The organism is Paraburkholderia strydomiana, assembly GCF_046030495.1.
Lineage (GTDB): Bacteria > Pseudomonadota > Gammaproteobacteria > Burkholderiales > Burkholderiaceae > Paraburkholderia > Paraburkholderia strydomiana_A.
In genome coordinates, this window is sequence record NZ_JAQQCJ010000004.1 from 1 (window position 1) to 112,547 (window position 112,547).

103 protein-coding genes and 1 tRNA gene (1 of these 104 running past the window's edge) are annotated in these 112,547 nt (G+C 64.2%); 57 read left to right on the forward strand and 47 right to left on the reverse strand.

Annotated features, from left to right (window positions below):
- Window positions 1–59: 59 nt before the first annotated feature.
- Complete coding sequence (locus PQQ53_RS06910) at window positions 60–1,358, reverse strand: c-type cytochrome (RefSeq protein WP_175158166.1); 1,299 nt, start codon at window positions 1,356–1,358, stop codon at window positions 60–62.
- Window positions 1,359–1,379: 21 nt separating this feature from the next.
- Window positions 1,380–2,111: a c-type cytochrome gene (locus tag PQQ53_RS06915; RefSeq protein ID WP_175158167.1), complete on the reverse strand. Its 732-nt coding sequence runs from the start codon at window positions 2,109–2,111 to the stop codon at window positions 1,380–1,382.
- Window positions 2,112–2,492: 381 nt separating this feature from the next.
- Here PQQ53_RS06915 and copC point away from each other — a divergent pair, with 381 nt between their 5' ends.
- Together copC and PQQ53_RS06925 are read left to right on the forward strand one after the other, a co-directional pair.
- Window positions 2,493–2,870: a copper homeostasis periplasmic binding protein CopC gene (copC, locus tag PQQ53_RS06920; protein ID WP_408140416.1), complete on the forward strand. Its 378-nt coding sequence runs from the start codon at window positions 2,493–2,495 to the stop codon at window positions 2,868–2,870.
- Window positions 2,867–3,796 carry a CopD family protein gene (locus tag PQQ53_RS06925; protein WP_408140418.1) on the forward strand — a complete coding sequence of 310 codons (930 nt, stop codon included), beginning with the start codon at window positions 2,867–2,869 and terminating at the stop codon, window positions 3,794–3,796. Before copC ends, PQQ53_RS06925 begins: the two co-directional genes overlap by 4 nt.
- A gap of 344 nt (window positions 3,797–4,140) precedes the next feature.
- Here the strand turns inward: PQQ53_RS06925 and PQQ53_RS06930 are convergent, their stop codons facing one another.
- The 3 genes from PQQ53_RS06930 to dgoD all read right to left on the reverse strand — a co-directional run bounded on the left by PQQ53_RS06930 (window position 4,141) and on the right by dgoD (window position 6,243).
- A complete protein-coding gene (locus PQQ53_RS06930) occupies window positions 4,141–4,374 on the reverse strand; it encodes a YodC family protein (protein WP_408323538.1) in 234 nt (77 codons plus the stop codon).
- Between the two features lie 17 nt (window positions 4,375–4,391).
- Window positions 4,392–4,694, reverse strand: coding sequence for a hypothetical protein (locus PQQ53_RS06935; protein WP_408152368.1), 303 nt, complete (start codon window positions 4,692–4,694; stop codon window positions 4,392–4,394).
- 400 nt (window positions 4,695–5,094) lie between these two features.
- Window positions 5,095–6,243, reverse strand: coding sequence for a galactonate dehydratase (gene dgoD / locus PQQ53_RS06940; RefSeq protein ID WP_408323539.1), 1,149 nt, complete (start codon window positions 6,241–6,243; stop codon window positions 5,095–5,097).
- 255 nt (window positions 6,244–6,498) lie between these two features.
- Between dgoD and PQQ53_RS06945 the strand changes: the two genes are divergently transcribed.
- A complete protein-coding gene (locus tag PQQ53_RS06945; protein WP_408140923.1) occupies window positions 6,499–7,176 on the forward strand; it encodes a FadR/GntR family transcriptional regulator in 678 nt (225 codons plus the stop codon).
- Between the two features lie 20 nt (window positions 7,177–7,196).
- Here PQQ53_RS06945 and PQQ53_RS06950 read toward each other — a convergent pair whose 3' ends face one another.
- Entirely contained in the window at window positions 7,197–8,735 is a 1,539-nt protein-coding gene (locus PQQ53_RS06950; RefSeq protein WP_408323540.1) for a DHA2 family efflux MFS transporter permease subunit, read from the reverse strand.
- A 135-nt stretch (window positions 8,736–8,870) separates the two neighbouring features.
- Between PQQ53_RS06950 and PQQ53_RS06955 the strand changes: the two genes are divergently transcribed.
- Window positions 8,871–9,314: a MarR family winged helix-turn-helix transcriptional regulator gene (locus PQQ53_RS06955; RefSeq protein ID WP_408140425.1), complete on the forward strand. Its 444-nt coding sequence runs from the start codon at window positions 8,871–8,873 to the stop codon at window positions 9,312–9,314.
- 59 nt (window positions 9,315–9,373) lie between these two features.
- Here the strand turns inward: PQQ53_RS06955 and PQQ53_RS06960 are convergent, their stop codons facing one another.
- Window positions 9,374–9,712 (reverse strand): hypothetical protein, encoded by a 339-nt coding sequence (locus tag PQQ53_RS06960; protein WP_408140427.1) that lies wholly within the window; start codon window positions 9,710–9,712, stop codon window positions 9,374–9,376.
- 577 nt (window positions 9,713–10,289) lie between these two features.
- On the opposite strand from PQQ53_RS06960, the gene PQQ53_RS06965 reads away from it, so the two are divergent.
- On the forward strand, window positions 10,290–10,808 hold the full coding sequence (locus PQQ53_RS06965) for a peptidase associated/transthyretin-like domain-containing protein (protein WP_408323541.1): 519 nt from the start codon (window positions 10,290–10,292) through the stop codon (window positions 10,806–10,808).
- Window positions 10,809–11,173: 365 nt separating this feature from the next.
- On the opposite strand, the gene PQQ53_RS06970 is transcribed toward PQQ53_RS06965, so the two are convergent.
- The 3 genes from PQQ53_RS06970 to PQQ53_RS06980 are packed head-to-tail and all read right to left on the reverse strand — an operon-like array spanning window position 11,174 to window position 12,944.
- The gene (locus PQQ53_RS06970) at window positions 11,174–12,031 is read right to left on the reverse strand and encodes a hypothetical protein (RefSeq protein WP_408323542.1); all 858 of its coding nucleotides are present in this window, start codon (window positions 12,029–12,031) and stop codon (window positions 11,174–11,176) included.
- A gap of 53 nt (window positions 12,032–12,084) precedes the next feature.
- Window positions 12,085–12,477, reverse strand: a complete 393-nt coding sequence (locus PQQ53_RS06975) for a hypothetical protein (protein WP_408323543.1) — start codon at window positions 12,475–12,477, stop codon at window positions 12,085–12,087.
- Window positions 12,474–12,944: a hypothetical protein gene (locus PQQ53_RS06980; RefSeq protein WP_408323544.1), complete on the reverse strand. Its 471-nt coding sequence runs from the start codon at window positions 12,942–12,944 to the stop codon at window positions 12,474–12,476. Before PQQ53_RS06980 ends, PQQ53_RS06975 begins: the two co-directional genes overlap by 4 nt.
- A 156-nt stretch (window positions 12,945–13,100) precedes the next feature.
- Between PQQ53_RS06980 and PQQ53_RS06985 the strand changes: the two genes are divergently transcribed.
- Window positions 13,101–13,772, forward strand: a complete 672-nt coding sequence (locus PQQ53_RS06985; protein ID WP_408323545.1) for a recombinase family protein — start codon at window positions 13,101–13,103, stop codon at window positions 13,770–13,772.
- A gap of 160 nt (window positions 13,773–13,932) precedes the next feature.
- On the opposite strand, the gene PQQ53_RS06990 is transcribed toward PQQ53_RS06985, so the two are convergent.
- The 6 genes from PQQ53_RS06990 to PQQ53_RS07015 form a co-directional block, all read right to left on the reverse strand.
- Complete coding sequence (locus PQQ53_RS06990; RefSeq protein WP_408323546.1) at window positions 13,933–15,387, reverse strand: DUF8370 family protein; 1,455 nt, start codon at window positions 15,385–15,387, stop codon at window positions 13,933–13,935.
- A 338-nt stretch (window positions 15,388–15,725) separates the two neighbouring features.
- Complete coding sequence (locus tag PQQ53_RS06995; RefSeq protein ID WP_408323547.1) at window positions 15,726–17,123, reverse strand: DUF6538 domain-containing protein; 1,398 nt, start codon at window positions 17,121–17,123, stop codon at window positions 15,726–15,728.
- Window positions 17,124–17,216: 93 nt separating this feature from the next.
- Window positions 17,217–17,293 (reverse strand) — tRNA-Met (locus tag PQQ53_RS07000).
- An 85-nt stretch (window positions 17,294–17,378) separates the two neighbouring features.
- Window positions 17,379–19,037: an MFS transporter gene (locus tag PQQ53_RS07005; protein WP_408140429.1), complete on the reverse strand. Its 1,659-nt coding sequence runs from the start codon at window positions 19,035–19,037 to the stop codon at window positions 17,379–17,381.
- 217 nt (window positions 19,038–19,254) lie between these two features.
- A complete protein-coding gene (locus PQQ53_RS07010; RefSeq protein WP_408323548.1) occupies window positions 19,255–20,805 on the reverse strand; it encodes a sensor histidine kinase in 1,551 nt (516 codons plus the stop codon).
- Between the two features lie 9 nt (window positions 20,806–20,814).
- On the reverse strand, window positions 20,815–21,582 hold the full coding sequence (locus PQQ53_RS07015; protein ID WP_408152369.1) for a response regulator: 768 nt from the start codon (window positions 21,580–21,582) through the stop codon (window positions 20,815–20,817).
- A 231-nt stretch (window positions 21,583–21,813) separates the two neighbouring features.
- Here PQQ53_RS07015 and recA point away from each other — a divergent pair, with 231 nt between their 5' ends.
- The 8 genes from recA (at window position 21,814) to PQQ53_RS07055 (ending at window position 30,250) form a co-directional block, all read left to right on the forward strand.
- A complete protein-coding gene (recA, locus tag PQQ53_RS07020; protein ID WP_042321135.1) occupies window positions 21,814–22,890 on the forward strand; it encodes a recombinase RecA in 1,077 nt (358 codons plus the stop codon).
- 7 nt (window positions 22,891–22,897) lie between these two features.
- Window positions 22,898–23,605 carry a recombination regulator RecX gene (gene recX / locus PQQ53_RS07025; protein ID WP_408152370.1) on the forward strand — a complete coding sequence of 236 codons (708 nt, stop codon included), beginning with the start codon at window positions 22,898–22,900 and terminating at the stop codon, window positions 23,603–23,605.
- 167 nt (window positions 23,606–23,772) lie between these two features.
- Entirely contained in the window at window positions 23,773–24,498 is a 726-nt protein-coding gene (locus PQQ53_RS07030) for a DUF2889 domain-containing protein (protein ID WP_408323549.1), read from the forward strand.
- Window positions 24,495–25,664, forward strand: coding sequence for an ADP-forming succinate--CoA ligase subunit beta (sucC, locus tag PQQ53_RS07035; RefSeq protein ID WP_064268774.1), 1,170 nt, complete (start codon window positions 24,495–24,497; stop codon window positions 25,662–25,664). Before PQQ53_RS07030 ends, sucC begins: the two co-directional genes overlap by 4 nt.
- 115 nt (window positions 25,665–25,779) lie before the next feature.
- Window positions 25,780–26,661 carry a succinate--CoA ligase subunit alpha gene (gene sucD / locus PQQ53_RS07040; RefSeq protein WP_228875199.1) on the forward strand — a complete coding sequence of 294 codons (882 nt, stop codon included), beginning with the start codon at window positions 25,780–25,782 and terminating at the stop codon, window positions 26,659–26,661.
- A gap of 147 nt (window positions 26,662–26,808) precedes the next feature.
- Window positions 26,809–27,513 carry a TerC family protein gene (locus PQQ53_RS07045; RefSeq protein ID WP_408140440.1) on the forward strand — a complete coding sequence of 235 codons (705 nt, stop codon included), beginning with the start codon at window positions 26,809–26,811 and terminating at the stop codon, window positions 27,511–27,513.
- A gap of 177 nt (window positions 27,514–27,690) precedes the next feature.
- Window positions 27,691–28,314, forward strand: a complete 624-nt coding sequence (locus PQQ53_RS07050) for a pilin (protein WP_408152371.1) — start codon at window positions 27,691–27,693, stop codon at window positions 28,312–28,314.
- Window positions 28,315–28,462: 148 nt separating this feature from the next.
- Complete coding sequence (locus PQQ53_RS07055) at window positions 28,463–30,250, forward strand: PglL family O-oligosaccharyltransferase (RefSeq protein ID WP_408323550.1); 1,788 nt, start codon at window positions 28,463–28,465, stop codon at window positions 30,248–30,250.
- Between the two features lie 67 nt (window positions 30,251–30,317).
- Here the strand turns inward: PQQ53_RS07055 and moaC are convergent, their stop codons facing one another.
- Window positions 30,318–30,794 (reverse strand): cyclic pyranopterin monophosphate synthase MoaC, encoded by a 477-nt coding sequence (gene moaC / locus PQQ53_RS07060; protein ID WP_408152373.1) that lies wholly within the window; start codon window positions 30,792–30,794, stop codon window positions 30,318–30,320.
- A gap of 144 nt (window positions 30,795–30,938) precedes the next feature.
- On the opposite strand from moaC, the gene PQQ53_RS07065 reads away from it, so the two are divergent.
- The gene (locus PQQ53_RS07065; protein ID WP_408140448.1) at window positions 30,939–32,648 is read left to right on the forward strand and encodes a M48 family metalloprotease; all 1,710 of its coding nucleotides are present in this window, start codon (window positions 30,939–30,941) and stop codon (window positions 32,646–32,648) included.
- 81 nt (window positions 32,649–32,729) lie between these two features.
- On the opposite strand, the gene PQQ53_RS07070 is transcribed toward PQQ53_RS07065, so the two are convergent.
- The 6 genes from PQQ53_RS07070 to PQQ53_RS07095 form a co-directional block, all read right to left on the reverse strand.
- Complete coding sequence (locus PQQ53_RS07070; RefSeq protein ID WP_408323551.1) at window positions 32,730–33,320, reverse strand: DUF2946 family protein; 591 nt, start codon at window positions 33,318–33,320, stop codon at window positions 32,730–32,732.
- Window positions 33,313–34,383, reverse strand: coding sequence for a hydrolase (locus PQQ53_RS07075; RefSeq protein WP_408140452.1), 1,071 nt, complete (start codon window positions 34,381–34,383; stop codon window positions 33,313–33,315). The genes PQQ53_RS07070 and PQQ53_RS07075 overlap by 8 nt, the downstream gene beginning before the upstream one ends.
- A 75-nt stretch (window positions 34,384–34,458) precedes the next feature.
- A complete protein-coding gene (locus PQQ53_RS07080) occupies window positions 34,459–34,905 on the reverse strand; it encodes a nuclear transport factor 2 family protein (RefSeq protein WP_408140453.1) in 447 nt (148 codons plus the stop codon).
- A gap of 182 nt (window positions 34,906–35,087) precedes the next feature.
- A complete protein-coding gene (gene waaF / locus PQQ53_RS07085) occupies window positions 35,088–36,113 on the reverse strand; it encodes a lipopolysaccharide heptosyltransferase II (protein WP_408140458.1) in 1,026 nt (341 codons plus the stop codon).
- A 387-nt stretch (window positions 36,114–36,500) separates the two neighbouring features.
- Window positions 36,501–36,695 (reverse strand): zinc-finger domain-containing protein, encoded by a 195-nt coding sequence (locus tag PQQ53_RS07090; RefSeq protein WP_035548391.1) that lies wholly within the window; start codon window positions 36,693–36,695, stop codon window positions 36,501–36,503.
- Between the two features lie 89 nt (window positions 36,696–36,784).
- Window positions 36,785–37,708, reverse strand: coding sequence for a branched-chain amino acid transaminase (locus PQQ53_RS07095; RefSeq protein ID WP_408323553.1), 924 nt, complete (start codon window positions 37,706–37,708; stop codon window positions 36,785–36,787).
- A 222-nt stretch (window positions 37,709–37,930) separates the two neighbouring features.
- On the opposite strand from PQQ53_RS07095, the gene PQQ53_RS07100 reads away from it, so the two are divergent.
- The 9 genes from PQQ53_RS07100 (at window position 37,931) to PQQ53_RS07140 (ending at window position 47,569) form a co-directional block, all read left to right on the forward strand.
- Window positions 37,931–38,677 carry an AzlC family ABC transporter permease gene (locus tag PQQ53_RS07100; protein ID WP_408140462.1) on the forward strand — a complete coding sequence of 249 codons (747 nt, stop codon included), beginning with the start codon at window positions 37,931–37,933 and terminating at the stop codon, window positions 38,675–38,677.
- Entirely contained in the window at window positions 38,674–39,000 is a 327-nt protein-coding gene (locus PQQ53_RS07105; protein ID WP_408140464.1) for a branched-chain amino acid transport AzlD family protein, read from the forward strand. The genes PQQ53_RS07100 and PQQ53_RS07105 overlap by 4 nt, the downstream gene beginning before the upstream one ends.
- A gap of 270 nt (window positions 39,001–39,270) precedes the next feature.
- Complete coding sequence (locus PQQ53_RS07110) at window positions 39,271–40,464, forward strand: phosphoglycerate kinase (protein ID WP_408140466.1); 1,194 nt, start codon at window positions 39,271–39,273, stop codon at window positions 40,462–40,464.
- 421 nt (window positions 40,465–40,885) lie between these two features.
- A complete protein-coding gene (pyk, locus tag PQQ53_RS07115; protein WP_408140468.1) occupies window positions 40,886–42,322 on the forward strand; it encodes a pyruvate kinase in 1,437 nt (478 codons plus the stop codon).
- Window positions 42,323–42,541: 219 nt separating this feature from the next.
- The gene (gene fba / locus PQQ53_RS07120; protein ID WP_121315614.1) at window positions 42,542–43,606 is read left to right on the forward strand and encodes a class II fructose-bisphosphate aldolase; all 1,065 of its coding nucleotides are present in this window, start codon (window positions 42,542–42,544) and stop codon (window positions 43,604–43,606) included.
- A 130-nt stretch (window positions 43,607–43,736) separates the two neighbouring features.
- Entirely contained in the window at window positions 43,737–44,627 is an 891-nt protein-coding gene (locus PQQ53_RS07125; RefSeq protein WP_408140470.1) for a phosphoribosylaminoimidazolesuccinocarboxamide synthase, read from the forward strand.
- A 51-nt stretch (window positions 44,628–44,678) separates the two neighbouring features.
- A complete protein-coding gene (gene purE, locus PQQ53_RS07130; protein WP_042321203.1) occupies window positions 44,679–45,197 on the forward strand; it encodes a 5-(carboxyamino)imidazole ribonucleotide mutase in 519 nt (172 codons plus the stop codon).
- A 112-nt stretch (window positions 45,198–45,309) separates the two neighbouring features.
- Window positions 45,310–46,506 (forward strand): 5-(carboxyamino)imidazole ribonucleotide synthase, encoded by a 1,197-nt coding sequence (locus PQQ53_RS07135; RefSeq protein WP_408140473.1) that lies wholly within the window; start codon window positions 45,310–45,312, stop codon window positions 46,504–46,506.
- 10 nt (window positions 46,507–46,516) lie between these two features.
- Entirely contained in the window at window positions 46,517–47,569 is a 1,053-nt protein-coding gene (locus PQQ53_RS07140; protein WP_408140475.1) for an L-threonylcarbamoyladenylate synthase, read from the forward strand.
- Between the two features lie 141 nt (window positions 47,570–47,710).
- On the opposite strand, the gene PQQ53_RS07145 is transcribed toward PQQ53_RS07140, so the two are convergent.
- The 3 genes from PQQ53_RS07145 to dacB all read right to left on the reverse strand — a co-directional run bounded on the left by PQQ53_RS07145 (window position 47,711) and on the right by dacB (window position 51,892).
- A complete protein-coding gene (locus PQQ53_RS07145; RefSeq protein WP_408140477.1) occupies window positions 47,711–48,961 on the reverse strand; it encodes an SGNH/GDSL hydrolase family protein in 1,251 nt (416 codons plus the stop codon).
- A gap of 94 nt (window positions 48,962–49,055) precedes the next feature.
- Window positions 49,056–50,018: a sterol desaturase family protein gene (locus tag PQQ53_RS07150; protein WP_408323555.1), complete on the reverse strand. Its 963-nt coding sequence runs from the start codon at window positions 50,016–50,018 to the stop codon at window positions 49,056–49,058.
- Between the two features lie 218 nt (window positions 50,019–50,236).
- Entirely contained in the window at window positions 50,237–51,892 is a 1,656-nt protein-coding gene (dacB, locus tag PQQ53_RS07155; protein ID WP_408140481.1) for a D-alanyl-D-alanine carboxypeptidase/D-alanyl-D-alanine endopeptidase, read from the reverse strand.
- 221 nt (window positions 51,893–52,113) lie between these two features.
- Between dacB and PQQ53_RS07160 the strand changes: the two genes are divergently transcribed.
- The 6 genes from PQQ53_RS07160 to PQQ53_RS07185 all read left to right on the forward strand — a co-directional run bounded on the left by PQQ53_RS07160 (window position 52,114) and on the right by PQQ53_RS07185 (window position 57,897).
- Window positions 52,114–52,776: a response regulator gene (locus tag PQQ53_RS07160; protein ID WP_408140483.1), complete on the forward strand. Its 663-nt coding sequence runs from the start codon at window positions 52,114–52,116 to the stop codon at window positions 52,774–52,776.
- A gap of 4 nt (window positions 52,777–52,780) precedes the next feature.
- Complete coding sequence (locus tag PQQ53_RS07165; protein WP_408140484.1) at window positions 52,781–54,082, forward strand: ATP-binding protein; 1,302 nt, start codon at window positions 52,781–52,783, stop codon at window positions 54,080–54,082.
- Window positions 54,083–54,235: 153 nt separating this feature from the next.
- Window positions 54,236–55,759, forward strand: a complete 1,524-nt coding sequence (locus tag PQQ53_RS07170; protein WP_408140486.1) for a DegQ family serine endoprotease — start codon at window positions 54,236–54,238, stop codon at window positions 55,757–55,759.
- Between the two features lie 301 nt (window positions 55,760–56,060).
- Window positions 56,061–56,558, forward strand: a complete 498-nt coding sequence (locus PQQ53_RS07175; protein ID WP_408140488.1) for a carboxypeptidase regulatory-like domain-containing protein — start codon at window positions 56,061–56,063, stop codon at window positions 56,556–56,558.
- Window positions 56,559–56,708: 150 nt separating this feature from the next.
- Entirely contained in the window at window positions 56,709–57,101 is a 393-nt protein-coding gene (locus PQQ53_RS07180; RefSeq protein ID WP_408140490.1) for a DUF427 domain-containing protein, read from the forward strand.
- Between the two features lie 34 nt (window positions 57,102–57,135).
- A complete protein-coding gene (locus PQQ53_RS07185; protein ID WP_408152383.1) occupies window positions 57,136–57,897 on the forward strand; it encodes an SRPBCC family protein in 762 nt (253 codons plus the stop codon).
- A 240-nt stretch (window positions 57,898–58,137) separates the two neighbouring features.
- On the opposite strand, the gene PQQ53_RS07190 is transcribed toward PQQ53_RS07185, so the two are convergent.
- Window positions 58,138–59,133, reverse strand: a complete 996-nt coding sequence (locus PQQ53_RS07190; RefSeq protein ID WP_408140494.1) for a helix-turn-helix domain-containing protein — start codon at window positions 59,131–59,133, stop codon at window positions 58,138–58,140.
- A gap of 184 nt (window positions 59,134–59,317) precedes the next feature.
- On the opposite strand from PQQ53_RS07190, the gene PQQ53_RS07195 reads away from it, so the two are divergent.
- Window positions 59,318–59,950 (forward strand): cysteine hydrolase family protein, encoded by a 633-nt coding sequence (locus PQQ53_RS07195; protein WP_408323556.1) that lies wholly within the window; start codon window positions 59,318–59,320, stop codon window positions 59,948–59,950.
- Between the two features lie 208 nt (window positions 59,951–60,158).
- On the opposite strand, the gene PQQ53_RS07200 is transcribed toward PQQ53_RS07195, so the two are convergent.
- Window positions 60,159–60,800, reverse strand: coding sequence for a TetR family transcriptional regulator (locus PQQ53_RS07200; protein ID WP_408140925.1), 642 nt, complete (start codon window positions 60,798–60,800; stop codon window positions 60,159–60,161).
- 428 nt (window positions 60,801–61,228) lie between these two features.
- Here PQQ53_RS07200 and PQQ53_RS07205 point away from each other — a divergent pair, with 428 nt between their 5' ends.
- The 3 genes from PQQ53_RS07205 to PQQ53_RS07215 are packed head-to-tail and all read left to right on the forward strand — an operon-like array spanning window position 61,229 to window position 67,292.
- On the forward strand, window positions 61,229–62,461 hold the full coding sequence (locus tag PQQ53_RS07205; protein WP_408140498.1) for an efflux RND transporter periplasmic adaptor subunit: 1,233 nt from the start codon (window positions 61,229–61,231) through the stop codon (window positions 62,459–62,461).
- Window positions 62,462–62,479: 18 nt separating this feature from the next.
- Window positions 62,480–65,701, forward strand: a complete 3,222-nt coding sequence (locus PQQ53_RS07210; RefSeq protein WP_408140500.1) for an efflux RND transporter permease subunit — start codon at window positions 62,480–62,482, stop codon at window positions 65,699–65,701.
- Window position 65,702: 1 nt separating this feature from the next.
- Window positions 65,703–67,292 carry an efflux transporter outer membrane subunit gene (locus tag PQQ53_RS07215; RefSeq protein ID WP_408323557.1) on the forward strand — a complete coding sequence of 530 codons (1,590 nt, stop codon included), beginning with the start codon at window positions 65,703–65,705 and terminating at the stop codon, window positions 67,290–67,292.
- Window positions 67,293–67,445: 153 nt separating this feature from the next.
- On the opposite strand, the gene PQQ53_RS07220 is transcribed toward PQQ53_RS07215, so the two are convergent.
- Window positions 67,446–68,855, reverse strand: coding sequence for a nucleobase:cation symporter-2 family protein (locus PQQ53_RS07220; protein ID WP_408140504.1), 1,410 nt, complete (start codon window positions 68,853–68,855; stop codon window positions 67,446–67,448).
- A 455-nt stretch (window positions 68,856–69,310) separates the two neighbouring features.
- Between PQQ53_RS07220 and PQQ53_RS07225 the strand changes: the two genes are divergently transcribed.
- The 3 genes from PQQ53_RS07225 (at window position 69,311) to fghA (ending at window position 72,981) form a co-directional block, all read left to right on the forward strand.
- Window positions 69,311–70,768 carry a xylulokinase gene (locus PQQ53_RS07225; RefSeq protein ID WP_408323558.1) on the forward strand — a complete coding sequence of 486 codons (1,458 nt, stop codon included), beginning with the start codon at window positions 69,311–69,313 and terminating at the stop codon, window positions 70,766–70,768.
- A gap of 239 nt (window positions 70,769–71,007) precedes the next feature.
- Window positions 71,008–72,114 carry an S-(hydroxymethyl)glutathione dehydrogenase/class III alcohol dehydrogenase gene (locus PQQ53_RS07230; RefSeq protein WP_042321278.1) on the forward strand — a complete coding sequence of 369 codons (1,107 nt, stop codon included), beginning with the start codon at window positions 71,008–71,010 and terminating at the stop codon, window positions 72,112–72,114.
- 15 nt (window positions 72,115–72,129) lie between these two features.
- Entirely contained in the window at window positions 72,130–72,981 is an 852-nt protein-coding gene (gene fghA, locus PQQ53_RS07235; RefSeq protein WP_408323559.1) for an S-formylglutathione hydrolase, read from the forward strand.
- A 126-nt stretch (window positions 72,982–73,107) separates the two neighbouring features.
- Here fghA and PQQ53_RS07240 read toward each other — a convergent pair whose 3' ends face one another.
- The 4 genes from PQQ53_RS07240 to PQQ53_RS07255 all read right to left on the reverse strand — a co-directional run bounded on the left by PQQ53_RS07240 (window position 73,108) and on the right by PQQ53_RS07255 (window position 76,520).
- A complete protein-coding gene (locus tag PQQ53_RS07240) occupies window positions 73,108–73,890 on the reverse strand; it encodes a metal ABC transporter permease (RefSeq protein WP_408140510.1) in 783 nt (260 codons plus the stop codon).
- Window positions 73,883–74,854 carry an ABC transporter ATP-binding protein gene (locus tag PQQ53_RS07245; protein ID WP_408140512.1) on the reverse strand — a complete coding sequence of 324 codons (972 nt, stop codon included), beginning with the start codon at window positions 74,852–74,854 and terminating at the stop codon, window positions 73,883–73,885. Before PQQ53_RS07245 ends, PQQ53_RS07240 begins: the two co-directional genes overlap by 8 nt.
- A complete protein-coding gene (locus PQQ53_RS07250) occupies window positions 74,851–75,843 on the reverse strand; it encodes a metal ABC transporter solute-binding protein (protein ID WP_408323560.1) in 993 nt (330 codons plus the stop codon). Before PQQ53_RS07250 ends, PQQ53_RS07245 begins: the two co-directional genes overlap by 4 nt.
- A gap of 197 nt (window positions 75,844–76,040) precedes the next feature.
- Window positions 76,041–76,520 carry a Fur family transcriptional regulator gene (locus tag PQQ53_RS07255; protein ID WP_408323561.1) on the reverse strand — a complete coding sequence of 160 codons (480 nt, stop codon included), beginning with the start codon at window positions 76,518–76,520 and terminating at the stop codon, window positions 76,041–76,043.
- 309 nt (window positions 76,521–76,829) lie between these two features.
- Here PQQ53_RS07255 and PQQ53_RS07260 point away from each other — a divergent pair, with 309 nt between their 5' ends.
- The 7 genes from PQQ53_RS07260 to PQQ53_RS07290 all read left to right on the forward strand — a co-directional run bounded on the left by PQQ53_RS07260 (window position 76,830) and on the right by PQQ53_RS07290 (window position 83,300).
- Window positions 76,830–77,612: an L-iditol 2-dehydrogenase gene (locus PQQ53_RS07260; protein WP_408140518.1), complete on the forward strand. Its 783-nt coding sequence runs from the start codon at window positions 76,830–76,832 to the stop codon at window positions 77,610–77,612.
- 100 nt (window positions 77,613–77,712) lie between these two features.
- A complete protein-coding gene (locus PQQ53_RS07265; RefSeq protein WP_408140520.1) occupies window positions 77,713–79,035 on the forward strand; it encodes an ABC transporter substrate-binding protein in 1,323 nt (440 codons plus the stop codon).
- A 179-nt stretch (window positions 79,036–79,214) separates the two neighbouring features.
- Complete coding sequence (locus PQQ53_RS07270; RefSeq protein WP_408140521.1) at window positions 79,215–80,150, forward strand: carbohydrate ABC transporter permease; 936 nt, start codon at window positions 79,215–79,217, stop codon at window positions 80,148–80,150.
- Window positions 80,151–80,188: 38 nt separating this feature from the next.
- Window positions 80,189–81,022 (forward strand): carbohydrate ABC transporter permease, encoded by an 834-nt coding sequence (locus tag PQQ53_RS07275; protein WP_408140927.1) that lies wholly within the window; start codon window positions 80,189–80,191, stop codon window positions 81,020–81,022.
- Complete coding sequence (locus PQQ53_RS07280; protein WP_408140523.1) at window positions 81,019–81,732, forward strand: HAD family hydrolase; 714 nt, start codon at window positions 81,019–81,021, stop codon at window positions 81,730–81,732. The genes PQQ53_RS07275 and PQQ53_RS07280 overlap by 4 nt, the downstream gene beginning before the upstream one ends.
- A 103-nt stretch (window positions 81,733–81,835) precedes the next feature.
- Complete coding sequence (locus tag PQQ53_RS07285) at window positions 81,836–82,945, forward strand: ABC transporter ATP-binding protein (RefSeq protein ID WP_408323562.1); 1,110 nt, start codon at window positions 81,836–81,838, stop codon at window positions 82,943–82,945.
- A 58-nt stretch (window positions 82,946–83,003) separates the two neighbouring features.
- Entirely contained in the window at window positions 83,004–83,300 is a 297-nt protein-coding gene (locus PQQ53_RS07290; RefSeq protein WP_168664795.1) for a DUF1330 domain-containing protein, read from the forward strand.
- A gap of 25 nt (window positions 83,301–83,325) precedes the next feature.
- Here the strand turns inward: PQQ53_RS07290 and PQQ53_RS07295 are convergent, their stop codons facing one another.
- From PQQ53_RS07295 to dalD, 3 genes are all read right to left on the reverse strand, one after another.
- Window positions 83,326–84,273: a sugar-binding transcriptional regulator gene (locus PQQ53_RS07295; protein ID WP_408140527.1), complete on the reverse strand. Its 948-nt coding sequence runs from the start codon at window positions 84,271–84,273 to the stop codon at window positions 83,326–83,328.
- A gap of 81 nt (window positions 84,274–84,354) precedes the next feature.
- Complete coding sequence (gene xylB / locus PQQ53_RS07300) at window positions 84,355–85,836, reverse strand: xylulokinase (RefSeq protein ID WP_408140529.1); 1,482 nt, start codon at window positions 85,834–85,836, stop codon at window positions 84,355–84,357.
- A gap of 118 nt (window positions 85,837–85,954) precedes the next feature.
- Complete coding sequence (dalD, locus tag PQQ53_RS07305) at window positions 85,955–87,364, reverse strand: D-arabinitol 4-dehydrogenase (RefSeq protein ID WP_408323563.1); 1,410 nt, start codon at window positions 87,362–87,364, stop codon at window positions 85,955–85,957.
- 512 nt (window positions 87,365–87,876) lie between these two features.
- Between dalD and PQQ53_RS07310 the strand changes: the two genes are divergently transcribed.
- The 7 genes from PQQ53_RS07310 to PQQ53_RS07340 all read left to right on the forward strand — a co-directional run bounded on the left by PQQ53_RS07310 (window position 87,877) and on the right by PQQ53_RS07340 (window position 96,007).
- A complete protein-coding gene (locus PQQ53_RS07310) occupies window positions 87,877–88,857 on the forward strand; it encodes an AraC family transcriptional regulator (protein ID WP_408140534.1) in 981 nt (326 codons plus the stop codon).
- A 138-nt stretch (window positions 88,858–88,995) separates the two neighbouring features.
- Complete coding sequence (locus PQQ53_RS07315) at window positions 88,996–89,949, forward strand: ABC transporter substrate-binding protein (RefSeq protein WP_408323564.1); 954 nt, start codon at window positions 88,996–88,998, stop codon at window positions 89,947–89,949.
- A gap of 59 nt (window positions 89,950–90,008) precedes the next feature.
- Window positions 90,009–91,529 carry a sugar ABC transporter ATP-binding protein gene (locus PQQ53_RS07320; RefSeq protein ID WP_408140538.1) on the forward strand — a complete coding sequence of 507 codons (1,521 nt, stop codon included), beginning with the start codon at window positions 90,009–90,011 and terminating at the stop codon, window positions 91,527–91,529.
- Complete coding sequence (locus PQQ53_RS07325; RefSeq protein WP_408140540.1) at window positions 91,516–92,523, forward strand: ABC transporter permease; 1,008 nt, start codon at window positions 91,516–91,518, stop codon at window positions 92,521–92,523. Before PQQ53_RS07320 ends, PQQ53_RS07325 begins: the two co-directional genes overlap by 14 nt.
- A gap of 46 nt (window positions 92,524–92,569) precedes the next feature.
- On the forward strand, window positions 92,570–93,658 hold the full coding sequence (locus PQQ53_RS07330) for an alcohol dehydrogenase catalytic domain-containing protein (protein ID WP_408140542.1): 1,089 nt from the start codon (window positions 92,570–92,572) through the stop codon (window positions 93,656–93,658).
- 70 nt (window positions 93,659–93,728) lie between these two features.
- On the forward strand, window positions 93,729–95,273 hold the full coding sequence (locus PQQ53_RS07335) for an FGGY-family carbohydrate kinase (RefSeq protein ID WP_408323565.1): 1,545 nt from the start codon (window positions 93,729–93,731) through the stop codon (window positions 95,271–95,273).
- Window positions 95,270–96,007, forward strand: coding sequence for an SDR family oxidoreductase (locus tag PQQ53_RS07340; RefSeq protein ID WP_408323566.1), 738 nt, complete (start codon window positions 95,270–95,272; stop codon window positions 96,005–96,007). Before PQQ53_RS07335 ends, PQQ53_RS07340 begins: the two co-directional genes overlap by 4 nt.
- Before the next feature lie 33 nt (window positions 96,008–96,040).
- Here the strand turns inward: PQQ53_RS07340 and kynA are convergent, their stop codons facing one another.
- Genes kynA through kynB form a run of 3 tightly spaced genes read right to left on the reverse strand, consistent with a single transcriptional unit; the run spans window position 96,041 to window position 98,930 of the window.
- Window positions 96,041–96,973 (reverse strand): tryptophan 2,3-dioxygenase, encoded by a 933-nt coding sequence (gene kynA / locus PQQ53_RS07345; protein WP_408323567.1) that lies wholly within the window; start codon window positions 96,971–96,973, stop codon window positions 96,041–96,043.
- Between the two features lie 10 nt (window positions 96,974–96,983).
- The gene (kynU, locus tag PQQ53_RS07350) at window positions 96,984–98,234 is read right to left on the reverse strand and encodes a kynureninase (RefSeq protein ID WP_408323568.1); all 1,251 of its coding nucleotides are present in this window, start codon (window positions 98,232–98,234) and stop codon (window positions 96,984–96,986) included.
- Between the two features lie 57 nt (window positions 98,235–98,291).
- The gene (gene kynB / locus PQQ53_RS07355; protein WP_408140550.1) at window positions 98,292–98,930 is read right to left on the reverse strand and encodes an arylformamidase; all 639 of its coding nucleotides are present in this window, start codon (window positions 98,928–98,930) and stop codon (window positions 98,292–98,294) included.
- 130 nt (window positions 98,931–99,060) lie between these two features.
- On the opposite strand from kynB, the gene PQQ53_RS07360 reads away from it, so the two are divergent.
- Window positions 99,061–99,576: an Lrp/AsnC family transcriptional regulator gene (locus PQQ53_RS07360; protein ID WP_042321345.1), complete on the forward strand. Its 516-nt coding sequence runs from the start codon at window positions 99,061–99,063 to the stop codon at window positions 99,574–99,576.
- A gap of 181 nt (window positions 99,577–99,757) precedes the next feature.
- Here PQQ53_RS07360 and PQQ53_RS07365 read toward each other — a convergent pair whose 3' ends face one another.
- The gene (locus PQQ53_RS07365) at window positions 99,758–100,267 is read right to left on the reverse strand and encodes a flavin reductase family protein (protein ID WP_408140553.1); all 510 of its coding nucleotides are present in this window, start codon (window positions 100,265–100,267) and stop codon (window positions 99,758–99,760) included.
- A gap of 256 nt (window positions 100,268–100,523) precedes the next feature.
- Here PQQ53_RS07365 and msrA point away from each other — a divergent pair, with 256 nt between their 5' ends.
- Complete coding sequence (msrA, locus tag PQQ53_RS07370) at window positions 100,524–101,072, forward strand: peptide-methionine (S)-S-oxide reductase MsrA (RefSeq protein ID WP_408152403.1); 549 nt, start codon at window positions 100,524–100,526, stop codon at window positions 101,070–101,072.
- A gap of 12 nt (window positions 101,073–101,084) precedes the next feature.
- Here msrA and PQQ53_RS07375 read toward each other — a convergent pair whose 3' ends face one another.
- The 3 genes from PQQ53_RS07375 to pdxH all read right to left on the reverse strand — a co-directional run bounded on the left by PQQ53_RS07375 (window position 101,085) and on the right by pdxH (window position 104,591).
- Window positions 101,085–102,524 (reverse strand): DUF72 domain-containing protein, encoded by a 1,440-nt coding sequence (locus PQQ53_RS07375; RefSeq protein ID WP_408323569.1) that lies wholly within the window; start codon window positions 102,522–102,524, stop codon window positions 101,085–101,087.
- A gap of 70 nt (window positions 102,525–102,594) precedes the next feature.
- On the reverse strand, window positions 102,595–103,809 hold the full coding sequence (locus PQQ53_RS07380) for a class I SAM-dependent methyltransferase (protein ID WP_408323570.1): 1,215 nt from the start codon (window positions 103,807–103,809) through the stop codon (window positions 102,595–102,597).
- Between the two features lie 140 nt (window positions 103,810–103,949).
- On the reverse strand, window positions 103,950–104,591 hold the full coding sequence (gene pdxH, locus PQQ53_RS07385) for a pyridoxamine 5'-phosphate oxidase (protein ID WP_408140561.1): 642 nt from the start codon (window positions 104,589–104,591) through the stop codon (window positions 103,950–103,952).
- Window positions 104,592–104,813: 222 nt separating this feature from the next.
- Between pdxH and tcdA the strand changes: the two genes are divergently transcribed.
- Entirely contained in the window at window positions 104,814–105,671 is an 858-nt protein-coding gene (gene tcdA, locus PQQ53_RS07390) for a tRNA cyclic N6-threonylcarbamoyladenosine(37) synthase TcdA (RefSeq protein WP_408323571.1), read from the forward strand.
- Between the two features lie 112 nt (window positions 105,672–105,783).
- On the opposite strand, the gene trxA is transcribed toward tcdA, so the two are convergent.
- Together trxA and PQQ53_RS07400 are read right to left on the reverse strand one after the other, a co-directional pair.
- Window positions 105,784–106,632, reverse strand: coding sequence for a thioredoxin (gene trxA / locus PQQ53_RS07395; RefSeq protein ID WP_408323572.1), 849 nt, complete (start codon window positions 106,630–106,632; stop codon window positions 105,784–105,786).
- A gap of 103 nt (window positions 106,633–106,735) precedes the next feature.
- On the reverse strand, window positions 106,736–107,611 hold the full coding sequence (locus PQQ53_RS07400) for a pirin family protein (RefSeq protein WP_408140567.1): 876 nt from the start codon (window positions 107,609–107,611) through the stop codon (window positions 106,736–106,738).
- Window positions 107,612–107,789: 178 nt separating this feature from the next.
- On the opposite strand from PQQ53_RS07400, the gene PQQ53_RS07405 reads away from it, so the two are divergent.
- Window positions 107,790–108,671, forward strand: a complete 882-nt coding sequence (locus PQQ53_RS07405; RefSeq protein ID WP_408323573.1) for an EamA family transporter — start codon at window positions 107,790–107,792, stop codon at window positions 108,669–108,671.
- Window positions 108,672–108,775: 104 nt separating this feature from the next.
- Here PQQ53_RS07405 and PQQ53_RS07410 read toward each other — a convergent pair whose 3' ends face one another.
- Window positions 108,776–110,371 carry an N-acetylmuramoyl-L-alanine amidase gene (locus PQQ53_RS07410; RefSeq protein WP_408140571.1) on the reverse strand — a complete coding sequence of 532 codons (1,596 nt, stop codon included), beginning with the start codon at window positions 110,369–110,371 and terminating at the stop codon, window positions 108,776–108,778.
- Window positions 110,353–110,928 carry a tRNA (adenosine(37)-N6)-threonylcarbamoyltransferase complex ATPase subunit type 1 TsaE gene (gene tsaE / locus PQQ53_RS07415; protein WP_408140573.1) on the reverse strand — a complete coding sequence of 192 codons (576 nt, stop codon included), beginning with the start codon at window positions 110,926–110,928 and terminating at the stop codon, window positions 110,353–110,355. The genes PQQ53_RS07410 and tsaE overlap by 19 nt, the downstream gene beginning before the upstream one ends.
- A gap of 17 nt (window positions 110,929–110,945) precedes the next feature.
- Here tsaE and queG point away from each other — a divergent pair, with 17 nt between their 5' ends.
- Both queG and PQQ53_RS07425 read left to right on the forward strand, forming a co-directional pair.
- A complete protein-coding gene (gene queG, locus PQQ53_RS07420) occupies window positions 110,946–112,184 on the forward strand; it encodes a tRNA epoxyqueuosine(34) reductase QueG (protein ID WP_408140575.1) in 1,239 nt (412 codons plus the stop codon).
- Window positions 112,185–112,325: 141 nt separating this feature from the next.
- On the forward strand, window positions 112,326–112,547 hold the 5' end (the start) of the coding sequence (locus PQQ53_RS07425; protein ID WP_408323574.1) for a methylated-DNA--[protein]-cysteine S-methyltransferase. It continues 249 nt past the right edge of the window; 222 of the gene's 471 nt are visible here — the first part of the coding sequence; it begins with the start codon at window positions 112,326–112,328; the stop codon falls past the right edge of the window.

Genomic DNA, 112,547 nt, shown 5'->3' on the forward strand with positions numbered 1-112,547 from the left:
ACCCCCCGGGCCGCCCCCGAAATGCCCCCCCCCCCCGCCCCGGGTGCAACGAAGGCTGCTTAGTCGAGCGGCGCCGAACGCAGATCGGACACTTGCTGCGGCGACACCGCCGTGCCGTGGTTGCCCCACGACATACGGATGTAGGTCACGACCGCGGCGACTTCCGTGTTCGACAGCGACTGTGCGAACGGCGGCATGCCGTACGGATGCGGGTTCGCTTCCGTGCTCGGCGGATAACCACCGTTCAGCACCATGCGGATCGGGTTGACCGCCGACGGCATCTGGATCGACTGGTTGTTCGCGAGCGGCGGGAACGACGGCGGCATGCCGAGGCCGTTTTCCGCGTGGCACTTGGCGCAGTTGTCAGCGTAGATCTTCGCGCCTTGCTTCAACAGTTCGCCGCCGAACTTTTCCGACGTTTCGAGCTGCAGCGGTTCAGGTGCCTCGCTCTTTTGCGGAATCGTCTTCAGGTACGTGGCCATCGCGTTGATGTCCTCGTCGCTCATGTACTGCAGGCTGTTGTGAACCACTTCAGCCATCGGACCGAACACGGCGCCGCGATTCGACACGCCGGTCTTCAGCAGGTCGGCGATGTCCTTCAGGTCCCAGTCGCCGAGGCCGGCTTCACGGTTCGACGTCAGCGACGGCGCGTACCAGTTCTGCAGCGGGATCAGGCCGCCCGCGAAGGCCGCCGAATTGACCGGGCCGCCCATCGCGTTGATCGACGTGTGGCACATGCCGCAATGGCCGAGGCCTTCGATCAGGTAGGCGCCACGGTTCCATTCGACCGACTTGGTCGGATCCGGCTTGAACTCGCCTTCACGGAAGAACAGCGTGCGCCAGCCGATCAGCATGTTGCGCTGGTTGAACGGGAATTTCAGTTCGTGCGGACGGCTCGGCACGTTGACCGGCGGGACCGAGCGCAGGAACGCATAGATCGCGTCGGAGTCGGCGCGCGTGACCTTCGTGTAGCTCGTGAACGGGAAGCCCGGATACAGCAGGCTGCCGTCCTTCGAGCGGCCGGTGTGCATCGCGCGATAAAAGTCGTCCTGGGTCCACTTGCCGATGCCGTACTGGTCGTCGGGCGTGATGTTCGGCGTGAACATCGTGCCGAACGGCGTGGCCATCGGCAGGCCGCCGGCGAACTGCTTGCCGCCGCGCACCGTGTGGCAGGCGATACAGTCGCCGGCGCGGGCGAGGTACTCACCCTTCTTGATCAGTTCGGCCTGATCGGCGGGCGTGGCCGCCATCGCCGAGCCGTTATGCAGGTTGTCGCCGCCCGACCACAGGACGGGAACGAGTGCGGCAGCCGCAACCACGACGACTGCCGAGAGGGCGAACAAGGACTTGCGTTTCATGTGAGTGTCTCTCCCGGTGCCTTATTGCGGTTCGCTGCCGCAGGCAAGCGGAGTCTTCAACGAGCGGGCCGGAGCCGGCACGGGGTTTTGTGGGGCCTGCTGCGTGGAAAGCCATGCCGCAACGGCGTTCACGTCTTCGTCGCTCAGGCGCGTGGCGATCGTGTGCATGCAATCAGGCGCGATGGCATGACGTGTACCCGAGCGCCATGCGCCAAGCTGCGCGCTGATGTAGTCGGCGTGCAGGCCGACCAGACCGGGGATGGCCGGCTCCATGCCGGTCAAGGCCTTGCCATGGCAGGCCGCGCAAGCCGGGATCTGCTTGCCCGCGTCGCCGTTCAGCACGAGCTGCTGGCCGCGCGCGAGCGTGGCCGACGACACCGTCGGCTTGGCCGGCGGCGGATACGGCGGGCGCTGCTGCGAGAAGAACGTCGCGATCTTATGAAGGTAGTCATCCGAAAGATACGTGACGAGGTAATTCATGGGCGGATACTTGCGACGCCCTTCGCGGAAGTTCTGCAACTGGTTGAACAGATAGTCGGCCGGCTTGCCCGCGAGGCGTGGGAAGTAGTCGTTGTCGGTACCTTGCCCATGCGAGCCATGGCACGCCGTGCAGCCCTGCACGCGCGCTTCCATTGTGTCGGGGGCCTTCGGTTGAGTCTGCGCTTTCGCAGCGCTATAGACACCCGCGGAGCCGATCAGGAGAAGGGCGAGCAACGGGCGGAAAAGGCGTCTAGAAGACACGCGTAACTCCATCAAAATCGGGGACCTGACCGAACTTCGAGCGGCTCGGTGTGAAGGGCAGCCGGCGCTGCGGCGACGCAGCATTCTATCATTGAAGGGTCATGGTGACTATTTGCCACATTAGAGAAGGTTCCTGGTGTAACAGCTATGCGACAGTTTGACGCGGAATACCGCCTCCTGCGGCGTTTTTCGTTATCTCAATTTAGCTGTTCCTTGCTTTTCCGTTCCTCCCCGTCAACGCCCGCGCGCGCCATGCCGTTCAACAAACCTGGTTGAACCGATGCCCGCGCGATCCATCGAAGCGTACACTTCCGGGCTCGCCGGCCGCTGTCCGAGCCAGATGCGCCCGGCTCGACACTCACCGTTTTCCTGTTCATCCGCTATCGGCCTTACATGAAGCTATTCCATTTTTCCCGTCCGGCGCTGCGTGCGTTGATGGTCGGCGCTGCGGCGCTGGTTGTGACGTCCGCCGCATCCGCGCATGCGCATCTGGCGTCGAGCGACCCGGCGGCCAACGCCGACGCCGTTGCGCCCACCGCGGTGACGATCCATTTCACCGAGCCGCTCGAGCCGGCGTTCAGCAGAATCACGCTGGCCGATGCGAGCGGCAAGGCGGCCACGCAGGCCGTCTCGGAAGTCGATAAGCAGGATGCCAGGGTAATGCGCCTGCCGCTGCCGCAGTTGAGCGCGGGCCGCTATGCGGTGCACTGGATCGCGGTCGCCACCGATGGCCACCGTACTCAAGGCGACTTCGCGTTCAACGTCAAATGAGCGTCGACGGATTGTGGATCGGGCAGGTCGCCATGGCCGCGCTCATGAACGTCGCGTTTGCGTTTGCCGTCGGGTCAGCGCTGCTCGGCGCGTGGCTCGCGAACGACGCCCAGCAGAAAATCTCCCCCGCGCGCCCGGCCTGGATGCGCGCGCAACGTTCGCTGCTGACCGCCACGGTCGTGCTGGTGCTCGCGGACCTCGGCTGGCTGCTGTATCAGGCGGCGTCGATGGGCGGCGTCGCGTTGCCGGCCGCGTTCGGCGTCGTGCCGACCGTGCTGACGCAAACGCATGTCGGCTACGGCTGGAGCGTCGCGTTTGCCGGCGCGCTGGTGTTGCTCGGCACGGCGATGACCAGTCACACGGGCATGCTGCGCAATGCGCTGCTGTGGCTCGCCGTGATCGCGGTCGCGGCGGGCAAGGCATCGCTCGGGCATGCGGCCGATGCCGGCGTGGCGTCGGCGGCAATCGGCATGCAGACGCTGCACGTGCTCGTCACCAGCGTGTGGGGCGGGCTGGCGATGGCGGCGGGGCTGGCGGTCCTGCCGGCGCTCGGCACCTCGACCGCGCGCGGCATGCTGATCCGCACCGCGACCCAGGTGTCGAATGTGTCGGTGATGGCGGTGGGCTTCGTGCTGCTGTCCGGCATCTTCAATGCCGTGCGCGGCTCGGGCGGCTCGCTCCAGGCGATTCAGTTCAGCACGTGGGGTCATGTGCTGACGCTGAAGCTCGTGCTCGTCGCGATGGCGCTCGTGCTCGGCGGACTCAACCGTTTCCTCGCGCTGCCGCGCCTGCGCCGCACGGCGTCGACGATGGATGCGCATACCTTCGTCAACGTGCTGTACCTGGAGGCGCTGGCGATGATCGGTGCGTTCGTCGCGGCGGCGGTGCTGTCGCATAGCGTGCCGGCGTTCGCGGCATTGGGGTGAAGCCGGCGGGCGGTCGAGCCGGGTTGAATTGAGCTGGGCAGGCGGGGGAGGGCGAGGCGTGTGATGTTGCGCGGATCTGTGCAACGCGCGCGTGAAATCGCCAACGCCTGGGTGCGGGACAGCCGCGCCGCGCAAGGATTTTTACGGCGACAAGCGTCTGCGCCTCAGGCTTGCAAACGGCTGCGTCTCAAGACTCTTGCGGTGCGCGTCCGGGCGCCCATTGTCCGCTCGTCCGCCTTGCTTCATCCCTGCAACGGGACACCACAAAAAAGCGCCGCACCGCCAGAGCATGCGGCGCGATACACACGGTCGCCTGGCGGTGGCCAGCAATCCGCGACTGCTCTTCAGGCGGCGAGCGCGTCGTGGCTCACCCGTTCCAGCGTCTCCTCCGGAAACATCTCCTGCTGCAACTCGCCGCTGTCGCCGAACCATTGGCAGATCAGCCACTTGCCCGGCGCGAACAGCATCGGGCCGCGCCAGGTGGTGGTCATTGGGTGTCCGCCGGATCTGAGCTTCAGCGTTTCGCCCATGTGATACGCAGGTTTCGCGCGTCTCTTTGCCAGTCGCATGGTGAGCATTCGCTTGATGAAGCCGCTTATTCGAGACCGAGCCGATGGCCGACGATCGGCGCGCAAAAGAGCGCGATCGCGCAGCCTGCGGCCTTGCCTTCGAGTTCGGCGCTGGCAGCGCGTGTGCCGTACGCATGCGTCAGCAGATCGAAGAGTTGCGGCAGGCAGTAGACGACGGCGGCGGCAACGAAGCATTTCTCGACCACCGAGATGCGCCAGCCGCGTTCGAACGCCAGCATCGCGCCGAGGATGCGCAGCACGCCGAACGCGACCAGTGCGCCGACGGCCGCCTGTTCGCGGATCAGATAGTCCGGAAGGAATTCGCCCATGATGTGCCCCGATGCGTGCGTTGTTTGCAAGCATTTGAGCGAGGAGCGGGCCATGCGTATGTCTGATGCCGTACAAATGGCTTGAAAGCCTTGATGGATAAGGCTTTGCGAGAAGTGAAGCCGGGCGGTTAAAGGGCCGTGAATGGTGTGTTTCAGCGTACGCGGCCCGGGATGTTACGTTACTGCGAAGGCCCGCGCGTCACGTCGCCGTAACACACGGGCGGGTCGTCGTAACGAGGCTCAAGCGGTCCGCTTGATCTTGCCCAGGACGAGTAGAGGACCATGCGCAGACCGCGCCGGGCGCATTCATGAACGTTGACGCGAGGCCGGCATCGCAGGCCGACACCGGCTTGCCGGTCAAAGCGAACATGCCGCCCGCAGGCGGCATGTCTTCACACTCTTACCATTCGGCGACGCTGCCGTCCTCGTGACGCCATACCGGGTTGCGCCAGCGATGTCCGACCTTGGACATCTCGCGCACCTTCTCCTCGTTGACCTCGATGCCGAGGCCCGGGCCTTGCGGAATCGACACGAAGCCGTCTTCGTACTTGAAGACTTCCGGATTCTTGATGTAGTCGAGCAGGTCATTGCCCTGGTTGTAGTGAATGCCGAGGCTCTGTTCCTGGATGAACGCGTTGTAGCTGACTGCGTCGATCTGCAGGCAGGTTGCCAGAGCGATCGGGCCGAGCGGGCAATGCAGCGCGAGCGCGACGTCGTACGCTTCGGCCATCGATGCGATCTTGCGGCACTCGGTGATGCCGCCCGCGTGCGACGCGTCCGGCTGGATGATGTCCACGTAGCCGCCCGACAGAATGTGCTTGAAGTCCCAGCGCGAGTACAGACGCTCGCCCAGCGCGATCGGCGTATTGGTCTGGTTGACGATGTCGCGCAGCGCTTCGGCGTTTTCCGACAGCACCGGCTCTTCGATGAAGAGCAGCTTGTACGGGTCGAGCTCTTTCGCCAGCACCTTCGCCATCGGCTTGTGCACGCGGCCGTGGAAGTCGACGCCGATACCGATGTTCGGCCCGACCGCCTCGCGCACCGCCGCGACGTTGTTGATCACGCCTTGCACCTTGTCGAACGTGTCGATGATCTGCAGTTCTTCCGAGCCGTTCATCTTCACCGCCTTGAAGCCGCGTTCGACCACCGCGCGCGCGTTGTTCGCAACGTCGCTCGGACGGTCGCCGCCAATCCACGAGTACACCTTGATCTTGTCGCGCACCTGGCCGCCGAGCAGGGCATGCACCGGCACGCCGTGATGTTTGCCCTTGATGTCCCACAACGCCTGGTCGACGCCGGCGATCGCGCTCATCGTGATCGGACCGCCGCGGTAGAAGCCCGCGCGATACATCACCTGCCAGTGGTCTTCGATCAGCAGCGGGTCTTTGCCGATCAGATAGTCGGACAGCTCTTCCACCGCGGCCGCGACCGTGTGCGCGCGGCCTTCGACCACCGGCTCGCCCCAACCGACGATACCTTCGTCGGTCTCGATCTTCAGGAAGCACCAGCGCGGCGGAACGATGAAGGTTTCGAGCTTGGTGATTTTCATGGTGTGCGTCTCCTTGCGGCCTGGGTGCCATGCGAAATATTTCGAGGATTCACATGCTACAACAAAAGCACGTTTAAGTACTATTAATAGTATTATTCGCCAAATAGTGGCCGCAGGTGGCCGCAGGTGGCCGCAGAGGGAGGGCGCCTGGTTGAAGCGGCCGGTCGTCGAACGCGGGATGATGCCCGGACGCTCCCGTCGGACGCTGCGTTCCGTGATCAATAAAAGGCGCCGCAAGGCCGTTGGGAGAAAGCTATTCAGCACGATCTGCATGGGCGCGTCGCCCATCTGCTGGCGACCGCGATTCTGCGCGGCGACTACGCGCCCGATTCGATTCTGCCGCGCGAGGCGGAGTTGATGGAGACGTTCGGTGTCAGCCGCACCGTGCTGCGCGAAGCGCTGCGCACGCTGACATCTAAAGGGCTGATCGAATCGCGGCCGCGCGTGGGCACACGCGTACGGCCGAAGCCCGCGTGGAATCTGCTCGATGCCGATCTGCTCGACTGGTACTCGCGCGTCGCCGAGCCGATGGCGTTTGCGCTCAAGCTGCAGGAAATGCGCGAGATGATCGAGCCGTATGCCGCGGCTCTGGCGGCGGCCTCGCACACGGACGACACCTTCCGCGCGCTCGCGGCCGCACATGCGGCGATGGCGGCGGCGCGCAACGTCGATGAGTGGGTGCGCGCCGATCTGGCATTTCATTTGAGCGTGCTGACCGCGTGCAGCAACGAATTGCTGATCCCGCTCGGTACGCTGATCGAGCGTACGTTGGAGGCGCAACTGCGCCTGAATGCGAAACGCGCGGACGTGTTCAACGCGTCGCTGGCCGAGCATACGGCGGTGTTCGACGCGATTCGCGAGCGCAACGCCGCTGCGGCGCGTGCGGCGATGGCGTCGTTGCTCGGGGTGACGCGAGGGCGGATCGAGGGGTGAGCGTAGGCGCGTGGCCGCGTTCAATCCATCGCGGCATGCGCGACCGACGCATCGGGCGCCTTGTGCGAAGGGCGGATCAACAGCAGCAGCGGGATCACCAGCAACGTCGCTACGAACATCAGCTTGAAGTCGTTCAGGTAGGCGATCATCGAGGCCTGCTGCGTGATCGACGCGTTCAACGCCGCGATGTCGTAGGCCGAGCCGCTGCTGAGCATCGGCTGCATCGCCGGATTGAACGGCGTGACGTTTGCCGCGAGATCCGCGTGCGAGATCTGCGTGTTGCGCGTCATCAGCGTCTGCACGATCGAAATGCCGATACTGCTGCCGATGTTGCGCATCAGGCTGTAGGTCGCGGTGCCGTCTGCGCGCAGCTCGGGTGCGAGCGTCGAGAAGGTCAGCGCGCTCAGCGGCACGAACACGAGACCGAGCCCGAAGCCCTGAATCACGCCCGGCCACACGATGTCCGACGCCGACAGCACGATCGTGTAATGCATCATCTGCCACAACGCGAACGCCGAAATCAGAAAGCCGGCGAGCAGCAACAGCCGCGCGTCGATCCGTTTCAGCAGGCGTCCTGCGATCAGCATCGCGACCATCGTGCCCGCGCCGCTTGGCGCGGTGACGAGGCCGGTGGTCGCGACCGGATAGTTCATCAGATTTTGCAGCATCGGCGGCAGCAGCGCGCGCGTCGCATACATCACCGCGCCGATCACGAAGATGAAGAAGGTGCCGGTCGCGAAGTTCGGGTCTTTCAGCAGCTTGTATTTGAAGAACGAGCGCTCGCCGACTGTCGCCGTGTGCACGAGGAAAAACGCAAAGCTGATCGCCGCGACGAGCGCCTCGATGACGATCTCAGTCGACGCGAACCAGTCGAGCTGCTCGCCGCGATCGAGCATCGCCTGCAATGCGCCGATCGCGAGACCGAGCGTGATGAAGCCGAACGCGTCGAACTTGACGTCGTGTTTCGGCTCGCGCGAGGGCAGGAAGGTCGCCACGCCGAATAGCGCGAACGCGCCGATCGGCACGTTGATGAAAAACACCCAGCGCCAGTTATAGCTGTCGGTGAGCCAGCCGCCGAGCGTCGGCCCGAGAATTGGCCCGACCATCACGCCCATACCCCACACCGCCATTGCCTGGCCCTGCTTTTCGCGCGGGTTGATGTCGAGCAGGATCGACTGGGACAGCGGCACGAGCGACGCGCCGAAAACCCCTTGCAGCAAACGCGACGCGACGATCTGCGTCAGCGTTTCCGACAACCCGCACAGCGCCGACGACACCGTGAAGCCGCCGATTGCGACGATCAGCAGGCGCTTCACGCTCAGTCGGTCGGACAGCCAGCCGGTGAGCGGTGTGGCGATGGCGGCGGCGACGATGTACGAAGTCAGCACCCACGTGATCTCGTCCTGCGACGCGGACAGTGTGCCCTGCATATGCGGCAGCGCCACGTTCGCGATCGTGCTGTCGAGCGTCTGGATCAGTGTCGCGAGCATGATCGAGAGCGTGATCATCGGCCGGTTGAGCGGCGTGGTCGCGCTCGCCGGTGAGGAGGCGGAGGACATGAGTGAGCGGGGAAGTCGATATAGTAAGCATGCTTAGTATATCGGGTGCACGCGCGGCCGCCATCAGGAGTTATGCGGAGGCTGAATTACGCCGCAGCCGCGCTCGAAGGCGCGAGGCTTTCGTATAATCCGCGCATGAAAACCCAACTCGAAGAGCGCTTCGGCTTTCTGGTTTCCGACGTCGGCCGGCTGGCAGGCAAGCGCTTCGACGACCTCGCGAAATCCTCGGTCGATCTGACGCGCGCGCAGTGTCGCGTGCTTGCTTATCTCGCGCATTACGGCGACATCAATCAGGCGCGGCTCGCGGATCTGCTCGAAGTCGCGCCGATCTCGGCGGGCCGGTTGCTGGACCGGATGGCGGAGGGCGGCTGGATCGAGCGGATCGCCAATCCGCAGGACCGCCGTGAGTATCTGGTGCGTATGACGCCCAAAGCGGGGCGTACGCTCGGCAAGGCGCGCAAGGTGGGCGATGAGGTCGCGCTCGAAGCGCTCAACGGCTTCACCGATGAAGAGGCCCGGCAACTGATCGCGCTATTGCAGCGAGTGCGCGGCAATCTGAGCCGGCTGGTGGATCGCTGAGGCACGCAGGCGGCGCGGTGGCCCGTGCTTGACGATGCGCGGGCTCATCGCCTGTGCCGTCACTTCGATTCGCTAGCCGGTGCTGTCCCCGATGGCGGGACCAGTTCGAAGCAGGCGGGCGCTTTCGTTCGCGCGTCCGGCTGCTGCGGGTCGATACATTTGAACGCGCTCTGATCGCGCTGCACGAAGATCGTGTCGGCCGGACCGGCGGCGCCGTGCGCGCCATTCACGACGGCGGCGATCTTGTAGCCGTCCTGCAGCAGCGTGGACAGGGTGATCGGGCTTGCGCGCCACTGACTGTCCGTCGGTGTCTGGGCCTGCGCCGTCAACGTGGACGTGACGCCTAGCAGCGCGATGGAAACGGTGGCCGCGGCGAGCGCGGTGGTGCGGAACGTCATCAAGAAACCTCCTTGAAGTTGCGATCGGGAAAGTCAAAATAAAAAAGCCGCTAAACCTTGAGGGTCAGCGGCTCTTTTGCAACTGGCGAAGAATCAATGGGAGGACGATAACTCACTCCATTGAAGACATCGGTTTGACGATGGTAACACGAGCGGGAGTGACGGCTTTGCGGGCAGTAGTTCGCAAGAGACTGGCGCAACTCGCACGCCGATTTGCCGCAGCACATTCGTCGCTGAAAAACGAAAGGCCCGCTCTCGGTTAAGAGAAGCGGGCCTTGCGAGTGATGCTGGTGGCGAATCAGGGACTCAATAGATTCGACGCCACCAGCTTGTGCAAGCCTTTGATCTAACACGATATGTTGAGCTATTGATGCGCTGTCCGGTGGCGAATGTGCTGCACCTGTGTGGTTGTCGATGACGCCATGTTACCTGCACCAGCGCATGGTTGGCAGTGCGTCGGCGTTAGAGGTGGGACTGCACGGCGTCCGCGTCACCACCGTTACAATGGCCGTGCGCACGCGACGGCGGATAGGTGCGCCCACAACGGGTTCCGCAACCATAACAATAGGCAAAGAAGATGAAGCGATTTTCGCTCACAATTTCGGCATCATGTGCGTTGTCCATCGTGGTTGGCGCGTGCGCTCCTGCAAGAGTTGCTGTTCAAACGCCTTATGATGCGAGCCAATACGCCACTTACAAACCGACAGGGCTAAACGCCATTCGGGGGCAGGCGTTTTTGACGCAGCAAGGGGGAGGCGTAGTGACATGTGCCGGAAAGCAAGTGTTTCTTACGCCCGATAGCCCCTATTTCCGCGAGCTTGCATCGATTGCCACGCATGGAAGCACGCCAGAATTCCCGCACGGCAATGGAGGACCGGAGGACGTCGTTCGGCATACGGTATGTGATGCCCAAGGGAATTTCGAGTTCACTAAACTTCCAGACGGCAAATATATCTTGATGACGGAAGTTCGGTGGCAGGTTGGATATGCCGCTCAGGGTGGGCCTATCTGGATGCCGGGGACTGTTGCTGATGGAGTAGAGAAGCACGTTGTTATGTCGAATGATGCTTTCGTTGCCAATCGTGCATCGCACTGATTAATCCTGATGCCTGTGATCTATAAGGTTTCACTCGTTCCTTTGCCAGTCGATGAATGGACGGCCATTCGATGTGCATGTTTTTCCTAAGACATCGCGTTTTTGGCGGCGCAGGCACTCTCTTCTGCACGTGTTCGACGTGTGCGCGCGTCGATTTACATCTGAGTTACGTAGAAAGACTTGGCCGCGTCTGCGTGCATGGAGCGGTTCACTCACCGGCATTCCATTGGTGGAGCTCCATCCGAAGACGGTGATGAGAACCGGATACATACAGTTATTAGGACTGCCATAACGGAATTCATGCCCGACGCGGGTTTGGGCGCGACAGGTCTACCTGTTTTCGCCCCTTTTTCTACGCAAGCCGCTCACAGCTGCAGGTGGCGCAAGGCATCCTTGACCGCGCGTTGAAGCTCGTTGTCGGCTCGCAGATGACTGCTCTCGCTGCGCGGCTTCTGCCACTTGTCACGCCGTCCCAATGACTCGAAACTGTGCAAGCCCCGCTCCGCGGTCGCGTCGTTCAAGCGCCTGTTTGCCTTAATCGCAACTAGCTTAAAGCGATTTCCGGTTGCTTGTATCTCTGGTTTGATGGGCGTCCGGAATCGAAAGAACCGTGCAAGGCTTGCAAACCTGTATCCGTCGAGATCGGACACCGTCGCCAGACCGATAGACTTCAGTGCATCCCCTTTGAGAGTGACTTCCACTCGCGCTCGCCACTCTGTCAGTGGTAGCGGCAACTTCTTATCCGTGCGTTTCCAGTAGACGTGCCACGCCACGTCCTCCCATTCGTTTCCCACGCGAAAGTTCAACTCGGGGTCTAAGCGCTGCCCTGGTTTGTCCATAAAGCGATTCTTGCCGCTTGATGGTTCAAACTGACGCGGCTTGATGCCGTTCGCAAGCAAGCTCGTCTGCAAGCGATGTGTCATAGAAACTGTCGCCGAATCACGCTGCGCAACGTCTCCTTTGTGGGTGAAGTCGCACGCGACCTCAATCGCGTGGATGACTGGCTCATCGGTCAGCGGAAAGGCTGCGGAAACATCCGCAATCGCCTTGCGAAGTGCCTCGTAGTCGTTCGCCAGACGGTCGGTGAAGCGCACTACAAATGTGTTCGTCACCCTGCCGGGGCCGGCCGCAACAGGGGAGACATAAAGCCGTCCGACACCTGCTGCATCAAACGCGGACTGGACGTGTTGAAACTGGGTTTGGCGTGCCGTTTGAAGCGTCACGTCTAGCCAGTCAACGCAAGCTCTGCGTCGGAAATCGCGAATGCCAATCACTGTCACATGCCCGCAACCGGGGAAGGGCTCTTCGCGGACCGGGTTACAGAGAGCCGTGCTACAGGTGCGCCGTCACGGTCGAAGTTGTTAACCCGCCAATCTGTGCCTCGATTGAGCGACAGCGAAGTCGTTTTGATGGGCCTCCTACCCGCGCTGGGTATTGCCTTCTGCACATTCTCGATGAACGCTTGCACGTCCGACACCGCGTAGACGGGACGGTAGGCCTTTCCGTCATGCTGTCGCGCGCACGGCATAAGCGTATATCCCGCGACGCTCTGCCGTCCGCGAATATTGTCGGAGAGAAAGTCGACCCAGCAGCGAAGCGGTCCGAGATTAGCTTGCAGAATGAATGCCGTGTCGGGACGGGATATCGTCGGGGTGATGGCGGCAGTCATTGCGCGTTCCGCTGGCCTGCTTGGGCAGCCTCTGTCAGTTCCTTGGCGAGCGCACTCGCTTCGCTCAGTTCCAGCCGATAGACCATGAGAGGCTCGCTCGTGACGAGTTGCACGAAGCGCTCCCCTGTTGCTTGGTCGAGCTGCAGACTGACAGTCGAAACATTCAGCTTGCGACCAGTTGTGCTTCCCCCCTTCTCGCCAATGCCGAATGCGCGCATTGCCTCGGCGGCGCGACCGGAAAGCCTTACCGTCCCGATCTGACGGCCTTTTTCCCACTCAATGAATCTATTGATCTCCTCTTGCAGGTAGAAGACGCCTCCAGCCATTCGTTCAAAAGGAATACGGTATGAAACCTTCCGAGCGTGATTGCGATTGTTCTGCAGCCAAGTCATCCAATGCTCAAGAGTTTTGCCGGGAAGATTCTCATCAAGGGTTTGTGCGGCCAAACTGTTGCTAAGCAGGTCCATTGTTTCAATTGGTCCGTCGAAAAACTAGAGGATAACAATCAATCGCCAATCAATCAATAAATGATTTGTAATTGATTGATTTGGCAGCCGCTTTGTTCTATGATGGCCTCACATTAAACGCTCGTCTGGTCGTGAGGCCAGCATTGTGAGGAACAGATGGCACACGGTCAGTTCGTCGCTTACTACCGCGTCAGCACAGCGCGTCAGGGTGAATCTGGGTTAGGACTTGAAGCGCAACGCAAAGCGGTTGCCCGCTACTTGAACGGCGGATCATGGGAACTGGTCGGCGAATTTACAGAGACAGAGACCGGCAAGGGTGCCAACGCCCTCGAAAAGCGCCCGCAGCTTCGCGCCGCGTTGGAGCTTTGTAAGCGTCGGGGCGCGACGCTCATCATTGCAAAGCTCGACCGGCTCGCCCGCAACGTGCATTTCGTGTCCGGCTTACTTGAAACCGGATGCGATTTCGTAGCCGCTGATATGCCGCAGGCTAACGAGGTCATGATCCAGATGCACGCGGTGATGGCTGAGTGGGAACGCGACCAGATCAGCAAGCGAACAAAGGACGCGCTGGCGGCAGCAAAGGCGCGTGGCGTGAAGCTCGGGGCGGCGGGAGCCTCAAACCTCAAGCCCAACTTAGAGGCCCGCCAGCGAGCCGCCGACGACTTTGCAAGGAAGCTGGCAGGCGTGATAGCTGGTTTTCGAGCGCGGAACCTCTCTCAGCGTGACATGGTGGCCGAGTTGAACGGTCTCGACATCAAGGCGGCGAACGGCGGTGCGTGGCATCGGGGCCAGTTGTGTCGCCTAATCAATCGAATCAACTCACTCTAACTGTGCCAGCTGTCATGTCGGCGCACCTCGCATGCTGCAAGAAAATAAGTGCGCGGAATAGTCGCTAATCCGATGTCGCCAAATTCGACCGATGACGTGCATGCGCCCATATCGCGGCGAAAGCCGGTCCGCCGCGAGAGTCGACCGATTTAAGGTAGGGCTATCCCATAATAATTTCTCTTATACGATCGCCAAGTAGCCTATCCTCCGGACGAGCAAGCTCGTTATCGATCTTTTCTGTCAATAGCTGATCCAAATCCTCGTCTGTTAGCGGAATAATTAGTCCGCGATTGTCAGCGTAGGTATCCCGGCAACGACGTATCAGGAGACCCATGTTTTCCACAGATCGGCATAACAGCATTCCAACTTGGCCTCTATTTGGTGAAAATCGGCCACTCAATTGATCAACCTCCGGGTTTCCCACTTCCCGGCCATAATTCTTGCATTCAACCGCAATATATTGACACGGCAGATGATGAACTCTATGCAATCTCGAAAATATACCGTTGTCTGCAGCATTGTCAAACGCGATATCAATTCTCTTGCGGCCCTCATGAATCTCTCGCTCAATCGACGGACTAATGAGCATCGGATAAAATATTGCCTCCAGTATGCCTGTCACGAGTCGATGATAAGCGGTCGCTCCATCGTTACCAACCGCAATAGTCGGCAACCGCTGACGCAGATAGGCAAGAGCTGCCGCAAAATCTAGCCCCGGCTGAATTTCATCGTCGTTTAAAGATGCCTCTGAACGTGCGGCCCATTCGCGGAACCCGGCAAACACATCTCTGTGTCGCACGGTAAAGCCAGTAACGAAGTCTTTCTCAGCTGGGGCTATATTATCTTTGAGTTCTGTCTTCGAAACCCAAACCCTCTCGCCGCCATTTTTAAGCTGGCGCCTGCGCACGAACGGCCCATTTGTTCGCAACTGCTCCTGTTTCAAGAAGTCAAGCACGAAGTGCTGATGATATTTGCCCATTCCGAATGTTTTCGCAAAACCAACAACTCCTTTCGGAACCAGTAAAATCGGAGCGCCATCAATGACCAGCATATCGTCGTGATGCTCTTCCCATTGGACATTCTCGCGACTCCAGCACGGTCCCGTTGCTGTATTGGGTCTAAGCGGAATTCCGTGCAGATAGCACTGCTGCTGAGTGTATCTGACCAAACATCCTCTAATAATGTTTGTGGTCATATCAGATACTTTGTCTTTATCAATGCCGTGAATAAATATCCGACAATCCTCAAGATGCTCAACCACGCCGGTTTGAATTGCGCGACTCTGGATGATACTGTCAAATATCTGCTGCGCCTGCTGACTTCCCACGCCACGACCATTGGGATTCCCACTAGAGATTCCCAAGCATGTTTCGTTGGGCTCATGCAGGTATTCGAATAAAGCTCGGGCATGATCGGTTTCGCCTGCGCGGATCAGATCAAGAAAAAAACGGAAGAAAGATTCCACAGTTCTGTGCGCCTCAGCGGAGAAGGCATCAGATCTATACCCCAGCGAATGGGGCGACAAATAGAGTGGCGTATCGCGATCTGGATCGATATCTACAAAATCGAGTTCTACCTGACTTTTTCCGAGCTGAAACTTCTCGCTTATTTTCATGTTCTTATCGAGTTCCAAGAAAATGCAACACTGTGTAGCTGCGTCCGACGTCATGGCATCACAAAAACGTGACTGCGGGCGGCTTAGGGCATTTCGTGTTAAAAGCCCCCGCTCCGAAGCTAATACTTTACCGCCTCTACTGCACCACGGGCAAAGTTGTCAGGGGTGAACCGACACGATACGATTCGCTCCCACAGAACGGTGTTACGGGCGCGGATATTGCGCGCTCATCGTTTTAAATTAAATCAACCGCTTGCGGTTATCCGTTGTGAGCGTTCGATGCCCATCGCCCGCACCGATTTCCCCGCTTCGGCTTGCCAGCCACCGAAGGAACTAAGTCAGGCCAAAAGAGCAGCATAGGCGGCTAGTGCCGGCTCCAACGCTTTCGACAGGACTTTATGGTCGTGTCGAAGCTTGGCATACGTCTGTGAGTTCATGCCGCCAAACGCTTGTCCTTGCAGTGCGGACCTATATTCCTCTGTTACGCCCGCCGCCGCCAGCGTGTTCGCGAACGTGTGTCGCATGCTGTGGAAGTAGGTCTGAGTGCCTTCAGGGAGGCTTCCAGCGTCTCTGAGTTCCTGCAGTATGCCGCCGCCCCACTTGGTGATTTTGTGGCTCCACTTAATGCCGCCATCGCGGGCGTTGCCGATGTGCGGATTCCATCCATTTTCAAACGGTCGCCCATATCCGGCGTCGCGCTGCTTGGTCAGGTATTCAACGAACCCGTGTTGGACGAGCGCACTATGTATCGGGGCGTGCCGCCAACTTGAATGCCGCTTTAGTGACTTGCGGACCACTCCGTCAGCGTCGGGTGTTTCCAAAAAATCGAGATACCAGACGCCGGCTTCCAAGTCGTGCTTTAGGTCGCTGCCGAGGTTGACCTGTGCCAGTTCTTCAATACGGCAACCGAGAAAGGCGGTCGCCACGGTCGCCCAATATTTGTGCGGTTCGTCCGCGCGGAATCGTGCCGCGTGCCGAAAGATCGTGCGAAGTTGGTCGAGGGTAAAAGCGGCACGGTCTAGCGCCGATGGGGTCGCGCGTTTGGGCTTCAGCGTCGCAGCGGTAAGCTGCGGCAAGCCGTTGCGGATGCGATGCCAGTTCAGGAATCCGCCAATGATGGTGATGTAATCGCCTTTGGTTTTGTCGTGGCGAGTATTGTCGGCAATGATCGTCTCGGCGAGCTTCACGAATCGGAATTGGTCGATGTCAAAGAGCGGGGTTCCGCCGCCCACTTGCTCAACCAAATACGCGAGCTTCGTTCGGTAGCTCGCACGTGTCGCCGGTTTTACGTCCGCCTTCTTAAAATATTCTTCGATCCCGTCTGCCAGCGTCAGAGCGTTTAGGCGAGGCATTGGGGGCGTGCGCCCCCGGTCTGGCTGTCGAAGCGCAGCCAAGCCCGCCACGGCTGTCTCAAGGGCCTTCTGTGCTGCTTCATGTTCGCCCGGCTCCGCATCGATCGTCACGGCTTGCGGGAGGCCGTTTTGGTCGAAACGCAGTTCAAGCGTGTAGTCGAGGCGGAAAGGAATGGTCTTCGGCATGGTGCGAAGTGAGGCGAAAATTCGATCGGTCTGCGTCGCGAGGACGCGAGCGCGAATTATGGCCTCTCGCCGGATACATGTGTCGAGTGACTTATAAATCTGTCGCTTGCCGATGACACAGAAGAGATCGGCGGGCACGCGCCGCCGGAAGTAGAACACGGAATCGTGCCGCGATCTTTGTAGGAAATTTGCTGCCATTTTGGGCCTGTGCTGCACTTTTGTGCTGCACCTGCCACTGGGAGGCACCAAAACAAAAGCCCTTGACCGTTAGATCAAGGGCTTCGGTGCAACTGGTGGCGAATCAGGGACTCGAACCCCGGACCTGCGGATTATGATTCCGTCGCTCTAACCAACTGAGCTAATTCGCCGAAAGAAGCGAGATTATGCTGACCGCGCCGGAGGCTGTCAACCCCCGGCGCACAACTTTTTTAATTACCCGGACTATCACGCGTTTCAATCCTTCGCGTAGATGTCCGAGTCCTTGGTCTCCCGCACGAACAGCATGCCGATCACGAACGTAACTAGCGCGATCACGATCGGATACCACAGCCCCGAATAGATGTTGCCCTTTGCCGCGACGATCGCGAACGCCGTGGCCGGCAGGAACCCGCCGAACCAGCCATTGCCGATGTGATACGGCAGCGACATCGACGTATAGCGAATCCGCGTCGGGAACATTTCCACCAGCATCGCCGCAATCGGACCGTAGACCATCGTCACGTAGATCACGAGGATCGTCAGGATCACCACGCTCATCGGCCAGTTGATCTGCGAGGGATCGGCCTTCGCCGGATAGCCCGCGGCCTTCAGCGTCGCGGCGAGCGTCGTGTCGAACAGCTTGCCTTGCTCCTTCGCATCGGCGGCGCGGCCGTCGAACGTGTTGACCACCGTATCGCCGACCCGGATCTGCGCCTGCGTGCCCGCCGGCGCCGCGACGTTCTCGTAGTTCAGGCCCGCCCGCGACAGCGCGCTCTTCGCGATGTCACAGGAGCTCGTGAACTTCGCCGTGCCGACCGGATTGAACTGGAACGAGCACTGCGCCGGGTCCGCGATCACGACGATCGGAGCCCGCAGCGTTGCGGCTTCCAGCGCCGGGTTCGTGTAGTGCGCGAGCGCCTTGAACAGCGGGAAGTAGGTGAGCGCGGCGATCAGCAGGCCCGCCATGATGATCGGCTTGCGGCCGATGCGGTCCGACAGCGAGCCGAAGAACAGGAAGAACGGCGTGCCGATCAGGAGCGCGATTGCGATCATGATGTTGGCGCTGCTGCCGTCGACCTTCAGTGTCTGCGTCAGGAAGAACAGCGTGTAGAACTGGCCCGTGTACCACACCACGGCCTGGCCGGCGGTCAGACCGATCAGCGCGAGAATCACGACCTTCAGGTTCTTCCATTGGCCGAATGCTTCGGAAAGCGGTGCCTTGGACGTCTTGCCCTCCGCCTTGATGCGCTCGAACACCGGCGATTCATGCAGTTGCAGGCGAATCCACACCGACACGGCCAGCAGCAGAATCGAGGCGACGAACGGAATGCGCCAGCCCCAAGCGCCGAACGCGTCTTCGCCCATTGCCGTGCGCACGCCGAGAATCACCAGCAGCGACAGGAACAGGCCGAGCGTGGCGGTGGTCTGGATCCAAGCCGTATAGAAGCCGCGGCGTCCCGCCGGCGCATGTTCCGCCACGTAGGTCGCGGCGCCGCCGTACTCGCCGCCGAGTGCGAGGCCTTGCAGCATCCGCATGGCGATGAAGATCACCGGCGAAGCGATGCCGATCGCCGCGTAGCCCGGCAGAAAGCCGACCAGGAACGTCGACAGGCCCATGATCACGATCGTGACGAGGAACGTGTACTTGCGCCCGACCATGTCGCCGAGCCGCCCGAACACGATCGCGCCGAACGGCCGGACCGCGAAGCCCGCGGCAAAGCTGAGCAGCGTGAAGATGAAAGCGGCCGTCGGATTGACGCCGGAGAAGAAGCTTTTGCTGATGAAGGCCGCGAGCGAGCCGGCCAGATAGAAGTCGTACCACTCGAAAATCGTCCCTAGCGACGATGCGAAGATCACCCGCTTCTCCTCGCGCGTCATCGGCACGTGCGAGATTTGCCCGCCAACGGTAGCCATATGCTGTCTCCAATATTGATATGCACGCGGAGCGCCGGTAAAAGCGTTCCCGTGAAACCGATTATTGGAGTGGAAACTTACGGCGCACTGACGTGGCGAGGTGAATGAGCAGAATCCGAAATGCAGGCTTCGGTTTGGCAACGTCTGTTAAATGCCTGGAAAATTTCCGCAAGATTCGCCTAACGTATCTCAAAAACCCGTGTGCGAGTTTTGCCGTTCAGGGCGCGTTAGGGTAAGTCCCGCCCCGCTCATGCACATGCAAACTGACACGCACGAGCGTCCCCGCAAGCCGCGGCGACTCCTGATAGACGTTGTCTTCGATGGCCAGCACGCCGCCGTGCATGGTCGCGATCTCGCGGACGATCGCCAGCCCCAGCCCGCTGCCGTCGCCTTCGCGGCCGAGAATCCGGTAGAAGCGCTCGATCACCCGCGACCGTTCGGCGACCGGAATGCCGAGGCCGGTATCTTCGACTTCCAGATGCACCAGCCGTGCCGCCGCTTCGTGTCTCACCCGAACGGTGATGCGCCCGCCCGCCGGCGTGTAGCGGATCGCATTGTCGATCAGGTTCGACAGCATTTCGCGCAGCATCACCGGATTGCCGTCGACTTCGACGGGTCCGTCGGGCGCTTCGTAGCCGAGGTCCATCTGCTTGGCGAGCGCGGCCTGCACCCAGTCGCGCACGGCGTTGCGCGCGACCTCGCTTACCTCGACCGGCGCGAATATCTGCCCCGACATACGGTTTTCCGCACGCGCCAGCGCCAGCAACTGCGTGACGAGCCGCGCGGCGTGCTCCGAACTGGTGGCGATCTGTTCGAGCGAGCGGTGCACTTCCGCCGACACGTCTTGGCGCAGCGCCAGTTCGGCCTGCATGCGCAAGCCGGCGAGCGGGGTTTTCATCTGATGCGCGGCGTCGGCGATGAAGCGCTTCTGCAACTCCATGTTTTGTTCGAGGCGCGTCAGCAGATCGTTGAAGGACGTCACCAGCGGCTCGATTTCCGGCGGCGCGCGGCGCGCTTCGAGCGGCGACAGATCGTCCGGGCGCCGCGCGCGGATGTGCGCCTGCAGCGCATGCAGCGGCGCAAGGCCGCGCGACAGGCCGAACCACACCAGCAGGATCGCGAGCGGCAGAATCACGAACTGCGGCAGGATCACGCCTTTGATGATGTCGTTGGCCAGCTGGCTGCGCTTGTCGAGCGTTTCGGCGACCTGCACCAGCACGGGCTGCGCGCCGGGCGTGCGCGGAAACTCGACGGTGGTGTAGGCGATGCGGATGTCGTTGCCGTGCAGCATGTCGTCGCGGAATTCGACGATGCCCGGCGGCGGCCGGTCCTCTTCATGCGGCAGCGGCATGTCGCGCTCGCCGCTCACCAGTTCGCCGCGCGTGCCGAGCACCTGATAGAACACGCTGTCGACGTTGTCGGCGCGCAGGAAGTCGCGCGTCGAGTCGGGCAGCGACAGTTCCGCGACGCCATTGACCGGATGGATCTGGCGGGCGAGCACGTAGGCGTCGGTTTCGAGCGCGCGGTCGAACGGGCCGTCCGCAATCGATTTGGCGACCAGGTAGGTGACCGCGAGGCTCATCGGCCAGAGCAGCAGCAGCGGCGCCAGCATCCAGTCGAGAATTTCGCCGAATAGCGAGCGCGGGCGGGCTGCGGCGGCGGCCTCGGTTTCGTCGGGCGGGGCGAACGGATTGGCGTAGCGCTCGTCGCGCGCCTCGTCGAGGTCCGCCGCGTGCGCCGCCGGGGCGCGATCTGCGCGCGCGGACATGGATGCCCTCTATTTGTAGTGATGGCTCGCCGGCATCGCGCCGGACGGCGGCGAGGCGGGCGGGTCGGGCTCGGCGGGGGCGGGGGTGCCGGCGCCCGCGCCGGCGGGCGCCGCGGCTTTTTCGAGGCAGTAGCCGAGGCCGCGCACGGTGATGATGCGCACGCCGCTCGGCTCGATCTTCTTGCGCAGGCGGTGCACGTAAACTTCGATCGCGTTATTGCTGACTTCCTCGCCCCATTCGCACAGGTGGTCGACGAGTTGTTCCTTCGAGACCAGCCGGCCGATCCGTTGCAGCAGTACTTCGAGCAAGCCGAGTTCACGCGCCGACAAGTCGATCACCTGCTCGTTCACATAGGCGATCCGGCCAACCTGGTCGAACGACAGCGAGCCATGCCGCACGACCGTCGGGCCGCCGCCCGCGCCGCGCCGCGTCAGTGCGCGCACGCGCGCTTCGAGTTCGTTTAGCGCGAAGGGCTTTGCCATGTAGTCGTCGGCGCCGAGGTCGAGGCCTTTGACGCGTTCGTCGACGCTGTCCGCGGCGGTCAGGATCAATACCGGCATGTGCGAATTGCGCGCGCGCAGGCGGCGCAGCACCTCGAGCCCGGACATGCGCGGCAAGCCCAGATCGAGGATCAATAGGTCGAAAGTCTGCATTGACAACGCGGTATCGGCTTCCACGCCGCTCTTCACGTGATCGACCGCATAGGCCGATTGGCGGAGTGATCGGACCAGACCGTCCGCGAGTATGCTGTCGTCTTCGGCAATCAGAATTCGCATGATGCGCCAGCCTGGCCTTGCCGGCACCGTGGGTGTTCCCGGCGCACAGCGGTCTCCGAAAATTATTGTGGGTAGTTTGGGCAGTGCGACGGTAAAAATGCGCGTTCGCATGAGAATCGCACTTGCCAAAACTACTGTTTTTTTATACAGTGTCTGGGTTTCGTGTGCTGTCCTTCAAAAATGGACGGTACACCTGCCTCAGACGCCGTTCATCATAGCAAAGGACGATTCATGGAAGAAAGCAAGAAAGGCTCGGCTGGACTGACTGCTGAAAAGAGCAAGGCGCTGGCTGCCGCGCTCGCGCAGATCGAAAAGCAGTTCGGCAAAGGGTCGGTCATGCGGCTCGGCGCAGGTGAGGTAGTCGAAGACATCCAGGTGGTTTCAACCGGATCGCTCGGCCTCGACATCGCGCTGGGCGTCGGCGGTTTGCCGCGTGGCCGTGTGGTCGAAATCTATGGTCCGGAATCGTCCGGTAAAACCACGCTGACGCTGCAGGTCATCGCCGAAATGCAGAAGATCGGCGGCACGGCGGCGTTCATCGACGCGGAACACGCGCTGGACATCCAGTACGCGGGCAAGCTTGGCGTGAACGTGAACGACCTGCTGGTTTCGCAGCCGGACACCGGCGAACAGGCGCTCGAAATCGCCGACGCGCTGGTGCGTTCGGGCTCGATCGACATGATCGTGATCGACTCGGTCGCGGCACTCGTGCCGAAGGCTGAAATCGAAGGCGAAATGGGCGACTCGCTGCCGGGTCTGCAAGCGCGTCTGATGTCGCAAGCGCTGCGCAAGCTCACCGGCACGATCAAGCGCACGAACTGTCTCGTGATCTTCATCAACCAGATCCGCATGAAGATCGGCGTGATGTTCGGCAACCCGGAAACCACCACGGGCGGCAACGCGCTGAAGTTCTACGCATCGGTGCGTCTGGACATTCGCCGAATCGGTTCGATCAAGAAGAACGACGAAGTGATCGGCAACGAAACGCGTGTGAAGGTCGTCAAGAACAAGGTGTCGCCCCCGTTCCGCGAAGCGATTTTCGACATTCTGTACGGCGAAGGTATTTCGCGCCAGGGCGAAATCATCGACCTGGGTGTACAGGCCAAGATCGTCGACAAGGCCGGTGCCTGGTACAGCTACAGCGGCGAGCGGATTGGTCAGGGCAAGGATAACGCGCGCGAATTCCTGCGTGAAAATCCGGACATCGCTCGCGAGATCGAAAACCGTATCCGCGAATCGCTGGGCGTCAATGCAATGGCGGAAGCCGTGACCGGCGCAGGCGCTGAAGTCGCGGACGAAGAAGAGTAAGCATCAAGTGATACGCAAGGGCCGACCGTTGTCCGATGGCGGACGCCATTCGGCCGGCCCGCGCGATGAAGGCGACGATCCGTTCGATCCATTCGAATCGTTCGACGCACACGACCGCGCTGCGGGCCACGGCCAGCAGCGCGCGCAGTCTGAACCCTCGCAGTCCTCAACCTCGGACCCTTCCGAGACCACCTACACCCGTTCGCGTCGCACACCTGGCGAAGCGAGACCGGGGCAAGATGAAGCAAAAAAATCCCAACGCCCGGCACGTTCGCTGAAAGGGCGCGCGCTCGGCTATCTGTCGCGCCGCGAATACAGTCGCGCCGAACTCGCACGCAAACTGAAGCCATTCGTTGAAGAAACCGATTCGCTCGATACGGTGCTCGACGCGCTGGAGGCCGAAAACTGGCTGTCCGACTCGCGTTTCGCGGAAAGCCTGGTTCATCGTCGCTCGTCGCGGCTGGGCGCGAACCGGATTCTCGGCGAACTGAAGCAGCACGCGCTCGACCAGACACTCGTCGAAGAAGCCAGCGCGCAATTGCGTGAGACCGAACTCGTGCGTGCTCAGGCCGTCTGGCGCAAAAAGTTCGGCCAGCTTCCCGAGACGCCCGCCGAGCGGGCCAAGCAGACGCGATTTCTGGCGGCGCGCGGTTTTTCGGGCGCCACGATCGGCAAAATCCTCAAAGGCCTCGACGAGGAGTGGGGCGGCGAATAGCCGCGTTGACTTCGGGCATCGTTTTTGGGCCGCCCCTTCCGGCCTCATACCCATTTCCTTCGAGACAGGCGCCCAGCCTCGCTGCCCGCCCTTGCGGATTCCAACCTGTCTCAAATACCCAGTATGCTAAAATTCGTGGGTTTTCCAATCCGGCCTTTCCTTCCCGCATGCCGCTTTCCCCGCCAGTGTCCCGTCAGTTGCGCCATCGTCGCGCAATCAGAGCGGAAGCCTATGAGCGAGCCGATGGCCTGTGGGATGTGGAAGCGTGCTTGACCGACGAAAAACCACGCGATGTGGCGCTTGCGTCGGGCGTCCGGCCCAATGGTCAGCCGATCCATGAACTCTGGCTTCGCATCACCATCGATCGCAAGCTCAATGTCGTCGACGCCGAGGCGTCGTCCGACTGGGTGCCCTATCCTGGTTTGTGCCAAGTCAGCAATCCCGCCTACCGTGCCCTCATCGGGCTCAATCTCCAGCACAATTTCCGTCGCGATGCTGCCCGTTTGCTCGGCGGCACGGCCGGTTGCACGCATCTCACCGAGCTGTGTGCGATCCTGCCGACCGCCGCGATTCAGGCATTCGCCGGCGACGTGTGGAACACCGGTGACTCCAATGGCGACACGCGAGGCGCGAGCGCAGGTTCAGGAGACGAATCGTCTAACAGCACAGGCGAGCATTCCAACGACAAACCGCCATTCCAGCTGGGACGCTGCCACGCGCTGCGTTTCGACGGCGAGGCGGTGCAACAGTTTTATCCGCGCTGGTATGGCCACGCACCGCATTCAGTGGATCGCGCGGCATCGTCAGGCGAGGGCGGCAACGCGTCCGGCATGAACGACGGCAGCGGAAACGAAGTTCAATCCAACTCTCAGACTGAAGGGAATCACGCATGAAGATTCACGAGTACCAGGGTAAGGAAATCCTGCGGAAATTCGGCGTCGCGGTACCGCGCGGCAAGCCGGTCTTCTCGGTGGATGATGCGGTCAAGGCCGCGGAAGAGCTCGGCGGCCCGGTATGGGTCGTGAAGGCTCAGATCCACGCGGGTGGCCGTGGCAAGGGCGGCGGCGTGAAGGTCGCCAAGTCGCTGGAACAGGTTCGCGAATACTCGAACCAGATCCTCGGCATGCAGCTCGTCACGCACCAGACCGGTCCGGAAGGCCAGAAGGTGAACCGTCTGCTGATCGAAGAAGGCGCTGACATCAAGAAGGAACTGTATGTCGGCCTCGTGATCGATCGCGTTTCGCAGAAGATCGTCGTGATGGCATCGAGCGAAGGCGGCATGGACGTCGAGGAAGTCGCGGAAAAGACGCCTGAGCTGATCCACAAGATCGCCGTCGACCCGGCGACCGGTCTGAAGGATGCTGAAGCCGACGAACTCGCAACGAAGATCGGCGTGCCCGCCGCTTCGCTGCCGCAAGCGCGCGCGATCCTGCAAGGCCTGTACAAGGCATTCTGGGAAACCGACGCATCGCTGGCCGAAATCAACCCGCTGATCCTGACCGGCGACGGCAAGGTCATCGCGCTCGACGCCAAGTTCAACTTCGATTCGAACGCACTGTTCCGTCATCCGGAAATCGTCGCGTACCGCGATCTGGACGAAGAAGATCCGGCTGAAGTCGAAGCATCGAAGTTCGACCTCGCATACATCTCGCTCGACGGCAACATCGGCTGCCTCGTGAACGGCGCTGGCCTCGCAATGGCAACGATGGACACCATCAAGCTGTTCGGCGGCGAACCGGCGAACTTCCTCGACGTGGGCGGTGGCGCCACGACCGAGAAGGTCACGGAAGCGTTCAAGATCATGCTGAAGAACCCGAACCTGACTGCGATTCTGGTCAACATTTTCGGCGGCATCATGCGCTGCGACGTGATCGCGGAAGGCGTGATCGCGGCGTCGAAGGCCGTGTCGCTGAAGGTGCCGCTCGTGGTCCGCATGAAGGGCACGAACGAAGACCTGGGCAAGAAGATGCTCGCCGAATCCGGTCTGCCGATCATCGCGGCGGACAGCATGGAAGAAGCGGCTCAGAAGGTCGTCGCGGCCGCTGCGGGCAAGGCGTAAGCCAAACCCCAAGCGCGTTTACCAGGATTACGAATGGCGGCGTGCGAGCGACGCGGGCGAGAACATTCCGCCTCGCGGCGCAACCGCATGACGCCAAACGAACAGAGGTTTATACATGTCGATTCTGATTAACAAAGACACCAAGGTCATCACGCAGGGCATCACCGGCAAGACCGGTCAGTTCCACACGCGTGCTTGCCGTGAATATGCAAACGGCCGCGAAGCGTACGTTGCAGGCGTGAACCCGAAGAAGGCCGGCGAAGATTTCGAAGGCATTCCTATCTACGCTAGCGTCGCGGAAGCCAAGGCTGAAACGGGCGCGACCGTGTCGGTGATTTACGTTCCGCCGGCAGGCGCTGCTGCGGCAATCTGGGAAGCGGTCGAAGCCGACCTGGACCTCGCGATCTGTATCACGGAAGGCATTCCTGTCCGTGACATGATCGAGCTCAAGGCACGCATGCGCGCAAAGAACAGCAAGACGCTGCTGCTCGGACCGAACTGCCCGGGCACGATCACGCCGGACGAACTGAAGATCGGCATCATGCCGGGTCACATCCACCGCAAGGGCCGTATCGGCGTCGTGTCGCGTTCGGGCACGCTGACGTATGAAGCAGTCGGCCAGTTGACGGCGATTGGCCTCGGCCAATCGTCGGCAGTCGGTATCGGTGGCGACCCGATCAACGGTCTGAAGCACATCGACGTGATGAAGATGTTCAACGACGATCCGGATACGGACGCCGTCATCATGATCGGCGAAATCGGCGGTCCGGACGAAGCGAACGCCGCTGAGTGGATCAAGGACAACATGAAGAAGCCGGTGGTTGGCTTCATCGCGGGCGTCACGGCGCCTCCGGGCAAGCGCATGGGCCATGCTGGCGCGCTGATCTCGGGCGGTGCGGATACGGCTGAAGCGAAGCTGGAAATCATGGACGCGTGCGGCATCAAGGTCACGAAGAACCCGTCGGAAATGGCGCGTCTTCTGAAGGCGATGCTGTAAAAGCAAAATTCGCGTGCTGTTATGGCGCGTTTTTTGTTACGCTTACGAAGTCCTTTCGTGAGCGGGCGGTCCCGAAAAGCGGGGGAGTTTTAGGCTCCCCCGCTTTTTTATTGTCCGCGCGGCAGATTTTTTCTTATTCTTCTTCTCATGCTCGAGTTCCTCACCACCCTCCATTGGGGCGCGGTCTTCCAGATCATCGTCATCGACATCCTGCTGGGTGGCGATAACGCCGTCGTGATCGCCCTGGCCTGCCGCAATCTGCCGCCCGCGCAACGCATACGCGGCGTGCTGTGGGGCACGGCGGGGGCGATCGTGCTGCGAGTGGCGCTGATCGCGTTCGCCGTCGTGCTGCTCGACGTGCCGCTGCTGAAGTTCACGGGCGGGCTGTTGCTGCTGTGGATCGGCGTGCGTCTGATGGCGCCCGCGCACGACCCGCATGAGAACATCAAGCCGGCCGACCGGCTGATGTCGGCGATCAAAACCATCATCGTCGCGGATGCGGTGATGAGCCTCGACAACGTGATCGCCATTGCGGGCGCCGCCGAAGCGGCCGATGAACAGCATCGCCTCGCGCTGGTGATTTTCGGCCTGGTGGTGAGCATTCCACTGATCGTGTGGGGTAGCCAGATCGTCCTCAAGCTGCTCGACCGTTTCCCGATCATCATCCTGCTCGGTGCTGCTTTGTTGGGCTGGATCGCTGGCGGCCTGATCATCAACGACCCGGCCGGCGACCGTTGGCCGATTCTCGACACGCCCGCCGCCGAATACGGGATGAACATCGCGGGAGCGTTGTTCGTCGTGATCCTTGGCTACCTGTTAAAGCGTCGCAATGCCAATCGTGCGGCGGCGTGAGGCGCACGGGCCGCATGTGCGCATGTGCCGGAACCTGAACCAGAACTCGCCGCCGCTATAGCGCTTGAGCGCAACGTTAGCCGTTCGGCTGACTGTGGGCCGGGAGCGTCGCTGGCTACGATTGAAACGCCTGTCCCCGACCGAGGGCCAGGCGTTTTTCGTTTCAGGAGCCTGCCGATGATCGTTACCTTGCCGTATTCCCCTTATTCCCAGTCCTCGCTTGCCGCGCGCTCCCTGTTTGGGCGAGCGGCCTGGTCCGCGCGGCTCGCGCGCGTTTGCCGCCGCTTCGGCGTCGGCTTCACGCTGATCGAACTGATGATCGTGCTGGCGATCGTCGGTGTGATCGCGGCCTATGCGATTCCCGCGTACCAGGACTATCTGGCTCGCAGCCGGGTGGGCGAAGGCCTGTCACTTGCCTCGTCCGCGCGGCTCGCGGTCGCCGAAAACGCCGCGAGCGGCAATGCGTTCAGCGGCGGTTACGCGTCGCCGCCCGCGACCCGCAACGTGGAGTCCATCCGGGTCGACGACGACACCGGCCAGATTACGATCGCCTTCACGACGCGCGTCGCGCCCGCCGGTTCGAACACGCTCACGCTGGTGCCGTCGGTGCCCGACAATGCGGACGCACCGACCGCGCGGGTCGCGTTGGCCAAGGATTCGCTGCAAGCCGGCGCGCTGACGTGGGAGTGCTTCACGAGCGGCAAAACGGCGTCTTCGTTGCCGGCGCCGGGCGCGGGGCCCGCACCTGCGGAGGCGCCCACGCTGGCGTCGAATCTCGCACCGCCGGAATGCCGCTCGTGAATGAGCGCGTGATTCGGCCAACGCTTGCCGCATGAAGGCGGAGCGCACGTAAAAGGCTGATTTTCGGCATATTTCGGCCGGGCCGGCGCACAGCGCAAGGAATTTTTTGTATAGTGCGCCGGTTGCTTGACGCCCTACCGGTTACTCGATGCCCACCCCATTTGCGCGCTACCTGTCTCTCATTCTGTTGGCTCTCGCGTTGGTGCTGCCGTATGCGGTCGCCAACCATACGTACCCGATTCCGACCTTCTACGCTGAGTTCACCGCGCTCGCGCTGTATCTGCTGACCGGTGCAGGTGTCGTGCTGCTGATGGCGACGGCGAGACCACGCATTACGTTCGCCTCGCCGACGGTCGCGCTGGTGCCGTTGCTGTTCGGACTGGTGCTGGTCGCGCAAGCGGTGCTGCTGCCGGTCGCGCAACCCTCAATGAACTGGCTCGGCGGCGGTTTCCTGCTCGCGGGGTTCATGGCGGTTCATGCCGGCTACGGCTTTTCGCGCGCCAAGCTCGACGAGACGGCATTGCGCTGGGCGGCTGGCGCGCTGATCGTGGGTGGGTTGTTCGCGGTGTTCAGTCAGGTGATCCAGCTCTTTCACCTGGAGACGCGCGTGGCGCCGTTCGTCGTTGCGTATAACGTGACGGTCGAACGCCGGCCGTTCGGCAATATGGCGCAGGCGAACCACCTCGCCACCTATATCGCGTTCGCAATGGCGGGCGCGCTGTTCCTCGTGCAGACGCGGCGGCTGGCCGTCGGCATCTGGCTGCTCGTATCGACGATCTTCGCGGCGGGACTGGCGCTGACCGTTTCGCGCGGCCCGTGGCTACAGATGGGGGTGACCGTCGTTGCGGGTTTCTGGATGGCGTTCGCGCAGATCCGCAGCGAACCGCTGCTACGCCGCAGCAACCGTGAGTGGCTCATCCCGATCGCTCTCGCCGTCCTGTTCTTCGTGGTCAATGCGCTGATCCGCTGGGCCAATGTGCACTATCACCTGGAGCTCGGACAGTCGGCGGCGGACCGCTTCAAGGACGCCGGTCAGATCGCGCCGCGCCTCGCGCTGTGGAAGTACGGCTGGACGATGTTCAGGACCCATCCGCTGCTGGGCGTCGGTTGGGGCGAATTTCCGAGCTACCAGTACGAACTGGTGAGGACGCTCGGCGGCGTCGAGATCGCCAATAATTCGCACGACATCTTCATCGATCTGCTTGCGAAGACCGGCCTGATCGGCGTAGCGATCGTGCTGCTCGGGCTCGTCGCCTGGCTGGTGCGCGTGGTGCGTGCCCCGCAAAGCGCGACGCGCGTGTTCGGCATCGCGCTGATTGGCGTGCTGACGATGCATGCGCTGGTCGAATATCCGCAGCAGTACATGTTCTTCCTGTTGCCGGCGATGTTCGTGTTCGGCTTGCTCGAAACGCGCCCGCTGCGGCTCGTGCCCGCACGTTTGTCGTTCGGCGCGTTTGCTGTGGTGGTGTTCGGCGGGCTGGCCGCGCTCTATCCGGTATATCGCGACTATGCGCGCGCGGAGGTGCTGTATTACGGCTCGCGGCCGGCGGAGCAATACACGGCGGCGCCGTCGTTCCTGTTCCGGGCGTGGGGCGAGTACGGCCTTGCGACGTTGCAGCCGATGAATTCGGTCGACCTGCAACGCAAGCTCGCGATGCACAGGCAGGCCATTGCGCTGCTGCCGGGCGAAACCGTATTACGACGCTATGCGGTGCTGCAGGCGCTGAGCGGAGATACGGCGGCGGCGCTCGACACCGTCGAACGCCTGAAGATTTTTGCCGAGGAGTTGAAGGACTGGCCGTCGCAACTGGGTTATCTGTACCAGTTGACCGATGAGCACAAGTCGCTGGCCGCCTTCAAGGCGGAACTCGTCAAGCGCTATGGCATGCCGTCGTCCGACGTCAATCAGGACGACGACGAGAGCGACGAGGATTGACGCCGGTCGCGTCCGTCGCAAAGAATCAAAGCGTCAGGGGGAAGGGGATTGATGGCGTAAGCCGCCGTCAACCCGCTACCCAATCCCCAGACTTTCCGCCGTGCTTCTCCAGCACGCGCACGTCGGTGATCGTCATGCCGCGATCCACCGCCTTGCACATGTCGTACACCGTCAGCAGCCCCACCTGCACGGCGGTCAGCGCTTCCATCTCCACACCCGTTCGGCCAAGCGTTTCCACCTGAACCGTGCAGTGCACGCCAGGTAGCGTTTCATCGAGTTCGAAGTCCACTTTTACGCGCGTCAGCGCGAGCGGGTGACAAAGCGGGATCAGATCGGCGGTGCGCTTCGAGCCTTGAATCGCCGCAATGCGCGCAATGCCGATCACGTCGCCCTTTTTGGCGTTGCCGTCGCGGATCAGCGCGAATGTCTGCGGCAGCATGCGGATCGAGCCGCGCGCGACGGCGATGCGCTTGGTCTCCTGCTTGCCGCCGACGTCCACCATATGCGCTTGGCCCGCGGCGTCGAAATGAGTGAGTTCAGGCATGGTTGGCTCCTTCAGAGGGCGCCTATCATAGCAGTGCGACGCAGCCCACCCGGATCACCGCATCGACTGATTACAATTGCCCTGTGCCCGCTATCTTAGTCCGAGCCGCGGGCGTCGCTTTCCGACTTCGTTATCGACCTCGCGATGCGTCTGAAACGGTTTCTTGCTGCGTTGTTGTCTGTCGCGCTCGCGGCGCCGCCGGGCGCGTTCGCGCAATCGCATGCCGCGCCGAAACTCGCGCTCAACGCGCAGCCGGCCGAATCGCCGTTGATCAGCGGCCCGGCCGATGCCTACGCCGACCCGCTCTTGCCACCCGACATCGCGCAAGGCGTGTTCGGCGTGTACGGCGGCGCGCAGAGCCGCCTCTCCGGCAACGCCGGTGTGAACAGCAGTTTGCGCGCGCCGATCGCCACCCAGCAATTGCCCGATCTCGGCAACGGCGGCTCAGGTGCGTTGACGCCGCAGGCCGAGCGCAAGCTCGGCGAGCGCGTGATGCGCGAAGTGCGCCGCGACCCCGACTATCTCGACGACTGGCTCGTGCGCGACTACCTGAATTCGGTGGCCGCCAAACTCGCGGCGGCGGCGAGCGCGCTGTATATCGGCGGCTATCGCCCGGACTTCGAGCTGTTCGCGGTGCGCGATCCGCAGATCAACGCGTTTTCGCTGCCGGGTGGGTTCATCGGTGTGAACACCGGCTTGATCGCGGCGACGCAGACCGAGTCCGAACTGGCGTCGGTGCTGGGTCACGAAATGGGCCACGTGTTGCAGCGTCACATCTCGCGGATGATCTCGGCCAGCGAGCGCAGCAGCTATGCCGCGCTCGCCGGCCTGCTGTTCGGCGTGCTGGCGGGCGTGCTTGCGCACAGCGGGGACCTGGGCAGCGCAATTGCGATCGGCGGCCAGGCGTATGCGGTCGACAACCAGTTGCGCTTTTCGCGTTCCGCCGAGCACGAGGCCGACCGGGTCGGTTTTCTGCTGCTGGCCGGCGCGGGCTACGACCCGTACGCGATGGTGACCTTCTTCGGCCGGCTCGATCGCGCGGCGATGAGCGACACGGGTGTTCCCGCATACGCGCGCACGCATCCGTTGACCGGCGAGCGGATCGCGGACATGGAAGACCGTGCGCGCCGCGCGCCGTACCGGCAGCCGCATCAGGCGCCCGAATACGGTTTCGTGCGAGCACGGGCGCGTTTGCTGCAGGACCGCTCGCGCAGCGAGTACGCGGACGAAATTTCGCGCCTGCGCTCGGAGATCGACGACCGCACCGCGGTCAACGTCGCGGCGAACTGGTACGGCATTGCGTATGGACAGATGCTGCTCGACCGTTATGACGACGCGGTGGCGTCACTCGCGACTTCGCGTACGGCATTCGCGACCGGCGAGCGCACCGAAGGCGAACCCGCGCGCAGTTCGCCGAGCCTCGACGTGCTGGCCGCCGACATCGCCCGGCGTACTGGCCGCAACGACGAAGCCGCGCGTCTCGCGGAGTTTGCGCAGAAGCGCTGGCCGCAGTCGAATGCCGCGATCGACATGCACATCCGCACCTTGCTGACCTTGCACCGTTTCGCCGATGCGCAGGCGCTCGCGCAGAACGAAACGCGCGCGCACCCGGATCAGCCTGCCTGGTGGCTGTATCTCGCCCAAGCGAGCGCGGGCAGCGGCGATGCGTTGACGCAGCATCGGGCGATGGCGGAGAAGTTCGCGCTGGAGGGCGCGTGGTCGTCGGCGATCCGGCAACTGAAGGACGCGCGCGATCTGAAAACGATCGGCTATTACGATCTCGCGACCGTCGATGCGCGCCTGCACGAAATGGAGAGCCGCTACAAGGAAGAGCGGCTCGATGAGAAGAGCTAGTTCGCGGTTAAGGCGGGTCCGGTGTCATCTGTGCGCGCTGGCTGAGGCACGAACGTCGTGCGCGCCAAGCCCTGGACCTACCTAAACCCTCGCCGCCGGACTCGGCTCGAACCCGAAGCGCGTGGCGACCTCGCCGCGCCGTATCGCTTGCAGCGGCAACACGGTCTCGTTGTTCCAGTGGAACTCGCCGCTCATCGAATCGTCGGCGAGCGTCGCGTGATTGGAGAAGATTTCCAGATCGTGATCGTGCAGAACCGCGACTCTCGGGTGCGCAGAATTGTCGGCACCGTCGGCACTGTCGGCAAACAGAATCCCGCCCTCTTCGTCGACAAACGCAGCCGCGGGCTCAAAGGCGCCGCCTGCCTGGTCCTGCAGCGCGAGCGTCCCATCGGCGTTCGCCGACAACCGCACCACCCAAGGCGTGTAACCCAACTCGACGTAGACCCGCTGCGGGCCATTCTGGAAAAACCACTGTCCGTGTTCGTCGGCGCCGTAGTTCCGGTTAATGAAGCCGAGCAGTGCCTCATGCCGGATCGGCGTGCCCGGCGAGCCGCTCGCCTGGGCCGTTTCGTCACGCATACGCCAGTTGCCGCGCCGGTCCAGCATCAGCCAGCCCGTGCAGCTCGGCACGTTCGGCCACTTGGCCAAAGCCTGTTTGACGATGTCATCCATGATCGACGTGCCGCTCCAGGTAGCCGAACACGCGCCGCGACAGCCAGTCGATGCGGCCCGGGAACGGTCCGGTCATGAAGCCGGCGTGGCCGCCATGCTTCGGTTGGTCAAGCTCCACCGCCGCCGAGACTTCATGCCGCGATGGCAGGGCCTCGGCCGGCAGGAAAGGGTCGTTGCGCGCATTGAGCACCAGCGTCGGCACCTGAATGTGCGGTAATAGCGGCCGCGTGGTCGCGCTGCTCCAGTAGTCGTCGGTATCGCGAAAGCCGTGCAGCGGCGCGGTCACCACGTTGTCGAATTCGTACATGGTGCGGCTCGCCAGCATCGCGTCGCGGTCGAACAGGCCGGGAAACTGGGCCAGCTTCTGCTCGGCCTTCTGCTTGAGCGTCTTCAGGAAACTGCGCGTGTAGACGAGGCCGAAGCCCTGCGACAATGCACGGCCGCCGGCATGCACGTCGATCGGCGTCGAAATCGCGGCCGCCGCCGCGACCACCGACGCGGCGTCCTCGCGCCGTTCGCCGAGCCAGCGCAGCAGCACATTGCCGCCCAGCGACACACCCGCCGCCACGACCGGCCCGCGATGCGCGGCGCGCAAACGGCGCAGCACCCAGTCGACTTCGTTGCTGTCGGCGAGGTGATAAAAGCGCGGCAGGCGGTTCATCGTACCGCTGCAACTGCGAAAGTGCGGCACGACGCCGTGCCAGCCGTAGTCGCGCGCGGCCGCCATCAACGTCGCCGCGTAGTGCGAACCCGAACTGCCTTCGAGGCCGTGAAACAGCACGAACAGTGGGGCGTCGGCGGCGGGCGTACGGGGCGCGGCGGGCTGGCCGTCCGGCACGACCCAGTCGAGATCGATGAAATCGCCGTCGGGCGTATCCCAGCGCTCGCGGCGAAACGACACCGCCGGGCGGCGCGCGAACAGCGACGGGACAATGGTCTGCGCATGCCGGTTCGGCAGCCACAGCGGGGCACGGTAGAGCAGCTCGACAGTGGCCTCGACGGCGGCCGCGACCGTGGCTTGGGCCGTGCCGGAGGAAACGGATTTATCGTGCGTCGAACTCATGCCGGCGTTGGAGCAAAAAAATAAAGCGCGAATCTGAATCTGAAACCGTGCCTGAAACTGAACCGCAAGCGTGCGTCAGTGCAGCGAGCCCTGACCATGCCGCATCTTGGTGGCGAACTGGCTCGCGGCCTCGTTCGGCATCGGGCTCGCGTGAATGTGCGCGATGCGCCACTCGCCGCGTTCGTGGACCATCACGTAAGTCGTGAAGACCATCGCGGGCGTGGCGGTGGGACCAGCTGGCCGATGCGCCTCGGCAATTGCATAGACGACGGTGCCGAGACTGTCGTAGACGCGGATGTCGAGCGGCTCGATCGACACGGGCGCGGCCTCGAGCTGGCTCTGCAAGCCGGCGCGAATGCTGTCGAGACCGTGCAGGTGCGAGCCGTCGGCGCAGATGCAGCTGACGAACTCCTCATCGATCCACAGGCCCATCAAACTGTCGATATTGACCTCGGCGACGGCCTGATAGTAGGCGTTCAGGGTGTCGGCGGCGGCTTCGAAGATATGGGCAAAACGTGGCATGGCTCGTCAGTCTCTTGTGCGCGGCGCGCGGTTGCGGGGCAGCGGTCAGCGGGACAGTCCGGCGCACCGGACCTGTCGGCCCCGGAGCGTCAGCATGCCCGTGCCGCAAGGCGCGAACATGACGCGACGCACACGGGGGCGTGCGGTGTTGCGTGCAAGTACCAAGTCGACTATCAGTCGGCTCAGCGTTGCGCGAGCAGCATGCCGCGCAAATCGCTGAAGACCTGTTCGGCGCTCAGTTGCTTCAGGCAGTTCAGATGCCCGAGCGGACATTCGCGCTCGAAACAGGGGCTGCATTCGAGATGAAGCCATTGTACCTTCGCAAGCTCCGACAAGGGCGGGGTGTGGCGCGGATCGGTCGAACCGTACACGGCCACCAGCGGCCGGCGCAGCGCGGCGGCGACGTGCATCAGGCCGGAGTCGTTGGTGACGACCGCGTTGGCCCGTGAGATCAGCGCGCAGGCTTCGCCGAGCGCGGTCTGGCCGCACAGGTTGCGCACGTTCGGTGCCTTCTCGGCGATCGCCTGGGCGAGCGGCGCGTCTTTCGGCGAGCCGAGCGCGACGATCTGCGTGTACGGGAACGACTGGCCGACCATCTGCGCGAGCGCGGCGAAGTGTTCGGGCGGCCAGCGCTTGGCCGGCCCGTACTCGGCGCCCGGGCAGAACACCAGCAGCGGCACGCGCGTGTCCAGATTGAAACGCGCCGACACGCGCGACGCTTCGTTCAGGTCCGTGTCGAGGCGCGGCATCGGCAGGTCGTCGGGGAGCTTGGCGCCGGGCGCGTAGGCGAGGGCGGCGTACTGGCCGACCATCGGCGGGCGCTCGTCCTTGCGCGGATTCGCGTGCCGCACGTTCAGCAGGCCGTAGCGGCTTTCGCCGGTGTAGCCGATGCGCAGCGGAATGCCCGCCAGCCACGGAACCAGCGCCGACTTGAGCGAGTTCGGCAGCACATAGGCCGCGTCGTAGCCGACGTCGCGCAAATCGCTCGCCAGCTGCCAGCGGCGCAGCATTTGCAGCTTGCCGTGCGCGAGGTCGGTGGCGTAGACGTCGCGGATTTCCGGCATGCGTTCGAGCACGGGCGCGACCCACGAGGGCGCGACCGCGTCGATGACGATGCGCGGATGCAATTTCACGAGGCGCGCAAACAGCGGCTGCGCCATCAATGCGTCACCGATCCAGTTCGGTGCGATAACCAACGCGCGACGCATCAGAGTGAGTGTCCGGTGTCGAAACGAAACGCCGCGCGCGCAATGCGCGTAGCGTTCGGATTGATGAAAAGGGAAAAGCCGCGAACCGCGTGGCGCGCTTCCGGTTGGCCGGAGGCGCCGCGGTGGCGGCCCGATTTGGGGCGCCGTTGGAGCGTGCTGGCCTTTGAGCTTGCGTGCGCGTCGGCGTTGTGTGCGTTTGCTGTGTAATCCCGCCCGGCCCGCCTGACGACAAGGCGGACAGCATCATCCTCAGCCTGTCAGCAAGCCAACCACACACGACGAAGCGGAGGACGGGGCGACCTGAAACACCGATTAACCCGCACCCATCGAGCCGCACACGACATCTCTAGCCAGCACCGCCGGCAACCAACGCTCAATGCGCCAGGTTCAATGACCCCTGACCACTTCGCCGTCGCGCAGCTTGTAACGCGTGCTGCAGTACGGGCAACGCGCTTCGCCGTGCGTGACATCGATAAAGACGCGCGGATGCGCGCTCCAGCGCGGCATGGCCGGATTCGGGCAGTACGCCGGCAGGTCTTTTGCCGACAGTTCGACCAGCGGCATTTCCTTGATTTCGCTCATGGGCTTTCTCGTTGTATGCAGGGTGCGGGCGTTGCGCCGGTAGCCGGCCCGAAAGGGCAACGGGCCCGGAGATATCGGCGCAGCGCGCGTTAGATCTTGGTCAGCCAGTGCGCGTACTTGTCGCTCTTGCCGTTCACGATGTCGAAGAAGCCCGATTGCAGCTTCTCGGTGATCGGGCCGCGTGCGCCCGAACCGATCGTGCGGTTGTCGAGCTCGCGGATCGGCGTGACTTCGGCCGCGGTGCCGGTGAAGAACGCTTCGTCGCAGGTGTAGACCTCGTCGCGCGTGATGCGCTTTTCGATCACCTGGATGCCGGCGTCGCGCGCAAGCGTGATGACCGTGTCGCGCGTGATGCCGTCGAGGCACGACGACAGGTCCGGCGTGTACAGCTTGCCGTTGTTCACGAGGAAGAAGTTCTCGCCCGAGCCTTCCGACACGTAGCCGTCGACGTCGAGCAGCAGCGCTTCGTCGTAGCCGTCGGCGATCGCTTCCTGGTTGGCGAGGATCGAGTTCACGTACCAGCCCGACGCCTTGGCGCGGACCATCGACACGTTCACGTGATGGCGCGTGAACGACGACGTCTTCACGCGGATGCCCTTGGTCATGCCGTCTTCACCGAGGTATGCGCCCCACGGCCACGCGGCGATCGCCACATGAATGGTGTTGCCCTTGGCCGACACGCCGAGCTTTTCCGAACCGACCCAGATGATCGGGCGCAGGTAGCAGGACTCGAGCCTGTTCTCGCGGACCACTTCGCGTTGCGCGGCGGCAAGCGTTTCGTGGTCGAACGGCACGTCCATCTGGAAAATCTTGGCGGAGTTCAGCAGACGCTTGGTGTGCTCCTGCAGACGGAAAATCGCGGTGCCGCCGTCGGCCGTCTTGTAGGCGCGTACGCCTTCGAAAACGCCCATGCCGTAGTGCAGCGTGTGGGTGAGCACATGGATTTTGGCGTCGCGCCAGTCGATGAGCTTGCCATCCATCCAGATCTTGCCGTCGCGGTCGGCCATTGACATACGATTCTCCAGCGGGTGCGTTGTGAAGTGTGGCTACGCGCGTCAGGGGCAGCCAAGAGCGTTATTTTAGCGTCTTTTGCACACGGAACGGGCATTTGGGCGCATCCGGGACGCTATAATCCGGCACACGCATAATTCACATCCGGATGCGCCAGCGGGTGCCTGACGACCTGGCGTCGACTTCCCTTCGTTGCGGCGCCTTGCGCCGGCTCGTTTCGCCTCATGCTCGCTCGTCTGTCTGATACCGATCGTCGTGCCTTCCGTGAGGGCGCGCGCGACTACTCGCCCACGCTGATGGCGATTTTCTCGTGGGGGCTCGTCACCGGTATCGCGATGAGCAAATCCGTGCTCACGCTGCCCCAGGCGCTCAGCATGTCGCTGCTGTGCTACGCGGGCTCGTCGCAACTGGCGGTGCTGCCGCTGCTCGCCGCCAAGCTGCCGATCTGGACCGTGCTGCTCACCGCGGCGATGGTCAACACGCGGTTCGTGATCTTCAGCGTCGGGCTCGCGCCGCACTTCTCCTATCTGTCGATGGGGCGGCGCATCGTGCTCGGCTATTTCAACGGCGACGTGATCTATCTGCTGTTCCAGAAAAAGAGCTTCCCGACCGGTTACGTGCCGGGCAAGGAGGCGTACTTCTGGGGCATGGCGGTGTGCAGCTGGCTCTCCTGGCAGGTGTCGTCGATCGCCGGCATCCTGCTCGCGAGCCTGATTCCCGACAATTGGGGGCTCGCACTGGCGGGCACGCTGGCCCTGCTGCCCATCATGGTGTCGGCGATCGCGACGCGCTCCACGCTGGTCGCGGTCGGCGTCGCCGGGGTCGTGTCGCTGCTCGCTTTCGACCTGCCGTACCGGCTCGCGCTGCCGCTCGCGGTAATCGCGGCGATCATCGCCGGCAGCGCCGCCGACCTGATGGTCGAGCACGCCGATCTGCGCCGTATCCGCAACAGCGCCGGAGATTCCCGATGACATCCACGCAAGTCTGGCTGGCCATTTTCGGCATGACCTTCGTCACTGCGGTGACCCGCGCGATGTTTCTGATCGGCGGGGAGCGCACGGTGCTGCCCGCGCGCGTGCAGCGGATGCTGCGCTACGCACCGGCCGCGGCGCTGGCCGCCGTGGTGCTGCCCGACGTGCTGACGACGCCGGACGGCGCTCTGTCGTTCGCGCCGTCCAATCACGAGTTTTACGCGACGCTGTCCGGTCTCGGGTGGTTTTTGTGGCGGCGCACCATGCTCGGCACGATCGTCACGGGGATGATTGTGTTCACGCTATTGCGCATCTTCATATAACAGGACGGTTGGCGAATGCTGCGCCGCGCCATGGGCGGAGTGATCTCCAAATACGCGAGATTCGCCTGCGTGCGGGTCAGAAGGGAGTGTGGATCAGTTAAAATGCCAGTTTCCGGGTTGAGCGCGCTGCTGTAAGCGCGAGAGCCGCGGCCCTGCCGCAGGCGCCCGATCACGTGGATCAGCTGCCGTGTCACAGCGCTGGAATTCGCCGCGCTCGACGCCTGCGCGCCGTCCGCCACCGCCTTCTCATCAACTCGCACACACACGCCCATGAACAAGGTATTGCGTCTCTCCGATCTGATCGCCGAAGGCAAGCTATCCGGCAAACGCGTGTTCATCCGCGCCGATCTGAACGTGCCGCAGGACGATCAAGGCAGCATCACCGAAGACACCCGCATCCGCGCGTCGGTGCCGGCTATCAAGGCGGCCCTCGACGCGGGCGCCGCCGTGATGGTCACGTCGCACCTCGGTCGCCCGACCGAAGGCGACTTCAAGCCGGAAGACTCGCTCGCGCCGGTCGCGAAGCGTCTGGCCGAACTGCTTGGCCGCGACGTGCCGCTGGTCGCGAACTGGGTCGACAACGGCGTGAACGTCGCGCCGGGCTCGGTCGTGCTGCTGGAAAACTGCCGCGTCAACAAGGGCGAAAAGAAGGATTCCGACGAGCTCGCGCAGAAAATGGCGAAGCTCTGCGACGTCTACGTGAACGACGCGTTCGGCACCGCGCACCGCGCCGAAGCGACCACGCACGGCATCGCGAAGTATGCGCCGGTCGCCTGCGCCGGCCCGCTGCTGGCGGCTGAGCTCGAAGCGCTGGGCCAGGCGCTGGGCGCACCGAAACGCCCGCTCGTGGCGATCGTCGCCGGGTCGAAGGTGTCGACCAAGCTGACCATTCTGAAGTCGCTGGCCGACAAGGTCGATCAGCTGATCGTCGGCGGCGGCATCGCGAATACGTTCATGCTGGCCGCCGGCCTGAAGATTGGCAAGTCGCTCGCCGAAGCCGATCTGGTGAACGAAGCCAAAGCCATCATCGACGCGGCCAAGGCGCGCGGCGCCTCGGTGCCGATCCCGACCGACGTGGTCACGGCCAAGGAGTTTTCGCCCACAGCCAAGGCTGAAGTCAAGGCCGTCGCCGATGTCCAGGACGACGACCTGATCCTCGACATCGGACCGGAAACGGCCAAGCTGCTCGCAGCGCAGCTGGAAAAGGCCGGCACGATCGTGTGGAACGGCCCGGTCGGCGTGTTCGAATTCGACCAGTTCGGCAATGGCACGAAGACGCTGGCGGACGCGATCGCCAGGTCGTCGGCGTTCTCGATCGCAGGCGGCGGCGATACGCTCGCGGCGATCGCCAAGTACGGCATCCACGACAAGGTCAGCTACATCTCGACGGGCGGCGGCGCTTTCCTCGAGTTCCTCGAAGGCAAGAAGCTGCCGGCGGTCGAAGTCCTGGAATCGCGGGCTTAACGTGGCGACGCGCTCCCTAACGGCAAAGTCAGCGAAAGCGCGTAGCGGCCAGCGTGCCAGCCAGCCGCGCGATACCGCGGCAGCGACGGCAGGGGAGCGCGCGGCGCGCTCCGCCGCCACTCCGGCGGCATCCGCCGCAACAGAAGAATCCGGCTCGTCTCTCGCGCTCGCGGCGTTGACCACCGCCGGCGACGCAGCGGAACTGTCCAGTGGACAATCCGTGCCGCCGCCCGCGGAACTCCCCGCTGAAGAGACCGTCCCTCCACCGGCACCCTCCGTGCCGGTATCGAACACCGCTGCAACCTATAAAGCGACGCTGGTTTCAACCGGCGCGCAACCCCTGTCAGCATCTTTCGGTGCGCAGCCTCCGCATCCGACTCGCAGCGTTCCATCCAGCGATCCTATCCAGACGAGGAGACTCATGCATCGCGCCACCAAGATTGTCGCTACCATCGGACCGGCTTCCAACACGCCGGAAATCCTGCTGCAAATGATTCAGGCAGGGTTGGACGTGGTGCGGCTCAATTTCTCGCACGGCACGGCCGACGACCACCGCCAGCGCGCCGAATTCGTGCGCGAGGCGGCCCGTCAGGCCGGCCGTGAAGTCGCCATCATGGCGGACCTGCAAGGCCCGAAGATCCGCGTCGGCAAATTCGAAAACGGCAAGATCACGCTGGTCGCCGGCGAGCCGTTCATCCTCGACGCCGACTGTGAACTCGGCAACGAGCAACGCGCCGGTCTCGACTACAAGGATCTGCCGCGCGACCTGAAGTCGGGTGACGTGCTGTTGCTCAACGACGGCCTGATCGTGCTGAACGTCGCGCGCGTGATCGGCAATGAAATCCACACGATCGTGAAGATCGGCGGCGAGCTCTCGAACAACAAGGGCATCAACCGCCAGGGCGGCGGCCTGTCCGCGCCCGCGCTCACTGCGAAAGACATGGAGGACATCCGCACGGCGATGTCGCTCAGCGTCGATTACGTCGCGGTGTCGTTTCCGAAGAACGCGACCGACATGGAAATGGCCCGCCAGCTGGCGAATATCGCTGGCGCGCCGTTCGGCATCAAGCCGAAGATGATCGCCAAGATCGAGCGCGCGGAAGCGATTCCGGCGCTGCAGGGCATCCTCGACGCGTCGGACGGCATCATGGTCGCGCGCGGCGATCTGGCCGTGGAAGTGGGGAATGCCGCAGTCCCCGCGCTGCAAAAGCGGATGATCCGTATGGCGCGCGAATCGAACAAGTTCGTGATCACCGCGACCCAGATGATGGAGTCGATGATCTACGCACCGGTGCCGACCCGCGCCGAAGTGTCGGACGTCGCGAACGCGGTGCTCGACGGCACGGACGCGGTGATGCTGTCGGCGGAATCGGCGGCGGGCAAGTATCCGGTGCAAACCATCGAGACGATGGCCGCGATCTGCGTGGAAGCCGAGAAGTCGGAGCAGTCGGAGCTTGACCGCGATTTCCTCGACCGCACGTTCACCCGCATCGATCAGTCGATCGCGATGGGCGCGCTCTTCACGGCCTACCACCTGGGCGCGAAGGCGATCGTGGCGTTGACCGAATCCGGCTCGACCGCGCTGTGGATGTCGCGCCACTGGACCCACGTGCCGATCTTCGCGCTCACGCCGCGAGTCGGCAGCGAACGGGCGATGGCGCTGTACCGCAACGTGACGTCGCTGCATCTGGACACCAACACCGACCGCGACACGGCGTTGCAACAGGCGTTGGAGACCGTGGTGAGCAAGGGTTACGCGTCGCGCGGCGACATGGTGGTGCTGACCGTCGGCGAACCGATGGGGCAGGCCGGCGGTACCAATACGTTGAAAATCGTGCGGGTCGGAGAACCGTACTGATCAGGCAGCAGATTGCTCGATCGGCACAGGCTTGATTGAGCGAAGCAGGCCCGCATGCCCCGCGAGAGGCGGCGCACCGTCTTCAATCGCATCTTGAGCGGACAAGGACCGCTCGGCGCGTTAAGACCCGTGCGACAGGGTACGCGGCTTGCTTCGCGATAAAATCGCCCAAAAAGATGCCGACGGCACAAGAATTCGTTTCAATCTAAGGAGTTAAGCATGCCTCTCGTATCAATGCGTCAACTGCTGGACCATGCCGCCGAAAACGGTTATGGCCTTCCGGCATTCAACGTGAACAATCTGGAGCAGGTTCAGGCGATCATGGCGGCGGCCGACAAGGTCAACGCCCCGGTCATCATGCAGGCTTCCGCCGGCGCGCGTAAGTACGCGGGCGAGCCGTTTCTGCGCCACCTGATCGAAGCGGCAGTGGAGTCGTATCCGCATATTCCGGTCGTGATGCACCAGGACCACGGGCAGTCGCCGGCGGTCTGTATGGCGGCGATCCGCAGCGGTTTCACCAGCGTAATGATGGACGGTTCGCTGGAAGCCGACGGCAAGACCGTCGCGTCGTACGAGTACAACGTCGAGGTGTCGCGCAAGGTCGTGGAAGCGGCTCACTCGATCGGCATCACGGTGGAAGCGGAACTGGGCGTGCTCGGCTCGCTGGAAACCATGAAGGGCGACAAGGAAGACGGCCACGGCGCGGAAGGCACGATGACCCGCGAGCAACTGCTGACCGATCCGGAGCAGGCTGCCGACTTCGTCAAGCTGACGCAATGCGACGCACTGGCGATCGCGATCGGTACGTCGCACGGCGCGTACAAGTTCAGCAAGAAGCCCACGGGCGACATCCTGTCGATCCAGCGCATCAAGGAAATCCACCAGCGCATTCCGAACACGCACCTCGTGATGCACGGTTCGTCGTCGGTGCCGCAGGAATTGCTCGCGGAAATCCGCGAATTCGGCGGCGACATGAAGGAAACCTACGGCGTGCCGGTCGAGGAAATCCAGGAAGGCATCCGTAACGGCGTGCGCAAGGTCAACATCGACACCGACCTGCGTCTGGCGATCACCGGCGCGATTCGCCGCTACATGGCGACCAACCCGGGCAAGTTCGATCCGCGCGATTACCTGAAGCCGGCGCGCGAAGCGGCGATGAAAATATGTGTCGACCGTTACATGCAATTCGGCTGCGAAGGCCAGGCCGGCAAGATCAAGCCGCTTTCGCTTGATAAAATCGCGGAGAAGTACAAGTCGGGCGAGCTTGCGCAAGTCGTCCGATAAGCTATAACTGCTCTGCACCTGGCCGTTTGGCCAGGTTGTCGTTCGATCGCCGTTCCCGCATCATCGGGGGAACGGCGTTTCCCTTTTGTTCCGCACACACTTTTTGCCTCACTTTTAGCGAACCACGACGATGTCTACCCTCTACGAATCCACGCTCCGCTCGCTGCCGCTGCTCGGCCGCGGTAAAGTCCGCGACAACTATGCGGTGGGCAACGACCAGTTGCTGATCGTCACGACCGACCGTCTGTCGGCGTTCGACGTCATCATGGGCGAGCCGATTCCGAATAAGGGTCGCGTGCTCAACGAAATGGCGAACTTCTGGTTCGAAAAGCTGAAGCATGTGGTGCCGAACCACCTGACGGGCGTGGCGCCCGAATCCGTGGTCGCGGCGGACGAAGTCGAGCAGGTCAAGGGCCGTGCGGTGGTCGTCAAGCGCCTCGAACCGATCCTCGTCGAAGCGGTGGTGCGCGGCTATCTGGCCGGCAGCGGCTGGAAAGACTACCAGGCAACCGGTTCGGTGTGCGGCGTCGAACTGCCGCCGGGTCTGCAGAACGCGCAGAAGCTGCCCGAGCCGATCTTCACGCCGGCCGCCAAGGCCGAAATGGGCCACCACGACGAAAACATCACGTACGACGAGATGGAACGTCGCATCGGTACCGAGCTGTCGGCCACGATCCGCGACATCTCGATCAAGCTGTACAAGGAAGCCGCTGACTATGCCGCGACGCGCGGCATCATCATTGCGGACACGAAGTTCGAATTCGGTCTCGACAACCACGGCAAGCTGTACCTGATGGACGAGGCGCTGACCGCGGATTCGTCGCGCTTCTGGCCGGCCGATCAATATCAGGTCGGCACCAACCCGCCGTCGTTCGACAAGCAGTTCGTGCGCGACTGGCTCGAAACCCAGGACTGGAAGAAAGAACCGCCGGCGCCGAAGCTGCCGGACGACGTGGTCACGAAGACGGGCGAGAAATACCAGGAAGCGCTCGAACGCCTGACCGGCCACAAGCTCGCCTGACCACGCGTGGGTCACCAGAAGCGCCGTTCGGGAAACAAGGAAGCCGTAAAGATGAGTGAAGCTCAAACCGCCCATACGCATGGCGCGCCGGTCGTCGGCGTGCTGATGGGCTCCAGTTCCGACTGGGAAGTCATGAAGAACGCCGTGGCGATTTTGCAGGAATTCGGCGTGCCGTACGAAGCCAAAGTCGTGTCCGCGCATCGCATGCCGGACGAAATGTTCGCCTATGCTGAAAGTGCGCGTGAGCGCGGCATTCGCGCGATCATCGCCGGTGCGGGCGGCGCGGCGCATCTGCCGGGCATGCTGGCCGCCAAGACCACGGTGCCGGTGCTCGGCGTGCCGGTTGCGAGCAAGTACCTGAAGGGCGTCGATTCGTTGCATTCGATCGTGCAGATGCCCAAGGGCGTGCCGGTCGCGACATTTGCAATCGGCGAAGCGGGCGCGGCCAATGCAGCGCTGTTCGCGGTGTCGCTGTTGAGCGGCACTAGCACCGAGTATGCGGAAAAGCTGGCTGCGTTCCGCGTCCGGCAGAACGAAGCGGCCCACGCAATGGTATTGCCGGCGCTGTAATCGCGCACCGGCTGATTGCTTTAAGACGTCCCCCCGTCCGACCCCCGGCCGGGTGTTTGCAGTTGCACGACCGTGTACACAACTGCGCATCCGGCCGCGACCGACCACTAAGATGAACCCAGACAACACACCGGTTTCACCGATTCTGCCCGGCGCATGGCTTGGCATGGTCGGTGGCGGCCAGCTCGGCCGCATGTTCTGCTTTGCCGCCCAGGCGATGGGCTACCGCGTCGCCGTGCTCGACCCGGACGAAGGCAGCCCGGCGGGCGCCGTCGCCGACCGCCATCTGCGCGCGGCCTATGACGACGAAGCGTCGCTGACCGAACTTGCGCGGCTGTGCGCAGCGGTGTCGACCGAATTCGAGAACGTGCCGGCCGCGAGCCTCGACTTTCTCGCGAAGACCACCTTCGTGAGTCCGGCGGGCCGTTGCGTTGCCGTCGCTCAGGACCGCATCGCCGAGAAGCGCTTTATCGCGTCGTCGGGCGTGACGGTGGCGCCTCACGTGGTGATCGAGTCGTCGGACGCGTTGAGCGGGCTCGACGATGCCCAACTCGAAGCCGTGCTGCCCGGCATTCTCAAGACCGCCCGCATGGGCTACGACGGCAAAGGCCAGATTCGCGTGCGCAACGCGGAGGAAGTGCGCGAGGCGCATGCGTCGCTCGGCGGCGTGCCTTGCGTGCTGGAAAAGCGCCTGCCGCTGAAGTTCGAAGTGTCGGCGTTGATCGCACGTGGGTCGAGCGGCACGTCGGTGGTGTACCCGCTTGCGCAAAACACGCACCGCGACGGCGTGCTGTCGCACACCATCGTGCCGGCGCCGGACGCAAGCCCGACGCTGGTCGAGCAGGCGCAACAGGCCGCGCTGCAGATCGCCGACAAGCTCGGCTACGTCGGTGTGCTGTGCGTCGAGTTCTTCATTCTCGAAGACGGTTCGCTGGTGGCCAACGAAATGGCGCCGCGTCCGCACAACTCCGGCCATTACACCGTCGACGCCTGCGCGACCAGCCAGTTCGAACAGCAGGTGCGCGCAATGACCGGCATGCCGCTCGGCGACACGCGCCAGCATTCGCCTGCGGTGATGTTGAACATTCTCGGCGACGTGTGGTTCCCGGACGGTCCGAAGCGCGCGGTGGTCACGCCGCCGTGGCACGAAGTCGCGGCGATGCCGGCGGCGCGTCTGCACCTCTATGGCAAGGAAGAGGCGCGGTGCGGCCGCAAGATGGGTCACGTGAACTTCACGGCGGCAACGCTCGAAGAAGCCCGCACGGCTGCACGCGATTGCGCGCGGCTTCTGCACATCGTCACGAGCTGACGCGCGCGCCATGCCGGATCAACAGAACCCCCCCGCTGAAAACGCTGCGAGCGCGTCGCCGGTGAGCGCCGCGCAGATCGAGCACGCGGCGGCGCTGCTCGACGCGGGCGGCCTGGTCGCGTTCCCGACGGAAACCGTGTACGGGCTTGGCGGCGACGCCGAAAGTCCGGACGCGGTCGCGCGCATTTACGCGGCGAAGGGCAGGCCGGCGAATCATCCGGTCATCGTGCATCTGGCGCCGCAAGGCGATCCGAACTACTGGGTCGAACAGTTGCCCGAGCACGCGCAGCGTCTGATTGACGCCTTCTGGCCAGGCCCGCTAACGCTGATACTGAAGCGTGCCGCGCGGATTCCGGCGGCGGTGAGCGGCGGTCAGGATTCGGTCGGGCTGCGCTGCCCGTCGCATCCTGTCGCGCAGGCTTTGCTGGAGGCGTTCAGCGCATTGCGCGGCGGACATGGCGGCGTGGCCGCGCCGTCGGCGAATCGCTTTGGGCATGTGAGCCCGACCACCGCGCAACACGTGCGCGACGAGTTCGGCAGCGCGATTCATGTGTTGGACGGCGGCGCGTCGGATGTCGGCATCGAATCGACCATCGTGGATCTGTCGCGTGGTTTTCCGGCGCTCTTGAGGCCGGGCCGCGTCACGCCGCAAGATATCGCCGACGTGCTCGGCGAGGCGCCGCGCTTGCCGGACGGCTCGGATGCGACCGCGCCGCGCGCTTCCGGCACGTTGAAGGCGCATTACGCGCCGCGCACGCCGCTGGCCCTGTTGCCGTTCGGTGCGCTGGAGCCCTTGCTTGCCGCGCGTGAAGCGGGTGAGCGTGTGGCGTTGGTCGCGCGCGCTTCGCGAGCCGGCCATTGGGCCGATGCCGAGGGCGTGCATTTCATCGCCGCGCCTGAAGATCCGCACGTGTACGCGCGTGAGTTGTACGGTTTGCTTCGCGCGCTGGATCGCGCGAATGTCACGCGGATTCTGATCGAGAAGCTGCCCGATACGATCGAATGGATCGCGGTGAACGACCGCTTGGGTAGAGCCGCAGCAGCGTTCGAAGCGCAAGGCTAGCGGCAGGTTTTTATCCGTGCGCACACGCGCAATGCTGCCGCTCACGTATCGCCAAAAACAATAACGCCCGGCTTGACACACCAAGCCGGGCGTTCTGTTTTGCCGAACCACTACTGCCGCCGCGAGGCGGCCAATTCCACCTTATTTTCCGAGCCCGCTAGCAGCGATCTGCTGCTGCACGTATTGCGCGAACAACGCGTGCAAGTGCGTGCTCGGGTGGACCGTATCCGCGAACATATAGGTCTGGTCCGCGCCAGCCACCGTATAGGTCTGCGGCGAGCAGAACAGCGATGAGCCGAACTGGGCGCCGTACTGCTCCGGGGTCAGCCCGTTCGTCGCGCTCGGATTGGCCTTTGCGTAGGCGGTTGCGTTGCTCTCCATCGACGCCAGGTTACATGCCGTGCCGGTATTGGACACCGTGAAGCCCAGCGCCTGGTAGTTCGGCACCTGCTGATCCAGCCACGTGAACGCATCGACCACGATCACCTTGCCCGTACCCGCGACGCCGAGGTCCTTCAGCTTCTGGCCCAGCATGTAGTTATAGGCCGCGGTAATCGCCGACAGCAGCGCACCCGAGCCCGCCGTTTGCGCTTCGGCTGCGACGCCGAGCGGCGCATTGCCGATGTCCGGCACCGTCGACACCACCACGTGAGTCGCACCCGCGTTGACGATGGTCTGGACTTTCGTGGCGAGCGCGGCAGCGGCTTGCGCGATCTGCGGGTTGGCCAGTTGCTGCAGATAGCCGACGATGAACGCAACCTGGCCTGCCTGCGAGTTCGGCAGTAAGCCGTTTTGCACGGCCACAGGGAATTGAGTCTTCAGCGCGGTGGCTAGCGCTGTCAGATTGGCGGTGGTCCCCGCGAACTGGAAGATGTCGTTCGCGCCGCCGTTCACCAGCACGAGCTGGTTCGAATTGAAGCTCGTATGTGCGCTAAGGTATTGGTCCACCTGCGTCACAACCGGCACGGTCGTCGCCGCCATGTTGTTCGGCGCCCAACCCTGGCCTTGAGCGTTGACGACGTCCGAGCCGCCCTGTGCATAACCGTAGCCGCCTGCCGCGGCGAGCGGTTTGCCGAAGCCGCCGAGGTATGCCGGCGTCAGCGTGTCGCCGTAGTACTCGGCAACCTTCTGCGTCCACACCTCGCCCGGGTTGGTCGTGAAGCGGCCGCCGCCGAAGCTCGACTGAATGACCGGCGAATATGTGCCGACGTCCGACAGGCTGTCGCCGAACGACACCACCTGCAATTTGACGCCGCCTGCCGGCGTGCTGCTGTTCGAGTTGTTGTCATCGCCGCCACCGCCGCAGGCCGCGAGCAGGGCGAACGCGGCGCTGGCCAGCGCGATCTGCGTGACGCGAATGAATTGATGTTTCTTCGATGCTGATTGATTCATGTTGACTACATCTCCTCGTTTATGTGGCCCTTGCGCCATGTGTTGCAGGCAGCGCCCGCCGCGTCGGCGGCGTGGCGACAGCTTACAGAATCTTCTACGGCCTGCGCTGCGTTTGAAGCGCGGCCGTATGGTTTGCACTCGCGTGTGACTGCTTGTTCGTGTCTTCGCTCGAAGCCGCACCGGGCGCAGCCGGACCGGCCACGCGGCGCGCATGATAATCCGTGGCCCACGCAGGCGGGGCAAACAACGCGCGCAACTTGTTGCGCCCGCCGCGCACGCTTGCGAAGTCGACGGCCATCGACGCCCATTCGTGAAACGTCGCCTTCAGCGGGTTGTACGTGTGCAGCGGTTCGACGATGCCGTATACCGGCGCGTCGTGCGGGTGCTCGTCGACATAGCTGCCCAACAGGCGGTCCCAGACCACCAGCACGCCCGCGTAATTGCGATCGATATAGCGGTCATTGCGCGCGTGATGCACCCGATGGATCGACGGCGTATTGAACAGGTATTCGAGCCAGCCGAGCCTGCCGATGGCCTGTGTATGCACGAAGAACTGGAAGCCGAGATTGATCAGCACGATGGCAACGATCTGCTTCGGCGCAAAGCCGAGCACGGCGAGCGGAATCCAGAACAGCCACATGCCGGCGACCGGGTACATCAGGCTCTGACGGAACGCGGTCGAGAAATTCATGCGCTCCGACGAGTGATGCACGACGTGCGCGGCCCACAGCCAGCGCACGCGATGGCTGCAGCGGTGAAACACGTAATAGAGCAGATCCTGGGCGACGAACAGCACGACGAACGAGACCCAGCTCGCCTGCCACGTGTGGACGCGGTAGTGCTCGTAGAAAAACGCGTAGACGGGAATGATCGCGAGCCACGCGAGCTTGTCGGCGGCTTGTTGCATCAGCGCGAGCGCGGCATTGCAGAACGTGTCGCTCCAGCTATAGATCTGCTCGCCCGGGCGAGTGCGCCGCAGGTGCCACGCCTCCCAGCCGATACACGCGAGAAAGACTGGCGCCATGGCGAGCAGCAGCAATTCAGCATCGAATTGCATGGTGTCTTCCTCCGTGGTCCCTGACCGCAGCGCTGTGCGCAGCGGGTCGTGTCGTTATTGTTCGAGCGAGCCGCGCAGCTTTCGGAAGAAGTCCCTTCGGAGAACCGTGCCGGGCGCGCGCTTTGCGCGACACGCATGGCGCTGCGTGCGTGTCGATCGCTGCCCGACAGCGTACACGCTTAGGACCTTCGCGCGCACGGCTTCGCTAGAAGAAATCCTCAGTGGCTCGCGCGCTTGCGCGGGTTTTTCCTGGGCTTGCCGCGCGGTTCGTCGACGGGGTCGGCGATCTTCCTGAAGCCTTGCGACGGTCCTTCGTAGACCCATTCGAGCAACGCGTCGTGCGCGGCGCGCGCCGCTTCCGAATGCGGATCGTTGATCAGGCTGACGACCACGTAACTGTTGCCGTCCGCCGACGCGACATAGCCCGCGATCGCGCGCACGTCGCGCAAGGTGCCGGTCTTGATGTGCGCGTTGCCGCCCGCGCCCTGATTGGCCAGGCGATTGCGCATCGTGCCGTCGACGCCCGCGATTGGCAGTGACTCGACGAACACCTGCGCGACCGGGCTCGCATTGGCCCGCTGCAACACGTCGGCGAGTGCGAGCGCGGTGATGTGCTCGTCGCGTGAGAGGCCTGAGCCGTTGTCGAGCGTCAGGTATTCCGTGTTGAGGCTGTCGCGGCGCAGGAACGCCTCCACGGCGCGCGCCGCTTTGGCGGGCGTCGCGGGCGCCCTCTCTTCGGCCGCGCCGATCGTCAGGAACAGATTGCGCGCCATCGTGTTGTTGCTGAACTTGTTGATGTCGCGAACGATGTCGGAGAGCACCGGCCCCTGGTGCGTGGCGACCAGTTTCGCGCCGACGGGCACCGCGCCTTCACGCGTCGTGCCGCTGAACGTGCCGCCGGTCTGCTGCCACAGCGCGAGAAAGCCGCCCGCGAAAAAGGTCGAGTGATCGAGCACCGCGACGTTGATCGTGCGCGGGTCGCAGCGTATCGAATAGTCGCCGGTGAACGAGGCCACGAGGGTGCCGTTCGGCTGCTGCGTGACGGTGGGCGACACGGAGGCCGCATCGCCGCGGCAGGGGCCGTTGACCGCGCGCATCTGATTGTCTATTTGCAACTGCGCGAGCGCCGGCAGCACGTCGATCGCGACGCGGCCGTCGGGCGACGGCGTCACGGTGAACGACAGCGATTTGAACGCGTACAGCAGCGGATCGGGGCCCACGTTGTACGGCGCGGTGGCGTCGTCGTCGAACGGCGGGAGGTCGCGTGTCGACGGATCGAAGTAGCGCTTGTCGAGCACCAGCGCGCCGTCGATGCCGGTGATGCCCGCCTTGTGAATCTTCTGCACGAGATCGATCAATTCTTCCGGCACAAGCTTCGGATCGCCGGTGCCTTGAATGTACAGACTGCCGTGCAGCACGCCGTTGCCGTCCAGGGTGCCGTCCGCGTATGCACTCGTGCGCCAGCGATAGTCCGGGCCGAGAATCGACAGGCCGGAGTAGGTGGTGACGAGCTTCATCGTCGACGCGGGCATCATCGGCTTGCCGGCATTGAGCGCGACGATCGGCGTGCGGTCGCCAACCTTCTCCACCACCACGCTGATCGACGACAGCGGCACGTGCGCGCGCTGCAACGCGGCCATCACCGGTTGCGGCAGCACCGTCGTGACGCTGACGCTTGGATGCGCAGCCTTGACGCGCGCCTGCGCGGCGAGTGGCAACGCCGCGGCCGAACTGAGCGCGGCGCACACGATGAGCCATGCCGACGCGAGCGGCGCGAGCCGGTGCGGCGTGCGCGCGGCAGCGGCGGGTGCCGCGGAACGGCGCGGACGCAACGCCACGCGGCGTGCGATGGAAGACAGGAAAGCGTGCGTCATGAACGGGTGAGGAACTCAATTTTGGGGCGTGGGGCTTGCGGCAACCCACGCAGCATTGATTCATTGCGCGGCGCGTGCGGGGCGAATTGCGGCCACGCGACGCAAAGCGCCCATTGTAGTGACCTGCCGCCAGGCTGCGGTGAGAAAAAAGCATCACGCACCGCGCAGGGCGGGGGCGGCGCTAGAATGCGGCATCATCAAACGTTTCGGAACGTATAACCATGCGCATTTTGCTAGTCGAAGACGACCGGATGATCGCGGAAGGCGTGCGCAAGGCGCTGCGCGGCGAAGGCTTCGCGGTCGACTGGGTGGAAGACGGCGAAGCCGCGCTGAGTGCGGCGAGCGGGCAACCTTACGATCTGGTGCTGCTCGACCTCGGCCTGCCCAAACGCGACGGTCTCGACGTGCTGCGCACGTTGCGCGCACGCGGCCACGCGCTGCCGGTGCTGATCGTCACCGCGCGCGACGCGGTGGCCGAGCGCGTCAAAGGCCTTGACGCCGGCGCCGACGACTACCTCGTCAAACCTTTCGATCTCGACGAACTCGGCGCCCGCATGCGCGCACTGATCCGGCGCCAGTCCGGGCGCAGCGATTCGACGATCCGCCACGGCACCCTCACGCTCGATCCCGCGTCGCACCAGGTCACGCTCGACGGCGCGCTAGTCGCATTGTCTGCACGTGAATTCGCTTTGCTGGAAGCGCTGATTGCGCGGCCCGGGGCGGTGCTGTCGAAGAGCCAGCTCGAAGAAAAAATGTACGGCTGGGGCGAGGAGATCGGCAGCAATACCGTCGAGGTCTACATTCACGCGTTGCGCAAGAAGCTCGGTGCGGACCTGATCCGCAACGTGCGCGGTCTCGGCTACATGATCGCGAAGGACGCCTGAGCCGATGCGTTCGATTCGCCGACAACTGCTGGTCTGGCTGCTGGCGCTGGTGTTGCTCGGCGTCGGCATCGCGGGCTGGCTGATTTACCGGCAGGCGCTCGCCGAAGCCAACGAACTGTTCGATTACCAGTTGGAGCAGATCGCCGCGGCGCTGCCATCGGAGCCGTTCTCGCAGGTGCTCGGTTCGCGCGACACCGGCGACGAAGGCATCGTGCTGCAGATCTGGAATCGCAACGGCGTGCTCATGTACTACTCGCGGCCGCGTGCGCCACTTGCACCGCGCGCCGAACTCGGCTTTTCGACTGAACGCACGGAGCGCGGCGAATGGCGCGTGTATGGCGCGATCGTCGGCGATAACGTCGTGCAACTGGCGCAGCCGCTGTCCGTGCGCAACCGGCTCGCCGCGAATGTGGCGCTGCGTACCTTGTGGCCGTTGATCGTGCTGCTGCCGTTGCTGGGTCTCGCCGTGTGGGTGATCGTCGGACGCGGGCTGCGACCGTTGCGGCGCGTGACGAGCGCGCTCGACGCGCGTCATCCCGAGGCGCTCGATCCGTTGCCGGACCGGCGCTTGCCGCTCGAAGTGCAGCCGCTCGTGCGCGCGTTGAACGGACTGCTTCAGCGGCTCGCGACCGCGCTCGATATTCAGAAAGCCTTCGTCGCCGACGCCGCGCACGAATTGCGCACGCCGCTCGCCGCCGTGCAGATTCAGGCGCAACTGGTGGCGCGCGCGAAAGACGATGCCGCCCGCAATGAGGCACTCGCGGATCTGCAGGCGGGCGTCACGCGTGCCACGCGTCTCGCCGAGCAATTGCTCGCGCTCGCGCGCTCCGAACCGGACGGTGTGGCCATCACGGACGCGATCGATCTGCGCAGGCTGTTGCAGGAGTGCGTGGCGGCCTACGCGCCACTCGCGCTGAATCGAGGTGTCGATCTCGGTGTCGAGGCGAGCGAAGCGGCCACGGTGATCGGCGATGCCGATGCGCTGCGCGTGATGTTCAACAACCTCGTCGACAATGCCACCAAGTACACGCCGCAGGGTGGCCGCGTCGATGTCAGTCTGCGCGTCGAAGGCGGGCATCCGGTCGTGCGGATTGCAGACAATGGACCGGGGATCGACCCGGCCGACCGCGATCGCGTGTTCGATCGCTTCTACCGTGCCGGCGCCGGCGCGAATCGCGCGCGCGCCGATGTGGCGGGAACCGGGCTGGGCCTCGCGATCGTGCGCCGCATCGCGACACAACACCACGCGAGCGTCTCACTCGACGAATCGCCTGCGGGCGGCTTGCAGGTCACGGTGCACTTCTGACGATGAGCCTTTCTTTTCTCAATCCGGGTTGATCGAGGGTTAAACGTATCGCGAAAATGGGTTTTTGCCGATTGACGCTGCTTAAGACTCTTTTAAGCGATCCCACGTACGCTCCCCGACATCCCAGAAGCTCTCTCCAGTCAGGAGTACACGATGAACGCGAAAACCTTGTCTCGCAGCGCTGTTGCAGTAGCTGTCGCCGTTGCGCTTTCCGCCGGCTATGTGGCGGGGCATCGCGATGTGCCCGCACCGCAGGTGATCTCGCCGGCGCAAGCCGCGATGATGCCTGCCGAAGCCGCGGCCAAAACCGGCATCCCCGATTTCTCGGGTCTGGTCGAAACCTACGGGCCGGCCGTCGTCAACATCAGCGCGAAGCACGTGGTCAAGCGCACCGCGCTGCGTGGTAATGGCGGCAACGCCAGCGGCAATCAGTTGCCGATCGATCCGAGCGATCCGTTCTATCAATTCTACAAACGCTTCTTCGGCGGCATGCCGGGCATGCAAGGTGGCGGCGACGGCGACGGCGGCGGCGATGCGCCCGATCAGCCGAGCGCGAGCCTGGGCTCGGGGTTCATCCTCAGCAATGACGGCTACATCCTGACCAATGCGCACGTCGTGGACGGCGCGAACGTCGTCACTGTGAAGCTCACCGACAAGCGCGAGTTCAAGGCGAAGGTGGTCGGCGCCGACAAGCAGTCCGATGTCGCCGTGCTGAAGATCGACGCGAGCAACCTGCCGACCGTGAAGATCGGCGATCCGCGTCAAAGCAAGGTCGGTCAGTGGGTGGTCGCAATCGGCTCGCCTTATGGCTTCGACAACACCGTGACCTCGGGCATCATCAGCGCGAAGTCGCGTTCGCTGCCGAACGAAAACTACACGCCGTTCATCCAGACCGACGTGCCAGTGAACCCGGGCAATTCGGGCGGCCCGCTGTTCAACCTGCAGGGCGAAGTGATCGGCATCAACTCGATGATCTATTCGCAGACCGGCGGCTTCCAGGGCCTGTCGTTCGCGATTCCGATCAATGAAGCGATCAAGGTCAAGGACCAGCTCGTCAAGACCGGTCACGTGAGCCGCGGCCGTCTCGGCGTCGCGGTGCAAGGTCTGAATCAGACGCTGGCCGATTCGTTCGGCATGCAGAAGCCGCAAGGTGCGCTGGTCAGCTCGGTCGATCCGGGCGGCCCGGCTTCCAAGGCCGGTCTGCAGCCGGGCGACGTGATTCTGTCGCTGAACGGCGATCCGGTCGCCGACTCGTCGGATCTGCCGTCGAAGGTCGCGGGTCTGGCGCCAGGCAGCTCGGCCACCGTGCAGATCTGGCGCGACAAGGCTACCAAGGACCTGAAGGTGACCATCGGCTCGTTGTCGGATACGAAGGTTGCGTCGAACAAGGCCGATGAGCCGACGCAGTTGCAAGGCCGTCTCGGCGTCGCGGTGCGTCCGCTGACGCCGGAAGAGAAGAGCGGCGCGTCGGTGTCGCACGGTCTGCTGGTGCAACAGTCGGGCGGCGCGGCGGAGAACGCCGGCATCCAGGCGGGTGACGTGATTCTGGCGGTCAACGGCCGTCCGGTCAGTAGCGTGGATCAGCTCAAGCAGATGATCAGCAGCGCCGGCAACAGCATCGCGTTGTTGATCCAGCGCGACAACGCGCAGATCTTCGTTCCGGTCGATCTCGGCTAACAGGTTGTTTTGAACGGCCGGCCCGGTGATCGTCGAGGCGGCAGTTTGACCGACGCATCGCCCGCTCTGTCCGGCTTTGGCAGTACCTTTTGCCGGTCCTTGCATTTACTGCAAAGGACCGGCTTTTTTTTCGCCTGTCAAAAAGTGCGTGAAAAGCGTGGCGCACCCCTGCGACGCCGCGTGGCAGCGGTTTGCGGACGACGTCCCCGGCGACTGGCACGCAGGTTGCGTCTGCCTTGATCCGGACCCATCGCGGACACCGGATATACCGGACGACAAGTCCTCAACAAGGAGCGAACCGATGAAAACCCAACGCAATCAGCGAGGGATCGTAGTCGCCGCGCTTTGCGCGGCGCTCACGCTCGGGCTGGCGGGCGGCGTGCAGGCACAACAGGCGAGTGAGGTCACCGGTGGCACCACCACCGACGACAGCAGCGCGGGCAATACCAATGGCGGCGGGCTGCCGCAAATCCAGCAGCAGGGCGACGTCTCATTCGTGTCGGGCGGTGTCGGCCTCGACGAATCGAAAGCGCTGCAACACGCGCAGAGCCAGTGGCCGCTGTCGCTGCGCTTTACCGGTCCCGGCTCCGAATTTCTCGCTGACGTTCATGTGCGAATAGTCGACGCCCATAACAGCGAGGTGTTGAACACCAGCTCGCGCGGGCCTTACATGCTGGTCAGGCTGCGCCCCGGCCGCTATACCGTGCACGCGAGCTACAAGGACCAGGAACAGTCCAAGGCGGTGACCGTCCAGGCCAAGGGCAGCGCCAGGTCGGCGTTCTACTGGAATACGAAGTAAGCGGCTGCGGCTTCACGACGGCAATGCGGCTGAGGTGCCCGCTGCACGAGGAAGCCCGCGCAATCGGCGGCGGTTTGGCCGATAATGAAGCCACGGGCGCGCCCGTGGCTTTCCTGTTTGTACGACCGCACACCATCACGGAGCCGAGACATGAGCGATGCCTTGACACCACACGGTAGCCCCGGCGCGAGCACGGGCGGCCACACGATCACGATCCGTAGCAACAGCCACCGGGTGCGCGTGATCCACGGCGGCGTGACCATGGCCGACACCCAGGCGGGGCTCACGCTCACCGAGACCGGTTTGCCGGACGTGTTCTACTTCCCGCGTGAGCACGTCAACATGGCCCGGCTCGAACGCTCGACGCATACTTCGCACTGTCCGCACAAGGGCGACGCTTCTTACTTTCATCTGCGCACCGAAGACGGTGTGGTAGAAAACGCCGTGTGGAGCTACGAGGCGCCGTTCGAGCCGGTTGCGCGGATCAAAGGGTATCTCGCGTTTTACGCATCGCGCGTCGACCGCATCGATCAGACGTCCTGATCCCGCTGTCGCGCGTTCATCGGAAGAGGCTGCCATGGAACTGAACAACGCGTTACGGATTCCACTTGCGCCATCCGATGTCTGGGACGCATTGCAAGACCTCGCGATGTTGCGCGCCAGCCTCGATAACTGCGAGTCGTTCACGCGCCTCGCGCACGGCGAGTGCGAGTTGATCATGACCGTGCCGCTCGGCCCGTTGCGCGCGCGTTACGAAGCGCGCGCCCACGTGGCCGGCCAGGACTCCGGACCGGCCGATGCGCAGCGCCGCACAATCAATTTCAAGGCGCGCGCCGAGGGCATCGGCGCGTTGCGTGGGCAGATCGAAGTGCGCTTGTGCGCGGACGAAAGCGCGCACGGCGCCGGCAAGGAGCGCAGCACGCGTATCGACTATACGATCTGGGCAACCTCGTCCGGACCGCTTGCCGAATTGCCGACGCGCCAGCTCGAAAACGCGCTGCATCAACTCGCCGATGATTTTTTCACCGAATTCGACGCGGTGGTCCGGGCGAGGCACGGACAAGGCCCGAACCGCGCGCGCGGTTCGCCTGTGCGTCGGCAGCATGTGTTTTTAAGGCCGATCACGCTGGCGGGCATCGCCCGGCGTACGCGCATGGAGCACGGCAACGCGATGACAGGGCGGGTGGCGAGTGCGTCGCACGGCGTTTCGCAGGGTCTGTCGCATGACGTCTCGCGGCGCGAGCACGGTTCGCACGTGGTTCCGAATTGGGCATGGGCCGTGATGATTTTTCTGGTCGCGCTGTTACTGTATGCGGCGCGGTGGCTTAGCGAGGCTTGACGACGGTACGATCGTCGCGCAGCCATTGCGCGGCGATGACGAATCGCGCTGCTGTCGCGTCGGCGCGACTACGAAATCACGGTGGACCACTACGGAACACTGTTGATCGCTGACATCCCCAGGCGCGTTCCCTGAACGCGTTAGTCTCGCCTCTATCGTTGTTCCCGCGCTCGCCGTTCATGTCTCCGCGCTTTCACCCGGTGTCGCCGACTCTCAGCCGCGTGCGCGCAACATCTTTGCTCAGCCGCCACCAAACTCCCGTCGCCACGCGGATGGCGACGTGCGAAACGCATCCCCGAAATGTTGCCGCAGCGAAGCCGCCGAGCCGAAGCCCGCAGTCCCCGCGATCGCTTCCACCGACGCGTCGGTGCTTTCCAGCAACTGCTGCGCGCGGGCGAGCCGCTGCGCCAGCAGCCACGCGCCGACCGTCGTGCCGGTGGCGAGCCGAAAGCGTCGCGTGAAGGTGCGGCGGCTCATCAACGCGCGCCCGGCGAGCGTGTCGAGCGTGTGCGGCAGGTGCAGATTGCCGCTCACCCAATCAAGCAGGCCGGACAGCCGGTCGCCGCGCAGGTTCGGCGGCATCGGCTGCTGGACGAATTGCGCCTGGCCGCCTTGCCGGTGCGGCGGCACCACCAGCCTGCGCGCCACGTAGTTCGCCGCCTGCGCGCCGCACATCTTGCGCAGCACGTGCAGGCAGCAGTCGAGGCCGGCGGCGGTGCCGGCCGAGGTCATCACATTGCCGTCGTCCACGTACAGCACGTCGGGGTCGAGCCGCACGCGCGGATAGCGGCGCGCGAAATCGTCGGCCCATGCCCAATGGGTCGAGGCAGGACGATCGTCGAGGATGCCGGCGGCGGCCAGCACGAACGCGCCCAGACACAGCCCGACCAGTTGCGCGCCGCGTGCGTGAGCCGCGCGCAACGCGTCGAGCAACGCGGCGGGCGGCGTCTCGTCGGGATCGCGCCAGCTCGGCACGATGATCGTGTGCGCCTCGGCGAGCGCGTCGAGTCCGTGCGTGACGGCGATCGAGAAGCCGGCCGTGGTCGTCAGCGCGCCCGTCTCGGCGGCGCAGACGCGCAAGTCGAAGTCCGGCAGGCCGCCGCCGCGGCGATCCTCGCCGAATACCACGCACGGCACCGACAAATGAAACGGGCTGATGCGGTCGAACGCGACCACGGCCACGATGTGGCGGGGTGCGCCGTCCAGCAGGGCGCCCGGCGGAGCGGGATGCGCCATCGATCACCTCCTGACATTCAACGGATGGCCCGATTCTAGCGAATCTTGTCGTTCGGGCCGCTGTCGCGAAAGCGGCGACGGGCGAACAATGCAGTCATCGCGTTACTGAGCCGCTCGGCACCACGCCAAGCCGCGCGGCGCGAGCCTTTCCCCGATCATTCCATCATCCGCCAGGAGCCTTGCCATGACCACGCCGCGCCGTGCGCTGATCGTCATCGACGTGCAGAACGAATACGTGACCGGCGATCTGCCGATCGAATTCCCGGAAGTACAGACTTCGCTCGCCAACATCGGCCGTGCCATGGACGCGGCGCGGGCCGCCGGCGTGCCGGTGGTGGTCGTGCAGAACTTCGCGCCGGCCACCTCGCCGCTGTTCGCGCGCGGCAGCGCGGCGGCGGACCTGCATCCGGTGGTCAGCGCACGCCCGCGCGATCACTACGTGGAAAAGTCTTTACCGAGCGCGTTCACCGGCACCGATCTGGCCGACTGGCTCGCCGCGCGGCGCGTCGACACGCTGACCGTGGCCGGCTACATGACGCACAACTGCGACGCGTCGACCATCAATCACGCGGTTCACGCGGGGCTCGCCGTCGAATTCCTGCACGATGCGACCGGCTCGGTGCCGTACGAGAACAGTGCGGGCTTTGCCAGCGCGGAGGACATCCACCGGGTATTCAGCGTGGTGCTGCAATCGCGCTTCGCGGCGGTGGCGAGTACGGACGAGTGGATCACGTCGGTGCAAGGCGGGGCGCCGCTCGCGCGCGACAATATCTATACGTCGAATCAGGCGGCGCGGGCGCGGCGGACGGTTGCCTGAAGCGGGAGCATGATGAGGCGAGGCATGCGTCGGCTGGGTGAGGCGGTTTGGGGCTGCTGTCGCAGCTCGTAGTCACACGACCCAAAGCGGCCGCACCCACCACCAGCTGTCGCGCCCAAACGAAAGCGGGCGAGGTTGCTTACCCCGCCCGTTTTTCTGGCGCTAACCACGCCGCCCCTCAAGCCGCGCTATACGCACCGCGCGGCCGTTACGCCGTCCGCTTGCGCAGCGCCGGGCTTAGCCGCAGCGCGTCGAACATGCCTTCGACCATCTGTTGCGCATGCGCGCCGAAATCCGTCGCATCGGGCAGGAACAGCATGTCGCGCAGCGAGCCGCTGACAAACGCATGCACCATCGCCGCCGCGAGTTTCGTATCGAGATCCGCGGGCATTTGTCCCTTCGAGACCGCGTTGCGCAGACCGCCTTCAATTTTGGCGAGCCCCTCGCGCATATTGGTCTGATAGCGTTCCATCACCGGGCCCATTTCCTCGACCAGCTCGCACTTCAGAAACAGGATGTCGAACACGCGCCGGCGGCGGGGGTCGTTGGCGGTGTCGCGCAGGCAGACCACGCAGATTTCCATCACGCGCTTGAGCGGATCGGGTTCGTTGGGGTCTTGCGACGCGGCTTTGAGTTCGTCCAGCGGCAGCAGCACGCGGTCGAACATTTCGGTGAAGAGGTCGCTTTTGTGGGCGAAGTGCCAGTAGATTGCGCCGCGCGTGACGCCGGCGGCCTGGGCGATATCGGCGAGCGAAGTGCGCGATACGCCTTTCTCGAAGAACACGCGTTCGGCCGCGTCGAGAATACTGGTGCGCGTCTCTAACGCCTCTTCTTTGGTTCTTCTGACCATATTGGTATGACCTGCCCTGATTGTGGGGTTTGCCCGGGCGTTTTTAAGTCGGCCCGATGACAATCTGTCTACTATTTCGGAGTTTCGGAACCATTCTTGCGAGCCCCCCGCCCACAAGAGATGTAAATGCACTTTTACATGCATTCGTGAACGTATATATAATAGCACCCCACGACCGGATAGCCCAAGCCGTGACGACCGGTTAATATCCGTCACTGTTGCCTTCCAAAACGCTCTGCGCGTTGCCCGAGAGGGCGGCGCCGTGCGGCATTCCACGGTATGGCGCATTCGCACCACGATGCCCCGGCAGGTGCGCGGTGCAGCCACGGGCTTCCGGTCAAGCGTCGCAAGACGCATGTGTGCGCCGCGGTCCCCGGGGTAGGGATGCGCGCACTTTTTCATTCTCAGTCTTTGACAGAGGTCGCTCCATGCGCGTCGAACGGGTTCCATTCCGCTTAATCAGTGCCGCGACGGCTGCCGTATTGCTGGCAGCGTGCGGACCAAAACAATCTGCCCCGCCGCCACAGACGCCCGAAGTCGGCGTCGTCACCGTCGAGCCGACGACCGTGCCGGTTGTCACCGAACTGCCTGGCCGCACCAGCGCTTTCCTCGTCGCGCAAGTGCGCGCACGGGTCGACGGCATCGTGCTGCGCCGCGAGTTCACGGAAGGCAGCCAGGTGAAGGCCGGTCAGCGGCTGTACAAGATCGATCCGGCGCCGTACATCGCGACGTTGAACAACGCGAAGGCGACGCTCGCCAAGGCGCAGGCCAACCTCGTGTCGACCAGCGCGCAGGCCAGCCGCTTCAAGGTGCTGGTCGCCGCCAACGCGGTCAGCAAGCAGGACTACGACAACGCGGTCGCCGCGCAAGGCCAGGCCGCGGCCGACGTCGCCGCGGGCAAGGCCGCGGTCGACACCGCGCAGATCAACCTCGGCTATACCGACGTGACGTCGCCGGTGACCGGCCAGATCGGCGTGTCGCAAGTCACGCCGGGCGCGTTCGTGCAGGCGAGCGCCGCGACGCTGCTCGCCACGGTCCAGCAACTCGATCCGGTCTACGTGGACCTGACCCAATCGAGCCTCGACGGTCTGAAGCTGCGCCGCGACGTGCAGGAAGGGCGCCTGAAGACGAGCGGTCCGGGCGCGGCGCAGGTCTCGCTGATTCTCGAAGACGGCCGCGTTTATTCGGAGAAGGGCAAGTTGCAGTTCACCGACGTGACGGTCGACCAGGGCACCGGCTCGGTCACGGTTCGCGCGATCTTCAAGAACGCGGACAAGGTGCTGCTGCCTGGCATGTTCGTGCGCGCGAAGATCGAGGAAGGCGTCAACCAGAACGCACTCGTCGTGCCGCAGATCGGCATCACGCATGACCAGAAAGGTCAGCCGACCGCGCTCGTCATCGGCGCCGACAACAAGGTGGAGCTGCGTTCGCTCGTCACCGCCGGCACCTTCGGCACGAACTGGGTGGTCGCAGGCGGCCTGAAGCCGGGCGATCGCGTGATCGTCCAGGGCACCGACAAGGCGCGCCCGGGCCAGCAGGTCAAGCCAGTTGCCGCGCAACTTCCCGCCACCCCCGCTTCCGACGCAGCCGCCCAAGGCGCGCCGGCCGCCAGCGGTGCTGCCCAGACGGCTCAACCAGCCTCTGCTGCATCGGGCGCGTAATAACAGGGAGCCCGCCTCATGGCAAAGTTCTTTATTGATCGCCCGATTTTTGCATGGGTGATCGCCATCATTCTGATGCTCGCGGGTATCGCGTCGGTCTTTACGTTGCCGATCGCGCAATACCCGACCATTGCGCCGCCGGCCGTGCAGATCAGCGCAACGTACCCGGGCGCATCGGCGAAGACGGTGGAAAACACCGTCACGCAGGTGATCGAGCAGCAGATGAGTGGTCTCGACCACTTGCTGTATCTGGCGTCCACCTCGGACGACTCGGGCACGGCAACCATCACGCTGACGTTCGCGGCCGGCACCAATCCCGACATCGCGCAGGTGCAGGTGCAGAACAAGCTGCAGCTTGCCACACCGCTCTTGCCGCAAGCCGTGCAGCAGTTGGGCACCAAGGTCACGAAGTCGAGCAGCAGCTTCCTGCTGGTGATGGCGTTCGTGTCCGAAGACGGCAGCATGAGCAAGTACGACCTGGCGAACTACGTCGCGTCGAACATTCAGGATCCGGTCAGCCGTATCGACGGCGTGGGCACGGTGACGCTGTTCGGCTCGCAGTACGCGATGCGGGTCTGGCTCGACGCGAACAAGCTGAACAACTTCGGCCTCACGCCGGTCGACGTGGAAACCGCGTTGCAGGCGCAGAACGTTCAGGTGGCAGGGGGTTCGCTCGGCGGCACGCCGTCGGTGCCGGGCCAAGTGCTGCAGGCCACCATCACGCAGGCGACGCTGCTCAATACGCCTGAACAGTTCGGCAACATCCTGCTGAAGGTGAACACGGACGGCTCGCAGGTGCGTCTGCGCGACGTGGCGCGTATCGAGCTGGGCGGCGAAAACTACAACTTCGACACCAAGTACAACGGCCAGCCGACGGCCGGCTTCGGTATTCAGCTCGCCACCGGCGCGAATGCGCTGGCCACCGCGAAGGCGGTGCGCGCGAAGGTCGCCGAACTGTCGAAGTACTTCCCGCACGGTCTGGTCGTCCAGTATCCGTACGACACCACGCCGTTCGTGCGTCTGTCGATCGAGGAAGTGGTCAAGACGCTGCTCGAAGGTATCGTGCTGGTGTTCCTGGTCATGTACCTGTTCCTGCAGAACCTGCGCGCCACGCTGATCCCGACGATCGCCGTGCCGGTAGTGCTGCTGGGCACGTTCGCGGTCATGGGTCTCGTGGGCTTCTCGATCAACACGCTGTCGATGTTCGGGCTCGTGCTGGCAATCGGCCTGCTGGTGGACGATGCGATCGTGGTGGTGGAGAACGTCGAGCGGGTGATGCAGGAGGAGGGTTTATCGCCTCGAGAGGCGACCCGCAAGGCGATGGACCAGATTACCGGCGCGCTGGTCGGCGTGGCGCTCGTGCTGTCGGCGGTGTTCGTGCCGGTGGCGTTCTCGGGCGGTTCGGTCGGCGCGATTTACCGGCAGTTCTCGCTGACGATCGTGGCGGCGATGGTGCTGTCCGTGCTGGTCGCGTTGATTCTGACGCCGGCGCTGTGCGCGACGATCCTCAAGCCGATTCCGCAAGGGCATCACGAAAAGACCACCGGCTTCTTCGGCTGGTTCAACCGTACGTTCAACAGGAGCCGCGACAAGTATCACTCGGGCGTGCACCACGTGATCAAGCGCTCGGGTCGTTGGCTGATCATCTACATGGTGGTGATCTTCGCGGTCGGGCTGCTGTTCGTCAGACTGCCGAAGTCGTTCCTGCCTGATGAAGACCAGGGCACGATGTTCGTGCTCGTGCAAACGCCGTCGGGTTCCACGCAGGAAACCACTGCGCGCGCGCTGAAGGACGTGTCGGACTATCTGCTCACGGACGAGAAGTCGATTGTCGAATCGACCTTCACGGTGAACGGCTTCAGCTTCGCCGGCCGTGGCCAGAACGCGGGTCTCGTGTTCGTGCGGATGAGGGACTACGCGCAGCGTCAGCACGCGGACCAGAAGGTTCAAGCGCTGGTGGGGCGTCTCTACATGCACTTCGCCAGCTACAAGACCGCGGTGGTGTTCCCGGTCAATCCGCCGTCGATTCCTGAACTCGGCACGGCAGCGGGCTTCGACTTCCAGTTGCAGGATCGCGCGGGTATCGGCCACGCGAAACTGATGGAAGCGCGCAACATGCTGCTGGGTCTCGCGGCGAAAGATCCGACGCTGGCGCAGGTGCGTCCGAACGGCCTGAACGATACGCCGCAGTTCAAGGTGAACATCGATCGCGAGAAGGCGCAGGCGCTCGGCGTGTCCGTGTCCGACATCGACCAGACGTTCTCGATTGCGTGGGCATCGGCCTACGTGAACAACTTCCTCGATACGGATGGCCGGATCAAGAAGGTGTATCTGCAAGGCGAGGCGCCTTTCCGGATGAAACCGGAAGACGTCAGTGCCTGGTTCGTGCGCAACAGCGCTGGCGCGATGGTGCCGTTCTCCGCGTTCGCCAGCACCGAGTGGGCGTTTGGTTCACCAAAGCTGGAGCGCTACAACGGTATCTCGTCGGTGGAAATCCAGGGCGCGGCTGCACCGGGCAAGTCGACCGGTCAGGCGATGACGGCGATGGAAGCACTCGTGGCGAAGTTGCCCGCGGGCGTCGGCTACGAATGGACGGGCTTGTCGTTGCAGGAACGCCAGTCCGGTTCGCAGGCGCCGATTCTGTACGGCATCTCGATTCTCGTCGTGTTCCTGTGTCTCGCGGCGCTGTATGAAAGCTGGTCGATCCCGTTCTCGGTGATCATGGTGGTGCCGCTCGGCGTGATCGGCGCACTGCTGGCCGCGACGCTGCGCGGGCTCGAGAACGACGTGTTCTTCCAGGTGGGTCTGTTGACCACGGTCGGGTTGTCGGCGAAGAACGCGATTCTGATCGTGGAATTCGCCCGCGAACTGCAGCAGGGTCAAGGCATGGGGCCGATCGAGGCCGCGCTGGAAGCGGCGCGTCTGCGGTTGCGTCCGATTCTGATGACCTCGCTCGCGTTCATTCTCGGCGTGATGCCGCTCGCGATCAGCAACGGCGCCGGTTCGGCCAGCCAGCACGCGATCGGCACCGGCGTGATCGGCGGGATGTTGACGGCGACCTTCCTCGCGATTTTCATGATCCCGATGTTCTTCGTCGTGATTCGCGCGAAGTTCGGCGGTGAGAAGGAAGACCCGGATGAGGCGCTCGCACATTACGAACAGCACCATCCGCATGATCCGCAAGGTGGCGGTGCGGCTGGCGGGTCGACTGATGAAGGCTCGGGCAAGGACGGACATTGAGATGCAAAAACATTCTCTGATTGCAGTGGCGGTCGCGTTGTTCGCCGCGGGTTGCACGATGGCGCCGCGGTATCAGCGCCCCGATGCGCCCGTGACGGCAACCTTCCCGACCGGTGGCGTGTACGACACGCAACCGGGCGCGACCCAACCGGGCGCGACCCAACCGGGCGCGACCCAGCCGGATGCGACCCAGCCGGATGCGGCCCAGTCTGGCTCCGCCGGCGCGCGCAGCGCCAACGGCCAGCCGGCCGCCGACATCGGCTGGCGCGATTTCTTCGTCGATCCGCGCATGCAGCGGCTGATCGAAATCGCGCTGAAGAACAACCGCGATCTGCGCGTGTCGGTGCTGAACATGCAGGCGTCGCAGGCGCAGTACCGGATCGTGCGCGCCGGTCTGTTCCCGACGCTCGACGCTGCGGCTTCCGGCACCCGCTCGCGCACGCCGCGCGACCTCTCGTTCACCGACCAGCTGATTACCTCGTCGTATTCGGTGGGTCTGAATGCGTCGTGGGAAATCGACTTCTTCGGGCGGATCCAGAGCCTGAAGGATCAGGCGTTGGCGACCTACCTGGGCACGACTCAGGCGCGCAAGGCGGCCGAAATCGCGCTGGTCTCGCAGGTGGCGAACCAGTATCTGACGGTGCTCGAACTGGATGACCTGCTGAAGGTCACGCAGAACACGCTGAAGACCGCGGACGAGTCGTACCGGATCAACAAGGTTCAGTTCGATACCGGTACGGGTTCGGAACTCGATCTGCGTCAGGCGCAGACGGTGGTCGAGGTGGCGAAGGCGAATCTGCAGGCGCAGATGCGTCTGCGGGCGCAGGCCGAAAACGCGTTGGTGCTGCTGCTCGGCGAGGCGATCCCCGCCGACCTGCCGCCAGGAATGACGTTGGACGACCAGAATCTCCTGACGGACATTCCGGCGGGTCTGCCGTCCGATCTGCTGACGCGTCGGCCGGACATCATGGAGGCCGAGGAGAATCTGCTGGCGGCCAACGCGAATATCGGCGCGGCGCGCGCGGCGTTCTTCCCGCAGGTCACGCTGACCGGCAGCGTCGGCACGCTGAGCCCGACGCTGGGCGGTCTGTTCAAGGCGGGTTCGGCGGCGTGGAGTTTTGCGCCGTCGATTACGGTGCCGATCTTCCAGGGCGGCGAGCTCAAGGCCAGCCTCGATGTCGCCAACATCCAGAAGAACGTCCAGATCGCCACGTACGAAAAAGCGATCCAGACGGCCTTCCGCGAAGTGGCGGACGGACTGGCGGCGCGCGGCACCTACGACCAGCAGATCGAAGCGCTGGAACGCGATACGTCGGCCGAACAACGCCGGCTGGATTTGTCGAACCTGCGGTATTCGAACGGGGTCGACGGCTATCTGGCGGTGCTGACCGCGCAGACCGCGCTGTACCAGTCGCAGCAGTCGCTCGTGACCACGCGCATGGAACGCCTGCAGAACCTGGTCACGCTGTATCAGGCGCTCGGCGGCGGCTGGATCGAGCATACCGGCGAGCAGCCGCGTCCGGCGGATGCGCCGGTCGACTACGGCGCAGCCAGTGCACCGGTAGCGGTTTCGGCACCGAGCGCGGGCTGACTGAGTTGAGCTTTTCACCAGCGCTTGCGTGGAGCGGTCTCTGATTCAGGGAAGCCGCTTCGCGTAGCCGGACAAACAAAAACGCCACGGCATGCCGTGGCGTTTTTTTATCGCTGCCGCAGCTCACACCGCGCTAGTCAGCGGCAGCGACGCTCAGTGCAAATCCACCGTGCGCAGCATCTCGTCGCCTTGCGGTTCCGCACCGCCGCGTCCGTCGAAGTCATGCCCCGCGCGGCGAATCTCGCACTGCGCCTTCTTCTCGCTCTTCACGCCGTTGAAGATCAGGTTCAGCACCACTGCCGACACCGACGCCAGCAGAATCCCGCTATGCAAGAGCGGCGACAGCGCCGGCGGCAGCTTCGAAAAGAAGTGCGGCGACACCACCGGCACCAGACCCAGACCGATACTCACCGCGACGATGAACAGGTTGTGCGGGTTCCTCACGAAGTCGACTTTCGACAGCACCTTGATGCCGTTCGCCGCAACCATGCCGAACATCACGATACCCGCGCCGCCGAGCACGAAAGCCGGCACCGACGCGACCACCTGCGCCATCTTCGGGAACAGGCCGAGCAGCACGAGGATCACGCCGCCCATCGCGCAGACGAAGCGGCTCTTCACGCCGGTTACGCCGATCAGCCCGACGTTCTGCGAAAACGACGTATGCGGAAACGAGTTGAAGATGCCGCCGATCAGCGTGCCCAGGCCGTCGACGCGCAGGCCGCGCACCAGCGTCTTCTGATCGACCGGACGATCGACCATGTCGCCGACCGCGAGGAACATGCCGGTCGATTCGATGAAGGTGACGAACATCACGGTGACCATCGTCGCGATCGATAGCGGATCGAAGTGCGGCAGGCCGAAGTGGAACGGCATCACGAAGCCGACCCACGGTGCGAGCGTGACGCCTTCCATGTTGACGCGGCCGAGCGCCAGCGCGATCACGAAGCCCGCGACGATGCCGAGCAGCACCGAGATGTTCGCAAGGAAGCCGCGCGCGAATTTGTTGATCAGCAGGATCAGCATCAGCACGAGCAGCGACAGCCCGAGGTAGACCGGGCTGCCGTAGTCGGGATTGCCCACGCCGCCGGCTGCCCAGTTGATGCCGACTTCCATCAGCGACAGGCCGATCACCGAGATCACCACGCCGATCACCACTGGCGGGAAAAAGCGCAGCAGCTTGCCGACCGCGGGCGCGAGCAGGATGCCGACCACGCCGGCCGCGATCGTCGAGCCGAAGATGTCGAGAATGCCGAGCGACGGGTTGGTGCCGATCGCGACCATCGGACCGACGGCCGCGAACGTGCAGCCCATGATGACCGGCAGACGGATGCCGAAGATCCATAGCCCGAGCGTCTGGATCAGCGTGGCGATGCCGCACGAAAACAGATCGGCGCTGATGAGGAAGGCGATCTGGTCCTTCGGCAGCTTGAGCGCCGCGCCGACGATCAAGGGCACCGCGACGGCGCCCGCGTACATCACCAGAACGTGCTGAATGCCGAGGGTGAGCAACTGGCCTGCGGGCAGTCGCTCGTCGCACGGGTGAACCGTGTTCGGTTGCATATCGTCTGTCTCCACCATCTGTTTTGGGATGGCTCCAAGGTATCGGGGACGAAAAGGTGCAACAAGACCACTGGGGCCTATTCCGGCATTCCCGGTGACGATATGCGCGCGCGTCGTTTGAAAGCTGAATTAAAGGTGTGTGCATGGCCGATCGGCGGTGAGCCCTTGGCAGTGGCGCTGCGAGGCCGCTCGCCGCGCGTGCCCGGCGCGCCGGGATATATGTGAGAATCAATGAGGTGTATCGCGGCTGGCGCATAGTCCTGTTTTCATGCGGCTCGCGGCGTGGCGGGGTTAACCCGCGATTGGCGATTTTCAGCGTGCGTTCTGGTGCGAGTGCTCGTGTGCGCATCAGGGCGTGTTTCAGCGTGAACGTTGGCGCGTTTCGCGCATGCCCGATGTCGCTTCTCCATGCACTCAATACGTCCAATCCCCACCCCACTGACGACCCATCGCCTATGAGTTTTCTCGGCATCGACCTCGGCACCGGCTCCCTCAAAGCGGCAATCGTCGATGAACACGGTCGCGAGCAGGCGGTGGCGAGCGTCGCTTATGCGCTCGACACGCCGCACGCGGGTTGGGCTGAAACGCCGGTGCAGACATGGTGGCGCGCGCTCTGCGATGCGATGGCGCGCTTGCCCGAAGGCTTGCGCCGCGACGTGCAGGCGATCGGCTTTTCCGGACAGATGCACGGCGTCGTGCTGATCGACGCGGCGGGCGAAGCCGTGCGACCCGCAATGCTCTGGCCCGACACGCGCGCGGTGGACCTGCTCGATGCGTGGCCCGAGCCGCAGCCGAATCCGGTCGCGCCGGGCATGGCCGGTCCGTTGCTGCGCTGGATCGTGCTGCATGAACCGGAGGCCGCGCGCCGCACGCGTTGGGCGCTGCAACCGAAGGACTGGCTGCGCGTCGCACTCGGCGGCGCGGTGGCGACCGACCCGTCCGACGCATGTGCGACCGCGCTCGCCGATCCCGCCGGCGTGTGGGACGCGGCGCTGCTCGAACGCTTACGGATACCGCGCGAATGGTTCGCACCGCTGGCGCCGTCGTATGCGGCGGGGGGCGTGTTGTCGGAGAGCGCGGCGCGCGCGCTTGGCCTGCGCGCCGGCATCGTGCTCGCCACCGGCGCCGCGGATACGCCCTGCGCGGCGCTCGGCAGCGGACTCGCGCACGACGGCGACGCGTTGCTCACCACCGGCACCGGCGGACAGATCGTCGTGCTCGCCGCGCATGAGCCCGCGGCGGTGAAGGGCTTGCATCGCTATCGGGCGGCGAGCGATCACTGGTATCGGATGGCGGCGATGCAAAACGTCGGCATCGCCTTGGAAAGGGCACGCGGATGGCTGTCGTATGAATGGGCCGATGCTTATCGTGATGCATTCGGTGATGCATTCGGTGATGAAGCGGGCAGGATTGCCAACGACCACGCCACCCCGACCTTCCTGCCTTACCTCACAGGCGAGCGCACGCCATGGTTGAACCCGCACGCGCGCGGCGGCTGGCTCGGTCTCGCGCTCGATCACACACGTGGCGCGATGATGCGCGCCGCGTTCGAAGGTGTCGCGTTCTCGCTGCGCGCCGGGCTCGACGCGGTTCGTGCGAGCGGCGCCACGGTGACGGCCTTGAAGCTCGCCGGCGGCGGTTCCGTCGACGCGCGTTGGCGCCAGTTGCTCGCCGATGCGCTGAACGTCGAACTGCATGCGGTCGATTGTCCGAATGCCGCGCCGCGTGGCGCAGCCATGCTCGGCGGCCTGGCGAGCGGCCATTGGCGCGCGGACGATCTGGCCGCGCTCGCGCCGGGCACGACGCGCGTCGCGGGTCCGCAAGGCGATGCCGCGCTCGAAGCGCGCTATGCGCGCTTTCTCGATCTGTATGGCCGCGTCGAGACATGGTTCGGCGGCCCGACGCCGCGCTAACCGCGGCAATGTCCGGTCAGGACAATGTGATGACGCGCTTTGCAATACCATTACGCTTTTCGCGCGCTAAGCTGCAAGCCGGCCTGCGCCGATGGCCGTCACCGCTTCGGCACCGGCCACCGGCGTCGCGCACGAATCACGTGTAGCAGGCGCAACGCAACACCCGCGGATCACCCGCGCGCCGCGATGTAACGAACCACGGCGCGCGTCGCATTCACAGACTCACAGGAGCATTGACGATGAAGACCAAAGCAGCAATCGCATGGAAAGCCGGCGCCCCGTTGACGATCGAGGAAGTCGATCTGGAAGGGCCGCGCGCCGGTGAAGTCCTGATCGAAGTGAAGGCGACGGGCATCTGCCATACCGACTACTACACGCTGTCGGGCGCCGATCCGGAAGGCATCTTCCCGGCGATTCTCGGCCACGAAGGCGCGGGCGTGATCGTCGATACGGGGCCGGGCGTCGGCACGCTGAAGAAGGGCGACCACGTGATTCCGCTGTACACGCCGGAATGCCGTCAGTGCAAGTTCTGCCTGTCGCGCAAGACCAACCTGTGTCAGGCGATCCGCTCGACGCAAGGCAAGGGCTTGATGCCGGACGCCACGTCGCGATTCTCGCTCGACGGCAAGCCGCTGTTTCACTACATGGGCACGTCCACGTTCTCGAACTACATCGTCGTGCCGGAAATCGCGGTCGCGAAGGTGCGTGAAGACGCGCCGTTCGACAAGATCTGCTACATCGGCTGCGGCGTGACGACCGGCGTCGGCGCCGTGGTGTATTCGGCGAAGGTGGAGGCGGGTGCGAACGTGGTCGTGTTCGGTCTCGGCGGCATCGGCTTGAACGTGATTCAAGGCGCGAAGATGGTCGGCGCGGACAAGATCATCGGCGTCGATCTCAACCCGGGCCGCGTCGAACTGGCGAAGAAGTTCGGCATGACTCACTTCATCAACCCGAACGAAGTCGAAAACGTGGTCGACCACATCGTGCAACTCACCGATGGCGGTGCGGACTATTCGTTCGAATGCATCGGCAATACCAAGGTGATGCGCCAGGCGCTGGAGTGTACGCACAAGGGCTGGGGCCAGTCGTTCATCATCGGCGTGGCGGCGGCGGGCGAGGAGATCAGCACGCGTCCGTTCCAGCTGGTGACGGGCCGCGAATGGAAGGGCTCCGCCTTCGGCGGCGCGCGCGGGCGCACCGACGTGCCGAAGATCGTCGACTGGTACATGGAAGGCAAGATCAATATCGACGACCTCATCACGCACCGTCTGCCGCTCGAACGCATCAACGAGGGCTTCGATCTGATGAAGAAGGGCGAGTCGATCCGCTCGGTGGTGCTGTACTAAACGAGGAGCGTCGCGATGCTTGAACTATTGTCGTCGCATGCGTGCCATGGGGGCGAACAGCGCTTCTATCGGCATGACTCTCAGGCCATCGGTTTGCCGATGCGCTTCTCGGTCTTTCTGCCGCCGCAGGCTCTGCAGGCCAACGCAAAGGTGCCCGCGCTGTTCTATCTCGCGGGTCTGACTTGCACGGAAGAAACCTTTCCGATCAAGGCCGGCGCACAGCGCTTCGCCGCGCAGCACGGCATCGCGCTGATCTCGCCGGACACCAGTCCGCGCGGCGCGGGCGTGCCGGGCGAAAGCGCGGCGTGGGACTTCGGCGTGGGCGCGGGCTTTTACGTCGACGCGACCCAGGAGCCGTGGGCGAAGCACTACCGGATGTACTCGTACGTGCGCGACGAGCTGCGCGACACGGTGCTCGCGAATCTGCCGGTGGATGGCGCGCGCCTCGGCGTGTTCGGGCATTCGATGGGCGGTCACGGCGCGTTGATGCTGGCGCTGCGCAATCCGGAGCTCTATCGGTCGGTGTCGGCGTTCGCGCCGATTGCCGCGCCGACGCGCTGTCCGTGGGGCGAGAAGGCGTTCAGCGGTTATCTGGGCGATGACCGCGAGGCGTGGAAGCAGTACGACGCGAGCGAACTGGTCGCGCATGCGTCCCGCAAGTTCGCGGCTGGGATTCTGGTCGATCAGGGGCTCGCGGATCAGTTCCTCGCCGAGCAGTTGAATCCGGATGTGTTCGAGGCCGCTTGCCGGGCGGCAGGGCAGCCGCTGACGCTGCGCCGTCATGCGGGCTATGACCACGGCTACTACTTCATCTCGACGTTCATCGAGGATCATCTCGCGCATCACGCCAAGGTACTGCTCGGGTGATGTCGTTGTAGTTCGCGAGGGAGATGGCGGCGGCATGGAGGTGCGCTGCCGCCATCGGCGAGCCATGGCGCGCAAGCGGCCGATGAGCCGCGCGCCAATCTCGCAGCGGCTTGGCCGCTCACTGACTCAACGCCGCTTCAACAAACTCCCGCCATACACCAGCGCCGACAACACGGTGATCCAGAAGCTCGTCGGCCAATCGGTGTAGAACGCCAGCGTCAGACCCAGCCACGCCTGCAGCAACGCGAACACGGCGGCGAGCACGAGACCGGTCGACAGCCGCGTCGTCACGTTCTGCGCCGCGGCGGCCGGGCCGACCATCAGCGTGAACACCAGCAGCACGCCGACGATCTGCGTGCACGCCGCGACGGCCAGCGCGGCAATCGCGAGAAACAGCACCGACACCCGGCGCAGCGACACGCCCTTGGCCTCCGCCAGTTCCGGCTGCAACGACGCGAACAGCAGCGGCCGCATGATCGCCGCGAGCGCCGCCAGGCTGACTATGCCCAATGCGGCAAGCACACCGAGCGTCGAGGTATTCACGCCGAGCACGTTGCCGAACAGCAGCGCGGTGACCTGCGTCGCGTACGCGGTGAAGAAATGCAGGAACAACAAGCCGAAGCCGAGCGACAGCGACAGGACCACGCCGATCGCGACATCGCGTCCGGCGAGCCGCTCGCCGAGCGCGCCCATGCCGACGCCCGCCGCGAGCGTGAAGCCGATCATCCCCCAGATCGGCGAGATGCCGATCAGCACCGCGCCGGTCGCGCCGGTGAAGCCGACGTGCGAGAGCGCGTGGCCGGCGAAGGTTTGTCCGCGCATCACCAGAAAATAGCCCACCACGCCGGCCAGCACCGCGACGATCCCGGACGCCGCGAAGGCATTCACCATGAAATCGTATTCAAACATCGTGCGTGTGTCCGTCGCGTGAGTCGTGCTGGTGGGAATGGCCGTGCGAGTGCCCGTGAGCGTGCGAGTGACTGTGGCCGCCGTCCTCGTCGTGTTCGTGCTCGTGATCGTGCTTTTCGACTTCGACGTCGCCCGACATCACGAAGATGCGGCCGTTCACGCGCATCACGTCGATCGGCGAGCCATAGAGGCGCGACAGCACCGGCCGCGTGATCACTTCGTCGACGGTGCCGAGCGCCGCCACGCCGCTACCGAGATACAGCACGCGGTCGAGCGAGTTCAGCAGCGGATTCAGCTCATGCGCGGAAAACAGCACGGCGATGCCAAGTTCGCGCTGCACACTGCGCACCAGTTCGACCACGCTCTTCTGATGATGCGGGTCGAGGCTGATCAACGGTTCGTCCAGCAGCAGCAGTTTCGGATTGCCGAGCAGGCACTGCGCGAGCAGCAGCCGCTGACGCTCGCCGCCCGACAGTTCCGACAACGGCCGCTCGGCCAGCTTGCGGCCGCCGACCAGATCGAGCACGCGCTCGACGTCGGCGCGGGTTTTCGCATCCGCATGCGGCAAGCCCCAGCGGTGGCCGTCGGCGGCCATCGCGACGAAATCGCGGCCCCGCACGCGGCGGCCGGCGAGCGCGCTGCGCGTCTGCGGCATATAGCCGATCGACGCGTTGCCGCGCTCGACCGGCTGCCCCAGCACGCGGATCGCGCCTTGCGCCGCGGGCACGAGGCCGAGCACGGCGCGCATCAGCGTGGTTTTACCCGCGCCGTTCGGCCCGAGCACGCCGATGAATTCGCCCTGATTCACCACGAAGCCGGTGTCGCGCAAGATCGTGCGGCCGCCGAGTTCGAGGGTCACATGATCGAGTTCGAGCACAGGCGCGGTGCGGGGGGCGCTTGCGGCGGCGCTTGCCGCCGGGCTGCCTGAAGCGCTGGCTGGCGCGTTGCGGCCAGTCAAGGTCATTGGGTTTTTCCTTTGGCGCCAGAGCTTGCCGATTTCGCCGCCTTCGCATTGTTCGCACCGCTCGCACCGTTCGTGCCGCCCACGGCCAGCGCCGCGCCCAGCGCGTCGAGCTGCGTGAGCATCCACGTCTGATAGGTCTCGCCGGCCGGCTGGGTTTCGGTGACGCTCATGGTCGGCACCTGCGATTGCTGCGCGAGCTTCAACATGCGTTGGGTCAGGGCCTCGGTTGCCTGGCTGTTATAGATCAGAACGCGTACCCGCTTCTCGCGCAGATCGCGTTCGAACGCGGCGATATCGGCCGCGCTGGCTTCGGTGTCGTTCATGGCCGCGAGCTGGAAGCGCTGATTGCGCATCGTCAGCCCCAGCGCGTCCGACATGTAGCCGAACACCGGCTCGGTCGCCGTGACCGGCGCGCCCGCATAGCGGCCATGCAGTTCGGCGACCTTGGCGTCGATCGGCCTGAGCGAAGCGAGAAACTTCGCGAGGTTCGCATCGTACGCCGACTTGTGCGCCGGGTCAGCCGCGACGAGCGCGTCGCTCACCGCGCGCGCCACTTTCGGCATGGTCGCCGGGTCGTACCAGAGGTGCGGATTATCGCCGCTCTTCCTGCCAGTGAGGTCGGCGGCGACGATCGTGGTGCGCTTTGCGCCCTTTGACGCGGCCAGCAGTTTCGCCATCCACGGATCGTAGTCGGCGCCGTTGTAGATCACAAGGCTCGCATGCTGCAACGCGCGCGCGGTCTTCGGGCTCGCTTCGAACAGATGCGGGTCCTGATCCGGATTGCTGAGAATGCTCGTCACGTCGACGCGATCGCCGCCCAGTTGCTGCACCACGTCGCCATAAAAATTCTCCGCGGCGACGACCGGGATTTTCGCGTCGGCGGCCAACGCGCCGTGGCCGAACGCGAACGCCGCCGCGCCCGCGGCCAGGTACTTCGACAGCTTCAGCGCACGGCGCGCCCCGATCAACATCGAGCCGATTTTTTTCATCGTTGTTTCCTGCTGCGTGAGAGTTGGGTGGGTCACAAATGTTGAGACGGGCGCGCCCGCTGGCGGCGACGTTCGTCCAGGTCCTGTGCGGTTCGCTGTGCTGCTTCAGCCATCACGGCTACATGCATGGCAGCCGCCGTGCGTGGTTTCGGGTGGGCGTTCGTGCCCGGCGTCATGCACTGCCTCATACGGAAGCCTCATGCCGAAGCTCCGGCAGGCCGCGCGGCGCGGGCGCACCCGGCACACAGGCCGCTCAGCTCGATCACCTGCCGATGAACCTCGAAACCATGTGCCGGCGCGCTATGCGACAACTGATCGGCAAGATCGTCGCCGGGAATCTCGACGGTCGCGCCGCAGCCGTCGCACATCAGAAACTGGCTGCGGTGCGGCACGCCGATTTCACAGCAGGCGACGTATGCATTCTTCGATTCGATCCGGTGGACGAAGCCGTGCGCGAGCAGAAAATCGAGCGCGCGGTAGACGGTGGTGGGCGGCATCCGTCCGCGCTGCGGCGCGAGCGCATCGAGCAGCTCGTACGCGCCGACCGGCCGCTCGCTGGCGACGACCGCCGCATACACCTGACGCCGCAGCGGCGTCAGCGCGAGTCCGTGCAACGCGGCGTGCGCGTCCGCATGCGCGAGCCGCACGGCATGGTGTTCCGCAATCGACGTGGCCATCGGCATGGACCTCCTGGCGGCAAAAGGCTTCGAAACGAAGCGAGGTCGAAATGATATAACGTATCTCGAATTTTTGTCAGCGGCTTGCACAGAATGTTGTTTGGCTGACCCCCGCACGCCGTCGTCGTGTGGCCGAAGGCGGCAGAAGGGTGCGCGGGTCTCCTGTCGCGCTGCACCATCGAAATCTGGTCGAGCGCCTTGACATGACCCGGTCCGTATCCGATCATTCGATCACTAACAGAGCAATTGTTCGCGCAATGAGCGTTCGCTCACTGCGCCACAAAAAGCAGAACGAACCGGAGACATGCGGTGGCGGCACGATTGCAAGACAAGGTGGCCATTCTGACGGGCGCGGCCAGCGGCATCGGTGAAGCGGTGGCCCGGCGCTATCTGGACGAGGGCGCGCGCTGCGTGCTGGTCGACGTGAAGCCGGCCGACAGTTTCGGCGACGCGCTGCGCGCAGCCCACGGCGAGCGCGTGCTGAGCGTGAGCGCCGACGTCACGCGCCGCGACGACATCGACCGGATTCTCGCGAGCACGCTCGCGCGCTTCGGCCAGGTCGACATTCTGTTCAACAACGCGGCGCTCTTCGATATGCGCCCGATCCTCGATGAATCCTGGGACGTGTTCGACCGCCTTTTCGCGGTCAACGTGAAGGGCATGTTCTTTCTGATGCAAACCGTCGCGCGCCGGATGGTCGAGCAGGGCCGCGGCGGCAAGATCATCAACATGTCGTCGCAAGCCGGGCGGCGCGGCGAGGCGCTGGTGTCGCACTACTGCGCGACCAAGGCGGCGGTGTTGAGCTACACGCAGTCCGCGGCGCTCGCACTCGCGCCGCACCGGATCAACGTGAACGGCATCGCGCCGGGCGTCGTCGATACGCCGATGTGGAATGAAGTCGACGCGCTCTTCGCCCGCTATGAAAACCGGCCGCTCGGCGAGAAGAAGCGGCTGGTGGGCGAAGCGGTGCCGCTCGGCCGCATGGGGGTGCCGGACGATCTCACCGGCGCCGCGCTATTTCTCGCCTCCGCGGACGCCGACTACATCACCGCGCAAACCCTGAACGTCGACGGTGGCAACTGGATGAGCTAGGCGAATGCGTCGGGCGCAGGCCCTCGAAACCCGCGCGCGCCATCGCCATTTCCGTAAAACAAACGCAGCACCACATAACGTACGAGAAAGGAGACAACACATGAAACCAGCATTCAAATCCACGCTGAAGGCGGTCAGCGCCGGCGCGGCAGCATGTTTTGCGTTGAGCGCATCGGCGGCCACGGTGACGATCGCGACGTTGAACAACCCGGACATGATCGAGCTGAAGAAACTCTCGCCCGCGTTCGAAAAAGCGAATCCGGACATCAAGCTGAACTGGGTGATTCTCGAAGAAAACGTGCTGCGTCAGCGCGCCACGACCGACATCACCACCGGCAGCGGCCAGTTCGACGTGATGACGATCGGCGCCTATGAAACGCCGCAATGGGGCAAGCGCGGCTGGCTCACGCCGCTCACCAATCTGCCCGCCAGCTACGATCTGAACGACGTCGTGAAGACGGCCCGCGACGGGCTGTCGAGTGGCGGCCAGCTGTACGCGCTGCCGTTCTACGTCGAGAGTTCGATGACCTATTACCGCAAGGATCTGTTCGACAAGGCCGGCCTGAAAATGCCCGACCAGCCGACCTATGACCAGATCGCACAATTCGCCGACAAGCTCACCGACAAAGCCAACGGCCAGTACGGCATCTGCCTGCGCGGCAAGGCAGGCTGGGGCGAGAACATGGCGTACAGCACGACGGTGGTGAACACCTTCGGCGGCCGCTGGTTCGACGAGAAGTGGAACGCGCAGCTCACGTCGCCGGAATGGAAAAAGGCGATCACGTTCTACGTCGATCTGCTGAAGAAGAACGGCCCGCCGGGAGCCAGCTCGAACGGCTTCAACGAAAACCTCACGCTGATGTCGTCGGGCAAGTGCGCGATGTGGATCGACGCGACGGTGGCGGCCGGCATGCTCTACAACAAGAACCAGTCGCAGATCGCTGACAAGGTCGGTTTCGCCGCGGCACCGATCGCGGTCACGCCGAAGGGCTCGCACTGGCTGTGGGCGTGGGCGCTGGCGATTCCGAAGTCGTCGAAGCAGGCCGAATCGGCGAAGAAGTTCATCACGTGGGCGACGTCGAAGGAATACATCGAACTGGTCGCGAAGGATGAAGGCTGGGCCTCGGTGCCGCCGGGAACGCGCCAGTCGACCTATGCGCGCCCCGAGTACCAGAAGGCCGCACCGTTCGGCGCGTTCGTGCTGAAGGCGATCGAAACGGCGGACCCGGATCACCCGACCCTCAAACCGGTGCCTTACACCGGCGTGCAGTTCGTGGGGATTCCTGAGTTTCAATCGTTCGGCACCGTGGTCGGTCAGAGCATTTCCGGTGCGATTGCCGGTCAGATGACGGTCGATCAGGCGCTGGCGGCGGGCAACGCCACCGCGGATCGCGCGGTGAAGCAGGCCGGCTATCAGAAGTAACGTAGCAACCCAGCCACGTCAGTGATGTGGCACGCGCCGGCTGACGCCCGTCAGCCGGCTCACGCAGCACAGCGGGGCCGTCCCGGCCGCGAGCGAGCGGTTGGGGCGTCGCACGATGCCGCAACGGTTCATGCGGCTCACGCGGACGCCCCCGCGCATTACCGAACAGGTGGTCAATCATGCGTCCTTTGCGCCTACCTCTCATGCATGCCCAGCCCCAGACCGAAAAAGAACGCGAAACCCGTAAAGCCAATTCCGCCCGCTGGCTAGTGTCGCCATCGGTCGCCGTGCTGGTGCTGTGGATGGCGATTCCTCTCGCGATGACGATCTGGTTTTCGTTCTCGCGCTACAACCTGCTGAATCCGGATCTGCGCGGCTTCGCCGGCCTCGACAACTATCGCTACCTCGCGAGCGACCCGTCGTTCTGGCCGTCGATCGCCAACACGCTCGAGTTGATCATCTCCGTGCTGGTGATCACGGTGGTCGGCGGCGTGCTGATGGCGATCCTGTTCGACCGCAAGTTTTACGGCCAGGGTGTCGCGCGGCTGCTCGCCATCGCACCGTTCTTCGTGATGCCGACCGTGAGCGCGCTGATCTGGAAGAACATGATCCTGCATCCGGTGTACGGCCTCGTCGCGCAGGGCATGCGCGCGATCGGCCTGCAGCCGATCGACTGGTTCGCCGTCTATCCGCTCACCGCGGTGATCATGATCGTCGCGTGGCAGTGGCTGCCGTTCGCGTTCCTGATTCTGTTCACGGCGATCCAGTCGCTCGATCAGGAGCAGAAGGAGGCGGCGCGCATCGACGGCGCGGGTCCGTTCTCGATGTTCTTCTACATCACGCTGCCGCACCTGAGACGCGCGATCGCGGTGGTGGTGATGATGGAAACGATTTTCCTGCTGTCGATCTTCGCCGAAATCTATACGACCACGGGCGGCGGTCCGGGCACCGCGACCACCAATCTGTCGTACCTGATCTTTTCGCTGGGCCTGCAACAGTTCGACGTCGGTCTCGCGTCGGCGGGCGGCATTCTTGCTGTCGTGCTGGCCAACATCGTGTCGTTCTTCCTCGTGCGGATGCTCGCGAAGAACCTGAAAGGGGAGTACGAAAAATGAGCCACGTTGCCTCTACCCCGGCATCGACGACCACGCCGATGACCGTGCCGACCAAGTCGCCGTTCGATGCAATCCGTCGCGGCATCCCCGGCGTGATTGCGTGGCTCGTCGCGCTGCTGCTGTTCTTCCCGATCTTCTGGATGACGATCACCGCATTCAAGACCGAGCAGCAGGCGTACTCGTCGTCGCTCTTTTTCGTGCCGACGCTGGAGAGCTTTCGCGAGGTGTTCGCGCGCAGCAATTACTTTTCGTTCGCGTGGAATTCGGTGCTGATTTCGGTGGGCGTCACCGTCTTGTGTCTGATTCTCGCGGTGCCCGCCGCGTATGCGATGGCATTCTTTCCGACGCGCCGCACGCAGAAGGTGCTGCTGTGGATGTTGTCGACCAAGATGATGCCGTCGGTCGGCGTGCTGGTGCCGATCTACCTGCTGTGGAAAAACAGCGGCCTGCTCGATACGGTGTCGGGTCTGGTGATCGTCTACACGCTGATCAATCTGCCGATCGCGGTGTGGATGTCGTTCACGTACTTCGCCGAGATTCCGCGTGACATTCTCGAAGCAGGGCGTATCGACGGGGCCGCGACCTGGCAGGAAATCGTCTATCTGCTGATGCCGATGTCCCTGCCCGGTCTCGCGTCCACCGCGCTGCTGCTCGTGATCCTTTCGTGGAACGAAGCGTTCTGGAGCATCAATCTTTCCAGTTCGAACGCCGCGCCGCTCACGGTGTTCATCGCGTCGTATTCGAGTCCTGAAGGCCTGTTCTGGGCCAAACTGTCGGCGGCTTCGCTGCTGGCGGTCGCGCCGATCCTGATCGTCGGCTGGCTGTCGCAGAAGCAACTGGTGCGCGGCCTCACGTTCGGGGCGGTCAAATGACGGCGGGAGCAAGTGGGGGCGCGTTGGCAAGCAACTATGCGTTGATCTGCGATTGCGACGGCGTGCTGATCGACAGCGAAGCCGTGGCGGCGCGCATGCTGGTGCACGAACTCGAAGCGCGCTGGCCCGATACCGACGTCGAACCGGTAGTGCTGCCGCTGCTCGGACTGCGAATCGAAAAGGTGCTGCAGAGCACGGCGGCGCAACTCGGCAAAAGCCTTAGTGTTGCCGAGATCGACGCGATTCGCCGCGCGGTGGAAGCCGCGGCGATCGAAGCGCCGGCGGTCGAAGGCATCGAGGCCGCGCTCGCCCAGGTGCCGCTCGTCAAGGGCTGCGCGAGCAACAGCTTCCGGCCTTACGTGGAGACCGTGCTGACGCGCACGGGTCTCGTGCGCTTTTTCGGCGAGCGGCTGTTTTGCGCCGACGCGGTGCCGAATCCGAAGCCCGCGCCCGACGTCTATCTGGCGGCGGCGCGCGGACTCGGGCTCGCGCCTTCCGCGTGCCTCGTGGTGGAGGACAGCGTGACCGGCGTGACGGCGGCGAGCGCGGCGGGCATGACGGTGCTCGGTTTCATCGGCGGAGGTCATGCGAGCGACGCGCAGATCGACAAGCTGCATGCGGCCGGCGCGCGTCACGTATTCGACGACATGCGGCAATTGCCGGACATCGTCGCGCAATGGACGCTGAGCGCGACGGCGGCGGCGCCCTGAGCGCAAGCCCGGCTCGCGACGGCTAAAGGTCAGCGGTCAACGGGCAGGCATCGAACGCACACAGCAACACATAGCGACACACAGCATTACACGGAGACACATCATGGCAAGCGTAACTCTGCGCAACATCAGAAAGGCCTACGACGACAACGAAGTGATGCGCGACATCAACCTCGACATCGCCGACGGCGAGTTCGTCGTGTTCGTGGGCCCGAGCGGCTGCGGTAAATCGACCTTGATGCGGATGATCGCCGGTCTCGAAGACATCAGCGGCGGCGACCTGACCATCGACGGCGTGCGCGTGAACGACGTGCAGCCCGCCAAGCGGGGCATCGCGATGGTGTTCCAGTCGTACGCGTTGTATCCGCACATGACGCTGTACGACAACATGGCGTTCGGCCTGAAACTCGCCGGCACCAAGAAGCCCGAGATCGATGCGGCCGTGCGCAACGCCGCGAAGATCCTGCACATCGATCATCTGCTCGATCGCAAGCCGAAGCAGCTGTCCGGCGGCCAGCGCCAGCGCGTGGCGATCGGCCGCGCGATCACGCGCAAGCCGAAGGTGTTCCTGTTCGACGAGCCGCTGTCGAATCTCGACGCCGCGCTGCGCGTGAAAATGCGCCTCGAATTCGCGCGTCTGCACGACGAACTGAAGACCACGATGATCTACGTGACGCACGATCAGGTCGAAGCGATGACGCTGGCCGACAAGATCGTCGTGCTGTCGGCGGGCAATCTCGAACAGGTCGGCAGCCCGACCATGCTGTATCACGCGCCCGCCAACCGCTTCGTCGCCGGCTTCATCGGCTCGCCGAAGATGAACTTCATGGAAGGCATCGTGCAGTCGGTCACGCACGACGGCGTCACGGTGCACTACGAAACCGGCGAGACGCAACGCGTCGCGGTGGAGCCGGGCTCGGTCAAGCAGGGCGACAAGGTGACGGTCGGCATCCGCCCCGAACACCTGCACGTGGGCATGACCGACGACGGCGTCTCGGCCCGCACGATGGCCGTCGAATCGCTCGGCGACGCGGCGTATCTATATGCGGAATCGAGCGTCGCGCCGGACGGACTGATCGCGCGGATCCCGCCACTCGAACGACACGCAAAAGGCGAAGTGCAAAAGCTCGGCGCCACGCCCGAGCACTGCCATCTTTTCGACAGCGAAGGGAAAGCATTCCAGCGTAAGATCGTTGAAGTGCTGGCCGCGTGACGCGATGGGAAGCGGCGAGCGCGCCGCTTTCCTTTCCACCACGCTGCGGGGAACGCTCATGTCCGCCTACGTCGTCATCACGCGCGAGAAAACGCTCGACCCCGCGAAGCTCGAAGAATACAAACAGGTCGCGCCGGCCACCTTCGATCAGCGGCCGGTCGTGATGCTGGCGAGCCACGGGCGCAGGGAAGTGCTGGAGGGGCCCGCGCTCGAAGACATCCTGATTCTCGAATTCACCGGCTACGACGAAGCGCTCGCGTGGTATCGCAGTCCCGCGTATCAGGCGGTCAGCGAAACGCGGCTGCAGGGCGGCGACTATCGGATCATCGTCACCGAAGGTTTGCCGCAGATATAGCGCCTCGGTGCGCCTGCCGCCGGCGTCATGCTTCCAGCGCGGCGCGCGCGCACAACTCGTCGGTCACCAGTCCCGACAACCAGCCGCCCTTGAGCACCGCGATCAGCGCTTCACGCTTGCGCTGGCCGCCGGCGAAACCAATCGTCGGACGACGTGGCGGCGTATCGAGCGCGATGCTCGTCACGCGCCGGCCGGTCGGCGATTCGACGTGCGCGCCGGCTGCATCGATTGGCAGTCCGAGCATTTCGGCCACGGCGCCGTTGTGCATCAATTCCTTCACTTCCGCCGACGTGATGAAGCCGTCTTCATGCAGCGGACACTTCGGCCCGATATTGCCGATCCCGACAAACGCGACATCGGCCTGCGCCGAGAGCGACTGGACGATCCGGTACAGCCGGTGATTGCACCACTGCGCGCGCTCGGCCTCGCTATCGGCAAGCAGCGGCGCGGGCAGCAGAAAATACTTGCCGCCGGTCTTTTCGGAAATGTGCAGCGCGACGTCGTAGCGGTTCGACGAGCCGTCCTGCGCGATCGCCCCGACCATCGACACCAGCCGATGCTGCGGACGGTCCAGCTGCGCGATCTGATCGACCGCGGCCTTCAGCGTGCGGCCGCTGCTCACCGCGACCACCATCGGCTTTTCCGCGCCGAGATAGCGCTCCATCACCTGCGCGCCGGCCACCGCCAGCTTGCGGTCGACTTCGTCGGAGGTGTCGCCGTCGATCGGCACCACTTCGCACATGCTCAGGCCGTAGCGCTTCGACAGCTGATCGGCGAGCAACAGACAGTCGGCCAGTTTGTGATCGACACGCACGCGAATCAGATTCTTTTCCACCGCGAAGGCGACCAGCCGTTGCGCGACCGGACGTGAGACCTGCAGCTTCTCGGCAATTTCGTTCTGGGTGTTGCCGGCGACGTAGTAGAGCCACGCGGCGCGGGTAGCAAGATCTAGTTTTTCTGAGGACTTGGGCACGGTAACGGCTCGCTTGAGGTGCGCCGATGATAGCAGCCGGCCGGCGTCTCTCAACGCCAAGCGGCCGTGGCTGCCGCTGGCTCAGGCGAGCGGCGCGCGCGCCGGGTCGAACAGCGGCCGCACGTGACGGTATAGCGCCCGGTACGCTTCGAGCCGCGTGCGCAGTTCGGCATGGCGGCGCGGATTCGGCGTGAACTCCTTTTCGATCGGCGGCTTGGTCAGCACCGTGGCCGGGTCGCCGCCCGCGGCCAGCCAGCCGAGGCGGGCTGCGCCTAGCGCCGCGCCGGTTTCGCCGCCGCCGTGCTTGCGCGTCGCGGTGTCGAGTGCATCGGCCAGCAGTTGTGCCCAGTAGTCGCTGCGCGCGCCGCCGCCGAGCAGCGACAGCGCCTTCGCCTCAGTGCCGGCCGCGCGCAACGCGTCGAGGCCGTCGGTGAGCGCGAGCGTCACGCCTTCGAGCACCGCATAACCGAGCAACGCGCGATCGGTCGCGTGATTCATGCCGAAGAACACGCCTTGCGCATACGGGTCGTTGTGGGGCGTGCGTTCTCCGGACAGATACGGCAGGAACAGCGGCGCGGTGCTCAATGCATCGGCGGGGAGTGCCTCGATTTCGGCGAGCAGGGTGGGCTCGTCGGTCGAGGTGAGCTTGCAGACCCAGCGCAGGCAACTCGCCGCCGACAACACCACGCTCATCTGATGCCAGCGATCCGGAATCGCATGACAGAACGCGTGCACGGCGGAGGCCGGATTCGGCCGGAAACTGTCGCCGACCACGCACAGCACGCCCGACGTGCCGAGCGACACGAAGCCGTCGCCCGGTTGCGTCGCGCCGATGCCGATCGCGCTGGTGGCGTTGTCGCCGCCGCCCGCCGCGACGATCACGCCGTCGCTCAGGCCGAATTCGCGTGCGAGCGACGGCAGCAGCGTGCCGGACGGCGCGCTGCCTTCGGCGAGGCTCGGCATCTGCGCACGCGTCATGTTGCAGGCGGCGAGCAACGAGTCCGACCAGTCGCGCCTCGCGACATCGAGCCACAACGTGCCCGCCGCATCCGACGGATCGGACACCTTGCCGCCCGTCAATTGCAAGCGCAGATAGTCCTTCGGCAGCAGCACGCAGGCGGTCCGCGCGAAAATCTCCGGCTCATGGCGTGCGACCCACAGCAGTTTCGGCGCGGTGAAACCCGGCATCGCCAGATTGCCCGCCACGCTGTGCAGATCCGGCGCACGCCCGGTCAACTCCGCGCACTCCTTGTCGCTGCGCATGTCGTTCCACAGGATCGCGGGACGCAGCACGCCGTCCTCGGCATCGAGCAGCACCGCGCCGTGCATCTGCCCCGACAGGCCGATGCCGCGAATCTGCGCGAACTCGTCGGGATGCCGCTCACGCAACGCGGTGAGCGCCGCGCGCGTGCCCGTCCACCAGTCCTCGGGATTCTGCTCGGCCCAGCGCTGATGCGGACGCGAAACGGTAAAGGGGGAGCCTGCCGTGCCGATCACGCGACCATCGGAGGCGAGCAGCAGAACTTTCACTTCGGACGTGCCGAGGTCGATGCCGAGATACATGGGCGCGAAACCTTCGTCGTTAGGGATGCGCTACTTTAGCCGCACCTGACGCGCGCTGCCATGCGCATTAAGCCTGGCACTGCGCGCGATCGATTCGAAACAGGACGCACCGGAGTGCTCAAACCGCGCCGCGGTGGGCGAGCCAGACATCGACGCGCGCGAGCGCACCTGCGAGCGCCGATTCCAGCTCCGGTGTCTGCGCCATGCTGCCCCACAGCAGCCGGTCGGCGGCGAACGCCTGCAACGGGTCGGGCGCCGCGAAGAAGCCGTGCGCGACGCGCTCGTCCATCACGCCGTCCTGATACGCATACGGCAGCTTGCCCGCATGCCAGCGTTCGAGAAAGCGGAAAAACAGCGCGGGCAGCATCGCCGTCGCGGCCGGCGTGACGCCCCGTTCGAAACACTCGGACAGCGTCGGCGCGATGAAGCCGGGCAGCTTCGAAAAGCCGTCGGCCGCGACGCGCTGGTTGGTGTCCTGGATATACGGATTGCTGAAGCGTTCGAGCACCACGTCGCGATAGCGTGCGAGATCGAGCGGGCTCGGCGAGAGGCACGGGATCACGTCTTCGGTCACGTAGTCGAACGCGAACTGGCGAATGTCGGCGTCGAGCGTGCCTTCGTGAATGTAGTTCAGCCCGACCAACGTGCCCGCCCACGCGATGCAGCTATGCGGCGCGTTGAGAATGCGGATCTTCGCTTCCTCGTACGGCAGTACCGAGTCGACCAGTTCCGCGCCGACTTTTTCCCATGCCGGTCGCCCGGCGATGAAGCGGTCTTCGATCACCCACTGGATGAACGCTTCGCCCATCACCGGGCATGCGTCGTCGAAGCCGGTCGCGGCCTTGACGCGCTCGCGCACGTCCGGTGTCGGACGCGGTGTGATGCGGTCGACCATCGAGCTAGGGCAGGCGGTGTTGTTGTCGAACCATTGCGCGAGACGGTCCGCGCCGCGTCGTTCGAGAAACTCGCTCATGCCCGCGTGAAAGCGCTCGCCGTTGCTGCGCAGGTTGTCGCAAGTCTGCAGCGTGACGGGGCCCGCGCCGCGTTGCATGCGTGCGTCGAGAATCGCCGCCAGCGCGCCGTAGATGGTGGTGTGGCCGCCTTTCAGGTCGGCGGCGAGATCGGCGTTGCCGGTGTCGAGCCGGTCGTGTTCGTCGAGGTAATAGCCGCCTTCGGTGACGGTGAACGCGATGATCTTGCAGGCCGGATCGGCGCCCGCTTCGATCAGCGCGTCGAGGCTTTCGGTCCACGGCACCACGCGTTCGATCGAGCGGATCGTCTCGTAGGCGCGCTCGCCCTGCGGCGTGACGGTTTCGAGCGTGTAGACGCCGTCCTGCGCGGCGAGTGCTTCGAGCACCGCGTTCATGTCGCTGCGGATATTGCCGACCGTCAGCGACCAGTGCTCGCCCTGCAGCTTCGCCTCGTTCAGCCGATGCAGGTACCACGCCTGATGCGCGCGATGAAACGATCCCGCGCCGATGTGCAGGATCACGTGTGCGGCCGCGCCGCTGCCTTGCCCGGTGTCCATGTGCGTCTCCTATGTCGACCGGAGTTGGCGCTTTAGCGCCTACTCCGGTCCCATGATGGTTTCCTGTTGGCGCTTTAGCGCCTACTCCGGTCCCATGACGGTTTCCTGTTGGCGCTTTAGCGCCTACTCCGGTCCCATGATGGTTGCTGTTGTCGCACGGCTCGAAGCGTGCGTTTTCTCGTGACGGAGCATTTGCTCTGCGTGTGAGCGAATGATCGTACCCGGCGAAACGAAAGTCAAGGCGGCGTCAGCGGCTTTTCGTGGCGCAGCGCGGCGTGGGCGGGCCTTCCGGGTGACCGGCAAGGCGTGGCCGGGCGAGCCGCCGTGCCTCGACGTGCGTTTTGCATTGCATCAAATTTGACCTGGGGAACGTCAGGACTAACCCGAATGCAAAAAAGTATTGGTCCGCGGTCTCATTTTTAGTGGTGGCCGGCGCGGTTGCAGGCTACTTTTCGCTATACAAGACGAAGAGCAGCGGCGCCCCCGGCGGCCCGCTTCATGGAGGCAAGACAGTGCAACCCGATCTGGAAATCGTGGCCGTGCGCCGCGACGAATCGTTCAAGGTGTGGTCGCATGGCTATCCGTACCGAACGGTGCGCTGGCATTTTCATCCGGAATACGAAATTCATCTGATCGTTGCGACGACCGGCAAGATGTTCGTCGGCGATCACATCAGCAGTTTCGCGCCCGGCAATCTGGTATTGATGGGCCCGAACCTGCCGCACAACTGGGTCAGCGACGTGCCCGAAGGCGAGACCATCGCGCAGCGCAACCTGGTCGTGCAGTTCGGCCAGGAGTTCGTGTCGGGCTGCCTCGACAGCTTTCCCGAGTGGCGCCAGGTCGAGGCGCTGCTGGCCGACTCGCGCCGGGGCGTGTCGTTCGGCGCACGCACCAGCGCCGCGGTCCAGCCGCTATTCATGGAGTTGCTGACTGCGCGCGGGCTGCGCCGTCTCGTGCTGTTCATGTCGATGTTAGAGATCCTGATGAATGCCGAGGACCGCGAGACGTTGGCGAGTCCCGCCTATCAGGCCGACCCGACCGGCTTCGCGTCGACCCGCATCAATCACGTGCTGTCGTATATCGGCAAGAACCTCGCGAACGAACTGCGCGAGTCGGATCTGGCGCAGCTGGCCGGGCAGAGCGTCAGCGCGTTCTCGCGCTATTTCCGTCGCCATACCGGCTTGCCGTTCGTGCAGTACGTGAACCGGATGCGCATCAACCTCGCGTGCCAGTTGCTCACCGACGGCGAACTGAGCGTGACCGATATCTGTTTCAAGGCGGGCTTCAACAACCTGTCGAATTTCAACCGGCAGTTCCTCGCGGTGAAGGGCATGGCGCCGTCGAAATTCCGCCGCTATCAGCAACTGAACGACGCGAGCCGCGACGCGTCCGAGGAAGCCGCGGCGCGCGGCGCGGGCATCGACGACGCGCCGGCCATCGTGCTCGCACCGGGGTTGCCCCGCAACGTTTGCGCCGCCTATCCGTTCACCTAGCCAGCAGCAACTGCGCCGCTGCATTGCCCGTCGCCGGGCGTTCAGCCGAAGCGTTTTACTTCAACCGCGTTTCAACACGTATCGCGCTGTGCGAGCACAGCGTGAGGGACGTGCTCACTTTTAATAACGGAGACAACCATGACGCAATCCCTTTCGAAGCAGACCTCGCTGCAGACCCTGGCGCGCCGTTCAGCGGCGCTGGCGACGCTCGCATTCGGCCTGTCGCTGATCGCCGCACCGGCTGCGCAAGCCGCGCCGCTGAAAATCGGCATGACGTTTCAGGAACTGAACAACCCGTACTTCGTGACGATGCAGAAGGCGTTGAACGACGCGGCCGCTTCGATCGGTGCAACGGTGGTCGTCACCGACGCGCATCACGACGTGAGCAAACAGGTCAGCGACGTCGAGGACATGCTGCAAAAGAAGATCGACATCCTGCTCGTGAATCCGACCGATTCGACCGGCATCCAATCGGCGGTGACGTCGGCGAAGAAGGCGGGCGTGGTGGTCGTCGCGGTGGATGCGAACGCGAATGGCCCCGTCGATTCGTTCGTCGGCTCGAAGAACTATGACGCGGGCGTGATGGCCTGCGAGTATCTCGCGAAGTCGATCGGCGGTAGCGGCGAAGTGGCGATTCTCGACGGCATTCCGGTCGTGCCGATTCTCGAACGCGTGCGCGGCTGCAAGGCGGCGCTCGCGAAAGCGCCGGGCGTCAAGCTCGTAGACACGCAGAACGGCAAGCAGGAACGCGCGACCGCGCTGTCCGTCACCGAGAACATGATTCAGGCGCATCCGAATCTGAAGGGCGTGTTCAGCGTCAACGACGGCGGCTCGATGGGCGCGCTCTCGGCGATCGAAGCGTCGGGTAAGGACATCAAGCTGACCAGCGTCGACGGCGCGCCGGAAGCGATTGCCGCGATCCAGAAGCCGAACTCGAAGTTCGTCGAAACGTCCGCGCAGTTCCCGGCCGACCAGGTGCGTATCGCCCTCGGCATCGCGCTCGCGAAGAAGTGGGGTGCCAATGTGCCGAAAGCGATTCCGGTCGACGTGAAGATGATCGACAAGAGCAATGCGAAGGGCTTCAGCTGGTAACGCGAACGCCCGTTGCCGCGCTCATCGAAGCGCGGCGACGGGCGGCACAGGAGCACCCGATGGACACCATTCTCAAGCTCGACAACATCACCAAAAGCTTTCCCGGCGTGAAGGCGCTGCAAGGCATTCATCTGCAGATCGCGCGCGGCGAGATTCACGCGCTGCTCGGCGAGAACGGCGCGGGCAAATCGACGCTGATGAAAATCCTGTGCGGCATCTATCAGCCGGATGAAGGCACGATCACGATCGACGGCGAAGCGCGCCACTTCACGAACTATCACGATGCGGTGGCCGCGGGCGTCGGCATCGTGTTTCAGGAATTCAGCCTGATTCCGTATCTGAACGCGGTGGAGAACATGTTCCTCGGCCGCGAGTTGAAGAACGGCCTGGGCCTGCTCGAGCGCGGCAAGATGCGCCGCGCCGCGGCCGCGATATTCCAGCGGCTCGGCGTCGCGATCGATCTATCGGTGCCGATTCGGGAACTCTCGGTGGCGCAGCAGCAGTTCGTCGAAATCGGCAAGGCGTTGTCGCTGGAGGCGCGCATTCTGATTCTGGATGAGCCGACCGCGACGCTCACGCCCGCCGAGGCCGAGCATCTGTTCGCGATCATGCGCGACCTGAAGAAGCAGGGCGTCGCGATGATTTTCATCTCGCACCACCTCGAAGAGATCTTCGAAGTGTGCGACCGCATCACGGTGCTGCGCGACGGCCAGTACGTCGGCATGACCGAGGTCGCGCAATCCGACGTGGGGCGTCTCGTTGAGATGATGGTGGGGCGCCGCATCGAAAGCAGCTTTCCGCCGAAGCCAACCTTGCGCGCCGACGCGAAGATCGTGCTGGACGTCGACAAGCTGCAATTGCTCAAGGACAGCCCGGTGCTCAAATTCACGCTGCGTGAAGGCGAGATTCTCGGTTTCGCCGGGCTGGTCGGCTCGGGGCGCACGGAGACCGCGCTAGCGGTGATCGGTGCGGACCCGGCCTATGCGAAGGAGATTCGCATCAACGGCGCGGCTGCGAAGCTGGCCGATCCCGCCGACGCATTGCGCGCCGGTGTGGGCATCCTGCCGGAGAGCCGCAAGACCGAAGGCCTGATCACGGATTTTTCGATCAAGCAGAACATCTCGATCAACAACCTCGGCAAGTATCGCTCGCTGCGTTTTTTCATCGACCAGCGCAGCGAAGCGCGCGCCACCGCCGACATCATGAAGCGCGTGGGGGTGAAGGCGCCGACCATGCACACCGAAGTCGCGACGCTCTCGGGCGGCAATCAACAGAAGGTGGTGATCGCGCGCTGGCTGAATCACCACACCAACATCCTGATCTTCGACGAACCGACGCGCGGCATCGACGTCGGCGCGAAGACCGAAATCTATCTGCTGATGCGCGAACTCACCGCGCGCGGCTACTCGATCATCATGATCTCGTCCGAACTGCCGGAGATCGTCGGCATGTGCGACCGCGTCGCCGTATTCCGGCAGGGCCGCATCGAGGCGATGCTCGAAGGCGACGCGATCAACTCGAACGCCGTGATGACCTATGCGACCGCGGGCTCGCTTGGAGCAACTCATGAACACGCCTAATCCTTCTTCGTCGCCCAAGACGTCCACTGTTAGCAGCGATACCCCAGGCGCGCCGGTGCGCTTCACCTGGGCCGCGCTGAAACGCTCGACACTTTTCTATCCGTTCATCGGCCTGCTGGTGGTCTGCATCGTGATGGTGTTCGCGAGCGACAGCTTTCTCTCCGGCGCGAACATCGAGAACGTGCTGCGCCAGGTGTCGATCAACGCGATCATCGCGGTGGGCATGACCTGCGTGATCCTGACGGGCGGCATCGATCTCTCGGTGGGCTCGGTGATGGCGCTCGCGGGCACGCTCGCCGCCGGTCTGATGGTCGCCGGGATGAATGCGGTGGCCGCGCTCGCCGTCGGCGTCGCGGTCGGGCTCGGCTTCGGCGCGGCCAACGGCTTTTTCGTCGCGTATGCCGGCATGCCGCCGATCATCGTCACGCTCGCGACGATGGGTATCGCGCGCGGTCTCGCATTGATCTACACGGGCGGCTATCCGATCGACGGTTTGCCCGACTGGGTCAGCTTCTTCGGCAGCGGCAAGATTCTCGGCATCCAGGCGCCGGTCGTGATCATGGCGGTGATCTACGTGATCGCGTGGGTGCTGCTCGAGCGCATGCCGTTTGGCCGCTACGTCTACGCGATCGGCGGTAACGAACAGGCGACGCGTCTGTCCGGCGTACGCGTCGCGCGCGTGAAGCTGATCGTCTACACGATCGCCGGTCTCACGTCCGCGTTCGCCGCCATCGTGCTGACCGCACGGTTGATGAGCGGTCAGCCGAACGCGGGCGTCGGCTTCGAACTCGACGCGATCGCAGCCGTCGTGATGGGCGGCACGTCGATCTCGGGCGGACGCGGCTCGATCATCGGCACGTTGATCGGCGCGCTGTTGCTCGGTGTGCTGAACAACGGTCTGAACATGGTCGGCGTGAATCCGTATGTGCAGAACGTGATCAAGGGCGGAATCATTCTGCTCGCGATCTACATCAGCCGCGACCGTAGAAAGTAACGCTTCCCACTGACCTTCCTTTTCTTCTTTTTCGCAGGACCATGCAATGACGACTCAATCCGACAAGCAGAACATGACCGCCATCGTCTGTCATGCACCGAAAGACTATCGCGTCGAACAGGTGTCGAAGCCGCAGGCCCGCGCGCACGAACTGGTGATTCGCATCGCCGCATGCGGCATCTGCGCGAGCGACTGCAAATGCCATTCGGGCGCCAAAATGTTCTGGGGCGGCCCGAGTCCGTGGGTGAAAGCGCCGGTGATCCCGGGGCACGAATTCTTCGGCTACGTCGAGGAGATCGGCGAAGGGGCGGCCGAACACTTCGGCGTCAAGAAGGGCGAGCGCGTGATCGCCGAACAGATCGTGCCTTGCGGCAAATGCCGTTATTGCAAATCCGGTCAGTACTGGATGTGCGAGGTGCACAATATATTCGGTTTCCAGCGTGAAGTCGCTGACGGCGGCATGGCCGAGTACATGCGCATTCCGCCGACGGCGATCGTCCACAAGATTCCCGACGGCATCTCGCTCGAAGACGCCGCGATCATCGAGCCGCTCGCGTGCGCGATTCACACGGTCAATCGCGGCGAACTGCAACTCGACGACGTGGTGGTGATCGCGGGCGCCGGTCCGCTCGGTCTGATGATGACGCAGGTCGCGCATCTGAAAACGCCGAAGAAGCTGGTGGTGATCGACCTCGTGGAAGAACGCCTCGCGCTCGCACGCGAATACGGCGCGGACGTGACGATCAACCCGCAGAAGGACGATGCGCTCGCGATCATCCACTCGCTCACTGACGGCTACGGCTGCGACGTGTACATTGAGACCACCGGCGCGCCGATCGGCGTGAACCAGGGGATGGACCTGATTCGCAAGCTCGGGCGTTTCGTCGAGTTTTCGGTGTTCGGCGCGGATACGACGCTCGACTGGTCGGTGATCGGAGACCGCAAGGAGCTCGACGTGCGCGGCGCGCATCTCGGACCGTACTGCTATCCGATCGCGATCGATCTGCTCGCGCGCGGACTCGTAACGTCGAAGGGTATCGTCACGCATGGCTTCTCGCTTGAAGAGTGGGACGAGGCGATAAAGGTCGCGAACTCGCTCGATTCGATCAAGGTGCTGATGAAGCCGCGTGCGTGAGCGCGGAACGCGCGCGCGAGCGCGACGCGGCCGTCGGCGCGTGACAAGGGGCACATAAAACGGAGACTGTATGAACTACGTCATCGGCGTCGATATCGGCACGCAGAGCACCAAGGCGTTGCTGGTCGATCAGCACGGCGCGATCGTCGCGCAGCATGCGTCGAGCTATCAGCCGGATACGCCCAAACCGCTGTGGGCCGAGCAATGGCCCGCAGTGTGGTTGAAGGCGGTGGTGGAGTGCGTCGCCGCGTGCGTCGGCGCGGCGAAACAGGCCGGCATCGCCGCGAGTTCGATCAAGGCGCTATGCGTGAGCAGCCTGTACGGCGGCTCGGGCATTCCCGTCGATAGCGACATGCGGCCGCTCGCGCCCTGTCTGATCTGGATGGATCGCCGCGCGACCGCGCAGGTCGAGTGGGTGCGCGGCAACGTCGATCTCGAACGGCTTTATGCGATCACCGGCAACGGCGTGGACAGCTACTACGGCTACACGAAGATGCTGTGGCTGCGCGATCACGAGCCGGACGTGTGGGCACAGACGCGCTTTTTCCTGCCGCCGAACGCATATGTGATCTACATGCTGACCGGCGAAGTGGCAGTCGATCACAGTTCGGCGGGTAACATCGGCGGCGTCTACGATATCGCGAAGCGCGACTGGTCGGACGAAGCGCTCGACATGCTAGGCATTCCCGCGACGATGATGCCGGAGCGGCTGGTCGAATCGTCCGATGTGGTCGGCGGGCTGCTGTCGCAGTGGACGGAACAGCTCGGACTCGACGCAGGTACGGCGATCGTCGCGGGCGGCGTGGATGCCGCGATGGCGACGTTCGCCGCCGGCGTGACCCGCGCCGGCCAGCATGTCGCGATGATCGGCACGAGCATGTGCTGGGGCTACATCAACCAGAGCGTGGACGCGCGGCACGGATTGGTCAGCATGCCTCACGTGTTCAACGGGCTGCACGATATCTATGTGTTCGGCGGTGCGATTACGGCGGGCGCGTCGGTCACGTGGTTTCGCGAGCAGTTCTGCCATGCCGAGATCGAAGCTGCACGCGCCACGCCGCATGGCGACCCGCATCGTCTGCTCGAAGAGAACGCTGCAAAAGTGCCGGCCGGCTCGGACGGCGTGATGTTCCTGCCGTATCTGATGGGCGAGCGCAGTCCGGTGTGGGACGCGAAGGCCAGCGGCGCATTTGTCGGGCTGAGCCTGTTTCACACGCGCGCGCATCTGTATCGCGCGGTGCTGGAGGGCGTGTCGTTCGCGCTGAAGCACAACATCGAGGCGGGACGCCAGGGCGCGCAATCGCTCGACGACAAGTTGATCGTGGTCGGCGGCGCCGCGCATTCGGACCTGTGGATGCAGATCATCGCGGACACTACCGGTTATCCGGTCTACACGATCGAACAGGACGTGGAGGCGGCGATGGGCGCGGCGTTGCTCGCGGCGCTCGGCGTCGGGCTGATTTCACGCGAAGCGGCCCAGGGCGGCTGGGTCACGCTGATCGAACGCGCGCAGCCCGACGCGGCGCGGATGGTGTTGTACGAACAGCGCTTCGGCGTTTATAAGGATTTGTATCCGGCCTTGAAGCCGGTCATGCATCGGTTGCAATCATCATGAATGCTACTTTCGATTTTTCCGGACGCTCGATTCTCGTCACGGGCGCCTCCAGCGGCATTGGCCGGGCAACGGTCGAAGCGCTGTGCGCAGCGGGCGCGGCGGTGGTGGCCGCCGCGCGCAACGTGAACGAGCTGGCGCGGCTCGCCGAGGAAACCGGCTGTGAGCCGTTGACGCTCGACGTGAGCGACGAAGCCGCGATCGACGATGCGTTGGCGTCGCTCGATGTGTTCGACGGGCTCGTGAATTGCGCGGGCATCGCGTTGCTCGAGCGCGCGGTGGACACCACCGCGGCGAGTTTCGATCGCGTGATGGCGGTGAATACGCGTGGCGCGGTGCTGGTGGCGAAGCACGTCGCGCGTGGGATGATCGAGGAGAAACGCGCGGGCAGTATCGTCAACGTGTCGAGTCAGGCTGCGCTCGTGGCGCTCGACGATCATCTCAGTTATTCGGCGTCGAAGGCGGCGCTCGATGCGGTGACGCGAGCGCTGTGCATCGAGTTGGGGCCGTTCGGGATTCGCGTGAACAGCGTGAATCCGACCGTCACGTTGACGCCGATGGCGGTGCTGGCGTGGAGCGATCCCGCCAAACGCGATCCTGCGTTGCAGGCGATTCCACTGCGGCGCTTTGCGGAATCCGAAGAGGTGGCCGCGCCGATCATGTTTCTGTTGAGCGACGCGGCGTCGATGATTAGCGGCATCTGCTTGCCCATCGACGGCGGATATACGGCGAGGTGAACCGTGCCGCGCGAGCGTGGCGACGGCAGCCGGCTACAGCATCGTCCTCACGTGCCAAAGCTCGGGAAACAGCACCACGTCCAGCATTTTGCGCAAATACGGCGCACCGCTGGTTCCCCCCGTGCCCTGCTTGAAGCCGATGATGCGCTCGACCGTGGTCACATGCCGGAACCGCCATTGACGGAACGCGTCTTCGAGATCGACCAGTTCTTCGGCCATCTCATACAGCTCCCAATGCTGCGAGGGATTGCGATACACCTCCAGCCAGGCGGCTTCGACCGAGGCGTCGTGCGTGGTCGGCTGCGTCCAGTCGCGCGCGAGCCTCGCCGGTGAAATCGCAAAGCCGCGGCGCGCCAGCAGACGCACCACCTCGTCGTAGAAGGAGGGCGCTTCGAGCGATGCCTTCACCTCGGCGAACACGTCGGCGCGATGCGCGTGCGGCTTGAGCATCTGCTCGTTTTTGTTGCCGAGCAGAAACTCGATTTGCCGGTACTGATACGACTGAAAGCCCGACGAACTGCCGAGATACGGCCGCATCGCGGTGTATTCGGACGGCGTCATGGTCGCGAGCACGCTCCACGCCTGCACCAGTTGCTCCATGATCCGCGACACGCGCGCGAGCATCTTGAACGCTGGCGGCAACTCGTCGCTATGCACCGCCTGCAGCGCGGCGCGCAACTCGTATAGCGCGAGCTTCATCCACAGTTCGCTCGTCTGATGCTGGATGATGAACAGCATCTCGTTGTGATCCGGCGACAACGGGTGCTGCGCATCGAGCACCGTCCCGAGCGACAGATAATCGCCGTAGCTCATCGAGTCGGAGAAGTCGAGCTGCGCGTCGTGCCAGCCGGAGTCGGGTGCATCGGCAGCCGCAGAAGCCACGGACGCCACGCCCCCATGCCCGAACGGGCATCCCTGCGTCACGGTCTCTTCCGGCAAACCCGGCGTTTGCATGTGATCGGTCATCGCGCGCTCCTCAGGTCACGGCGCCGCGAGCGGCGAATTCGGGTGCGCGCCAGGTCTCCTGCGTGAGCACGTCACGCAAGGTTTCGACCGCGTCCCACACATCGACGAAGCGCGTATAGAGCGGCGTAAAGCCGAAGCGCAACACATGCGGCTCGCGGTAATCGCCGATCACGCCGCGCGCGATCAACGCCTGCATCACCTCGTAGCCATGCGGATGTTCGAAGCTCGCATGCGAGCCGCGTTGCGCATGTTCGCGCGGCGTCACGAGCGTGAGCGGAAACTCGCCGCAGCGCGCTTCGACCAGTTCGATGAACAGATCGGTCAGCGCGAGCGACTTCTTGCGGACCGCCTGCATGTCGGTTTGCAGGAACACGTCGAGTCCGCATTCGACCAGCGCCATCGACACCATCGGCTGCGTGCCGCACAGGAAGCGGCCGATGCCGTCATCCGGCCGGTACGTCGGGTTCATCTCGAACGGCGCGCGATGACCCCACCAGCCGGACAGCGGCTGCGCGAAGTCATTCTGATGGCGCTTGGGCACCCACACGAACGCGGGCGAACCGGGACCGCCGTTCAGATACTTGTACGTGCAGCCGACCGCGTAGTCCGCGCCGACGCCGTTCAGATCGACCGGCACCGCGCCCGCCGAGTGCGCGAGGTCCCACAGCGCGAGCGCGCCCTTGTCGTGGATCAGCTTCGTCAGCGCGGCCATGTCGTGCATGTAGCCGGTACGGTAGTTCACGTGCGTGATCATCGTGATGGCGGTGTCGTCGCCGATCGCGGCGGGCAGCTCGGACGGATCGTCGACGAGGCGCAATTCATAGCCGCGGTCGAGTTGCTCGATCAGGCCTTGCGCGATGTACAGATCGCTCGGGAAATTCGAGCGTTCGGACACGATCACGCGACGCTTCGGATCGCGCGCATTCGCCACCCTCACGGCGGCGGACAGCAGCTTGAACAGGTTGATCGAAATCGTATCGGTGACGACCACTTCGTCGTCGGCCGCGCCGATCAGCGGCGCGAGCTTGTTGCCGAGGCGGCGCGGCAGCGCGAACCAGCCGGCGCCATTCCAGCTGCGGATCAGGCCTTCGCCCCATTCGGCGGCGATCACGGTCTGTGCGCGCTGCGCGGCGGCGGCCGGCGGCACGCCGAGCGAGTTGCCGTCCAGATAGATGGTGGTCGGCGACAGCGCGAACTGGTCGCGCAGCGCCGCGAGCGGGTCGGCGTTATCGAGCGCCAGTGCTTCGTCACGGTGGTTCATGGTCAGTCCGTCGGTCGGATCAGTGAAAGTCGGTGAGGTCGATGCGTTCCGCCTGGGTCAGCGCGCGCCCGGCAGCGCGCGCAGCACCGCGCGCACCGGGCTCGCATCGAGCGTGGTCAGCTTGAGCGGCAGGGCGATCAGTTCGTAGTCGCCGGGGGCGATGTCATCCAGCACGATCCCCTCGAGAATCGCCATGCGATGCGCGCGAATTCGCAGATGAGCGTCCATCGTCTTCGATTCCTGCGGGTCGAGCGAGGGCGTGTCGATGCCGATCAGTTTCACGCCGCGTGCGGCCAGCAGATCGATCGTGTCCGGCGCGACCGCGCAGAACGCGCTGTCCCAGGCCGTCGTCGGGGCGTTTTTGTAAGTGCGCAGTAAGACTCGCGGCGGCAGCTCGTCGAGCGAACCGGCCAGGTGTTGTGGCGTCACAACAGGTGAGGCGCCGATGCAATGAATCACCCTGCATAAACCGAGATAGGCGTCGAGCGGCACTTCGCCGATCGCCGCGCCGTTTTCGTCGTAGTGCAACGGGGCGTCGGTATGCGCGCCGGTGTGCGGCGACAGCGTCAGACGCGCCACGTTGACCGGCGAGCCCGCCTCCATGCGCCATACGCGTTCGATGCCGACCGGCGTGTCGCCGGGCCAGACGGGCGTCGCGGTATCGACGGCGGGGGTGATGTCCCAGAGTGTTTGCATGTCTCCATCGGCGAATGGTGTGTATCAAGCAATGATAGGTGGATCGCCGCACAATGTGATTGCGAAAAAATCTCCTTCTGAGCCGTGTCTTGGAACATAATTTGAGTCAAACGGGAAAGGGAGACCGAATATGAACGCGATCTCGCTCGACGCCACCGATTGCCGTATCTTGACGGTGCTTCAGCAAGAAGGACGGATCAGCAATCTCGACCTCGCGGAGCGTATCTCGCTCTCGCCATCGGCCTGTCTACGGCGCCTGCGTCTGCTGGAGGAGCAGGGCGTCATCGAACATTACCGCGCGTGTCTGAACCGCGAAGTGCTCGGTTTCGAACTGGAGGCGTTCGTGCAGGTGTCCATGCGCAACGATCAGGAGAATTGGCACGAGCGCTTCGCGGAGGCGGTGCGCGACTGGCCAGAAGTGGTCGGCGCGTTCGTCGTGACCGGCGAGACGCACTATCTGCTGCGGGTTCTCGCGCACAACCTCAAACACTATTCGGATTTCGTGTTGCAGCGGCTCTACAAAGCGCCGGGCGTGATGGATATTCGCTCGAATATCGTGCTGCAGACGCTCAAGGAAGATTCGGGCGTGCCGGTGTCGCTGGTGAAGAAGAGCGCCGGGCATGGCGCGTCGCATAACGACCGTTGAAGGCGGGCAGGCGTGATGTGGCGCCGGCTGTGTAGCGGTCTAGCGGCTAGCGGTGGGTTGTAGCGGGCGCTGGCCGCAGTTGCGAGCGATACGGCACATTCCGCCGCCGCGCTTTGTGCGGCAGACACTCCTGCACCGCCGGCATTCTTGCCCCGCGTCCAGCCAGGACGCGGCGACACGTTCAGAGCGACTTGAGGCCGTGGAACAGCCCGTTCTGAAACACCAGCGGCGAGATCTCCGCCGCTTTCTCATGCACGCCGCAGCGCTCCACTTCGCCGACGAAAATCACGTGGTCGCCTTCTTCGTAGCGGCTGCGGTTATGGCATTCGAACCACGCGAGCGCGCCGTCGAGCACCGGCATGCCGGTATCGCCCTGCGCGTGCGACACGCCTTCGAAGCGGTCGCCCTTGACGGTCGCGAAGCGTTTGCACAGATCGAGCTGCGAGGCGGCGAGCACGTTGACCACGTAGTGACTGTTGGCGCGGAACACCGGCATCGAGGCCGAGCGCGTGGCGAGGCTCCACAGCACCAGCGGTGGATTGAGCGACACCGAGTTGAACGAGCTGGCCGTGATGCCGATCAACTGGCCGGACTCGGCGCGCGTTGTAATGACGGTGACGCCGGTGGCGAACTGGCTGAGCGCCTGTCTGAAGGCGGGCTGGTCGAAATTGGGCGGGCTGGCGCGCTTCATCGGACGCAAGTCCGTGACAACGACCAAGGCGAGGCCGGGCGGAACCCGTCGAGCGCGCGGTCGGAAACAATTGATTCGAAAGTCATAGTGAAAATCGTCGATTTGTCCCAATTTTAACTGCAATCGTGGCGCACGGGCCGCGATCACAGCCGGTCATTGGAAAACCCGCTAAGCTGGCAAGTCCCGCTCGTGGCACGAGCGTTGCGGCGAAGCAGGACCGGCATCGGCCGACTATCAGGATCAAGGAGCGAGCAGCATGAGTCAGACAGGCGAAGTCGCCACCCTCGGTGGCGGGTGTTTCTGGTGTCTCGAAGCGGTGTATCTGGGCGTCGACGGTGTGAACTCGGTCGAGTCGGGCTATGCGGGCGGCCAGACCCGCGCGCCGACCTACGAACAGGTTTGTGATGGCGAGACCGGTCACGCCGAAGTGGTGAAGGTCGATTTCGATCCGGCGAAGATCAGCTATCGCGAGGTTCTCGATATTTTCTTCGCAATTCATGATCCGACCCAGTTGAACCGGCAGGGCAACGACGTCGGCACGCAGTACCGGTCGGTCGTCTTCACGCATTCCGACGCGCAGCGTGAGACGGCGCTGCAGGCGATCCGCGAGATCGGCGAACAGCGGATTTACGACGGGCAGATCGTCACCCAGGTCCTGCCGCTCGACGGCAACTACTGGCCGGCCGAGGCGTATCACCAGAACTATTTCGCGCAGCATCCGAATCAGGGGTACTGCTCGTTCGTGGTGGCGCCGAAGGTCGCGAAGTTTCGTCAGAAGTTCGCGCATCGGATCAAGGCGGGGTAAGACGGCGTCCGCTCAACCCGGCTCGCTGCCGGGTTCGCCGCCAGCTTCCTGCGGCTGAGGTTCATCCGGCCGGGACTGTTCGCCATCGTTCTCGTGCTCACGTTCGTGAGCACGATGCGCGTAGGCGTCGATAATCGCTCGCGCCAGTTCCACACAGCTTAGCGGCGCCGATCCCTCCGCCTTGTTATTGATCGCGATCACCACCGGCTGGCCGGCCAGCGCATAGCGCGCGGCCAGTTCGGCGAGCGCCGCGCGGGTGGCCGGGTCCTGATCGACCAGCTGGTTGAACGGCTCGTACTTGGCCTTCGCCTGCTCGTATTTGAAGCCGCCGTGCAGACTCCAGCGCACGATCAGCGGGCCGGCCGGTTCGCCGTCCAGCAGCGCGAGCGCCGCGGCCTGACGCAGCGGGTCCGGCATCCGCGCGTGAATCCCGACGCAATACCGCACGCCCGCCACTTTCAGCGCGCGGATGAAGCGTGGCGTGAGCAGACTCGCGTCACGGATTTCGATCGCGTAGCACGTGCCGTCCGGCAGTGTCGGCAACGCCATCAGAAACCCGGCAAGACGTTCGATGAACACCGTCGGCTGCGCCAGCATCTGGTCCGGCAGCGGCGACAGCTGGAACACCAGCGCGCCGGCTTTCGCGCCGAGCCCTTCGAGACAGGGCGTGACGAATTCGTCGATCGCCATCTGCGCGTTCAGGAAGCACGGGTTCAGCGATACCGGTTCGCCGCGCTCGGCGCGCACGGTGGCGTCGGTGATCGTCATCGGCGCTTTGACGATGAAGCGGAAATGCTCGGGGACCTGCTGCGCGTAGCGCAAGTAATCGGTGACCGGCAGCGTCTGATAAAACGACCGGTCGATGCTGACCGTCTTTAGCAGCGGATGCGCACCGTAGGCGGTGAGTCCGTCGCGCGAGAGTTTGCTGTTGCTGTACTCGTCGCCGTAGACGATGCCGTTCCAGCCGGGAAACGACCACGTCGAGGTGCCGAGATGGATCTGCGGCGGCAGTTCGGCTGCAAGCGCGAGCAGTTCGGGTGCCGGCGGGGCGGCGAGGATGTCGCGGCCCCGGCGCTTTTTTGGGGTATCGGCGGGGGCGGGCGGGGAATCGGCAGAGGCGGGCGACGCGGCGTTCCCGGGCGCATCGTCTTCCTGCCAGAGCGAGGCGGCTGCGCCGGGTTTCGTGCGCGGTTGCCGCCGACGTTCGGGCTGGGCGGCGGCAGAGGGCGCGGTAGCGTGGGTATCGGCGGCAGGCTGCCCGGCTCCAGCCTCGGCTTCGGCTACCGCGCGCGGCGGCTTACCGCCCCCAGCATCCGCCTTCGACGAAACGCCCGCGTGCTCCACCGGCATCCCGAACAGATCGAACTGCACGGCTTCGCCGCCAGCGTCGTCATTATTACGGTGCTCGCCGCCTGGCGGCTGTTCAACTTCGCTTGTCCCGCTCTGGTCCATCGATGTCCGATCTGCCGTTCAAAGTTGCGCCGCGCCGGTCCGCTCATGCACGCGCCGCGGCGCAACCGTATCACAGCGGTTTTTCGTACATATAGCGGCGCGACCACGGCAAGGTTTTCGCGCTGCGGCCGGCTTTGCGGCACACCACCTGGTAGATCGATACGTCGTCGTTTTCGAAGGCGTACGCGCAGCCGGCGAGGTACACGCGCCAGATGCGGAATTTTTCGTCGTCGACCAGCTTGCGGGCTTCTTCCGCATGCGCCTCGAAACGTTCCGCCCACAGGTCCAGCGTGTGCGCATAGTGACGGCGCAGGCTTTCGACGTCAACCGCTTCGAGCCCGCCGCGCTGCATCGCTTCGAGCGCGAGGCCGATGTGCGGCAGTTCGCCGTCCGGGAACACGTAGCGGTCGATGAATTCGCCGCCGCCGAGCGCGGTTTCGCCGCTGTCGGAATCGCTCGACGTAATGCCGTGGTTCATTGCGATGCCGTCGTCGACCAGCAGGTCGTGGATTTTCTCGAAGTAGCCCGGCAGATTCTTGCGGCCCACATGCTCGAACATGCCGACGCTCGTGATGCGGTCGAACTGCCCGGTGACGTCGCGATAATCCTGCAGGCGGATCTCGATCTGGCCTTCCAGGCCCGCGGCTTTCACGCGGGCGGTGGCGAGGTCGAACTGGTTTTGCGAGAGCGTCACGCCCACACACTTCGCCCCGAACTTCTGCGCCGCGCGCAGCACGAGCGCACCCCAGCCGCAGCCGATGTCGAGCAGACGCTGGCCGGGCTGCAACTGGATTTTGGTGAGAATGTGGTCGATCTTCTTGATCTGCGCGGCGGCGAGATCTTCGTTGCCGTTCTCGAAGTACGCACACGAGTAGACCATGTTCTCGTCGAGCCACAGCTTGTAGAACTCGTTCGAGACATCGTAGTGGTACTGGATCGCCTTTTTGTCCGACGTCTTCGAGTGATTGAAGTAACGCCGCACGCGCGCGAGCTTGCTTGCGCTGGTCACGGTGTTGCGCGCCAGCTGATAGCTGATGTTGATGATGTCCGACAGCTTGCCTTCGATGTCGATCTTGCCCTTCACGTACGCCTCGCCGAGATTGTCGAGGCTCGGTTCGAGCAGATAGGGCAACGCCGTCGCGCTCTTCACGTGTAGCGTGACCTGGGGCGCGGCGAACTGCCCGAAGTCATGTTGCTGACCGTCCCACAGCACGAGGCGTGCAGGCAGGTTAGCCTTGATTTTTACTTCTTCTACCCACTGCGCCAGCTTCTTCTCCCAGAACATGTGATCTCTCCGTGTCCGTTGAATTAAAGCAAAGCTTGTGTGGATCACGGCCCGGCGCGGCGCAACTCCCATGCCGCGAGACGCGATCCGGCCGGCGCGCGCTGCTGCGTTGGCGGCGCGCTGCCAGCGTCATATTCGATTCAAGGCGATAGGCGGGAGATTTGCCAGTCGCCGTTTTCGCTTGCGCGCGTATAGAGCAGCCGGTCGTGCAGACGCGACGGCCGGCCCTGCCAGAATTCAATTGCTTCGGGGACCAAACGATAACCACCCCAGTGTGGCGGACGCGGTGGCTGGTCGCCGTATTGCAGGCTGATTTCGCGTTCGCGTGTTTCGAGCTGCGAACGGCTTTCAATTAGCTGACTCTGATTCGAGGCCCACGCGCCGATGCGTGAACCGAGCGGGCGCGACGCGAAATACGCATCGCTTTCCTCCGCGCTGGTTTTGACGATGCGCCCCTCGACGCGCACCTGGCGTTCGAGTTCGATCCAGTAAAACAGCAGGCTCGCGTACGGATTGGCAGCCAGCTCGCGGCCCTTGCGGCTTTCGTAATTGGTGAAGAACACGAAGCCGCGCTCGTCGACGCCTTTGATCAGCACGATGCGCGCCGACGGCCGGCCGCGCGGGTCAACCGTGGCCAGCGTCATCGTATTCGGTTCGGGCAGCTTGGCGTCGACGGCTTGTTGAAACCAGGTGTCGAACTGACGAAACGGGTCGTGGTCGACATCGGCAACGTCCAAAGAACCCAGCGAATAGTTTTTTCGAAGTTCGGCGAGTGAGGTCATGTTCTTATGCGAACGCTACAGTCAAGCAAGTATAGCTAAGGAGTTAATTTTTTGCGCGTGAGCAGGGCAAGACCGCGCGCCATGCATGGCTTTCCGCCTTCGCTGCCACCGCACCTGCGGCGATGCCGATCGACGCGTTCAGGCAAAATACGGGCTGAGCGTGCCAAACCACTCGAGCGCCGTCACTTTCCGTCTTGCCTGTATTCAACGAGCCCCGCCATCATGTCCAGCACCACCGCGCAATCCGATCTTACTACCAGCCTCGACGGGAGTGAAACCGCCGACCGCGCGCGGCGCTTCGGCGGCATCGCCCGCCTGTACGGCGCACCGGCGCTCGCCGCGTTCGAAGGCGCGCACGTCGCGGTGATCGGCATTGGCGGGGTGGGGTCATGGGTGGCCGAGGCGCTCGCGCGCAGCGCGCTCGGCACGCTGACGCTGATCGATCTGGATAACGTCGCCGAAAGCAACACCAACCGGCAGATCCATGCGCTCGACGGCAACTTCGGAAAGCCGAAAGTCGAAGCGATGGCCGAGCGCATCGCCGCGATCAATCCGTATTGCGACGTGCGGCTGATTGAAGACTTCGTCGAGCCGGACAACTTCGCGGCGACGCTCGGCGGCGGCTTCGACTACGTCATCGACGCGATCGACAGCGTGCGCACGAAGACCGCGCTGATCGCATGGTGTGTCGAGCGTCAACAGGCGTTGATCACGGTGGGCGGCGCGGGCGGTCAGCTCGACCCGACGCGCATCCGTATCGACGATCTCGCGCTGACGATCCAGGACCCGCTGCTGTCAAAAGTGCGCGGCCAGTTGCGCAAACAGCACGGCTTTCCGCGCGGGCCGAAGGCGAAATTCAAGGTGAGCGCGGTGTATTCCGACGAGCCGTTGATCTACCCGGAAGCGGCCGTCTGCGACATCGACGCGGAAGCCGAGCACGTGAGCACGTCGCCGGGGCATACGGGACCGGTCGGGTTGAACTGTGCGGGATTTGGATCGAGCGTGTGCGTAACGGCAAGCTTCGGCTTTGCCGCCGCCGCGCATGTGTTGCGAGCGTTGGCGAAGCAGGCGGCGGCTTGAAGCGGTGAGGCGAGTGCCGCGCGACTGCGCGGCATGGTGAGGTGCGATAGCCGCACATTCAGGCGCACTAGCCGCGCTTGCTCGCGGCCACCACGCCTGAATCCGGCGCAAATCAGAACAACGACGCGCTCAGCTTGCGCCGCCACTGCGACACCAGCTCCGGCTGATGCGCGGCCAGATCGAACACCGACAACATCGTCTTGCGGCCGATATCGTCGCGGAATGTGCGATCGCGTTGCACGATCGCGAGCAGGTGTTCGAGCGCTTGTGCGTATTTGCGACGCGCGATCAGCGCGCTCGCCAGATCGAAGCGCGCTTCGAGATTGTCCGGAGCGGCCGCGACTTTGGCCTCCAGCGCATCGGTCGGCGGCAGTTCGGCGGCGGCATCCACTGCATCGAGCCGCGTCTTGATCGCGTTGAAGCGCGCGTCGATGCCTTGCGTCGTTTTCGGCGACAGCAGATCGACCTCGTTGCGCGCCTCGTCGATGCGGTTGTCTTCGAGCAGCAGTTCGATGCGGTCCATGCGCGCTTCGTCGAAGCCGGGGTCGTAGGCGAGGGCGGCTTGCAGCGCGTCGTACGCGTCTTCACGGCGGCCTTCCGCCAATGCGGTCTGCGCTTCGAGGCGCGCCGCATCCGCGCCTTGCGGCACGAGCCGCTCGATAAACTCGCGCAACTGACCTTCAGGCAACACGCCGATGAACTGATCGACCGGCCGGCCGTCGGCAAAGGCGACCACGTGCGGAATGCTGCGCACCTGGAAGTGCGCGGCCAGTTCCTGGTTCTCGTCCACGTTGACTTTCACCAGTTTCCATTTGCCTGCCGCTTCGGCTTCGAGCTTTTCGAGCATCGGGCCGAGGCTCTTGCAGGGGCCGCACCACGGCGCCCAGAAATCGACCAGCACGGGGGCCAGTGTCGACGCCGCGATGACGTCCTGTTCAAAAGTGGCCAGAGTGGCGTCCATTGCGTCCTCGTCGATAAAACGGTTTGTGGTTAATTGGGGCCGAACGGCGCGGATTCAATGCGGGCGGCCGCTGACTTGCGTCGACCGGCGGCGCTCCTTGCGCTCAATTTCGTTCCGGCAACGGAATCCATTCGGTTTCGCCCGGCACCTTGCCCATCTCCTGATGGGTCCACGCGAGTTTCGCGGCTTCGATCTTCGCGCGCGAACTGGCGACGAAATTCCATTCGATGAAGCGCTCGCCGTCCAGCTTCTCGCCGCCCAGCAGCATGACGCGCGCGCCGTGCGTGCTGGCGAGCGTGACGGTTTCGTCGAGCGCGAGCACTGCCATCTGGCCGGCTTCGAGCGGCGCGCCGTCGATCTCCAGATCGCCATCCACGAGATAGACGCCGCGTTCCTCGTGCTCCGGTTCGAGCGCGAAGGCGCCGCCCGGCGCGAATTCCGCGGCGACGTACAGCGTGCCCGAAAACGTCCTGACCGGCGACTCCACGCCGAACGCCGTGCCCGCGATCACGCGCAGCGACACGCCGTTGCGCTCGACCATCGGCAGCGTGTCGGCGGCGTGATGCGCGAACGACGGCTCGACCTCTTCGTCCGCGAGCGGCAGCGCGACCCAGGTCTGAATGCCGTGCATCGTCAGGCCGCTCGCGCGGTCTTCAGCGGGCGTGCGCTCGGAATGGACGATGCCGCGCCCCGCGGTCATCCAGTTGACGTCGCCGGGGACGATCTTCTGCTCGGAGCCGAGGCTGTCGCGATGCATGATCGAGCCTTCGAACAGATAGGTCACGGTGGCGAGACCGATGTGCGGATGCGGGCGCACGTCGAGCCCGACGCCGGGTTCGAGCGTCGCCGGGCCCATGTGGTCGAAGAAAATGAACGGGCCGATCAGGCGCGCTGCCATGGCGGGCAGCACGCGCCGCACGGTCAGACTGCCGACGTCGCGCAGATGCGGTTTGAGGACTGCTTTGATCGAGGAAGTCATGGGCGGGCTCGGCTGAAATGGTCGGTGGGGATTCGGCTTAATGGACGATTCTACTGCGCCGCGCGCGATGCCGACGGCTCGGGGCACAGCGGCGCTGCGGGAACTCGTAGCGTGGGCGATCACGCCGCGCTGCCGGCTCCGCTAAACTGCCGGATTGGACAATCAATCGGAGACCGGGATGTCGCCCAGGGACTTGCTGCTCGCGCTGGTGGTGGTGCTCGCGTGGGGCGTCAATTTCGTCGTGATCAAGGAGGGGCTGCACGGAGTGCCGCCGATGCTGCTCGGCGCCTTGCGCTTCACGGTCGCGGCGGTGCCGGCGGTGTTCTTCGTCAAACGTCCGAACTTGCCGTGGCGCTGGCTGCTCGCGTACGGTGCGACGATCTCGTTCGGGCAATTCGCTTTTCTGTTCTCGGCGATGTACGTCGGCATGCCGGCCGGGCTCGCTTCGCTGGTGCTGCAGGCTCAGGCGTTCTTCACGCTGATGTTCGCCGCGGTGTTCCTGCACGAGCGCTTTCGTCTGCCGAACGTCGCGGGCTTGCTGATCGCGGCGGGCGGCCTCGCGGTGATCGGCCTGCAAGGCGGCCACTCCATGAGTGTCGCCGGTTTCATGCTGACGTTGTGTGCCGCGTGCATGTGGGCGCTCGGTAACATCGTCACGAAGAAGGTCGGCAAGGTCGATCTCGTCGGCCTGGTGGTGTGGGGCAGTCTGATCCCGCCGCTGCCGTTCTTCGCCGCGTCGTATCTGTTCGAGGGGCCGCAGAAAATGGCCGCGGCGCTGACGGGCATCAGCGCGATGTCGATCTTCGCGATCGTGTATCTCGCCTTCATCGCGACGTTGCTCGGCTATGGCTTGTGGAGCCGCCTGCTGTCGCGCTATCCGGCGAGCCAGGTCGCGCCGTTTTCGTTGCTGGTGCCGATCGTCGGCCTGGCGTCGGCGTCGCTGTTGCTCGATGAGCAATTGACCATGGCGCAGATCGGGGGCGCGCTGCTGGTGATGGCGGGCCTCGCCGTGAACGTGTTCGGCGGCCGGATCGTGCAGTGGTTGACGCCGGCGCGTTGAGCCTGTCGAGCGCAGGACGTGCGCGTGAAGGCATCATGAAAAACGGCCGCATCCAGCGGCCGTTTTTCATTGCATTGCACCGCGTGTGGCTGCACGCCAACGCATCACGTCATGCGGTTTTTCGCCAGCGGCGGATTCGCCGCGAAATAGCGCTTGATGCCGCTCATGATCGCGTCGGCCATCTTCTCGCGATACGCGTCGTCGTTCAGGCGGCGCTCCTCATCCGGGTTGCTGATGAACGCGGTCTCGACGAGGATCGACGGAATGTCCGGCGCCTTCAGCACCGCGAACCCCGCCTGTTCGACCGAGCCCTTGTGCAGCTTGTTGATCCCGCCGATTTCCTTCAGCACGAAGTTGCCGTAGCGCATCGAATCGCGAATCTGCGCGGTGGTCGACATATCGAACAACGCACGGTTGACCGTGGCGTCGGCGGACTTGATGTTGATCCCGCCGATCTGATCCGACGAGTTCTCCTTGTTCGCCATCCAGCGCGCGGCGGCGCTCGACGCGCCATGCTCGGACAGCGCGAACACCGACGAGCCCTTCGCCTCCGGCGTGGTGAACGCGTCCGCGTGGATCGACACGAACAGGTCCGCGCCGACGCGCCGCGCCTTCTGCACGCGCACGTTCAGCGGCACGAAGAAGTCGGCGTCGCGCGTCATCATGGCGCGCATGTTCGACTGCGCGTCGATCTTCGCGCGCAGCTTCTTCGCGATGTCGAGCGCGACGTGCTTCTCGTAGGTGCCCGAGCCGCCGATTGCGCCGGGGTCTTCGCCGCCATGACCCGGGTCGATGGCGACCGTCAGCAGACGCACGGTGTTGCTCTTGCCGGATTTGGGCGTGCTGAACGCGTAGGTGTCGCCGCCGTCCGTATCGTCGCTGTCCTGGTTGCGTGCGCTATTGCCGCTGTTGCCGCCTTTGTTGTTGCGCGCAATCGCGGCGGGCGGTGCGAGTGGTGCGAGCGGCGCGGCCGGCTTGCCCGCGATGATCGGCGCGCTGGGCGTGGGGGTGACGTGCACGGGCGGACGCGGCGCATTCGGCGCAGTGTTGCCACCGCCGCCGTTTTGCGCATAGCGCTCGAAGAACGCCTCGCTGTTGTCGGCGGTGGGCGGCGTGCCGGGGCCGTTCAGCGTGGCGGGCGGCACGCCGTTCTCTTCGTTCAGCGTCTGCTGCTTGTGCTCGGTCTGCGCGAGCAGGTCCATCAGCGGGTCGGGCGCGACCGCCGGATAGAGGTCGAACACCAGCCGGTACTTGTACGCGCCGACCGGCGGCAGCGTGAACACCTGCGGCTTCACCGAGCCCTTCAGGTCGAACACCATGCGCACCACGTGCGGCTGATATTGTCCGACCCGCACCGACGAAATTTGCGGATCGTTCGGCGTGATCTTCGAGACGAGATCCTTGAGCGCCTGATCGAGATCGAGGCCGCTCAGATCGACCACCAGCCGGTCCGGTCCCTGCAACAGCTGCTGTGCGTTCTGCAACGGCTGATCGGATTCGATCGTCACGCGCGTGTAGTCGCGCGCCGGCCAGACGCGCACGCCGAGCACCGAACTGGCCATCGCCAGACGCGGCGCGACGAGGCCGAGCACGAGCGTGGAGGCGCCCGCCCGCAGAATCTGCCGGCGCCGCCAGTTATGTGTTGCGGTGGCCGCCGATTCGATCGAGCGGAACGGTTTGATCAACATCTTTCGAGACATGCCTTTCCTGATTCGCTGTATGCCCGTGCGACGAGCACGCGGCCGTCGCCGTCGCTGTCGAGGTCGAGCGAGAAGACGAGATCCGGCACGCCGAGAAGACGCCCTGCGCGTTGCGGCCATTCGACGAGGCAGACCGCGCCGCTGTCGAAGTATTCGCGAAAGCCCGCGTCGGCCCATTCGGCCGGATCGGTGAATCTGTACAGATCGAAGTGATAGAGCGCGAGTTCCCCGAGTTCGCCTGGTTCCCCTTGCCGTGGTTCGAGCACGTAAGGTTCGACGAGCGTGTAAGTGGGACTGCGTACGCGGCCGGTGTGGCCGAGGCCGCGCAGGGTCGCGCGCACGAGCGTGGTCTTGCCCGCGCCAAGGTCGCCGACGAGTTGCACCTGCAGTCCGTGGAACGCGTTGCCACTTTGGGCGATCGCCGCGCGCACGCTTTCGATCGCCTGCGCGAAGCGCTCGCCGAAGGCGAGCGTGGCGGCTTCGTCCGCGAGCGCGAAGACGCGTTCGAGCAGGACGGCGGCGGGCGGTTGAATTGCGTGATCGGAGTTGGCAGGCATTCTCGTAAAATGGCGTGATGAACCGAAGTCCGGAGTCCCCTGTTTCCAGCATGCCCGCGTCCGTCGACGCCGCGCGTGCCGTGCGTCATTTCGATGAAGCGGCGCTGAATGCGCTCGCGCTTAACATCAAAAGCTGGGGCCGTGAATTGGGTTTCGGGGCGATCGGCATTAGCGACACCGATCTCTGCGCTGCCGAAGCGCCGCTTGCGGCGTGGCTGGAAGCGGGGTGCCACGGCGAGATGGATTATATGGCGAAACACGGGATGAAACGCGCGCGCCCGGCCGAGCTTGTGGCCGGCACGCGACGCGTAATTACCGCGCGCATCGCCTATTTGCCGTTCGACACGCTGAGCGGCAACGCGAACCAGACCACCACGCAGGAAGGGCCGCTCGCACGCGAGTGGCGCGCAGCCGAGCAGGCGCGGCTCGCGGACCCGTCGGCGGCGGTGGTGTCGATCTATGCGCGCGGCCGCGACTATCACAAGGTGATGCGTAACCGTCTGCAACATCTGGCCGAGAAAATCGAAGCCGAGATCGGCGCGTTCGGCTACCGCGTATTTACCGATTCGGCGCCGGTGCTGGAAGTAGAACTTGCGCAGAAGGCGGGCATCGGCTGGCGCGGCAAGCACACGCTGCTGTTGCAACGCGACGCCGGATCGCTGTTCTTCCTCGGCGAAATCTATGTCGATGTGCCTTTGCCGACCGACGCCGAAACCTTGCCCGAGGTCGCGCCCGAGACGCCGGGCTCGCATTGCGGCAGTTGCACGCGCTGCATCGGCGCCTGTCCGACCGGGGCGATCGTCGCGCCTTACAAGGTCGATGCGCGCCTGTGCATCTCGTATCTCACGATTGAACTCAAAGGCAGTATTCCCCTGGACATGCGGCCGCTGATCGGCAATCGTGTGTATGGCTGCGACGATTGCCAGCTCGCGTGTCCATGGAACAAGTTCGCGCAGGCTGCGCCGGTCGCCGATTTCGATGTGCGGCATGGGCTCGATCGCGCGTCGCTGGTCGAGCTGTTCGCGTGGAGCGCGGACGAGTTCGATACGCGCATGCAGGGCAGCGCGATTCGCCGCATCGGCTACGAGAGCTGGCTGCGTAATCTCGCAGTGGGGATGGGCAACGCGCTCAGAGCGCCTGCGGAAAGTTTGAATGGCGCGGCGCGCGAGGCGATCGTGCAGGCACTGCGGCAGCGCGCCGACGATCCTTCCGCGGTCGTGCGCGAGCATGTGGAGTGGGCGTTGGAAGCGGCGTAGAGTAGCGGCAGTTCAATCAGCGGATGTTTTTGTACGGCGCGGTTTGCGCATACGGTTCGCGTAGAACGCCTGCACGTCCATGCAGGTACGCTACGTTGCCGTTGCAAGCCAGGGCGCCGCGTTTGTCAGGAGCAGGCAATCATGTTCAACGCAGTGATCGATGCGCCATTCGGCAAGGTCGGCATTCGTGTCGAAGGCGAGGCCGTGCGCGAGATCGTCTATCTGCCGGATTCGGTGCGGAGCGTCGCGCCCGACACGCCGTTGGCGCGGCAAGCGGTCGAGCAGATCGAACGATATTTCGAGCAGCCGTCCGCGCGGTTCGAGTTGCCGCTGGCATCCGTCGGCACCCCGTTTCAGCGGCGG

Bases quoted from the DNA above. Each gene is read 5' to 3' on its own strand.
- PQQ53_RS07285 (WP_408323562.1), top strand. From the start codon at position 81,836: ATGGCAAGCGTAACTCTGCGCAACATCAGAAAGGCCTACGACGACAAC.
- PQQ53_RS07255 (WP_408323561.1), bottom strand. From the start codon at position 76,520: ATGGCCACGTCGATTGCGGAACACCATGCCGTGCGGCTCGCGCATGCG.
- PQQ53_RS07080 (WP_408140453.1), bottom strand. From the start codon at position 34,905: ATGCCACGTTTTGCCCATATCTTCGAAGCCGCCGCCGACACCCTGAAC.
- PQQ53_RS07030 (WP_408323549.1), top strand. From the start codon at position 23,773: ATGCCGCTTTCCCCGCCAGTGTCCCGTCAGTTGCGCCATCGTCGCGCA.
- PQQ53_RS06995 (WP_408323547.1), bottom strand. From the start codon at position 17,123: ATGGCAGCAAATTTCCTACAAAGATCGCGGCACGATTCCGTGTTCTAC.
- PQQ53_RS06955 (WP_408140425.1), top strand. From the start codon at position 8,871: ATGAAAACCCAACTCGAAGAGCGCTTCGGCTTTCTGGTTTCCGACGTC.
- PQQ53_RS07075 (WP_408140452.1), bottom strand. From the start codon at position 34,383: ATGAGTTCGACGCACGATAAATCCGTTTCCTCCGGCACGGCCCAAGCC.
- tcdA (WP_408323571.1), top strand. From the start codon at position 104,814: ATGTCCAGCACCACCGCGCAATCCGATCTTACTACCAGCCTCGACGGG.
- PQQ53_RS07145 (WP_408140477.1), bottom strand. From the start codon at position 48,961: ATGAATCAATCAGCATCGAAGAAACATCAATTCATTCGCGTCACGCAG.
- fghA (WP_408323559.1), top strand. From the start codon at position 72,130: ATGCTTGAACTATTGTCGTCGCATGCGTGCCATGGGGGCGAACAGCGC.
- kynB (WP_408140550.1), bottom strand. From the start codon at position 98,930: ATGCAAACACTCTGGGACATCACCCCCGCCGTCGATACCGCGACGCCC.
- PQQ53_RS07090 (WP_035548391.1), bottom strand. From the start codon at position 36,695: ATGAGCGAAATCAAGGAAATGCCGCTGGTCGAACTGTCGGCAAAAGAC.
- PQQ53_RS07215 (WP_408323557.1), top strand. From the start codon at position 65,703: ATGCAAAAACATTCTCTGATTGCAGTGGCGGTCGCGTTGTTCGCCGCG.
- PQQ53_RS07045 (WP_408140440.1), top strand. From the start codon at position 26,809: ATGCTCGAGTTCCTCACCACCCTCCATTGGGGCGCGGTCTTCCAGATC.
- fba (WP_121315614.1), top strand. From the start codon at position 42,542: ATGCCTCTCGTATCAATGCGTCAACTGCTGGACCATGCCGCCGAAAAC.
- PQQ53_RS06950 (WP_408323540.1), bottom strand. From the start codon at position 8,735: ATGTCCTCCGCCTCCTCACCGGCGAGCGCGACCACGCCGCTCAACCGG.
- PQQ53_RS07125 (WP_408140470.1), top strand. From the start codon at position 43,737: ATGTCTACCCTCTACGAATCCACGCTCCGCTCGCTGCCGCTGCTCGGC.
- waaF (WP_408140458.1), bottom strand. From the start codon at position 36,113: ATGCGTCGCGCGTTGGTTATCGCACCGAACTGGATCGGTGACGCATTG.
- PQQ53_RS07320 (WP_408140538.1), top strand. From the start codon at position 90,009: ATGGACACCATTCTCAAGCTCGACAACATCACCAAAAGCTTTCCCGGC.
- moaC (WP_408152373.1), bottom strand. From the start codon at position 30,794: ATGCCTGAACTCACTCATTTCGACGCCGCGGGCCAAGCGCATATGGTG.
- PQQ53_RS07150 (WP_408323555.1), bottom strand. From the start codon at position 50,018: ATGCAATTCGATGCTGAATTGCTGCTGCTCGCCATGGCGCCAGTCTTT.
- pdxH (WP_408140561.1), bottom strand. From the start codon at position 104,591: ATGACCTCACTCGCCGAACTTCGAAAAAACTATTCGCTGGGTTCTTTG.
- PQQ53_RS07360 (WP_042321345.1), top strand. From the start codon at position 99,061: ATGAACGCGATCTCGCTCGACGCCACCGATTGCCGTATCTTGACGGTG.
- PQQ53_RS07195 (WP_408323556.1), top strand. From the start codon at position 59,318: ATGACCACGCCGCGCCGTGCGCTGATCGTCATCGACGTGCAGAACGAA.
- sucC (WP_064268774.1), top strand. From the start codon at position 24,495: ATGAAGATTCACGAGTACCAGGGTAAGGAAATCCTGCGGAAATTCGGC.
- recA (WP_042321135.1), top strand. From the start codon at position 21,814: ATGGAAGAAAGCAAGAAAGGCTCGGCTGGACTGACTGCTGAAAAGAGC.
- PQQ53_RS07380 (WP_408323570.1), bottom strand. From the start codon at position 103,809: ATGTTCTGGGAGAAGAAGCTGGCGCAGTGGGTAGAAGAAGTAAAAATC.
- tsaE (WP_408140573.1), bottom strand. From the start codon at position 110,928: ATGCCTGCCAACTCCGATCACGCAATTCAACCGCCCGCCGCCGTCCTG.
- msrA (WP_408152403.1), top strand. From the start codon at position 100,524: ATGAGTCAGACAGGCGAAGTCGCCACCCTCGGTGGCGGGTGTTTCTGG.
- PQQ53_RS07055 (WP_408323550.1), top strand. From the start codon at position 28,463: ATGCCCACCCCATTTGCGCGCTACCTGTCTCTCATTCTGTTGGCTCTC.
- dgoD (WP_408323539.1), bottom strand. From the start codon at position 6,243: ATGAAAATCACCAAGCTCGAAACCTTCATCGTTCCGCCGCGCTGGTGC.
- PQQ53_RS07375 (WP_408323569.1), bottom strand. From the start codon at position 102,524: ATGGACCAGAGCGGGACAAGCGAAGTTGAACAGCCGCCAGGCGGCGAG.
- xylB (WP_408140529.1), bottom strand. From the start codon at position 85,836: ATGTATCTCGGCATCGACCTCGGCACGTCCGAAGTGAAAGTTCTGCTG.
- PQQ53_RS07005 (WP_408140429.1), bottom strand. From the start codon at position 19,037: ATGGCTACCGTTGGCGGGCAAATCTCGCACGTGCCGATGACGCGCGAG.
- PQQ53_RS06965 (WP_408323541.1), top strand. From the start codon at position 10,290: ATGAAGCGATTTTCGCTCACAATTTCGGCATCATGTGCGTTGTCCATC.
- PQQ53_RS07210 (WP_408140500.1), top strand. From the start codon at position 62,480: ATGGCAAAGTTCTTTATTGATCGCCCGATTTTTGCATGGGTGATCGCC.
- PQQ53_RS07400 (WP_408140567.1), bottom strand. From the start codon at position 107,611: ATGACTTCCTCGATCAAAGCAGTCCTCAAACCGCATCTGCGCGACGTC.
- pyk (WP_408140468.1), top strand. From the start codon at position 40,886: ATGCATCGCGCCACCAAGATTGTCGCTACCATCGGACCGGCTTCCAAC.
- queG (WP_408140575.1), top strand. From the start codon at position 110,946: ATGAACCGAAGTCCGGAGTCCCCTGTTTCCAGCATGCCCGCGTCCGTC.
- PQQ53_RS07245 (WP_408140512.1), bottom strand. From the start codon at position 74,854: ATGACCTTGACTGGCCGCAACGCGCCAGCCAGCGCTTCAGGCAGCCCG.
- PQQ53_RS07160 (WP_408140483.1), top strand. From the start codon at position 52,114: ATGCGCATTTTGCTAGTCGAAGACGACCGGATGATCGCGGAAGGCGTG.
- PQQ53_RS07325 (WP_408140540.1), top strand. From the start codon at position 91,516: ATGAACACGCCTAATCCTTCTTCGTCGCCCAAGACGTCCACTGTTAGC.
- PQQ53_RS07265 (WP_408140520.1), top strand. From the start codon at position 77,713: ATGAAACCAGCATTCAAATCCACGCTGAAGGCGGTCAGCGCCGGCGCG.
- PQQ53_RS07200 (WP_408140925.1), bottom strand. From the start codon at position 60,800: ATGGTCAGAAGAACCAAAGAAGAGGCGTTAGAGACGCGCACCAGTATT.
- PQQ53_RS07205 (WP_408140498.1), top strand. From the start codon at position 61,229: ATGCGCGTCGAACGGGTTCCATTCCGCTTAATCAGTGCCGCGACGGCT.
- PQQ53_RS06985 (WP_408323545.1), top strand. From the start codon at position 13,101: ATGGCACACGGTCAGTTCGTCGCTTACTACCGCGTCAGCACAGCGCGT.
- kynU (WP_408323568.1), bottom strand. From the start codon at position 98,234: ATGAACCACCGTGACGAAGCACTGGCGCTCGATAACGCCGACCCGCTC.
- PQQ53_RS07330 (WP_408140542.1), top strand. From the start codon at position 92,570: ATGACGACTCAATCCGACAAGCAGAACATGACCGCCATCGTCTGTCAT.
- PQQ53_RS07315 (WP_408323564.1), top strand. From the start codon at position 88,996: ATGACGCAATCCCTTTCGAAGCAGACCTCGCTGCAGACCCTGGCGCGC.
- PQQ53_RS06910 (WP_175158166.1), bottom strand. From the start codon at position 1,358: ATGAAACGCAAGTCCTTGTTCGCCCTCTCGGCAGTCGTCGTGGTTGCG.
- PQQ53_RS07140 (WP_408140475.1), top strand. From the start codon at position 46,517: ATGCCGGATCAACAGAACCCCCCCGCTGAAAACGCTGCGAGCGCGTCG.
- kynA (WP_408323567.1), bottom strand. From the start codon at position 96,973: ATGACCGATCACATGCAAACGCCGGGTTTGCCGGAAGAGACCGTGACG.
- PQQ53_RS07230 (WP_042321278.1), top strand. From the start codon at position 71,008: ATGAAGACCAAAGCAGCAATCGCATGGAAAGCCGGCGCCCCGTTGACG.
- dacB (WP_408140481.1), bottom strand. From the start codon at position 51,892: ATGACGCACGCTTTCCTGTCTTCCATCGCACGCCGCGTGGCGTTGCGT.
- PQQ53_RS06915 (WP_175158167.1), bottom strand. From the start codon at position 2,111: ATGGAGTTACGCGTGTCTTCTAGACGCCTTTTCCGCCCGTTGCTCGCC.
- PQQ53_RS07225 (WP_408323558.1), top strand. From the start codon at position 69,311: ATGAGTTTTCTCGGCATCGACCTCGGCACCGGCTCCCTCAAAGCGGCA.
- PQQ53_RS07050 (WP_408152371.1), top strand. From the start codon at position 27,691: ATGATCGTTACCTTGCCGTATTCCCCTTATTCCCAGTCCTCGCTTGCC.
- PQQ53_RS07410 (WP_408140571.1), bottom strand. From the start codon at position 110,371: ATGTCTCGAAAGATGTTGATCAAACCGTTCCGCTCGATCGAATCGGCG.
- purE (WP_042321203.1), top strand. From the start codon at position 44,679: ATGAGTGAAGCTCAAACCGCCCATACGCATGGCGCGCCGGTCGTCGGC.
- PQQ53_RS07250 (WP_408323560.1), bottom strand. From the start codon at position 75,843: ATGAAAAAAATCGGCTCGATGTTGATCGGGGCGCGCCGTGCGCTGAAG.
- PQQ53_RS07220 (WP_408140504.1), bottom strand. From the start codon at position 68,855: ATGCAACCGAACACGGTTCACCCGTGCGACGAGCGACTGCCCGCAGGC.
- PQQ53_RS06925 (WP_408140418.1), top strand. From the start codon at position 2,867: ATGAGCGTCGACGGATTGTGGATCGGGCAGGTCGCCATGGCCGCGCTC.
- copC (WP_408140416.1), top strand. From the start codon at position 2,493: ATGAAGCTATTCCATTTTTCCCGTCCGGCGCTGCGTGCGTTGATGGTC.
- PQQ53_RS07170 (WP_408140486.1), top strand. From the start codon at position 54,236: ATGAACGCGAAAACCTTGTCTCGCAGCGCTGTTGCAGTAGCTGTCGCC.
- PQQ53_RS07100 (WP_408140462.1), top strand. From the start codon at position 37,931: ATGCTCGCTCGTCTGTCTGATACCGATCGTCGTGCCTTCCGTGAGGGC.
- PQQ53_RS07175 (WP_408140488.1), top strand. From the start codon at position 56,061: ATGAAAACCCAACGCAATCAGCGAGGGATCGTAGTCGCCGCGCTTTGC.
- PQQ53_RS07270 (WP_408140521.1), top strand. From the start codon at position 79,215: ATGCGTCCTTTGCGCCTACCTCTCATGCATGCCCAGCCCCAGACCGAA.
- PQQ53_RS06935 (WP_408152368.1), bottom strand. From the start codon at position 4,694: ATGGGCGAATTCCTTCCGGACTATCTGATCCGCGAACAGGCGGCCGTC.
- PQQ53_RS07105 (WP_408140464.1), top strand. From the start codon at position 38,674: ATGACATCCACGCAAGTCTGGCTGGCCATTTTCGGCATGACCTTCGTC.
- PQQ53_RS07275 (WP_408140927.1), top strand. From the start codon at position 80,189: ATGACCGTGCCGACCAAGTCGCCGTTCGATGCAATCCGTCGCGGCATC.
- PQQ53_RS07065 (WP_408140448.1), top strand. From the start codon at position 30,939: ATGCGTCTGAAACGGTTTCTTGCTGCGTTGTTGTCTGTCGCGCTCGCG.
- PQQ53_RS07185 (WP_408152383.1), top strand. From the start codon at position 57,136: ATGGAACTGAACAACGCGTTACGGATTCCACTTGCGCCATCCGATGTC.
- PQQ53_RS06990 (WP_408323546.1), bottom strand. From the start codon at position 15,387: ATGAAAATAAGCGAGAAGTTTCAGCTCGGAAAAAGTCAGGTAGAACTC.
- PQQ53_RS07405 (WP_408323573.1), top strand. From the start codon at position 107,790: ATGTCGCCCAGGGACTTGCTGCTCGCGCTGGTGGTGGTGCTCGCGTGG.
- PQQ53_RS07015 (WP_408152369.1), bottom strand. From the start codon at position 21,582: ATGCGAATTCTGATTGCCGAAGACGACAGCATACTCGCGGACGGTCTG.
- PQQ53_RS07280 (WP_408140523.1), top strand. From the start codon at position 81,019: ATGACGGCGGGAGCAAGTGGGGGCGCGTTGGCAAGCAACTATGCGTTG.
- PQQ53_RS07290 (WP_168664795.1), top strand. From the start codon at position 83,004: ATGTCCGCCTACGTCGTCATCACGCGCGAGAAAACGCTCGACCCCGCG.
- trxA (WP_408323572.1), bottom strand. From the start codon at position 106,632: ATGGACGCCACTCTGGCCACTTTTGAACAGGACGTCATCGCGGCGTCG.
- PQQ53_RS07110 (WP_408140466.1), top strand. From the start codon at position 39,271: ATGAACAAGGTATTGCGTCTCTCCGATCTGATCGCCGAAGGCAAGCTA.
- PQQ53_RS06960 (WP_408140427.1), bottom strand. From the start codon at position 9,712: ATGACGTTCCGCACCACCGCGCTCGCCGCGGCCACCGTTTCCATCGCG.
- sucD (WP_228875199.1), top strand. From the start codon at position 25,780: ATGTCGATTCTGATTAACAAAGACACCAAGGTCATCACGCAGGGCATC.
- PQQ53_RS06975 (WP_408323543.1), bottom strand. From the start codon at position 12,477: ATGACTGCCGCCATCACCCCGACGATATCCCGTCCCGACACGGCATTC.
- PQQ53_RS07335 (WP_408323565.1), top strand. From the start codon at position 93,729: ATGAACTACGTCATCGGCGTCGATATCGGCACGCAGAGCACCAAGGCG.
- PQQ53_RS07240 (WP_408140510.1), bottom strand. From the start codon at position 73,890: ATGTTTGAATACGATTTCATGGTGAATGCCTTCGCGGCGTCCGGGATC.
- PQQ53_RS07070 (WP_408323551.1), bottom strand. From the start codon at position 33,320: ATGGATGACATCGTCAAACAGGCTTTGGCCAAGTGGCCGAACGTGCCG.
- PQQ53_RS07165 (WP_408140484.1), top strand. From the start codon at position 52,781: ATGCGTTCGATTCGCCGACAACTGCTGGTCTGGCTGCTGGCGCTGGTG.
- PQQ53_RS07365 (WP_408140553.1), bottom strand. From the start codon at position 100,267: ATGAAGCGCGCCAGCCCGCCCAATTTCGACCAGCCCGCCTTCAGACAG.
- PQQ53_RS07180 (WP_408140490.1), top strand. From the start codon at position 56,709: ATGAGCGATGCCTTGACACCACACGGTAGCCCCGGCGCGAGCACGGGC.
- PQQ53_RS07135 (WP_408140473.1), top strand. From the start codon at position 45,310: ATGAACCCAGACAACACACCGGTTTCACCGATTCTGCCCGGCGCATGG.
- PQQ53_RS07095 (WP_408323553.1), bottom strand. From the start codon at position 37,708: ATGTCAATGGCCGACCGCGACGGCAAGATCTGGATGGATGGCAAGCTC.
- dalD (WP_408323563.1), bottom strand. From the start codon at position 87,364: ATGGACACCGGGCAAGGCAGCGGCGCGGCCGCACACGTGATCCTGCAC.
- PQQ53_RS07340 (WP_408323566.1), top strand. From the start codon at position 95,270: ATGAATGCTACTTTCGATTTTTCCGGACGCTCGATTCTCGTCACGGGC.
- PQQ53_RS07010 (WP_408323548.1), bottom strand. From the start codon at position 20,805: ATGTCCGCGCGCGCAGATCGCGCCCCGGCGGCGCACGCGGCGGACCTC.
- PQQ53_RS07190 (WP_408140494.1), bottom strand. From the start codon at position 59,133: ATGGCGCATCCCGCTCCGCCGGGCGCCCTGCTGGACGGCGCACCCCGC.
- PQQ53_RS06930 (WP_408323538.1), bottom strand. From the start codon at position 4,374: ATGCTCACCATGCGACTGGCAAAGAGACGCGCGAAACCTGCGTATCAC.
- PQQ53_RS06980 (WP_408323544.1), bottom strand. From the start codon at position 12,944: ATGGACCTGCTTAGCAACAGTTTGGCCGCACAAACCCTTGATGAGAAT.